We start from the raw sequence: 115,343 nt of genomic DNA, 5'->3' as shown, positions 1-115,343 counted from the left end.
GGCATCGGCGGCGGCCCGGGCGGCATCAGCAGCGGTCTTAGCGCCATCGGCGGCAGTCCGGGCACCATCGGCGGCGGTCTTTGCACCATCGGCCGTCATCTGGGCGGTGCCCGCCGCAGTCAGGGCATTATCGGCCGTACCTTGCGCGGCGTCGGCGGCGGCCCGGGCGCCATCGGCCGCGGTCTTCGCGCCGTCGGCCGTCGTCTGGGCGTTGCCCGCCGCAGTCAGGGCATTATTGGCTGTACCTTGCGCGGCATCAGCAGCGGTCTTGGCGCCGTCGGCGGTGGTCTTCGCACCGTCGGCTGTGGTCTGGGCGGTGCCCGCCGCAGCCAGGGCATTATCGGCTGTACCTTGCGCGGCATCAGCAGCGGTCTTGGCGCCATCGGCGGCAGCCCGGGCACCATCGGCGGCGGTCTTCGCGCCGTCGGCCGTCGTCTGGGCGTTGCCCGCCGCAGTCAGGGCATTATCGGCCGTACCTTGCGCGGCATCAGCAGCGGTCTTGGCACCATCGGCCGTGGTCTGGGCAGCATTGGCAGATGCTTGGGCGTTATCAGCGGCAGTCTTGGCGGCGTCTGCAGCGGTCTGCGCGGTGCTGGCGGCCAATGCCACAGTTTGCAACTGCCCGACATTGACGGCATCATTTACAAGCACGCCATCGGCAATGTTGGAGATCTTGCTGGTTGCCGATGTTCCGTGGCGGGCATCGAACGCACCGGACGTCTGGTTCCAAAGCAGTGAATCCTCACCAAGGCGGTCAGCCTTGGTGGCAAGATCGGTAACGCGGTCGTTGGTCTCGGACAATTGACCACCCGTTACCGCATCCGACGATTCCGGGGTAAGAGCTCCGGGTGCGAGATTTGTTATCTTTCCATTTTCACGCACCATCATTGGGTTGCCATCACCGTCCAGCAATTGCCTTCCATCACCATCAAGCTGGGGAACGATGCGCTCAGCATCGAAGGCTTTTTTGTCAGGGTGCCACAACAGCGCACTTTCAATGATTGCTCCAATGGCGCGGTCATTCTTGATCATTTCATTGTCGAGCGCGGCGATTGCACCCAGAAGGCTGTCGGGTTGTTCGGCTGGGACCGTGTTTCCGTTGCCGTCAACTCTTGCTCCAAGGCTATTCAATGTAATTTGCGGCATGACGAGACCGCCTGCCTCATTGATCACCGCGCCGCCTCCGATCGCAGCGCGCACGGATTCGTCCACACGTGTCTGTCCGGGGTTCGTTCCGGCAGCTGGAAGGGCGGCCATCCTTGTTTCGAGATCGTTGACCCGACTGTGTGTTTTCCCGATCTCTGAGAAAGCGGCAAAGAGCTGCGAACCATTTATGGCGTCCGTACTCTCGGAACTGATCCGCCCCGATGCAACATTCGTGATCTGTCTTTGCTGTGCCAAACTACCAACTGAGAGTTCGGCGTGTGGTGCACCGCCTGCGAAGTTATAGACTGTTCCAGCCAAGGTTGCTGTTGGATATGCAACCATGTTCCCGGTTCTCGCATTGGAACCCAGCGCAACACTGAAGTCATTTTCAGCAGTGGCTCCGAATCCCAACGCCATTGCGTCGCGTATGTTCTGCTCAACGAGGGCGTTTCTTCCCAATGCTATCGCGTTTTCCGCTCTTGCCCGTGCGCCGTAGCCCACAGCGACGGCGCCTTCTGCGACAGTCAACTGGTTTGCGATCCCTGCTATTGCATTCCGTCCGACTGCAGTTGTATTGGGTCCATAGGCCTGTGCAAATCGACCTGCGGCCAGAGCGGAATATCCCTCCGCCTGCGTCGATGGACCTACAGCTGTGGATCGCTGGCCTCTTGCTTTCGCTGCCGTACCGACCCCGAGGGCATAGGTCCCGATCGCCTCTGAATTATTGCCGATCGCGACCGCAAAACCTTGCGCGGCACCATCCGCAACACTTCCGTCTGCCGAGGCCTGTCCGCCGATTGCGATATCGCCGGAGTGTACGGTCCTGGTTGTTGTGCTTCCGATCTTGAATCCGGCCCCTGTATCTCTTCCCATTTGAAGAGTTGCCATCGGAATATGAACGTAGCCGTTGAGCATCGCGAGCCCGTTGACGTAAATTTCGCCTCCTAAGCTCAGCGAAGTGGCTCCGACTCCGTTCACACCTGCTGGACGGTAGAACAGAACAGAATTTGTCTGGGTTGCCTTGTTGTTCGAGTTACATTCGGCAGCATTGTTGCGCAAGTTGATATAGGCGGTTGCGTCCTGGATAAAAGTCGGCGAACCCACTGCGAAGCTGTCCTGCGGATCGTTGATGCTCACGCACCGCCCGTCTGTGTTTGCATTAATGTATATGCCATTCGCCATTACAAGCGAGGCGGACGGGAGACCGAGTCCAGCGGCAATTCCCAAAAGTCCTAGGCCGCGCCGCGATTTGATGCCGAGAACCCGGTAAGCCATACGCAGCATGGCGAACAATCGGCGTCGTGCGAAACGGGAATCTGCATTTTTGCCAAACCAATTCTCTGCAAAACGAGAAACCTTTTCTTTTGCAGTTTTGGCACTTTGCGCTTTATGCTTCATAATTATGGACTTCTTCCCAGTTGCAAGCCGGACATAGGCCCGTCAAAATTTTCAGTGCAGACGGGATTACGATTTTGAAACGAAGACCCAGCTGCATGCGAAGCGCCTGCTAACCTCAAACAAGACCGTGCGGGAGGTGTGATACCGTTGCGAGACATGTTGCAAACGGAGAAAAAAGAATAGAAGCCATTGTTTTTTTTAATGGCAATTCTACGCGCAGCGATACACTCGTCGACGTACGTCTTGGGACTATTGAGGTAATGAATATCTATAATTCTGCTTCGAACGCAGTGATCCCGGAGATTCGCAAAATCAGGTTTCTCTCCTCAAGCACAAAAAGTGCGCCCAGCATTCATTGAACCCTGCTTAGCTGTGCGATTTCACCCACGTCCGAATACTCACAGCGATATCTCGCCTCACGCTCTGGGGCGCCATAACCTCAGGTAATGCCGGATTAGAACTGCGGGAGAGCGACGCCCAATCGCGCTTGGTACCGTGCTGTAGCGGTATCAAACTGATCTTTTCCGTTAAAGAATGCCAGATTTGCGCATCGGACGTTTGCGATACAACTGAGCATTACCCGTCCTATATCCACCAATTTGTAGGTCGAACGTGATAAGCATGAATTTCCCTTTTATCAAAAAGCCATCCGCGAAAGATGACTTTCTATCTGCGGTGGCTCAGGATCGGATGACTTATGTTGTTCAGCCAATTTCCTGCGCACTGGACAACACGCTGGAACTATACGGTGAATGTCTCGTCCGTATGGTGAACCGCGAAGGACGCCTTGTGGCCCCCGATGCCTTCATTCCGCAATTGGAGGCTGCCGGCAACATCAGCCTGTTAGACGAGCACATGATCACACTTGCGCTTTCCCATCTCAATCAGACCGAACGGGGCGCACTTGGGTGTAATATTTCTGTCGATACCATCCAGGACAACAACGCCTGGAACAGCGTTTACAAAATCATCGCAGAAAATTCTCATGTCGCAGACAGATTGATCATCGAAATAACAGAAACTCGTCCGATCGCGCATATTGACGCGTTCATTGAAAATCTCGCCCAGGCTCGCAGCTTGGGATGCCGCGTTGCCGTGGATGATTTTGGCGATGGCTACATGTCACCAGCTATGCTTTTGAGACTTGAGGTCGATATTGTGAAGATCGATAAGTCGCTGCTACGAAATATCCGATCGAGCGGGCAAAACCATTCTTCGCTCCATCATATTATCGGGTTTGCGAAAGCCGTCGCGCCGCTGGTCGTCGTGGAGGGGGTTGAGGACGCTCGAGATCTTATACGCTCGGCTGCAGCTGGTGCGACACATGTGCAGGGCTATTTTATTTGCAAACCAAGGCCGAAAGGTTTTTTACCTGAGCATTCGCCGATAGACCCAATTCGTCAGAGCATGTTGTTTTAACGCTTCGGAGGAAGGCCCCAAACACACGGCTCCCGCCAGAAATTCCTGCACAGACGTCACGATCGCTTTTGGCGGCAGTCAATTTAGCTGGGCCTGAGGATCAACGACCTGCAACCCGGCTTTTCTTAATCCGACCGCAATGCTGTCGATAATGGGCTTTGTAACGTTGTTATGATTAAAGTCGTAATAGAGATTCTCTTCATAATCGGGGCGTAACGCATGCAACCGGCTTACTGCCTGGTTCATTTCTTCTGATCGACCGAGCTGCGCCATCGTAATTGCGCGTAATAACGGCACGAGGTAATAATCCTCCGCGTTAACGCGGCTTAACATTTCAAGCGCACCCAGCATGTCTCCCCGGTAATATCGTTCATAGCCGAGCGACAGGTAGCCCAGGCCCTGCAGTTCACCTGATTCCTCAATCCCTTCTCGTGTGAGCGGAATTCCCTCATCGTCCCGACCAATGTTCGAGAAGGCATTACCGATCCTGATTTTAAGATGAGGGTCATGAAAACGGCTTAGAATTCGTCTGGCTACAAATTCGAACCCCTGGAAATCCTTCTTGTCGTAAGCAGCATACATCGATGCTTGCATTCCGAGAAACGATTGAGGGGCGAGCTCCACGCTTTTCTGGGCCGCGTCACTTAACAACTGACTGAACTCGCTTGTATCCTTTCCAAAAGACGCAGCATTTCGACCGAGCCTGTGATACAATTGCGCAAGCACGCCCCAGGCCTCCGCATCAGCTGGATCCTTCTCCACGACCTTCTCAAGGCATTGCCGCATATTTTGCTGAAATGCTGAGTGATAAATAAATGCAATTCTTTGCGGTTTCGTCAGGCACTCTCTACGATCAGCGTGATCGCCGTATATAATCGAAAGCACAGTCGGTATTGCTCCTTCGAGCCCGACCAGGCGTCCGATCACGACGTCCGCGACAGCATTGGGGTCGCGCAGTGCCTCGTTTTTGACCGGTTCCTCGGTTGCCCAGACGACGACACCGCTGCGGGCATCGTTTAATTTCCAGAGGACGGAGAGAGCTCCGCCCCCTTCCCGCACCAGGCTGTCAAATGTAAAAACATCGTCATCGGGGCGAGACTTAACAATTGAACTGACGAAGTCTGCTGCTTCCCCGGCGGCATCGACTATTTTTATTCCGCCGTGGTTTACAAGCTTTCCGACCACAAGTTCGGAAAAATCCTGTGCCAAATAGTGCGCGGCCTGACTTCCGGCAGTTGCCGTTGTATCCCGAACTATTACCACCACAGAGGCCGTGTGATCAGGCACACTCGTAAATGGCGGCCATGGTATGAAATCAAGCAGGACTGCTGTTATCACCAATGCGACCGCAGCGACGACAGATAGGGAAATTCCCGCATAAGCAAATGGAGCGCTTGGCCAGCGCTTTCTTTTATTCAACGTTTCTGTTCTGGCGGGGCCCGTTTCCGTGTCATCCAGCCGCGTTTCCTGTCGTTCCTCCCTTCGTTGAAATTCAGGGACATAACGGCCCTTGGGCAATTGGATTATGATGCCATTCTCGTTGTTGGCTGTTTGATTATAGCGATCGAGAAGTGATCGCAAACGCGTTGCTGTCGTTCTGACGATAGGGTCTTCCGCAGAGTCAAAACCGGAATTGCGACCGAAAACTTCGATAGCGATCGAGTAGGACTTAATGCGGTCAGCACGGCCTTCCAGGGTTTCGATCACGATATATCGCAGGAATTGCTGCATCCGTTCGGAATTGCGAAACATCTCGGACGCAAACATCTGCGATAAAGCGGCCATCACCTCCTCGCGATCGATCGGGTTGATTTTGAGATCACCTGTCAAGCGGAACTCCAGCAAATACTACTGCGCACTCCGAGCCAAAAAATTGGCAGCCATGCATGAAAACCTACCGTGGCAATATCTACACTAAATTAAAGCATTATCTAAATTACAAATTTCAAAAATGTTGTTTGGGAGGCGGTGGGTGATCTTGGCCCGAAGGTACGTGCAGATGGAGAGCGTGTCATTGATTCATCGCCTTCAACTTTTGCAAACTGTTGCTCATCTTCTCGATATAGGCTTCCGAGAAATTTGCGTTCCGAAGATCAAAGTCCAGGTGATCTTCATATCCGGGCCGCAACCGGTGCAGTTCCGCCAACGCGATGCGAGCGTCGGCCGCATGCCCCAGTTCTGCGAGAAGAACCGTTTTGAGTAGAGGAAGCTGATAATGATCCTCCCTCGTCACGTAGGACAATTTCTGAAGCCCGCCTTGATAATCACCTGCAAAATATGATGCATATGCGAGCCATAAGAATGGTCCCGTTTCCTTATATTCGGTCTCGTTGAGCCCTTGCCGTAACAAATTGGTACCCTCCTCCAGCCGACCGATGGCGACGAGTGCTGCACCGAACCGGATTTTCAGATGGGGATCATGGAAGTCGTCGATCAATTCGCACGCAACATCGGCGAATACCCCAAAATTCTTCGCATCAATGGATGCGTACATTTCAGCCAATCGCGATGAAAAACTATTTGGCGCGAGTAACATCGACTGCGTGGCGGCTTGTTGCAGCAGGTTTTGATAGGGTTTCGGATCATCGCCGAAGGATGCGGCCCGCCTGGCCAACCTGAAATATACCTGCACGAGCAACCCCCAGGCGTCGGCGTTTGTAGGTTGGTCTCTGACGAGTTTTTCCAGACAGGAGCGCGTCGAAGGTCCAAAGTCAGAGTGATAGACAAGTGAAATTCGTTCGGCACGTGTAACGCATTGCACCGGGTTACCAACTGCGGCACTGATCTTCGACAGTGCTCCGTTCAGTCCCAGAACTTGAACAGCCAAACGTTTGGCAATGAGACTCGTGTCCAACCGCTCCAACGGCCCTAGATCGTCGCGATCAGCCCATAAGATTTCATGAGTATCAACGTCGACTATTTTCCAGAGTAGAAAAACGCTTTCATCTACCTCGAGTAACGAACTCCCAAGCGAGAAGCTCGGATTGTGCGTATGCGTTAACTGGTTTGGCTGGACCCTTGAAGATGACGCATCAATGATATTTGCACCACCATAATTGGCCATTTGCCCTGAAATGAGAGCGGGGAACTCTGTGGAGAACGCGTTAAGCCGTTTGCCATTCTCGCGATACTCCATTTCCTGAACGAACAGTGTCGGGGCAGCTGAAGGCTGCTCGGGAGAAATCAGGCCATATGCCATCACCAATATAACGAGCAGTACCAAGGCGCAGCAGAGGGGCCAGCCTATTTGCAGCGTCTTCCGAAATTCAACTCCAGCCGGATCGCTCCGCTCATAGGCGGGATTCCTGTTGAAATCAGGAATGTAAGCTCCCCGGGGAAGAGTTATCACGATCGCATTTGCGGGTTTGGGGGAGCTGTTGTAGCGCTCAAGTAGCAGTCGCAGCCGCGTTCCCGCCGTCCGCACAACAGAATCATTGATAATTGCTGCCGAAGGCGATCTGTCAAACACGTCCGTGGCAATGACATAGGACTTGATACCATTTGCGCGACCTTCGATCGTCTCCACCACGATGTAACGGAGAAAACTCTGCATCCGCGGAGAATTTCGGAAAGTGTCCGAAGTGCAGATGTTGGAGAGCGTGTGAAGTATCGCCTCTTTTTCACGTTCCGCCGAAAGCACTCTGCCGGTGTCTGGTTTGCTTGTCTGCGGTTCCGCCAAGGCGACGATCATTTCTGCTGTCCTGGTACATCTCATTAAAAAAGCCCGCAGTCGTCGCTGCGGGCAGATTTAGACAGCTTATGGCGGAGCCGTCTGGTACGTTGACGCATTCTTCAGGCGCCAACTTCGAGACGTTAGATAAGGAGTTGCAGCGAATATAAAGGCGTGAAACCGCATGGAACGGTGTTACGCGGAGCATTGATCGACCGCGACCGGCAAATATCCATCGCTTACTCGCCCTCGCCCGTTGACAGGAAAATGAAATTCGCGGAACGCGTCCATGTATCGGTCTGGATCGACCACGATGTCCATGCCTTTGCAGTACGACAGTGTTGAGCATCGGTCTGTAACCCCCAAGGCCGCCTGATCGCCGATGCCGCGGAGCCTTTTTTGCCGGATCAATGACGAAGCCATACCGGGCAGGAAATTTCGCGTAGCGCCTTTGCCGCGGTCTTTACGGCCCGAAAATCAGCCAGCCTTATCCAGTCTAAAGGAAAGCAGCACGAACCAGCAGGTAGCTGGTCGGTGGAGAAGCGGACAATTTGGTGAATTGCGGTTCTCAGGCCACCCATAGGCCAATGTAAAACTTCGCGTTTTTCGCTGTGTTTTTTCCCTAGCTCCATGGACATAGTGCCCCACCAACGAAAACGGAAAATAGCTGCGGTTCGAAAGGCGTTGGAAGGATAGCCGACCTTCCAATCGTGTTTTTATCTCGACACAATATTAGGGGTTGCGCAAATTCCAGCTGCCGCCTAGTACAATCTTTGCGTGAAACGAGGAGTGTGCAGATTGTTTAGCCTCGGTCGTCAATACCAGCATCTTAATCATGCCGGGGGCTGCGCGTGTCATAGTTCAGACGCACAGCAGCTTTTCGCAAGGATCGGCAAAGAAATGTCGCGCCGCTCGGTTCTAAAAGGCATCGCGGCAACGCTCGCCGTCCCTGCGCTTGGAATCGCGAGCCCAGCATTCGCACAAAAAGCGGAAAAGCCGATTGTGCTCCGGAACGTCAGTATTTTCGATGGGATAAACTCCAGGCTGATCACAGGCCGAAGCGTTCTCGTGGAGGGCAAGTTCACTAAAGCCCTCGTCGCATCGGCCGACGACGTTGCCGATGCAGACGTTATTGAGTGCGGTGGGCGGACCCTGATGCCAGGCATGATCGATGCGCATTGGCATTCGCTCCTTGCGGGCATTTCGCAAGTAACAGCGATGACTGCTGATATTCCCTACGTTCATCTGGTTGCCGCACAGGAAGCCGAACGGACGGTATTGCGCGGCTTTACAACCGTCAGAGATGTCGGTGGGCCCTCATTTTCGCTCAAACGGGCCATAGATGAGGGGCGCGTCGCAGGGCCGAGAATATACCCTTCCGGTGCGATGATTTCGCAGACATCAGGGCATGGCGACTTTCGTATGCGTAATGATCTGCCGCGTACATCACAAAGCACCCTTAGCATTGCGGAGCAGGCCGGGATTTCGGCGATCGCCGATGGAGAAGCGGAAGTTCTCCGCCGCGTGCGCGAGCAACTCATGCTTGGTGCGAGCCAGATCAAGATCATGGGCGGTGGCGGCGTTGCCTCGAGTTACGATCCGGTCGATGCTCTTCAATATTCAGAGGCAGAAATGAAAGCTGCCGTATCTGCTGCGGCAGATTGGGGAACATACGTATGTATCCACGCTTACACGTCGGCGGCGATACAAAGAGCGATTTCCTGCGGCGTCAAATCAATTGAGCACGGTCAGCTTGCCGACGATAAAACGGTCAGGCTCATGGCTGATACTGGCGTTTGGTGGAGCATCCAGCCTTTTCTCGCTGATGAAGACGCGAATACCTATCCTTTGCCAGAGCAGCGAGCGCAGCAGCAAAGCATTGCCGAGGGCACGGCCCGCGCTGTGGAACTCGGACGCAAGTACGGAGTAAAAATGGCGCTCGGCACAGACATCCTGTTCAATCCAAAGGGAACTGCGACACAAGGTCGACAACTCGCCAAATTCGCTCGATGGTATGACAATGTCGATGTGCTACGCCTGCTGACAAGTGGGAACGCGGAACTCGCAGGCCTCTCGGGACCACGCAACCCCTATCCGGCAAAGCTCGGGCGCATTGAAGCCGGTGCTTATGCGGACCTTCTGCTGATAGATGGCAATCCGCTTGAGGACATCTCGCTGATCGCTGATCCCGATCGCACGATGAAACTCATCATCAAGGATGGCCGGATCCATAAAAACACGATTTCAGCCTGAGCGAGGAAAAAATTGAAGCGGTTTTCTCTTTTCATTGCGCTGTCTCTTTGCGGGATGCCGGTTGCACATGCGGCTGACACAACTCGTGACCTGCCGTCCGAACCCGTTCCAGAAGGGACCTCTCGTCCAGGCTGGGCGTTTCAGGTAACGCCTTACCTGTGGGCGGCAGGCCTTGATGGCAGCCTGTCACCTTTTAGGCGCGGTCCAACGATAGACGTGGACAAATCCTTTTCCGATGTGATGGACGACCTCAACTTCGGCGGGTTTGTGAACCTGTGGGGGCGTTACGACCGTTTTATCTTCTCAGGCGACATCATGTATGTCGACACCACTGATAGTCATGCCACAGGGCCGCTCTCCGCCTTCCAGATTCCAGGATTGGGTGTCACGATACCGCCTGGGGCTACAATTGACGGGAAGGTTGACACAAGACAGTTCATGGCGACGCTGCAGGGCGGATACCGGGTTATCGACACATCGCAGTTCACACTGGATGCTCTTGCAGGAGCACGTTTCTGGCATATTTCGAATGACGTCACGGTCACCGCAAGTCATTTCGCCATCGGAAGCCAAACGGCCACGCACGATGAGAGCTTTGGATGGGTCGACCCGGTGGTTGGTCTGCGAGCGTTCCTTCCACTGACTGAGAAGCTCTCCGTTCAGGCCCAAGCCGATGTCGGCGGCTTTGGAGCAGGATCCGACATCACCTGGTCAGTGCTTGCTACTGCCAACTATCTGGTTACGGATAACCTCTCGGTATCTGCCGGCTACAAGGCGTTGAAAGTCGATTATGATCGCGACGGTCATGTCTACGATACGATGTTGAGTGGACCTGTCCTTGGGATGACGTGGCGATTCTGATTGGCTTCACTGAAAGTAGCCCTCAGACAGTTGTGGCTACACATTCGTGTCTCGAACGGATACGAACTCGCGACCTGCGCCTAGCCGGCGAGATAGCGACGCATGCAATAGAGCAGCGTTGCCCGTGCTTCATTCTCACGAATGTCGATCACACGCCCGAAGAAGATGCGGTGCGTCGCCTCGTCGACAGTATTGGATAACTCGCATTCGAAGCTGACGGAGGAGTTGGCAAGGATCGGCGCGCCCGTAAGCCCATCCCTCCAATCGCCGAGCGCAAATCGATCTTCTGCCGGCGTCTTTCCACCAAAGCGTTCGGATATGTCCTCCTGACCTGGCATCAACGTGTTAACGCAGAAATGGCGCGTGTTCTCGAAGGCATGAAAACACGAGCTCGCACGATTGACGCAGACGAGAAGTGTTGGCGGCGTATCGCTGACACTGCAAACCGCCGAGGCCGTGAAGCCATAACGCTTGCCGCCTGATCTGGTGGTGACGACGTTGACCGCAGAGCCGAGGCGCGACATGCCATTTCGAAACGCGGCTTTGTCCACAATTTCGAAGCGGTGGTTCACCATGTTCATGTCGGCCTCCTGCTGCTGCGCCAACGCTTAGACCAACAGTTCTTTACGGACAATTTCCGCACCGGCGGCGAGGGCATTCAGCTTGCCTCTGGCTACGCGACGAGACAGGGGTGCCATGCCGCAGTTGGTGCAAGGGTAGAGCTTGTCAGCATCTACGAACTGAAGTGCTTTTCGCAGAGTATCGGCGACTTCCTCCGGGGTCTCAACGGTATTGGTTGCCACGTCAATGGCGCCCACCATCACCTTCTTGCCTCGAAGGAGCTCAATGAGATCTATCGGCACATGAGAGTTGTGGCATTCCAGCGAGATCAGATCGATGCTGGATTTTTGCAGTTTGGGGAAGGATTCCTCGTATTGACGCCACTCCGACCCCAGGGTCTTTTTCCAATCTGTATTGGCCTTGATGCCGTAGCCATAGCAAATATGGACGGCAGTTTCGCATTTGAGCCCTTCGATTGCCTTTTCCAGGGTAGCGACCCCCCAATCATTCACGTCATCAAAGAAGACGTTAAAGGCGGGCTCGTCGAACTGAATGATATCGACCCCGGCAGCCTCCAGTTCCCTCGCTTCCTCGTTGAGGATTTTGGCGAATTCCCAGGCCAGCTTTTCACGGCTTTTATAGTGGCTGTCAAAGAGTGTATCGATCATCGTCATCGGACCGGGCAGAGCCCATTTGATCGGCTGGCTGGTCTGCTGACGCAGGAACTTCGCGTCTTCGACAAAAACCGCCTTTTTGCGAGAGACGGCACCGACGACTGTCGGGACACTCGCATCATAACGATCCCGAATTCTGACCGTCTCGCGCTTCTCGAAGTCAACGCCTTCGAGGTTCTCGATGAACGTCGTGACGAAATGCTGGCGTGTTTGCTCGCCATCGCTGACAATATCGATACCTGCCTGCCGTTGATCATCGAGAGACAAACGCAGAGCGTCCTGCTTGCCGCTGATCAATTCCTCGTCCTGCAGTTTCCAGGGCGACCACAATTTCTCAGGTTCTGCAAGCCACGAGGGCTTGGGCAAGCTGCCGGCGGTTGACGTGGGCAACAGTGTTTTCATGATAGGCAACCTTGTGTGTTTGGCTCGTCAGTGAACGTGATTGGCAGACCATTGCTCAAGAACGGTCTTGTACGGTTTGATGAAATGCTCTTCAGCAAACCTTCCCTGCTCGACAGCCAGCCGGCTGCGTTCCTCGCGATCGTAGACGATGCGCGTCAGGGAATAATCCTGGTGCCGGAGATTAGGCTGAAAGCAGGCCCCTGCCGCAGAATTGGCGTTGTAAATCTCCGGCCGGTAGATTTTCTGGAAAGTCTCCATCGTGCTGATGGTGCTGATAAGCTCAAGATTGGTGTAGTCATCGAGCAGGTCACCGAGAAAATAAAAGGCAAAAGGTGCTACGCTGTTCGGCGGCATGAAAAATCGAACCTGCAACCCCATTTTCTGAAAGTAGCGATCGGTCGAAGACAATTCATCCTGCTGGTATTCAATACCTAATACAGGATGCTGATTACCGGTTCGACGATATGTCCTGCTGCTGGAGGCACTCAGGCAAATGACTGGCGGTTTGTGAAAATGCTCTTTGTAAGCCTGTGAGTTCAGGAAACATTTGAACAGGTTTCCATGCAGATCGCCGAAATCCTCTGGCGTACCGAAGGCGGGGCGATCCTTGTTGTAAGCCGGCAGCACGACGCTGAAGTCGTAATCCCGGACGTAAGAGGAAAAGTTGTTTCCTACGATGCCTTCGATGCGCTCGCCGGTCTTTTGATCAACGATATTCGTTTTCAGGATTTCAATCAGGGGAAAGGCATCATTATTGCCCTGCGAACCGACATTCATCTCAACCGAAATGATTTCGAGTTCGACAGAATAACGATTACCTTCGGGGTTATCCCAGTGCGCCAGAGCGTTGAAACGATTGTCAATCATCCTCAAGGCGTTGCGGAGGTTCTCCGCGCGGTTCTCGCCTCTGGCGAGATTGGCAAAATTCGTCGTGACGCGCGTATTTTCTGACGGGCGATAACCCTCATCAAAAGAGATCTTCTTTATATTGAAGCTAAAATCTTTGGTCATCACGATCGAACGCCCTAAATCCCCCGATGAACCCTGATTTCATTGACGTAAGTTTCAGGACGCACCGGATGTTATTTTCAATAGCCTCAGTCGACAGCTTTTAATCTGTCCCGACCCGAGAGCGATGTGCGTTTTGTGCCTGAGAGATCGATCGAATAAAAATGGTATTATCTCACGGAAGTATGAGCCCTGTTCATGATTTGGTACGAGAGACGGTCGGTCCGAAGGTTTGGGAATGCCCCAGTCTTCCGAGACCCTTAGGACGGGACGAATGCATATCTCGGCCGAGGTGATGACCTTCACTTCCACGAAACCGATGGTGGACGCCTTGACCACTCCAGCGACATACGACATTGGTTTGTCATCGTGGTTCTGCGGGCGAAAGTCCGGAGCTAAGAGGGAATTCGGTCAGGGCTTTGCTGCCTGAAGCCGAAGCTGCCCCCGCAACTGTAAACGGCGAGCGAAAGTCCATCCATGTCACTGAGGCAAGCCTCGGGAAGACGGACCAAAGCGACGACCCGTAAGCCAGGAGACCTGCCGCGATAGATAACGTCCACGGGCGGGGTGTCCCGGAGTGCCGCTTTCGCGACAGGCATTCCCGTGCCGTCGTCTTGCGTCATGTTCCTGCCCTGCCAAAAGCTGATGGTAGTGCCGATGACAGAAATCCCGACGATAGAAAAGCCTGCTCAGCGCGGCGCAATAACCAGTCTTATCGACATCGTCTTTCCAGGAGATACAAATCACCACGGTACGCTCTTCGGAGGAACCGGTCTCGCACTCATGGATCGTGTTGCCTTCATTGCGGCGACCCGGTTCGGGCGGGCACCTTTCGTGACCGCCTCTTGCGAGCGCATTGATTTCCGGCAGCCGGCGCGCATCGGGCACATCGTCGAATTCACGGCCAGACCAGTCAGGGCCGGCCGGCGCTCTCTGACGGTTGAGGTCGAAATGGTGGCGGAAACCATTGTCGGTCGTCAGCGGCACACCTGCACGAAGGGCATCTTTCATATGGTTGCCGTTCCAGAGGGCGAAAATGCATCGAGCTACGCCTTGCCCGTACTCGCTCCCGAAGAGACCAGGGAAGCCACGGAAACAGTGGCCATGGTGGAGATCGTATTTCCAGATCAGGCCAACAGTGTCGGCCGGATGTTCGGGGGCGAAGCGATCGCCTACATGACCAAGGCGGCATTCGTTGCAGCGTCGCGCTACTCCGGCAAGCTTGTGGTACTGGCCTCATCCGAGCGCATCGACTTTGCAAGATCAATCGAGATCGGTGAGATTGTCGAGGCGGTGGCGCACGTCACGCGTGTTGGCCGCAGCTCCATGTCCATCGAAACAAAACTCTGGTCCGAAAACCTGCTGACCGGCGAGAGACATATTACCGCCACCGGACATTTCACGATGGTCGCGGTCGACACGGACCATCGGCTGGTTCCTGTCCGCGATAGCGCTCCTGCACACCCGGCTCCTTACCAAGGGCGGGCATAACATGCTGGACAGACAACATCTATCGATCCTGCGTGAAGTAGACCGCTTGGGCAGCCTGACAGCAGCGGCGGAGCGGCTGAACGTCTCCCAGTCTGCTCTTAGCCACACGATCCGCAAGCTGGAAGAACGCTATGGCGTGCCGATGTGGGAGAAGGACGGCCGTAACCTCCGTCTCACCGAGGCCGGCCGCTACATCGTGACATTGGCCCAGCGCGTTCTCCCACAGATCGAAAGGGCCGAAGATGTCCTGTCAGATTATCGCCACGGCCAGCGCGGCTCGCTCAAGATCGGCATGGAGTGCCATCCTTGCCATCAATGGTTGATGGGTGTCACAAAGCCCTATCTTATGGAATGGCCAGATGTGGGCCTGGAACTGACGACCTCATTTGCCTTCGGCGGCGTGACAGCTCTCACGGGATACGAAATCGACATCCTGATCACCCCGGATCCGATCGAGACACCTGGCATCCATTATTTGCCGGTGTTTGACTACGAGTTGGTGCTTGCCGTGCCAATCGATCATCCGCTGGCATTGAAAGACCACGCAGAACCCATGGACCTGCTGGATGAGACACTGTTCACCTATCCGGTGCCGCCGGAGCGGCTGGACGTCTTCACACAGTTCCTGGTACCCGCGAACTGCCGTCCTCGCCACCATCGCAATGTCGAGACAACGGAGATGATGCTTCAACTCGTCGCGGCAGGGCGCGGGGTCAGCGCCGTTCCCGACTGGCTGGTACGCCGGGAAGCGGCAGCGCTCGGCGTCCGCCCCATCCACATTGGTCCGGACGGCATACGGAAAAGCATCCACCTCGGACTAAGAGAGGGCGACGACGCTGTGGATTTCATAGCCGGGTTTGTTGAGACGTCACGGCAAAGATGAGCGTCGCGATCGCAGCGGCGATTAGACCCTTGATGTGACAAAACCTATGTGGCCGGCATGGCTTTCTGCCGAGCATATCCCAGAAAACAGCCGACCAGTGCTCCGTAGAAAAGAAGCGCCAATTACAAGAGCAGCAGTGAAACGATGAGCGCAGGCATCAACCGCGCAGATTGCCTCTGGCCACCGAGCAGACGCTTGTAGTTCATCAGTCACGCGCCAAGGCTTCGATCGGGTCCAGCTTTGCCGCATTGCGGGCGGGAAGGAAGCCGAAGACGATTCCGATCAGGGTTGAGCAGGCGAAGGCCACCATAATGGAGCCTGAAGAGAAGATCATTTTGAAGTCGGGGCTCAGCAAATTGAAAAGAGCGCTGATCCCGAGGGCGAGCATCACTCCCATGAAGCCGCCGACAAGGCAGACCATGACGGCCTCGATCAGGAACTGGGAAAGGATGTCGCTGCGGCGCGCGCCGACAGCCACACGAACGCCGATCTCCTTGGTGCGTTCGGTCACGGATACCAGCATGATATTCATCACGCCGATGCCGCCGACAATCAGCGAGATCACGGCAACTGACGAAATCAGCAGCGTCAGGGTTTGCGTGGTGGTCTCGATAGTCTCGCGAATGGTCGCCGAGTTGGTGAGGAAGAAGTCTTTCGCGCCATGCCGACGCTCGATAAGGCGGGAAACTGCGGCCTCGACATTACCCGGATCGACATCGTCTCTGATACGGACCGTTATGCCGTCGACGTTCGGACGACCCAGCATGCGGCCCATGACGGTTGTGTAGGGCGCATAAACGGTCAACGTATCAACCGCCGGGCCGAAGGAATTTTCCCGTTTCGTCACACCCACGACCCTCGCCGGCATTGTGCCCAGAAGGATGACCTGCCCCACCGGGTTAACCCGGTCTGGAAACAGGTCTCGCGCGGCATTTGCATCGATCACCACATTCTGGCTGTAGGCGATAACATCCTGGGCGTCGAACAGTTGTCCATGCGCCAGCTCAAGGCCCCGTACACGAAAGAAGTCCGCGCCAACTCCGGTGACTGACGCATTGACGGCCACGGCGGCGCGCTTGACAGTTACGCTCGTCGTGACGGTTGGTGTCACGCTGTCGACATAGGGCTGGTTCACCAGCGCTTCTGCATCGGCGGGAACCAGCGTCCGTATCTTGCCCGCTTCCAGATCGCCGAAGCCTTTACCGGCCCGCACCTCGATCGTGTTGGTGCCGAGCGAACTGATACTGCTCAGGATTTGTTGCTGCGAGCCGGCTCCCAGTGCCGAAATAGCCGCCACCGAGGCGATACCGATGATGATGCCGAGCATGGTCAAAAGCGAGCGCATCTTGTGCGCCCAGATTGCCGCGCCCGCCATACGAAAGGCCTCAGTCATCCGGTCAATTGCACCACGCCAGCCAGCGCCCGGCGCGTGCTCGCGGATGGGACGGGCCGTCGCGGCGGATTTGGATATATTGCGCTCGTCGGAAATGATAACGCCGTCGCTGATCTCGACAACCCGATCCGCGTGTTCGGCGATCTTCTTGTCGTGAGTGACGAGGATGATGGTATGCCCTTCGGCATGAAGCTCGCGCAGGATCTTCATGACTTCGGCGCCACTGTGCGTATCCAGCGCTCCGGTTGGTTCGTCGGCCAGAATTATCTCGCCGCCATTCATCAGGGCGCGGGCGATCGACACCCGCTGCTGCTGGCCGCCCGAAAGCTTGCCCGGGATATTGCCCGTCCGCTCGGCAAGGCCCAGTCGGGTCAACAAGGAGATCGCTCGCTTGTGCCGGTCGGATCGGCTGCGTCCGGCATAGATGGCCGGCACCTCGACGTTGCTGGCCGCGCTGAGATCGCCAAGCAGATGATAACGCTGGAAGATGAAACCAAAACGCTCACGGCGTAGCGCCGCCAGTTCGTCCACGGACATCTTCGAGGTCTCGCGTCCTTCGATCCAGTAGCTGCCGTCCGTCGGACGATCGAGGCAGCCAAGGATGTTCATCAGCGTCGACTTGCCGGAGCCCGAGGCGCCGATGATAGCCATCATCTCGCCGGCCTCGATGTCGAGGTCGACGTCTTTCAGCACCCGCACCATCTCGTCGCCTGCGGGGAAAGCGCGGGATACCCCACGTACTCGGATCAATGGTTCCGTCATAACGCGCCCTACCGCTTCGCCGCGGCCAGTTGAGCCTGGCCATCCGTGCGTTCGTCCGTGGATGCTCCAAGGACGATGGTGTCGCCTGCCTGAAGACCGCTAAGGATCTGGATGTCCGCGCCGTTATCGATACCGACCTGGACCTGCCGGATCTGGACCTCGCCCTTCGCGTCCAGTACGCGCACACGCGCCGTATCGCCGGCCCGGGGCGCTCCTTCCACTGCACTGAGCGGAACCAGCACGGCGCCGCTGACGCGGCTCAAGACAATGGACACCTGCGCCGTCATGGAGGGCCGCAGGACCCCGTCCGCATTCGCCACGTCGATCAGCCCGGTGTAATAGACCGCGCCGTTGGTTGAGCCAATCCGGCTCGCGGCGGCGTTGCTCTCGTTGGCGATGGAGGCCGGGGCCGGTTCCACCTGTCGCAACTCCCCATCGAAACGACGCTTCGGATCGCCAAGAATGCTGAACCAGACCGGCAGGCCCCGCCGCACACGCACGACGTCAGCCTCGGAGATATCCGCGCGCACCGTCATTGTGTCCAATCGCGCGATCATGACGATGGTCGGCGCGGTCTGCAGGGCATTCACGGTTTGGCCCTCGTCGGTGACGATCGCGACCACCGTGCCGGCGATTGGGGCAGTGATGCGCGTATAGTCCAGTTCTATACCAGCAGACTCCAGCGCGACCTGCGCTTGGGAGACCTGAGCGTCCAGCGATTGAACCTCAGCCCGCGCGGTGTCTCGCATCGCAACCGCAGCGTCATACTGGGCGCGCGGCGTGGAACCACCTGCCAGCAGGTCACGCTCGCGCTCGAAATCCTTCTCGGCTTTCACCAGACCGGCGCTGCGCGCGGCGTGAACGGCGCGGATGTTAGCCAAAGCGGCCTCGCGGTCCCGCAAGGTGTTGCGCCGGGTCTGGGAATCGATCTCGGCCACCAATTGGCCAGCCTCGACGATGTCACCGATCTTGACAGCCAGATGCTCGATGCGACCCGAGGCCTGAGCGCCGACACGCACCAGCTCGAGCGGTTCGAGAACCCCGGTCGCCAGCACCACCTCTTCAATGTCACCCGTTCGCGCCTGCGCCGTCACCAGTTCAAGCTTTGCCGGCGGACGCAGAAACAGCAGCCAGACGCCCAGCAGACCGACAAGGGTTGCCGCCCCCAGGATCAAACGCTTGCGGGTAATGTGTGGTGTCATTTAGTCGTGGCCCATGCTATTGAAATTTGCGGGCTTTCTCTGTCACGAGAGTTACCTGAAAATTACGGAGGGTCGTCGTCGCGCCTGATCCGTTTGGCAAGCACTGTAAAATCAACCGATCGGCAAAGAGTGTTTGCGATGTGGATGGCGTGCCAGAGACTGCCCGCCAGGCATCAAGTGATCGCGGCCGTGCTCAGCCAACGTCGACGGATGAAAACGCCTTGACCTGTTGCGCAGGCGACGGACCTACCGCTGCTGGAAAACGCGCTTCTCGCGCCAGCGTACGGCAAATGTGCTGCCCTTGCCTGGAGCGGACGAAAGCTCAACGTAGCCGCCGTGACGGGTGACGATCTCGTTGACCATGCTGAGCCCCAGGCCCGCACCTGAGCCGTGAGGGCTGACCCGGTAGAACGGTTCGAATATGCGCGACTGCTTGTCGCCGGCAATTCCGCAGCCCTGATCGGCGACAGTCACGCTGCCGTCAGCCTCAATACTGACCGATATCTGTCCTTCGCCACCTCCGTACTGAACTGCATTACGAACCAGATTGACGAATGCACGCTCCAGAGCTTCAGCATCGCCGGGAACGAACAGGTTTTCCGCATCGCTATCGAACGAAATCTCGTAACCTTCGGCAATCGCCAGTGGAGCAAGGTCGGCAACCACCTTAGACACAACGCTGTTGAGATCGACAGGTGCATTCTGCTGGGGCTTCTGCCGGTACTTCTCGGTGTCGAGAAGCTGGTTTGCGATCGCTGTAAGTCGCTTGATGGCCGTCTGCAGGTGTGTTTTATCCGCACCTGGTGAAAGCGTATCGATTCTCACCTGCAGGACAGCAATCGGCGTTCGAAGTTCATGGGCCGCGTTGACGAAGAAGCGCTCTGTCGCCTCGAAGCCGCTATCGAGACGACGCAGCGCCCTGTTGATGTCGCGCACCAGACGAAGCACCTCAGTGGGCAAGCCCCGCTCTTCCACCAGGGCGCCACGTGTGTCGAGATCGATCCTGTCGAGACGCCTGGTCAGGTCGCTGAAGGACCGCAAAGCCCAGCGTGTGACAAACGGGACGCCAATCAGGGAAATGGCGACGAGGATCAGCGCCGGCACACCGATGGCAAGGTTCCCCAACAGCACGGTCACACCATATTGGGACATCGAAACACCGCCGGCAAAAATCGTTGCCTCACCGGCCTCTGTGTCGAAACGCTCCATGCGCGCGACACTCAGCGGATCGTTCAGGTCACCATGGAGCTCGACACTTCTGAACGCCCGCAGGAATGGCATGTTGTCGGCAATTTTCCCGGGAGGCGCGCCGTGTGCAAGGACAATATCTTTTCCAAGGTCTGCCACGAACCACAGGTCAGGCGCTTCCTCCATAATCTCTTTAAGCTCGGCCGTTGGAACCAGATGGGGCCGGCCATTCGGCTCGAGACGAACCGAGTCTGCGATTTCCTGAGACAGCCAGATGGACGTGATCGCCACATCGGGCTTGAGGCCAGAAAGGAGATAGAAAACCAGGCTGAGCGAGGCGATGACCGCGCAGAGCTGCAGAACGATAAAACCAAAAGTGAATCGCCAGCGAAGGGATGTGCTGGTCATCCTATTTCTGCTCATGAAGGTAGTAGCCTATGCCACGAATGTTCTTGATAACAATATCGGCCTCCGCTTCGCCAAGCTTTCGGCGCAGGCGAGACATATTGGATTCCAGCGAGTTCGACTGGATTTCATCGTCAAAGGAATAGACCTGCCCCTCAAGGGACGAGCGCAACACGGTACGACCGCGGTTTCTCAGAAGAGTTTCGATGATGAGCAGTTCCCTTCGGGTGAGCGCAAGCCTGATGCCGTTGACATGCACATCGCATGAAACCCGATCATAGGTGACGTTTCCTGCCGACAGGACGAATGGGCCGGCTGTCGGCACCCGCCTCAGCACAGCGCTCATTCTGGCAATCAACTCGGGAATTTCGAACGGCTTCGGCAAATAGTCATCGGCGCCGTCATTGAGGCCGGAAATTCGCTCGTCGGTCGACCTCAGAGCGGAGATGATGATCGATCGCGTATTTGAACCCGTGCGGTGCAAATCGGCGAGGAAGGTACTGCCATCGCCATCCGGCAGTTGCCGGTCGATAAGGACAATATCGTAATCCGCCATGGCGATTGCTTCCCGCGCCATCGCCAGATCTCCAACAGCGTCCAGCACGATGCCATGCTGCGAGAGGGCCGTCCTCAAGGCATCCGTCATCTCCGGATCGTCTTCGATAAGCAGAAGTTTCATAGTGGCCTGATCGTGCAAGTCCCGGACAGCTGTTCTCAAGAATTCTAACAGCAAACTTATATGTGTGGTTCAGATAAACTCGACTGCCATGACCGACTGGCCGCCAAGTCAATCGGCGGTCCAGATGTCCGGCACCGGGGAACCGAAACCTGCTGAGTATCCAGCCGGCTTTTAGTCCCCGTCGCCAAGGTCAGCCCCTTATCGGCAGCGGCCGTAGTTATCCCGATATCTGCAACCGTAATCGCGCCGGTCCCGATTTTCCCAGTGATCGCGACGGTTCCTGTCGTTTCGTTCACTGATGTTCCCGATGACAGCCCCTCCAGCACCTCCCGCGGCGGCTCCCACTGCAGCACCTTGCCACGTGCCGCTTGCCAGCCCGCCAATGATGGCGCCACTGGCCGCACCAATACCGGCGCCCTTTTCCGTCTGGCTGCAAGCCGTCAGCGTCAAACAAACGAATATGCCTGAAATGATCTTTTTCATGTCTGTCCTTTCGATCCATCGCCGCTACGGTCGCCCGTCGACCGTGGAGACGCACCAAGGTGCAGACATATGGCCACCGAAAATTACGTGGAAGTTACGCAGAACCGTCGGCGTCGACACCGGTCGAAAGTGCAAATTCGTGTAGGATGCGCGTCTTCACGATAAGTCATTCTCAGCTAATTCCGCCCGCCTCATCGATAGGCTCCGACGCCGCCGTGTCAATCACTGCGTTTGAGAATGGTGGGTCGAAATACTGGGGCAGACCCTTGCCGAGCTTCCCATATGGGGATTGACGGCGGTTCGGCGGCCCTGACCGGAAGGATAGTCCGGCCGCCGGCAGATGCTGCCTGTTTCTGCAGCCCTCAGATAGCTCCGTCGACGATAACCATCGGCCGGCCCTGGGAACAGGGCTCGATGCGGGCATCGATGCGATAGATATCGCGCAGCATATCCGAGGTTATCACCGCTTCGGTACTGCCACTCACCACCATTTCACCGCGGGCGATCACCATCGTATTCTCGCAATAACGCAGCGCATGGTTGAGGTCGTGCAGGGCGATCAACACGATCATACCGGTTTTCTGGGCAAGTTCGGTCACGAAGCCCAGAACCTCGATCTGCCGGTGAAGATCGAGCGCCGACGTCGGCTCGTCCATCAGCAGCACTTCCGGCTTGCGCGCCAGCGCCTGCGCCAGCGACACCAGCTGCCGCTGGCCGCCGGATAGCTCGCCGAGACCGCGAAAAGCAAGATCGTGGATTTTCAGCGCCTTGAGAATGGCATCGATCTCAAACAGCTCATCGTCCTGAACCCGCCAGCCACCGCCCTGTTTGGCGGAAAGAAGCACGGATTCATAGACGGTCAGCACGGCATTGGCGCCGGTATCCTGCGGCATGTAACAAATGGCGCGGTTGCCGCGCGCCGTATCGGAGAGCTCCACCAGACCGGGACCGGAGATCAGGCTGGCAATGCGCTTGAAAAGCGTGGATTTGCCGGCGCCGTTGGGGCCGATCACCGCCGTCACGCTGCCGCTTTCCAGCGTATCGATGCCGACCTTGGACAGAACCGTGGTGCGGCCATAGGCGGCACCGACATCCTTCAGTGCGAGCGCTACCATGCGCGTCTCCTGTTGCCGAAAATGAGCACGAAAAAGAACGGTACGCCGACCAGCGCCGTGATAACCCCGATCGGCAGAATGGCGCCGGGTATGAGGATCTTGCTGATGACCGAGGTGGTTGACAGAAGCAGCGCGCCGCAGATCACCGAGCCGGGCAGGAAAAAGCGCTGATCTTCACCGACGAGCATACGGGCGATATGCGGACCGACAAGCCCGACAAAACCGATGGTGCCGACGAAAGAAACCGGAATGGCCGCCAGAAGGCTGACCGTCAGCATGGTTTGCAACCGCAGCCGGCGCACATTGATGCCCATGCTGGCCGCCTTGTCATCGCCCAGCCTGAGTGCCGTTAGCGCCCAGGCGTTGCGCATGAACATCGGCACGGTGATGACGAGAATGGCCGCGGTCACATAGACTTTTTCCCAGGTTGCCTTCGTCAGGCTGCCCATGGTCCAGAAAACGACGGCGGCAAGCGCCTGTTCGGAGGCCAGATATTCCAGCAGCGAAAGCGCCGCATTGAAGGTGAAGACCAGCGCGATGCCGAGGAGCACGATGGTTTCGACCGTCACACCACGCAGCGTCGAGGCAAAATGGATGAACAGCGCCGCAACCATGGCCATGATGAAGGCGTTGATCGGCACCATATAATGCACGGCACCCGGAAAGATCGCCACGCCGCCAACGAGCGCCAGCGCCGCGCCAAAACTTGCAGCGGCAGAAATGCCGAGCGTGAAGGGGCTGGCGAGCGGGTTGGACAGGATGGTCTGCATCTGCGCGCCGGCAACCGACAGCGATGCACCAACGGTGACCGCCATCAGCGCAATCGGCATACGGATATCCCAGATCACCACTCGCAGCTGGTTAGCAGCAGCGGCCGGATCGGCAATGGTCGCCAGAACTTCGGAAATTGTATAGCGCGCCGGGCCGAGCGCCATATCCGCGGCCATGCTGAAACACAGGGCGATGAAAAGCCCGACAAGAATAACGATCCTGCGCGCGGCAAGGGCGCGATATTGATCGCGCCCACTGACGCCAACGGCGCTTTCATTCAGCGAACTCATTGGTTCAAACCTTTTTCGAGCGAGGCGAAATAGCCCGACTTGTAGGTAACGGGGAGGAACTTCCGGTAAAATTCCTCAGCGTTTTTTTCCGGATCGAGATCAGCGAAGAGGTCCGGATGGAACCACTTGGCAAATTGCTGGATCGGCAAGAACTCGTAAGGAGCGCCATAAAACTGGTGCCAGACGGCATGGACATTGCCCTGCTTGACCGCCTTCAGTTCCGGAAACGGCGTACGCGTCATCAGATTGGCCAGCCGCTCGCGCGAAAGCGCCGTGTCTGCGCCAAGTCCAAGGGGAACGAACTGGTTGATATCGGATTCCGCCGCCCAGTTCGAGCCGGTAACGATGACATGGTCAGGATCAGCGACGACCAGCTGCTCGGGATTGAGATCGCCGAAAGTCGTCTTGATGATGCCGTCGGCAATATTGTGACCACCGGCCAGATCAACCATCGCGCCGAAATTGGCGGATCCAAAGGTGCGGCAGCAATTGTTCTCGCCGGAAATGCCGGGCGAACGCTCGATAAAGACATTCGGGCGTTTAAGGTCCTTGACGCTGGCGACCCGGTCGGTCACGCGGGCGATTTCAGCACGGCGATAGGCGATGAATTCCCTGGCGCGCTCTTCCGCACCGAACAGTTTTCCAAGAATTTCGATCGAGGCTTCGCTGTTCTTATCGGGATCGATGCGGAAATCGAGATAAACGATCTTGATGCCGGCAGCGGCAGCCTTCTCTTCGAAACCACTCTCCTTGGCGGTTTTTTCCGTTTCCAGATTGAGGGTGATCACATCAGGAGAAAGGGTGATCGCCGTTTCCAGGCTGAAATCACCCTGCGGCAGATATCCGAAGCGCGGCAGTTTCTCGATCTGCGGAAAACGCTCGACATAGGCCGTGTAGCTGTCGGGGTCTTTCTTGAGCAGATCGTCACGCCAGCCGACGATGTTTTCGAAGGTCTTGTCGCCCTTCAGCGCCGCAATGACGTGGATCTGGCGGGCTTCGCCAACAATGACACGCTTGGCCGGCAGGTCCAGTTCGACCTTGCGGCCGGTGACATCGGTGATCTCGCCTGCATGGGCTGTCATGGCGAGAAGAGAGAAGGCCAGCACCGCAAGATGCCTCAGAGCATTGAGCCGCATGAGATGTCCTCATAGAGTTCCAAAAGAAAATGATGAAACCGCATCGCTGCGGTCTCATCCATCGAACGGACGGCGCTCCTCTTCACCGTCCCTGTCTTATTTCGCGTCCTTCAGTGACACGAAGTAGCCGGGCTTGTAGTCAAGCGGCAGGAAGCGGGCATGCAGTTCCTTGAAGGTCGCTTCGGGATCGAGATCCTTGAAGAGATCAGGATGCAGCCACTTGGCGATTTCCTGAATGGCCACAAACTGGTACGGGTTGTTGTAGAACTGGTGCCAGATGGCGTGGACGTTGCCGTCCTTCACCGCCTGCACGCCGGTAAAGGCCGGGCGCTTGGTAAGGTTTTCGAGCTTCCGATGCGCTTCCTTCACATCCGCGCCATAACCGACGCCGACCCAGTTGCCGCCGGGAACGTAGCCGTTCCAGTTACCGCCGGTGATGATGATCTGCTCCGGGTTGGAGGCGATGATCTGTTCCGGATTGACGGTGCCGAAGGTGCCGGGAATGATGTCCTTGGCCATGTTGATGCCGCCGGCAAGCTCGACCATCTTGCCGAAATTCTCGTTACCGAAGGACATGCAGCAATCGTCGGAGTAACCGCCGGCGCGCTCGACGAACACCACCGGCTTCTTCGGATTGGCCTTGGCGAGTGTATCGGTAACCTTGGCGATGGAGTCGGCACGGAGCTTGATGAAGTCCTCGGCGATCTTTTCCTTGCCCGTCAGCTTGCCCATCAGGCGCATGCTCGGCTCGGTATTTTCCATCGGCTTTTCACGGAAGTCGACATAAACAAGCGGAATACCAACCTTGGCGAGCTTCTCGATGTAGCCTGCCTCTTCGGTCGCCGTCTTGGCGTCGATATTCATCAGGATCACGTCCGGCTTCAGCGCAACGGCCTGCTCGACGTCGAAAGTGCCGTCCTTCATGCCGCCAAAGGTCGGCAGCTTGGCGATCTCAGGATATTTGGCAAGATAGGCGTCATAGGTTTCCGGATCGGCCTTGGCGAGGTCATCGCGCCAGCCGACGACGTGCTGGAAAGGATTTTCCTTGTCGAGCGCCGCGAGGAAATAAATCTGCCGGCCTTCACCGAGAATGACGTGCGAAACGGGAACATTGACTTCGACATCCCGGCCGGTCACATCCTTGACGGTGACCTTTTCGGCCAGTGCCGGCCAGGCGGCGGATACGAGAAGGCCAAGGGCAATTGCCGCAGATTTGGCTGAGATGCGCATCGGATATTGCTCTCCAGTGTTGACTGGCGGGGCTGTATTATTTTCTGACTGTACTAGTCAACATTTATGTTTTAGAGCCATTCTTAACTAACCGGCGCATGGGTTGAAGACCAATGATCGACACTATCCAGTATGGCAAGAACGACAGCCTGCGTGACGAAATCAAAGCCTATTGGTCCGGCCGCGCCGCAACCTTCGACCTTTCCCCCGGACATGAGATTTTTTCCGAAGATGAGCGAGAAGCGTGGCATGCCCTGCTTTTGAAGCATCTGGGACAGGGAGAAGGCCGCAAGGCGCTCGATCTCGCCAGCGGAACCGGCGTCATTTCGCACCTGATGGACGATCTTGGTTTTCAGGTCACGGGCATGGACTGGTCGGAAACCATGCTGGCGCTCGCGAGAGAAAAAGCGAAAAGCCGCGGGCGCAATATCCGCTTTTTTGTCGGCGATGCCGAAAACACCATGGAACCGGATGAAAGCGCCGATGTCATCATCACCCGCCATTTGGTCTGGACACTCGTGGACCCGCAGGCAAGCTTCGCCGAATGGTTCCGCGTGCTGAAACCGGGCGGGCGGCTGCTGATCGTCGACGGCGATTTCGTCAATGTCGGCTGGCGCGAAAAACTCGTCAAGAAACTGGCCGCGGGTCTGGAAAGCATCGGCCTCGTGAAACCGGAACAGCCGCACAAGCCGGCGGATCCGGGCAATACGTTCAACAGCATTCTTTCACGCGTCTATTTTTCCGGCGGTGCACGGGCGGACGATGTCGCAGCGCTGCTCCGCGCGACGGGCTTCGAACCCGTCGCGGTTGATCAGGAACTTCAGGCCATCCATCGCGCCCAGTCGAAGAACTTCAGCCTGCTGAAGGGCATCCTGCGTGGCCTGCAGCACCGTTATGCGGTCTGCGCCGTGAAGCCGGACATGTCCGCGAAAGACTGAGGGCAGTCAAAGAACTACAGTTTCTGGCCAAGTCCTTGGAAGTGATGGGTTTGGTAAATCCATATCATCCGCACGCCGTCACCCCGGACCTGATCCGGAGTCTAGTGCGATCAAGTCCTTGATCGCTAAAGACTCTTTCCCGGCGCAGACGCACCGGGGCTGGATGCCGGATCTAGTCCGGCATGACGGATGAGGGAAACTCGGCGCAGAAGCCTCATTTTTCCGCTTGCTCGAAGAGATCGTCCAGCCGGGGCTTGGCGCGACCGGGCACGTCGACTTCCCTGTAGCTCTGCGGCAGGGTCGCCTCGCCCACCTTGATCAGCATGACCATGCCCATGCCGTAATGCGGCGAGCATTTGATGCCGTAAAAGCCCGGTCTGTCGAAAGCAGTCTCGAATTCATCATTGATCCGGCTTTTGAAACCCTCGGCACCTTCGGGAAGCATGCCGTCGATGGTCGCGGCATTGTGGCTCTTGTGGGTCGGCACAAAGCGCACACGGTCGCCGGGGGCGATTTCCAGAAAATCGGGCTCGAACACCATTGGGCCTTTTTCGCCCCGGTTCAGCATTTTTACCTCGAAGGTTTCGGCCATGGCATGCAGGGGAAAGCCCGTAGCTAGCGCCAATGCAATTCCAGCCAGAGCATTACGCGGCCGCACGCCAAGGCGAAGCATCTTCAATTTCATCATCGTACCAATGCTTTCTTTGTCTGAGCGGCCATTCCATGGGCCGGCAGAAAACGAATATGAGAAAAGCCGCCCTCATCCGTGGTGACGACGGACTGCACCCCGAAAACATCGGCGATCGTTGCCGATGGGAGGACCTCGCGCGGCGGACCGGCCGCAATCATCTGCCCCCGATGCATGATGGCGACCCGGTCGCAGAACATGGCGGCGTGATTGAGATCATGCAGTGCCGCCACGACGGTCAGCCCCTGCCGGCGGACCAGATCGAGCAGGCCGATCTGGTGGCCGATATCGAGGTGATTGGTCGGCTCGTCCAGCAGCAGGATATGCGGCTGCTGCGCCAGCGCGCGGGCAATATGCAGGCGCTGGCGTTCGCCGCCGGAAAGGTGGTGCCAGCTTCGTTCTGCCTTGTCCGCCATATCGACATTGTCGAGCGCGGCGTCGACGATGGCGTCGTCATTGGCCGACCACGCGGATAGTGGGCCGAGATAGGGCGTGCGCCCAAGCTCCACCGCCTGTCGCGCCGTGATGCGCTCGGTGGTTTCGGCCTGCTGTTCCACAAATGCCAACCGGCGGGCAAGATCACGCCGTCCGAATGAGGCAAGCGCATCGTCACCAAGCGTGACGTGGCCGCGTCGCGGCTTACGGATGCCGGCCAGCATGGAAAGCAGCGTGCTTTTGCCGGAACCATTCGGGCCGATAATGCCCAGAAACTCTCCGGAACCGACATCGAGCGAAACGCCACGGACAATATCGACATTGCCGGCATGAAAATGCAGGTCGTGGGCGGATAATTTCATGACCGCCCCCTCTTCTGCCCGAGAATGAAGGCGAAGGCCGGCGCACCGACGAGCGCGGTAATCACGCCGATCGGCAGTACCTGACCGGGAATGACGATGCGCGAGAGAATATCGGCAACGATCATGAAAACAGCACCGGTCAGCGCCGTTACCGGCAGCAATAACCCGTGGCGAACGCCGACGAAGATGCGCGCCGCGTGCGGAATGACGAGACCGACAAAGCCGATGGAACCCACCAGCGACACCATCACCGCCGTCATGATCGCCGAAACCGAGATCAGTACCGCATAGGTCCGGCGCACCGGAATACCGAGCGAGGCGGCGGCCTGACCGCCGAAAGCGAAGGCATCCAGCGCCCGGGAATACCATAGACACACCGCAAGACCGGCGATGCTGACCGGCAGGGCCAACCAGACATCCGGCCAGCGCACCCCGGAAAGATTGCCGAGAAGCCAAAACATAATGCCGCGCGCCTGTTCGGCATTGGCGGATTTGGTGACGATGAACGAGGTCATGGCATTGAACAGCTGCGAGCCGGCCACCCCGGCCAGAATGATGGCGCTATTGCCGTGACCAGCCCGCACCGCCAGAAGGCTGACCAGCGAGAATGCAACGAAAGCGCCGATCAGCGCCCCCGCCGGCATGGTCAGGAACCCTGCCCCGAAACCCAGAAGCGCGACCGCGACCGCCCCGGTGGAGGCGCCTGCGGAAATGCCGAGAATATAGGGATCGGCCAGCGGGTTGCGCAAAAGCGATTGCAGCACCGCGCCGGCAAGCGCCAGAGAAGCACCGCAGCAGGCGGCGACAACGGCGCGGCTGAGGCGATAGCTCCAGACGATACCCTCATCCAGCGGCTCCAGCGGATAACCCGCATGGAAGACACGGTTGGCGATGGTTTTCGCCACCACATCGAGGGGAATGGCAGTCTCGCCGATGGCCGCTCCGGCCATCAGCGCGACGAGCAGCAGGGCGAGCGCGGCAAAAGCCAGACCCGCCCTGCCGAGATGGACGGAAAAACCGTTCACTTGGCGAGGCCGGCAGCCGAAATCGCCTCGGCCAGCGTTTCAATACCTTCGATCGTGCGGATGGTCGGGTTCATGGCCTGCGCATCCATATCGAACACATGACCTTCCTTAACGGCGGGCATGATGCTGGCGACGGGGTCGGTCGCAAGGAACTTGTGCTTGACGGCAACGTCATCGGCCGGGAAACGACGACGGTCCATCTTGCCGGCGACGATGACGGTCGGATTGGCCTTGGCGATGGTTTCCCAGCCAACGGTCGGCCATTCCTCATCGCTTTCGATGATATTGGTCAGCCCGAGTGCGGACATGATGTAACCGGGCGCGCCATGGCGGCCCGCCACGTAAGGGTCGATATCCAGTTCGGCGCTTGAGAACCAGAAGACGGCGGAAATCTTGCCATTCGCCAAAGCGATCTTGGCGCGAGCTGCTTCCTCCCGCTTCTTCAGGTCAGCGACAACCTCTTCGCCGCGGTCCTGCACGTTGAAGATTTTGGCAAGATCGCGGATCTCCTGATAGATCAGTTCCATGGTGAAACCGGTCTTGCGAACGCCGTCACCGCCGCCGGAATTATCCTTGCCGACGCAATCGGCCGGCGAGGTGTAAACGGGAATACCGAGTTCGGCAAATTGCGCCGGCGTGCCGACAACACCTTCAGGGCCGATCTGCCACTGAAACTGCGTCGTTACCAGGTCCGGCCTCTTGCCGACAACGGCTTCGAAACTCGGATCATTGTCGGCCAGACGCTCCACCTTGGCGTTGGCTTCCTCGTAACCCTTCAAAACCGGGCCGATCCACAGCGCCGTGCCCACCACCTTGTCGGCAACGCCGAGGAGATAAAGAACCTCGGTCGTGCTCTGGCCGACGGATACCGTGCGGGCCGGCGCCTGTTTGAAAGTGATGTCCTGACCGCAGCTGTTGATCGTCAGGGGATAGACCGTTTCGGCAGCATGGGCGGAAGCGGCGGGCAAAGCCGTAAGCGCAGCGGCCAGAAGGCCGGCATAGGCCGGCAGGCGTCCAGGATTAAACATGTGTTCTCCAGTCGAAATTAAATCGCTTGTTCCAGAGCCGCAGGCGTTAGAACGCGCAGCAACAGCGGGACGTCTTGTACGGAGAACAACGACGGGACGCAAACCAAATGTTATGAAATAACATTACAATTTCCTCCTCCGGGCTTCCCCGCCCGTAACGATGGTTCATATTTTGACGGCAGGTCTCCTGGCTCACGGATTTGCGCCGTTCATCTGCCTTCCCGCATTCCGGAGAATGCAGTGGCATGACGCCTTAAGGCGCCACGGGGGATGAGCGGCAATCCGCTTACAGTTGCGGGGGCAGCCACGGCATTGGGCGATCATCATCACCCGCACCATGTTCCCTATTAATCCCTTCGCCTTTCGGCTGCAGGAACCGTCGCTTTCTCACATAAGGGGCAAGAGCCGGAGCGTCAATCGCCAAAGCATGTCTCACAAGGGTATGGAAACGGTTCTGCGACAAAGACACGCACACAGCAGGAGCCCAACGTGGATAGCATGAAGTCGATGGGAAGCGAGGTGCTTCAACACAGGGATGGGCCTGCCAGAGCGAAAATCCCAGCCGAGCCGGCACCTTCCGGCTGCGGCGCATTTTTTGACATGGTCGTCAGTGTTTCAATCACCACCAGCCCGGATTGCGCCAGAAAATCGGTGAGAACACCGTCATCACGCAAGGCATCAAGCCGGACAAGCTGCCCGTCGAGATCGGCAAAATGCCGCCTTACCAGCGCGACTGCCTCCGCTTCCCCCTCCGCAACCAACGGGCCGATGATGTGGCCCCGCCCTGCCGTCCGCCGCAGCGCGAAGGCGGCCAGACGATCCGCCTCGAACAGGCCGTAGCCGGTGTTTTCCCGCAGGAGACGCTGCAGCACGCCCCGGCGTGAAACGCCGAAAGCCGCCCGGTCCAGATCTTCCACGGCGGAGAGATGATGTTCCGAAACTGGCTCGATCCTCTGTTTCTTGCCAAGCTGCGGCGCCTCGGTGGTGCAACGGGCCTTGCCGCGCAGAAGATGCACCCGTTCCGCATCCCCGGTAAAACCGAGCCCGGCAAATAGCCGCCGGGACACCTCCGTTGCATTTAGCCGCAAGGCGGCGGCAGGATATCTCGCGACAAGCTGCCGGACCAGCCAGGGTGCCACGCCCTGCCCCTGCAGGCGTGGGGAAACGATGACCATGCCTAACGTCGCAAAAGCCTGATCATAGGGAAAAAGCATGGCGGTCGCGACAACCCGGTCAATCTCGTCCAGCGCCGCAAGACCCACACCGCACTGGCGCAGGAAACACCATTCATTGGCATGATACCGCCATCCGACAGCCATGGAGAGGGCATGCAGATGATCCGCCTCCACATCGGCGATTTCCACGGTTCGCAACTCGAAACTATCGACCTTGAGCAGCTCCATAGCAAACGGCTCTCATTCCCTCCGGCGCGGAACCTCAGGGTCCCGGCAGCCCAGCCCACGACATCCGAAGATAACCGGCCCTTCCCGCAGGAATTTTCTGAAAGCACTGGAAGGACACAACAATCTACCGAAATCATCGGCATTTCAGCAGATAAACGCCGCCGGCCATTCTAAGCTGCTGCGGTGAATAATCCGGCCAGCGGCCAATGGAAACGACCAGCGGGGACGACCATGAACGCAATCGAAATCCTTGAGCGTCTCGTCGCCTTCCCGTCCGTTGTTGGAACCGCCAATGGCGATATTGCCGGATGGATTGCCGATTATCTGGAAGGCCATGGCGCGAAAGTCTCGCTGTTGCCCGGGCCGGAGGGCGACCGCGCCAATCTCTTCGCCACGTTCGGCCCGGCCGATCGGGCCGGTTATATCCTGTCCGGCCACATGGATGTGGTGCCTGCCGGAGAACCGGAATGGACCTCCAATCCCTTCACGCTGAGAACCGAAAATGACCGGCTCTACGGGCGCGGAACCACCGACATGAAAGGGTTTCTTGCCACTGTGCTCGCCGCGGCGCCGGCATTTTCGCGCATGACGCTTGAACGGCCGATACACATCGCCTTTTCCTATGACGAGGAGGCGGGCTGCCGTGGCGTTCCCCATCTCATCGCCAGACTGTCGGAACTGTGTGCCCCGCCGGCGGGCGCCATCATCGGCGAACCCAGCAATATGCGCGCCGTTCGCGCCCACAAGGGCAAGGCCGCAGCACGCATCACCCTGCACGGCCGGTCCGGCCATTCCTCACGGCCGGATCAGGGGATAAACGCCATTCATCTGATGACCGGCATCATGGCAAAAGCAGTCGAAACCGCCGATACGCTGACGCGGGGACCGTTCGAAGCAACCTTCGAGCCGCCCTACTCCTCCTTGCAGATCGGCACGGTCAAAGGCGGGCAGGCGATCAACATCATCCCCGATCATTGCGCAATCGAACTGGAAGCGCGGGCAATTTCGGGCGTCTCCCCGCTCGCCCTGCTGGAGCCGGTAAAAAGCGCTGTCGAAGAGATCGCCGCAACGGGCGTCGATATCGAATGGACGCCGATGAGCGCTTATCCGGCCCTGTCGCTTCCAGCTGATGCGCCGCTTGCTTTGCTTCTGGAGGAACTGACCGGCACCGCCAACCTCGCAGCCGTAAGCTACGGAACGGAGGCCGGGCTTTTCCAGGCGGCGGGCATAGATGCCATCATTTGCGGCCCGGGCGATATCGGCCGCGCCCACAAGCCGGACGAATTCATAACCGCGGGCGAACTTGCCGCCTGCCAGTCGATGCTGGAAACACTCGGCCGCCGCTGCGCCGCTTAATCGAATGACGGATATTAGATGACGTTTCTCTTCAATTCCGACGCAAAGCGCGGCGAAATCTTCCGGCAGGCTCTGGCCACCGACCTGCCGGACCTGCCATTTTCGATGGATGCCGCCACTGTCGATCCCGATGCGGTGCGTTATCTCATTACATGGACGGTGCCAGAGGATATCGCGCGTTACCGCAATCTCGAAATCCTGTTTTCGATCGGCGCAGGTGTCGACCAGTTTCACATCGATGCAATCCCGGAAACGGTGAAGGTCGTGCGCATGGTGGATGAAGGCATCATCCGCATGATGCAGGAATATGTCTGCATCGGCGTGCTTGCCCTTTACCGCAACCTGCCGGTCTATCTGGAACAGCAGCGCCAGCACCTATGGAAGGCCCTGCCGGGCCAGCGGCAGGCGGAGGAATGCCGGGTCGGTATTCTCGGCCTCGGCATGCTGGGTGTTGCGGCACTCGAACGGCTGAAACCTTTCGGTTTTCCGCTTGCCGGCTGGAGCCGTTCTCCGCGCCAGATCGATGGCGTCACCTGCCACCATGGCGATGAAGGGCTGAAAGCCATTCTTTCCACCAGCGATATCCTCGTCTGCCTGTTGCCGCTGACGGACGAGACCACCGGGCTTTTGAATGCCGGGCGCCTCGGCCTGCTGCCGGATGGCGCGGCTCTCGTCCACGCCGGGCGCGGCAGGCAGCTCGATCATGACGCACTCCTAGATGCACTCGACAGCGGCAGGCTTTCCGGCGCGGTGATCGACGTCACCGATCCCGAGCCACTGTCTGAGGGCCATCGTTTCTGGACTCATCCGAAAATTCTGCTGACGCCGCATATCGCCAGCGTCACCCAGCCCCACTCCGCCGCCCGCACCGTCGTCGACAATATCAAACGATACGAATCCGACCTCGAGCCGCTCGGCCTCGTTGACCGCAGCCGCGGATATTGATCATCCGCCTCTCTCAGAAAGGAAAATCCATGCCGCTTCTCAAGCCCATCGACACCAATCCCGATTTCGAGCCGAAGGCCTCCAAGGCGTTGCCGGAACGCCTGATTGCCGGCGATCCTTCATTCAAGACCTGGGCGCTGGACGAAGCCCGCGATGGAACCGTAAAGACCGGCATCTGGGAAGCGACCCCGGGCGAAAGCCGCTCCATTAAGGGCGAGACCTTCGAATTTTGCCATATTCTGGCCGGCGTCATCGAAATCACCCCTGATGGCGGCGAACCGCAGCGTTATACGGCTGGCGACAGCTTCGTCATGAAGCCCGGTTTCGTCGGCGTCTGGAAGACCATCGAAACAGTGCGCAAGATCTACGTCACCGTGAATGGATGATGTAAAACCCGCGTTTTTTTAAGGTCGCTCACGCTAGCGGCCAGAAACACACGACAGGCAGCGCGCCGCAAAAGATTGCGCTGTCTGTTGGCAACAAAACGGGATTTTCATTCATCGCCCGCGCCACAGTCGGTCGATTTCGCTTGGCGGCAGGGATTAGCTTTAAGGGCATATCCACAGAGGATTTCCCATGACGCTCAGCTTCGATCCAGACAGCCTGTCTTTGCCAATTGGCCATTTCATCGGCGACCGGCTGATCCCGGCTAAAGACGGCATCGACATGCATCGACCATCGGACGGCATGGGATATGCCGGCTGCCCGAAGGCGGATGCGACGCTGGTAGACGAGGCGGTGCAAACCGCCAAGGCGGCGCTGAAGAACAGCAACTGGGGCGGCGTTCGCCCGCGCGAGCGCACCAGGGTCTTGCAGCGCTGGGCCGACCTCATCGAAGCGGAAGCCGAGACCCTGGCGAAAATCGAGGCACTGTCCTCGACACGGCCGGTGGGCCAGCTGATTGCCGGCGACATCGCCGTCACCGCCGAGCAGATCCGTTTCTTCGCCGAATTCGCCGACAAGGAAGGCGGCGATCTGGTGCCGACCGACGACACCAGCCTCGGCATGATCATGACCGAACCCTATGGCGTTGTCGGCGCGATCACACCCTGGAATTTCCCCGTCTCCATGGCCGGCTGGAAGCTCGGCCCGGCGCTGGCGGCCGGTAATGCCGTGGTGCTGAAACCCTCGGAAATGACCCCCTTCTCCAGCATTTTCATGGCGCAGCTGGCGATCAAGGCAGGGCTGCCCGCCGGCCTAATCAATATCGTGCTGGGTGACGGGCCGGTGACCGGCAATGCCATCACCGGGCACCCTGATATCTCCAAGGTCAGTTTCACCGGCTCCACCGCTGCGGGCGCCGCCATCATGGCCAATATCGCCCGCACCGGCATCAAACCCATGACGCTGGAACTCGGCGGCAAGAGCCCGCAGTTGGTCTTTGCCGATGCCGACATCGAAAAGGCAGCGGCAGCGATTGCCGGCAATATTCTCTCCAATGCCGGGCAGGCCTGTGTTGCCGGCTCACGCATCATCGTCGAGGAAACTGCGGCAGATGCCCTTTCAACTGCCATCATCGCCCGCATGAAGGCGGTAAAGCCCGGCCCGACATGGGACGAGACGACACAATATTCGCCGATCATTTCCGAGATACAGCGCAAGCGTATCGATGGCATCGTGCAGGCAGCTGTCGCCCATGGTGGCGAGTGCCTGACGGGCGGCGCGATCATGGACGGCCCCGGTTATTTCTACCAGCCGACGCTGATCGCCAATGTCGACCAGACCTCGCCCGCCGTAACCGAGGAAATCTTCGGGCCGGTGCTGACGTTGCAAACCTTCCGAACGGAAGAAGAGGCTCTGGCGCTTTCCGATCATCCGACCTACGGTCTGGCGGCAGGCCTTTTCAGCCGGGATATTTCGCGTGTCATGCGCCTGTCGCGCGCCATTCAGGCGGGAACGATCTGGGTCAACCGTTATGGCCGCTCACGCGACCACATATTGCCGACCGGCGGTTACAAACGCTCCGGCATCGGCAAGGACCTCGGGCGGGAGGCCTATCTCGCCAACCGCAAGAGCAAAAGCGTCCTGATTGGACTGTAACAGGGGAAATCTTTTGAAAACGCATCGCATCGCACTTATTCCCGGAGACGGCATCGGCAAAAGCGTGACGGACGCCGCATGGCAGGTGCTCAACGCCGCCGCCAAAACCTCCGGTTTTGCGCTTGAAGGCACGGAGTTCCCCTGGTCCTGCGCCTTCTACAAGGAAACCGGCGCGATGATGCCCAAGGACGGCATCGAGACCCTGCGCGGTTTCGACGCCATTCTGCTCGGTGCGGTCGGCTGGCCAGCGCAGGTGCCGGATTCGGTGTCGCTGCACGGCCTGCTGCTGCCGATCCGCAAGGCTTTCGTGCAATATGCAAACATCCGCCCGCACCGGCTTCTGCCCGGGGTGCAGGGACCGCTGAAGGCCGATGGCTTCGATATTATCTGCATCCGTGAAAATACCGAGGGTGAGTACTCCGGTGCCGGCGGCCGCGTGCACCAGGGCACCGATGACGAGGTGGCCGTCGAAACCTCGATCTTCACCCGCAAGGGCGTGGAGCGCATTCTGCGCTTCGGCTTCGAACAGGCGCAAAAGCGCCGCGGCAAGCTTGCCTCCGTCACCAAGTCGAACGCCCAGAAATATTCGATGGTGTTCTGGGACGAGGTGACCCACAAGCTTGCGGCAGAATATCCTGACGTCGAGGTTTCGAGCTATCACATCGACGCCATGGCGGCGCGCATGGTGATGGCGCCGGAAAGCCTCGATGTCGTGGTCGCCTCCAATCTCTTCGGCGATATTCTGACCGATCTGGGTGCTGCCATTCAGGGCGGCCTCGGTTTTGCCGCCTCCGCCAATATCAACCCTGATCGTAACGCGCCGTCCATGTTCGAGCCGGTGCATGGTTCGGCTCCTGACATAGCCCATCTCGGCATCGCCAATCCCATCGCCGCCATCTGGTCCGGTGCGATGATGCTGGAGCATCTCGGCGAAAAGGATGCGGCGGCGAAGATCATGACGGCGCTGGAAACGGCGACCGGCCGGGGCGTCGGCACCGTGCCGGGCAAGGACAAGACGGACGCCATAACGGCTGCGGTTCTCGCGGCACTCGACTGATTTCGGAGACAGATGATGCAGGGATTGAAGGACAAGGACCTCTTCCGCCAGACAGGTTTGATCGGCGACGCATGGAAGGCTGCGGCATCGGGCAAGGTGGTCGACGTGATTGATCCCGCCACACAGGCGGTGATCGGCACGGTGCCGGACATGGGCGGCGCGGAAACCCGCGCGGCGATCGAAGCCGCCAATACCGCCTTTGGACCATGGAAGAAGAAAACCCATGCGGAGCGCGCCGCGCTTCTCGAAAAATGGTTCGCACTGATGATCGAACATGTCGACGATCTCGGCCTGATCCTCACCACCGAACAGGGCAAGCCCCTTGAAGAGGCGAAGGGAGAAATCCGTTACGGCGCATCCTTCGTCAAATGGTTTGCGGAAGAAGCCCGGCGCATCAGCGGCGGCACCATCCCCTCGCCGACGCCGGATCGGCGCATCGTGGTACTGAAGGAACCGGTCGGTGTCTGCGGCATCATCACGCCGTGGAATTTTCCGAATGCGATGATCACCCGCAAGGTTGCGCCGGCCCTTGCCGCCGGCTGCACCGTGGTCATCAAGCCATCGGAATTCACGCCCTATTCGGCGCTGGCGCTTGGCGTTCTTGCCGAACGGGCCGGCATTCCCGCAGGCGTCATCAACATCGTCACCGGCATGCCGACTGACATCGGCAACGAGATCATGGCCAATGAGACGGTGCGGAAAATTTCCTTTACCGGCTCCACCCGTGTCGGTTCCCTTTTGATGCGCGGCGCGGCCGACAGCATCAAGCGGCTATCGCTGGAACTTGGCGGCAACGCGCCCTTCATCGTGTTCGACGATGCCGATCTCGATCTTGCCATTGAAGGCGCACTCATCTCGAAATTTCGCAATGGCGGCCAGACCTGTGTCTGCGCCAACCGCATTCTGGTTCAGTCGGGCGTCTACGATGCTTTTGCGAAAAAACTGGCTGACCGTGTCGATGCCATGCGCGTCGGCCCCGGCACCGAGCCGGGTGTTGCCATCGGCCCGATGATCAACGAACCGGCCATCGCCAAGATCCGCGCCCATGTCGATGACGCCATCTCCAAGGGTGCGACGATCATCACCAAACCGCATGATCTGCCGGATGGCCCGCAATATACCGCTCCCGTCGTCCTGACCGGCGCGACCACCGCCATGCGGCTGGCAAGCGAAGAGACCTTCGGTCCGGTGGCGCCGCTTTTCCGTTTCGAGACGGAAGAGGAAGCGCTCGCCATCGCCAACGGTACGCCCTTCGGCCTTGCCGCCTATTTCTACACCGAGAGCCTCAAACGCGCCTGGCGCGTGGGCGAAGCGCTGGAATTCGGCATGGTCGGCCTCAACACCGGCGCGATCTCCACCGAAGTGGCACCCTTCGGCGGCGTCAAACAATCCGGCCTCGGCCGTGAAGGCGCGCAGGTCGGCATCGAGGAATATCTGGAAATCAAGACATTCCACATCGGCGGGCTCGCCTGAGCCTTCAGTCTTTCTCCCCGCCTCAAGGGTCGCCTAGCGGCCCTTCTTTTTGTGCGTGTGGAACTGAAAAAGCCGCAGCATTTACACTCCGTCACCCCGGACTTGATCCGGGGTCCAGTGCGATCAAGTCCTTGATCGCAGAAGACTCTTTCACCGCGCAGACGCGCGTTGGCTGGATACCGGATCAAGTCCGGCATGACGGAAGAAAAAAAGCCCTCTTACTGAAACTTGTCCAGCATCTTGTAATAATAGCCCACCAGCGGCAGGAACCACGGTTTGCCGAAATGGCCCGGCACCGCCGGCCAGTCCAGCCCCTTCAGCGGGTTGTTGTCCGGCCGACCCAGAATGGCGTCGGCCATGATCATGCCGAGATGAGTGGAGAGCTGGGCGCCGTGGCCGGAATAGCCCATGGCGTACCAGACGCCGTCATGAAAACCGGCGCGCGGATAACGGTCCTTGGTCATATCCACCAGACCGCCCCAGCAATAATCGATCGGCACATGCGAAAGCTGCGGGAAGATGCGGTGCAGGGCTTCCGTCAGGATCGCGCCGCTCTTGGCATCCGAACGCTGGTCGGATGTGGCGGAAAAACGCGCACGGCCACCAAAGATCAGCCGATTATCCGGGGCAAGTCGGAAATAATTGCCGATATTCATGGAGTTGACATAGGTGCGGTTGCCCGGAACCGAGGCCCGAACTTCCGCATCCGTCAGCGGCCGCGTGGCGATGATGAAACTGCCGACAGCGATGATGCGGCGACGGAAATAACCGAAGTTGGCGGGCGTGTAAGCGCCGGTCGCCACCAGCACATTGTCGGCCGTCACCTTGCCGCGTGTGGTTTCCAGCGTGTGGCTCTTGCCGTTCTGCGTGTGCTTCGTCACCGCCGCATTTTCGAAGATCACCGCGCCGTGCCGGCTGGCGGCCTCGGCAAGACCCGCCACATAGCGCCCCATATGCATCATGGCGCTCTTTTTCGACAGCATGCCGCCATAAAAGGGCGAGCCGATTTCCGCCTTGAGATCGGCGACGGACAGAAGCGCCGTGTCGGGATCGACCTCGGCATGCAATGCCTCGAAATTCTTCGCCAGGCCTTCGAAATGCTGCGGCTTGGAGGCAAGTTTCAGCTTGCCCGAGTGGCGAAAATTGCAGTCGATCCCCTCTTCGGCAATCAGTGCCTCCAGCGTATCGACTGAATCATCCAGCGCCTTGTAAAGGGCGATGGCGCGTTCCTTGCCGAGCTCCGCCTTGGCGGAGAGATAGGAATGGGCAAGACCATTGTTGAGATGCCCGCCATTGCGGCCGGAGGCACCCCAGCCGACCCGTTCACCCTCCAGAACCACCACACGCGCGCCCGCCCTGGCAAGCTGGCGGGCAGCGCCGAGACCGGTGAAACCGCCGCCGATGACGGCGACATCATAATGACCTTCGACGGGACCTTGCGCCGCCCCCGCAAACAGGGGCGCCGTGTCGTGCCAATAGGAAACGAACTTCATGGTCCCGACCTTTCCTTACAATCCAACCACGCCTGCCAGGCCGGAAATATCCGATATCTCGACATAACCGTAATAGGGGTTGGCCGGCTCGTGGCCGCGGTTGACCCAGACCTTGTTCTTGATACCGAGATCATGGGCCGACATCAGGTCGTAACGGAACGAGGAGGAGACATGCAGCATATCTTCGGGGCCGCAACCGAGCATGTCGAACATATATTCAAAGGGCCTGAAACGCGGCTTGTAGGCCTGCGCCTGCTCAGCCGTATAGACCGCATGGAAAGGCGCGCCAAGCTTTTCGACATTCGACATGATCTGCGAATTCATGGCGTTGGACAGAATGACGAGCGGAATCTCTTTCGCCACCTTTGCAAGACCGGCCGGCACATCGGCATGCGGACCCCAGGTCGGAACACGCTCGTAAACGAAGGTCGCGTCCTCATCCTTGAAAGCAACGCCATTGCGCTTGCAGGTGCGAGAGAGCGAATTATGAACCACCTGGGCATAGGGCTTCCAGTCGCCCATGATCTCATCCAGACGATAAGCCGAAAAATTCTTGATGAACTGCTGCATCTGCGCTTCGTCCAGACGATCACCATAGAGATCGCGGGCGGCTTCGGCCATCTGGAAATTGATCAGCGTGCCGTAGCAATCGAAGGAAATGTATTTCGGGCGGAAGATGGTCATGTCGTCGTCATCCTTGCTTGGAGATCGGCCGTGCCGGAATGAATTGATCATAGAAAGCCTTTGCCCGGTCGGCGCACCGCAATTGCCATCAGCGGAAGCAGATTGTTGCGTATGCAGCCGCCAGTTTGGCAGAGAGTTGCGTTGGCATATCTCCCGACCTCGCGTGCGCCCCTGCCCCGGCATCGAAAGCGAATAACACGCGGCATAAGATGCGGCGGCGGGTAAAAGCAACAGTGAAACATATCGAACCTTGCCATTCGTCGGGACAATGTTCTTTTACCCCCGGTCTATCAATGAATGAGCAGAATAAACGGAGTTGGGCCATGCAAGCCAGCCTGATCGATATCCAGAATTTCGAGCCTGAACACCTCGATGCCGCCGTCGAACTTTCCCGCCAGGCCGGCTGGCCGCACCGCCGGGAAGACTGGGCGCTGGTCCTTTCCCTCAGCAAGGGTTTCGTCGCGCTGGAAAATGGCCGCGTTGTCGGCACAGCGATGGCAACGCTTCTTGGTGAAAACTGCGCCTCCGTCAATATGGTGATCGTGGATGAGACCATGCGTGGCCGCGGTCTCGGACGCCAGTTGATGAACGCCGCCCTTGAAGCAGCCGGAAATCGCGAATGCCGCCTGACCGCTACCGTCGATGGCCTGCCGCTTTATGAAAAGCTGGGGTTCGTTGCCTGCGGTGAAGTTCGCCAGCATCAGGGAATTCCGGCAGCCTCGGCCAAGCCCGCCAGTGTGGAATGGGCGGAAACGATTACCCCGTCTGAGCTTGCCCCCCTTGATGCGCAGGCTTTCGGTGCTGATCGTACCGCGCTCTTCACGGAACTTGCCGACAGGGCGCGTTTCGCGATCGTGAAACAACAGGGCGTCATCAAGGGTTTTGCCGGCCTGCGCGCCTTCGGCCGCGGTGAAGTCATTGGCCCGGTTGTGGCGGAAAATGCTGATATCGCACGAGATTTGCTGGCTTTCATGCTGTCGGAACGCTCCGGCGCATTCCTGCGCGTAGACACCACGGTCGATACGGGCCTTGGCCCTTGGCTTGCCGAACAGGGCCTTGCCCATGTGGGCGGCGGCATCGCCATGCGTCGGTCAAAGGCCGAAATCCCCGCTGACAAAAAACTGAAAACCTTCGCACTGACCAGCCAGGCGCTGGGCTGACCTGCTGGGCTTTAATCTGGAGAGACCCATGTTAAGCAATTCCCTGATCGAACTGGACCGCGCCCATCTGGTGCACCCCGTCTCTTCCTTCCGCGGCCATGAAAAGCTTGGCGTGCGGGTGCTGACATCGGCGAAAGGCGCCACCGTCACCGATATGACCGGCCACCAGCTGATCGACGGTTTTGCCGGTCTCTGGTGTGTCAACGCCGGTTACGGTCATGACAGCATCGTTGAGGCGGCGGCAAAGCAGATGCGGGAACTGCCCTATGCCACCGCCTATTTCGACATTGGCAGCGAACCGGCCATCCGGCTGGCCTCCGAACTTGCCGACCGGGCGCCCGGCGATCTCAACCACGTTTATTTCACGCTTGGCGGTTCCGATGCGGTGGACAGCACCATTCGCTTCATCCGTTATTACTGGCATGCAAAGGGTGAGCCGCAGCGCGACCAATTCATCTCCATCGAACAGGGTTATCACGGTTCCACCACGGCCGGTTCGGGCCTCACCGCCCTGCCCGCCTTCCATGCCGGTTTTGGCGTGCCTTACGACTGGCAGCATAAAATCCCGTCGCATTATGCCTACCGTAACCCGGTTGGAAACGACCCGGCCGCCATCATCGCCTCCTCGCTGCAAATCCTGAAGGACAAGATCGAGGCCATAGGCCCGGACCGGGTCGCGGCGTTTTATGCCGAACCGATCCAGGGCTCGGGCGGCGTTCTGGTGCCGCCGCCGGGCTGGATCAAGGCGATGCGCGACCTCTGCCGCTCCTATGGCATCCTTTTCGTCGCCGACGAAGTGATTACCGGCTTTGGCCGCACCGGCCCGCTATTTGCCTGCGCCGACGAGGACATCGTGCCGGACTTCATCACCGCCGCAAAGGGCCTCACGTCAGGCTATGTGCCGATGGGCGCCGTCTTCATGGCCGATCATGTTTATGATACAATTGCCGACTTCGCAGGCGAAGCGGCCGTGGGGCATGGATACACCTATTCCGCCCACCCCGTCAGCGCCGCCGTTGGTCTGGAAGTGCTGAAGCTTTACGAAGGCGGACTGCTGGAGAATGGCCGCCGCGCCGGTCACCGACTGATGGCAGGACTGGAGGGCTTGAGAAGCCACCCGCTGGTGGGCGATGTCCGCGGCCGCGGCATGCTTGCGGCGATCGAGCTTGTGACCGACAAGGAAAAGAAAACGCCGCTTCCGGCAGCCGCCACGCCGGCCCGCAAGGTTTTCGACCGCGCATGGGAAAACGGCCTCATCGTCAGGGCCTTTGCGAATGGCATCCTCGGTTACGCACCGCCGCTCTGCTGCACCGATGGCGAAATCGACGCCATCATCGAGCGGACACTGAAAACCCTCGACCAGACGCTCGAGGACCCGGCCGTGCGGGCGGCAATGGCCTGAGGCATAACCAGGCTGTATCGCGACACCTTCTCTAAATGTCGCAACACACCGCATATTCGCAATATTCTGCCGAAGAGCCGATCCATTTCGGCGAATCCGGCGTGCTGGAAGTGCCAAACTATCCTTGGAAAAAGCACAAAGCGCCATGAAAATCGGCGTTTTCAAAAATAGGAACGGGACAAGGATCTCGTCCGGGAACAAAATAAAATGCCGCAACCTCCCCCAAGAGGACGAGGCGGCAGAGCGGAGACCGACATTGCCCAAAAAATTGAGCGACTTCAAATATATGAGCTTCGATGTGGTGGGAACTCTCATCGATTTCGAAGGGGGGCTGAAATCGACCCTGACGCAGATCGGCGCTGAGAATGGCGTCGAAGTCGATGGTGAAAAGGCGCTCGGCCTTTACCGCGCGGCCCGTTATTCAGACGCGACAGACCTGTTTCCGGACGATCTCGTCCGCGTGTATCTCATCATCGCTCCGCAACTTGGCTTGCCGGCAGAACGTGCTCTTGGCGAACGCCTGCGCGACGCCGCCAAGAACTGGAAGGGTTTCGAAGACAGCCGTGCCGCCATGGCGCAGCTTGCAAAGACACACCGCCTCATCGCCATGACAAACGCCCAGCGCTGGGCCTTCGAACATTTCTCGAAAGAACTCGGCAATCCCTTCCACGCCGCTTTCACGGCGGATGATACCGGCACCGAAAAGCCGGACCCGGCCTTTTTCGAGAAGGTCTTCGCCTTCGTTGCAAGCGAGGGCGCCTCGAAGGACGACATCCTGCATGTCGCTCAAAGCCAGTACCACGATATCGGCATTTCCCGGAAGCTGGGCATGACCAATTGCTGGATTGAGCGCCGCCACGACCAGAAGGGATATGGCGGCACGATCGAGCCGGAAAACTTTACCGAGCCGGATTATCACTTCACCTCGATGGCCGGCCTTGCCGAAGCCGCGAGGCAGGCGGGCGGCTGAACCGCCCTCCACCAGGGGCGTGGCGCGAACTGGGACGCGACCCGCCAGAATTTTCTGCAGACGCATTTCAACAAATCATACAAAAGGGGAAGACCATGAGTGACAGGATTACAAACTGGACCCGCTCCGACGATGCCGCCGTTGAACAGGCGATCCGTCGCGGCGCGACGCGGCGTGAGCTGCTTCACATGATGCTGGCCGGCGGCGTCGCCCTTTCCGCCGGCTCGGCCATTCTTGGCCGCGCCTCGCAGGCGCTCGCGGCCACCCCGGTTTCCGGCGGCACGCTGAAGGCGGCCGGCTGGTCCTCCTCCACAGCCGATACGCTCGACCCCGCAAAAGCCTCGCTTTCCACGGATTATGTCCGTTGCTGCGCGCTTTATAACCGGCTGAGCTTCCTCGATGCTTCCGGCACGCCGCAGATGGAGCTGGCCGAATCCATCGAATCCAAGGACGCCAAGACCTGGACGGTCAAACTGCGTTCCGGCGTCACCTTCCACGACGGCAAGGCGCTGACGGCCGATGACGTGGTCTATTCGCTGAAACGCCATCTCGATCCGGCTGTCGGCTCCAAGGTTGCTAAAATCGCCGCCCAGATGACCGGCTTCAAGGCGCTCGACAAGAGCACGGTCGAGATCACGCTTGCCAGCGCCAATGCCGACCTGCCGACAATCCTTGCGATGCACCACTTCATGATCGTCGCCGACGGCGCGACCGACTTCTCCAAGGGCAACGGCACCGGCGCCTTCAAGCTTGAAACATTCGAGCCGGGTGTGCGCTCGATCATGTCCAAGAACAGCAATTACTGGAAATCCGGCGGCCCGCACGTCGACAGCTTCGAGTTCTTCGCGATCTCGGACGACAATGCCCGCGTCAATGCGCTTCTCTCCGGCGACATCCAGCTCGCGGCCGCCATCAATCCGCGCGCGCTTCGCCTGCTCGACAAGCAGGAGGGTGTCGTCCTGTCGAAGGGAACTTCCGGCAACTACACCAATCTCAACATGCGCCTTGATCAGGCTCCGGGCAACAAGGCCGATTTCATTGCCGGCATGAAGTCGATCGTCAACCGTGAGCAGATCGTCAAGGCGGCCTTGCGCGGTCTTGGCGAAGTCGGCAACGACCAGCCGGTTCCGCCCATGAGCCCCTATCATAATCCGGACCTGAAGCCGAAGGCCTTCGATCCCGAGAAGGCCAAGTTCCACTTCGAGAAAGCCGGCCTCCTGGGTCAGTCCATCCCGGTCATCACCTCGGATGCGGCAAATTCGGCCATCGACATGGCAATGATCATCCAGGCCTCCGCTGCCGAAATCGGCCTCAAGCTGGATGTTCAGCGCGTTCCCGCTGACGGCTACTGGAGCAATTACTGGCTGAAAGCACCGATCCATTTCGGCAACATCAACCCGCGCCCGACACCGGACATCCTGTTCTCGCTGCTTTATGCATCCGACGCTCCCTGGAACGAGAGCCAGTACAAGTCGGAGAAGTTCGACAAGCTGATGCTCGAGGCGCGCGGCCTGCTCGATATGGAGAAGCGCAAGCAGATCTACTTCGAGATGCAGACGATGATCGCCGACGAAGCCGGCACCATCATTCCCGCTTATCTTACCAACGTGGATGCCATCAGTTCCAAGCTGAAGGGCCTGGAAGCCAATCCGCTCGGCGGCATGATGGGTTACGCCTTTGCGGAATACGTCTGGCTCGAAGCCTGATAGACCATGGAGCCGGGCGCAAAAAAGCTGCGCCCGGCCAAGTTTTCCGCCGATGCGGAAAGCCTCCACAATCAGGCAGGTCGCAGGAGCATGTGAATGAACAGCCGGATATTGTCCCTTGTCGCCCGGCGGCTGGTCGTCATGCTGACGACGCTGCTGATCGTGTCATTTATCGTCTTTTCCGCCACCAGCCTGCTGCCCGGCGACACGGCGACGATCCTTCTCGGTCAGGCGGCAACGCCGGAGGCCGTGGCCGGCCTGCGCACCGCCATGCATCTCGACGATCCCGCCCTGTTGCGCTTCGTTCGCTGGCTTTTCGGCCTGCTGCACGGCGAACTCGGCACCTCCTATGCCAACAACATGGCGATTGCCGATCTTATCGGCCCGCGCTTCGTCAACTCCATGAAGCTGGCCGGCATCACCACGCTCATCGCCGTGCCACTGGCGCTCACACTCGGCATCAGCTCCGCCATGCTGCGTGGAACGCTTTATGACCGCATCGTCACGGTGCTGACCATCGGCGTCATTTCCGTGCCGGAATTCATGATCGCCACGCTCGCCGTCCTGCTTTTCGCGGTTTATCTGAAATGGCTGCCGGCGCTTTCGCTGGTCAGCGAGGTTCACACGCTGTTTGATGTACTGCGCGTTTACGCCATGCCGGTCATAACGCTAACCTTCGTCGTCTCGGCCCAGATGATCCGCATGAGCCGCGCCGCGATGATCGAGACGCTGGATACGCCCTATGTCGAAATGGCACTGCTGAAGGGCGCGCCGCGCATGCGCATCGTGCTGCGTCACGCGCTTCCCAATGCACTCGGCCCCATCGTCAATGCAGTGGCGCTGTCGCTTTCGTACCTTGTCGGTGGCGTCATCATCGTCGAGACGATCTTCAACTATCCCGGTATCGCCAAGCTGATGGTCGATGGCGTCGCCACCCGCGATCTGCCGCTGATCCAGACCTGCGCGATGATCTTCTGCGTCGGTTATCTCTTGCTCATCACGACGGCTGACATCATCGCCATCATGTCCAATCCGAGGCTGCGCTGATGGCAGATCATATCAAGACATATCAGGGGACCGCGCGTTTGGGTTACAAGATCAACGCAGTCGGCGTTTTCGGCTTTCTCGTCATTTTCCTCTGGGCCATGGTTGCGATCTTCGCGCCCTATCTCATTCCCCATCCGGTGGGTGAAATCGTCGATCTCGATTATTTCGGGCCTATGACGTCAGATCTCTGGCTCGGTTCAGATTATCTCGGCCGAGACGTGTTCTCCCGTATCCTGATGGGCGCGCGTTTCACGGTCGGCATTTCGCTGGCGGCCGTCACCATCGCCTGCACCTGCGGCGTCGTGCTCGGCATGTGCGCCGCCGTCATCGGCGGCTGGTTCGATGCAGCACTCAGCCGTTTCCTCGACGCGGTGAACTCCATCCCGAGCAAGCTGTTCGGCCTCGTGGTCGTGGCGGCCGTCGGCTCGTCCATTCCGGTGCTCATCGTCACGCTGTCGGTCATCTATACGCCCGGCGCCTATCGCTTCGCCCGGGCGCTGGCCGTCAATGTCAACACCATGGATTTCGTCACCGTCGCGCGGGTGCGCGGCGAGAGCCTGCTTTATCTCATCAGTTCCGAAATCCTGCCCAACATCATCCGGCCCGTACTTGCGGATCTCGGCGTGCGTTTCGTCTTCATCGTGCTGCTGCTGTCCGGTCTGTCCTTCCTCGGTCTCGGCCTGCAGCCGCCAAACGCCGACTGGGGCGCGCTGGTGCGTGAAAACATCGGCGGCCTGCCCTTTGCCGCCCCGGCGGTCATCTTCCCGTCGCTGGCGATTGCCAGCCTGACGATCAGCGTCAACCTGCTGATCGACAATCTGCCGCAGAAAATCCGCGACAGGAGCGAATAATGAGCAATCTCGTTGAAATCCGTGGACTGAAGGTCGAGGCCACCACCGATTCCGGCCGCCGCATCGATATCATCAAGGGTATCGACATCGATATCGCCGAGGGCGAGATCGTGGCGCTGATCGGCGAAAGCGGTTCCGGCAAGACTACCATCGCGCTGACCCTGATGGGGTATGCACGGCCGGGATGCCGCATTTCCGGTGGCAGCGTCACGGTGGCAGGCCAGGACATGGTGCAGCTTTCCGAAGCCGAGCGCGCCAGGGTGCGCGGCACGAAAATATCCTATGTGCCGCAGAGTGCGGCCGCCGCATTCAACCCGGCGCAGAAAATCATCGATCAGGTCATCGAAGTCACCCGCATCCACCACCTCATGCCGCCCCAGGAGGCGCGTAAAAAAGCGGTTGAGCTTTTCAAGGCATTGTCACTGCCCAATCCCGCAACCATCGGCGAGCGTTACCCGCATCAGGTGTCCGGTGGCCAGTTGCAGCGTCTCTCGGCCGCCATGGCACTGATCGGCAATCCTCAACTGGTGATTTTCGACGAACCGACGACCGCACTTGATGTGACGACCCAGATAGAGGTTCTGCGTGCCTTCAAATCAGCGATGCGCAAGGGCGGCATTGGCGGCGTCTATGTTTCGCACGACCTTGCCGTCGTCGCCCAGATTGCCGACCGGATTGTGGTGCTGAAAGGCGGCGAGGTTCAGGAAACCGGCCCGACCAAGGATATTCTGGAGAACGCCCAACACCCCTATACCCGCGAATTGTTGACCGCCTTTAACGACAAGGTGCGCGTCGTGACACCGCCCAAACAAAGTGAAGCGACACCGCTCCTCGATATCGACCAGCTGATCGCCGGTTATGGCACGAAAGGCGATGACCGCATGCCGCTGGTGCGTGCGGTGGATTCCGTCAGCCTTGCGGTCTATCCCGGCCGCAATCTTGGCATCATCGGCGAATCCGGCTGCGGAAAATCGACACTGGCGCGTGCCATTGCCGGCATCCTGCCGGCCGCAAGCGGCCACGTCGTCTTCGAGGGCCATGAACTCAACGCCGATGCCCGGCGTCGAACCAGCGACCAGCTTCGCCGCATGCAGATCGTGTTCCAATATGCCGATACCGCGCTCAATCCGGCAAAACCCATCGAAGATATTCTCGGCCGGCCACTGACCTTTTATCACGGCATGAAAGGCAAGGCTCGCGATGCGCGGATCGATGAGCTGCTCGATATGGTGAAGTTGCCGCGCTCGGTCCGCCACCGCCATCCCTCCGGCCTCTCCGGCGGGCAGAAGCAGCGTGTCAATTTCGCCCGTGCGCTTGCGGCCGAACCATCGCTCATCATCTGCGATGAAATCACCTCGGCGCTCGATACCGTCGTCGCAGCCGCGATCATTGATCTGCTCGGAGAATTGCAGCGGGAACTGAACCTCTCCTACATCTTCATCAGCCACGATCTTTCGGTGGTTGAGACAATCTGCGACGAAATCGTCGTGATGTATGGTGGCCAGAAAGTGGAGCATCTGGAAACCGAAGTGATCAAATCGCCCACCCATCCCTATTCGAAGCTGCTCTTCTCCTCAGTGCCGAAACTCGATCCGACATGGCTCGACAATCTTCAGCAGGATGCGGAGCTGGTGCGGGCGTTTTCCAAGCGGTAAGCCGCTGGAAAATAGTAAGGCGTTGCAAAAACCTGGTTGAGTGCCAAAGAGGATTGAGAAGCTGTCCTCCGTCATGCCGGACTTGATCCGGCATCCAGCCACGGCGCGTCTGCGCCGTAAGAAGAGTCTCTTGCGATCAAGGACTTGATCGCGCTGGACCCCGGATCAAGTCCGGGGTGATAGAGTGTAAGTGCAACGCCCTGTCAAGCCCATCGGTTCTGCGGACGTCTGATGCACTCCCTCTCACCTCAAAGCGGAAACAGGCTGGTCAGCGGCATATGCGATTTGGTGATCGGCGATTTCAGAACCACGAAGCTGAAATATTTGTCGATGCCGACATCCATATCCGTCAGCCGCTCCATGATCGACTGATATTCTACGATGCCTGATGTGACGAATTTCAGCAGGTAGTCGTAACCGCCGGAAACGAGGTGGCATTCCACCACCTGGTCGATCTTCTCGACGACACCGAGGAAGCGGGCGAAATCGATCTGCCGGTGGTTCTTGAGCGTGATTTCGGTAAAGACAGTCAGTGTCTGGCCGAGCTTGTTGATGTTGATCTGCGCCGAATAACCTTCGATGTAACCTTCGGACTGAAGTTTCTTGACCCGCATCAGGCAGGGGCTGGGCGAAAGATTGACAAGCTCCGCCAGTTCCACATTGGTGATGCGACCGTTTTTCTGCAGTTCGTAGAGGATCTTGATATCGATCCGGTCAAGTTTCATCACGTGCGGAACCCCTTTTTTGTTTTTTCGAGTGCGCGGCATAAAATTCTGACGCTGCAGTGGAAATCTTATCGCATGCACGTGCCCTGTCGATGTAAGCATGTTTTTTTGATGCAGCATAAAGAGTTGCAGACATGGCCATGAACAGCAGGAGATTCCGGCAAACCACTCAGTCTGGCAGCGTGTACACGCCAGCCAAAGGTAAATTAGGACGAATATAAGGAGTCCGACCCATGCCCGCCCCGCTGCAACAGATCACGACATCGCCGGAGCTGCCGAAAGCCGCAGACGCCGTCATTATCGGCGGTGGCATCGTTGGGGTATTCGCGGCCTATTACCTCGCCCGGCGAGGCCTGAAAGTGGCTCTGGTGGAAAAGGGCCTTGTTGGCGCGGAGCAATCCAGCCGCAACTGGGGCTGGTGCCGGCAGCAGAACCGCGATGCGCGTGAATTGCCGATTTCGACCCAGAGCCTTGCATTGTGGGAGCAATTTGCCAGTGAAAGCGGCGAAGACACCGGCTTTCGCCGTTGCGGATTGTTTTACCTCAGCGACAACGAGGCGGAACTTGCCGGCTGGGCGCGCTGGCGCGACTTTGCCATCACCGCCGGTGTGACGACGCATATGCTGAGCGCCGATGAGGCAAGTGAGCGGGGCCGGGCAACTGGCAAACGCTGGCAGGGCGGCGTCTTCTCACCCACCGACGGCACGGCCGATCCGTCCATGGCGGCACCCGCCGTGGCGCGCGCCATTATCAAACTCGGCGGCACGGTGCATCAGAATTGCGCCGCGCGCGGGCTCGAGACCGAGGGTGGCCGGGTCAGCGCCGTCGTCACCGAAAAAGGCACGATCCACACCAAAACCGCCATCATGTCCGGCGGCGCATGGGCGTCTTCCTTCTGCCGTCAACTCGGCATTCGTTTCCCGCAGGCTTCCGTCCGCTCCTCCATCCTCTCGGTCACCCCGGGTGCTGAAGGCCTGCCGGATGCATTGCATACAAAGGCCGTTTCGCTGACACGCCGGAACAACGGCGGTTATACCCTCGCCATCAGCGGCCTTGGCCGTATCGACCCGACGGCGCAGCAGATGCGGTTCGCGCGTGAATTCGTGCCGATGTTCCTCAAGCGCTGGCGCAGCCTGCGGCCGGGTGGGCTGGAAGGCATTCGCGGCGGCCACGAAACGTTGAAGCGCTGGCGGCTGGATGCGCCGACGCCGATGGAGCGGGTTCGCATTCTCGATCCAAAACCCAATGCCGCCGCCATCCGGGAGACCCACAAAAGGGCGCTGGACCTTCTGCCCGCGCTTCGCAACACTCAGATTTCCGCCGCCTGGGCCGGCTTCATCGACAGTACGCCGGATGGCGTTCCGGCCATTGGCGAAACCAGCGAGTTACCCGGTTTCATTCTCGCTGCCGGCTTCAGCGGCCATGGTTTCGGCATCGGACCGGGGGCCGGTCATCTGATCGCCGATATCGTCACGGGTTCGAACCCGATCGTCGATCCCGTTCCTTATCACCCCAGCCGTTTCCTTGATTCGTCATGGGGCAAGGTTGCAGATTTCTGAAGCCATACAGCAAAACAATATCCGCAGGCGAACCTGCGGATATTGCCGTCCGCCGCATTTTTGACCGGTCAGCTTTTTGGCAGGCCGGGGGGATTGGTGCGCGATTCCGGCAGGGCTTCTTCCGCTAGCTGCCAGCGATCGAGAATTTTTGCGTAAGCACCATTTTTGATCAGATCATTGGTGGCAAGCGTCAGCGCGTCGGCCAGTCCAGAACCCTTACGGGTGGTGATGGCGACATCCGAGCGCTCCGGCCAGCCGGCCGAGAGCGTTCCCACCCGCTTGATGGTCTTGTCGCGCGCGGCGATGAACACCAGCTGCGCATGCGGCTGGACGATCACATCCGCCCGGCCCGCCGAAAGAGCGACCAGCCGGGTGGCTTCGTCATCGTAATATTGCAACTCGATCGGCTTCAAGCCGGCAGCGACATTCTCGTCGCTCCATTTCAGCAGAATACGCTCCTGATTGGTGCCGGCACCAACGATGATCCTCAGACCGGCGGCATCCTTCGGCTCGGTGATGGAGGTTATGCCGCTGTCGGACTTGACGAAGAAGCCATGCAGGCCCTGGCGGTAGGTTGAGAAATCGAACTTTTCCTTGCGCTGTTCGGTAACACCGACATTGGAGATGACGGCATCATATTTGCCCGAGGCGAGGCCGAGCGGCCAGTCGGCCCAGGCCACGGCCACCAGTTCCAGCTCAAGGCCGAGACTATCGGCAACGGCAAGCGCGTAGTCCGGGTCTGCGCCCACGACGGTCTTGGCATCCGTCGCATAGGTGGCCAATGGCGGTCCACCGGGAGAAACGGCGACAGTGAGTTTGCCCGGCGTGACGAATTTGAAATCTTTCGGAAGGGCGGCGATGGCGCCGGGGTCTTTTTCAACCCTGATACGGCCAGGCTGATCCGGTGACAGATCGAAGACATCGGTTGCGAAGGCCGGGACGAAACCGGAGATGGAGAGAAAGACGCCGAACGTGGCCTTGGCGAAACGAGAGGTAAAGCTCATCATGATTTCCCGATAAAGGATTGCGGGACGAGGGTAGCGCGGGCGGGAGGATGCCCGCGCCACCGGCTGAGTGATGTCCCACCTTCGACTCAGCTTTTAGAAACTCGGTTTTTCACGCTCAGCTCTTGGGCAGGCCGGGCGGATTGGTGCGGGATTCGGTGATGGCTTCCGAGCCGAGATTCCAGCGAGCGAGAACCTTGCCGTAATTGCCGTTCTTGATCTGGGCATTCAGCGCAGCCGTGACGGCCTCGGCGATGCCGGCATCCTTTTTCGAAGCGAAGGCGATTTCCGCCGCTTCCGGCCAGCCGCCCGAGAAGGTGCCGACGAGCTTGGTCTTTTTCTGGCTTGCCGCCTGGAAGGCCGAAGTGGCATTGGGGCCGAGATAGGCATCCGCACGACCGGATTGCAGGGCAACGTCAAGCACGGCCTGATCGTCGTAATATTGCACTTCGGTGTCGGCCAGTCCCTTGGCCTTGTTGTCCTTGATCCATTTCAGCAGGATCTGCTCCTGATTGGTGGCTGCGCCGACGATCACCTTCAGCCCGGCGACATCCTCAGGCTTGCCGATGGATGTGACCTTGCTGTTGTTGCCGACATAAAAGCCGAGCAGATCGTTGCGATAGCTGGAGAAATCGAACTTCTCCTTGCGCGCTTCCGTCACCGTGATGTTGGATGCGACGGCATCATATTTGCCGGAAGCAAGGCCGAGCGGCCAGTCGGCCCAGGCAATCGGAACGAGCTGAAGTTCAAGCCCAAGGCTGTCGGCAACCAGCTGGGCGATATCCGGCTCCACACCGATCGGCGTTTTCGTGTCGCTCGCATAATCGACCAGCGGCAGGCGGAAGGGCACGGTCGCGACCGTCAGCTTGCCATCGGCGATGAATTTATGGCCGGCGGGCAGAAGCTTGATTGCCTCCTCAACCTTTTCGGCGCGCACCCGGCCCTTCTCTTCGGGCGACAGGTCAACCTCCTGCGCATGCGCAGCGGGAATGAGCGCGATGGTGGCGGTGAAAAGACCGCCGGCGAGCAGGGACAATAATTTCGATGAAAAAGCCATGTGAGTGTTTCCTTGTTATGATTAGAGAACTTTTGCGAGGAATTCGGCCGTGCGCGGATGTTCAGGGTTGTTGAACACCTTCTCCGGTGTGCCCGTTTCAACGATGCGGCCCTGTTCCATGAAGACGACCCTGTCGGAGACTTCGCGGGCAAAACCGATCTCATGGGTGACGATGATAAGGGTGACGCCGGAGCGGGAGAGCTCCTTGATGACGTCAAGCACTTCATTGACCAGTTCAGGATCGAGCGCGGATGTCGGCTCATCGAACAGCAGCACCTTTGGCCGCAGGGCGAGTGCCCGGGCAATCGCCACGCGTTGCTGCTGGCCGCCGGAAAGCTGGCGCGGGTAGGCATTGGCCTTCTCGGCAAGGCCGACACGAGCCAGAAGATCGCGCGCTTCCACTTCAGCCTGTTCTTTCGAGATGCCGCGAACCGCGACCGGCGCTTCGATGATGTTTTCAAGCGCAGTGAGATGCGGAAACAGGTTGAAGCTCTGGAACACCATGCCCACTTCGACGCGGCGTTTGAGGATTTCCCGCTCCTTCAGCTCATAAAGCGTATCGCCCTGCTGGCGATAACCAACCAGCTCGCCGTCTATGGCGATAAAGCCGTCATCGACGCGCTCCAGATGGTTGATGGAGCGCAGCAGGGTGGACTTGCCCGAGCCGGATTGGCCAAGAATGGTGGTGACGCTGCCTGCCGGAATGGAAAGGGAGACATCATCCAGCACCTTGAGTGTGCCGAAAGACTTGGAAACACCGTGGATATTCACCGAACCGCCACGATTGCCGATGCGGAAGCCTCCCGCACGCGCCGATACCGAAGCCTCCCGCTTTGCAGGCACTGTCACGGCCGCCGGCTCCGACGCTGCCCGGCGTGGCAGGAAGGTGCGGTAGACGGTGGCGAAAAGCGAAGGTGGCGGATTGCGAAGCGCACCCCGGGAAAAATGCCGTTCGATATGATGCTGAACGATCGATAGCGCCGTCAGGATCACCAGATACCAGACGGTTGCGACCATCAGCAGCGGGATCACTTCCAGATTGCGGCGATAGATGATCTGGATCGTGTAGAACAATTCCGGTAGCGCGAGGATATAGACCTGCGATGTTCCCTTTGCGAGGCCGATGATGTCGTTGAAGGCCGTCGGCAGGATGGACCGCATGGCCTGCGGCAGAACGATGCGGGAGGCCTGCCGCCGACGTGGAAGGCCGAGCGCGGCGGCGGCTTCCAGCTGCCCCTGGTCCACCGAGAGAATGCCGCCACGCACGATTTCTGATGCAAAGGCCGCCTGATTGAGAGTGAGGCCCAGCACGGCGGCCGCAAACGGCGTCATCAGCTGCGTCGTATTCCAGCTGAAGAAGTTGATGCCGGTATAAGGCACGCCGATCGTCACCGTTTCATAGAGATAACCGAGATTGTTGAGGATCAGCAGAAGCACGATCAGCGGGATCGACCGGAAAATCCAGATATAGGTCCAGGAAACGGCAACCAGCAACGGCGAGCGGGACACACGGGCAAGTGCCAGCAGCGTTCCGAGAACAAACCCGAACAGCGCACCCAGCGCCGTCAACAGCAATGTCCGGCCAAGGCCAACGAGCACCGGTTCGGCGAAGAACCATTCGGCAAAGACGTCCCAACCCCAGCGCGGATTGCCGAAAACGGAATGCAGCACGGCCGCAATGATCAGGACGGAAAAAACCGTGCCCACGGTGCGCAAGGGGTAACGGGCAGGAACGATGCGGAAATGGCCGTAACCACCTTTAACCGGCTCGCCCTTCTGCTCGCTGACCGCCACATGCGGAAAATCAGAGGCTATCGTCATCTAAAGAGCCTTTCACGGATGGGCGGAAGAGGGTTGCGGATGGACGGCCGGTATCGGCGCGCCGTCCGGGAGGGGACCGGAAGCCGCATCGGCAAGAAATTTTTCGAAGGGCAACGACCTGATCGTCTCGGGGTCGGCCGCCGTGTCGAACAAGGCGCGATAACCATTGGTGAGATAGAGGCCGACGGCTTCCGGCTGTCGGAACCCCGTGGTCAGATAAACACGGGCATAACCCTGCCGGATCGCCTGCTGCTCCAGTTCCCGAAGCACGAGCTTCGCCAGCCCCTGCCGACGATGGGCCGAATGGGTCCAGACCCGCTTGAATTCGGCAGTCTCCTCGTCGTAACGCATGAAAGCGCCGCCGGCGATCGGCTTTCCATCCCGCAGAAGCAGCAGGAAATTGCCGTATGGCGGACTAAAGGCTTCCGGGGGATATTTGTTCAGCTCCGCCCTTGCCCCTTCCGCATTGAAGAATGTGCCGTAACGGCTGTCATATTCGAACAGCAACTCCTCCAGAAGCGGAGTTGCGAGCGGATCCTTGACCGATGTGTAGAAAAAACTGTCGCTCATGTCCTTGTCCTAAATTTCGTGTCAGGAGAGGTATGCTTCAGCCAGGCGCACCCAGAAGCGTGCCGCAGGCGCAATGATTGCATCGTTGAAATCATAGTGAGGGCTGTGCAGGGAGGCGCTGTCGCCATTGCCGACGAAGAGGTAGGAGCCGGGTCGCTCCTGCAGCATGAAAGCGAAATCTTCGCTCGCCGTGCGCGGCTGAAACCCTTCGACGATCTGTCCGGCTGGAAAATGCCGTCTGGCGACATCGCGGGCGAAAACCGTCTGCGCCGCGTGATTGATTACAGGCGGAAAACCACGGGAATAGGCAACGTCAGCCCTTGCGCCAAAACTTTCCGCCTGCGCCTTGGCGAGTGCCGGAAGCCGTTCTTCCAGCCTGTCGCGCACGGCGGGTGAAAAAGCCCGGGCGGTGATCTGCAGTTCCACGCTCTCGGGAATGACGTTGGAGGCGGTTCCGCCATGGATGGAACCGACGGTCAGCACCGCCATTTCGCGCGGATCGACGTTGCGGGAAACAATGCTCTGCAGGGCGGTGATGAAGCTTGCCGAGACCAGAACCGGATCGACCGTCTCATGCGGCGCCGCACCGTGGCCGCCCTTGCCGACGATACGCACCTGCGCCTTGTCGACGGAGGCCATGGCAGGGCCTTCCACGAAACCGAACTGTCCGGTTTCCACACCCGGCCAATTGTGCAGGCCGAAGACCGCATCAACGGGAAACCGCTCGAACAGCCGGTCCTTTATCATCGCCCTCGCACCCGCGCCGATCTCCTCGGCGGGCTGGAAGATCAGCGTCAAAGTGCCGGAAAAATTCGAAGTTTCAGCAAGATAACGGGCAGCCGTGAGCAGGATCGTCGTGTGACCATCATGACCGCAGGCATGCATGACGCCCGGCGTTTCGCTGGCATAGGCAAGGCCGGTCTCTTCATGAATTGGCAGCGCATCGATATCGGCGCGGATGCCGAGACGTTTTTCACCATGACCCCGTTTCAGGGTGGCAACGACACCGTGACCGCCGACACCTTCCGTCACCTCATATCCGAACGACAGCAGATAACGGGCGATGAGCGCCGCCGTGCGGTTTTCCTTGAGCGACAGCTCCGGATGCCGGTGGAGATCATGCCGGATGGCGATACTCTCCTCGACGAAGGCAAGGATTCCCCGTTCGGCGTCGTCCTGCGGACGCGCGCCGTCAATGCGGATATTCATGGTTCTGTCTCCTGCACGGCTTTTTGCCCGCCGTGTCTTGTAATCTGCGCCGGCGGCCGCCCGGCCGCAGCTCTATGCTATGGCCTTGTCCGAGCCGCTTTCGCCGCTGGAATAGACGCTTTCCCGGAAAGGCAGGCCGAGATGATCCCGCAGGGTTGCCCCTTCCAGATGTGGATCGAAATAACCGCGCCGCTGCAGCACTGGAATGACGAGGCGGATGAAATCATCCAGCCCTTCGGCAATTACCGGGAAGCCCAGAATGAAACCATCGGCCGCATCATTTTCCACCCAGCGGATGATTTCGTCCGCCACCTTGTCCGGTGTGCCGATGAAACCTTCGCGTGGGGTTGCAGCCTCCAGCGCCGCTTCTCGCAGCGTCTGGTTCTTTTCCTTTGCCCGACGCTTGATACGGTCGGTCGTTGAACGGAAGCTGTTCTTGCCGATATCACCGAGTTCGGGGAAAGGTTCATCCAGCGGATAGGTGCTGAAATCATGGTGGTCGAAAAAGCGGCCGAGATAGGCAAGCGCATCTTCGATGGTGATGAGGTTGCGGATGACGTCATACTTCGCCTCCGCCTCTTCCTGCGTCTCGCCGACGATCGGTCCGATACCGGGGAAAATCTTCACGTCGCCGGCGGATCGGCCCTGCGCAACGGCGCTCTGCTTTACACGTTTGAGGAAGGTCTGGTTTTCTTCCAGCGAAGCGGAATTGGTGAAGACGGCATCGGCATGTTTGCCCGCAAGGCCGATACCCGCATCGGAGGAGCCTGCCTGAAACACCACCGGCTGCCCCTGTGGCGAACGCTGGATGTTCAGCGGGCCTTCCACCTGGAAGAACCGTCCCTTGTGACCGAGCGTATGGAGTTTGTCGCGCTCGAAGAACTGTCCGCTCTCCCGGTTGCGCACGAAGGCGTCGTCGTCCCAGCTATCCCACAACCCCTTGATGACTTCGAGATATTCATCGGCGATCTCGTAGCGCAGCGCATGTTCCGGATGATTGCGGCTGTAGTTCTTCGCCGTGCCTTCAAGCGGCGTCGTCACGGCATTCCATCCGGCACGGCCGCCGCTCAACAGGTCGAGCGAGGCGAACTGGCGGGCGATCGTGAAAGGGTCGCTATAAGACGTCGAAACAGTACCCGCGAGGCCGATCTTCGAGGTGACGGAGGCAAGCGCCGAAAGAATGGTCAATGGCTCGAAACGGTTGAGGAAATGCGGGATAGACTTGTCGTTTATGTAAAGCCCGTCCGCCACGAAGGCGAAGGCAATGCCGGCGGCTTCCGCCTTCAGCGCCGTCTTCCTGAAGAAGTCGAAATTGACGCTGGCGTCGACCGGGCTTTTTGGGTGCCGCCAGGCATTCATATGCCCACCGGGACCCTGAAGCATGATGCCGAAACGGATTTTCTTTCTCGTCATGTCATTTCTCCTGAGGACAAGATCACGCCGCCCGCGAAAGGCGATGCGTGGCCAAGAGTTCAATCGAGGCAAGCCGCTGATCGGCTCCCACATGCGGCGGTTCGATGATGAATTCCTCGATGCCGTGTTCTTCGGAAAGCGCACGCAACGCCCGGTGAATATCTTCTGGCGCGCCATGGAGCACGTTGGGCTTGCGCTCCTCGATGCGATAATCGCTGTCACCGGATTGGCGGGCGAACTCTTCCGCCTGCTCGCGCCGGCCGAGGTTGAACGCCCTGCCATCGCTCAGAAATACCCGGTAGATGCGCTGTCCCTCCACCTGCCTTGCAGCATGGTCGGGGTCGCTCGCGGCAAAAGCCGACAGGGCAAGGACCGGAGCCTTGCCACCGCTTTGTTCTCGGAAAGCCAAAACACTGCTGCGAAGAACCTCCGGATCACCATTGAGGTGGCCGGCAAAAACGAAGTTCCATCCCTTTGAGGCCGCAAGCCTTGCGCTTTCCGGGCTGGCGCCGAGCAGAAACCTCTCCGCTGCGACCGGCGGCGCCGGCGTTGCCTGCAATCCAGCCTGCGCATGGTCCTGTGGCGCGGCACCGGACAAGAATGTGGTGAGTTCCCCGAAGGCCGTTTCGAAATCCGGCTTTCTCGCCGGGTCATAAGCCTGTTGCAGGGCTGAGGTTGCCAGCGGCAACCCGCCCGGTGTCTTTCCCACACCAAGATCGACCCGGCCGGGTGCAAGCGCCGATAGCACGTTGAAGACTTCGGCAACCTTATAGGGGCTGTAATGCTGCAGCATCACGCCACCTGAACCGACGCGGATGCGGGATGTCTTCGCGAGTATCCACGCCACCAGCGCCTCGGGCGCGGAACCGGCAAGCTCCGGCGAATTGTGATGCTCGGCCACCCAGAACCGCCGGTAACCCAGATCTTCGGCGCGTCTGGCGAGATTGATCGTGTCGCGGAATGCGCCTGCCGCATCCTCGCTCGCCGAAACGGGGCTCTTATCCAGCAAACTGAGAGTATACATCATCACCTCGCACGTCTTTTGATGCATACTTTGTCTACTGATTTTATATTCTAATAAAGAACGTTCGTTCCACGTTGCAGCGCGATCAGAGAAAATATTATTTTCCGTCACGATTCTGAAACCGGTTTAGGCAAAAAATATCCGCAGCGCCGGAGATGCGACGTCGAAAAGGCGGAAAACAGGCGGTTTTCAAGGCCATATCCGGAGGAAACGGCTTGCGCGGGAATTCGCTAAAAACTACTTAGTAAGTTAGGAATAATATGGCCGACGTTGCAGAATGTGCCGGCCCTCTTTGCGGATCAGGCGATGTTGACCAAAAAAGGCAAATACGGATTAAAGGCTCTGGTCGATCTGGCGCGGTTGCCCCAGGGAGAAACCGCCTTCGTGACCGAGATTGCCACGCGCAACAATATTCCGAAGAAATTTCTGGACACCATTCTTCTGGAGCTGCGCAACAGCGGTATTCTGCGCTCCAAGAAGGGACCGAATGGCGGTTATTCCCTATCGAAAATGCCATCCGAAATCATGATCGGCCAGGTTATCCGCACGCTGGACGGGCCTTTGGCTCCCATCCGCTGTGCCAGCCGTACCGCCTTTGAAGCCTGCGACGACTGTGACGATCCCGAGACCTGTCAGGTCAGGGTTTCGATGACGGACGTGCGCGACGCCATTGCAACCATTCTGGATAATATGACGCTCGCACAATTCGTCGCGAAGGATGGGCAGGACGCGCTTTCCATTCCTGCCGGAAAATAGGCTTCGCTTATTGCCGGCGCAGATCATCCTCTAGAGAGGCAATCAGCCCGGATTCGCTCAGGCCATCGATAAGGCCGAGACGCGCCATCAGGATTTCAAGCGTGATGGCGTTGTTTCTGACCGAGCGAAAGGTGACGCTTTCCGCGCCCACCTGCGCCGCATCGATATTTGCCGCCAGGCTGGAGATTTGCGCTTTCAGCAGTTCAATGGCGAGAAAAACCTCGCCGATGACGGGACGCGCCGCGCCCTCGTCTGCCAATCGGTCAATCAATAGCGTCGAGAGTTCACGCTGTTTTTCACCGAGTGCCACCGCAGCTTTCAGCAGGGTGGCAACGGAGGCGGCGAGATTTCCTGCGCCCTGCGCAAGAAATGTAACCTGATCGGCGCGCAGCAGGCCATCCCATGATGTATCCGGCCGATTGCGCAAGACCACGAGCAGGTTTTTTCCCGCCGCATTCACAGCCGGAACGACAATCCAGTCCGCATCGGTCGCAACAGAACGCACCACATCGTCGGGAAGTCGCAGGGCGAAATCATCGTCATTCGTTAAAACCGCATGCTCCGCGCTGAGATCGGAGGAAGAAAGCGCGAAGGTTTCGCCAAGATCGAGACGGGCAAAGAGGGCCTTGCGTTGCTCTTCGCCGCCGGCATTCCGGATGAATTCAAGCGCAGTGAAATGTTCGACCAGATCACGCGCCGCCTCCGCATCCGCGGCAGCAATAATCGAAAGTGCCTGGGCGAGAATATCGTTGGTTATATCCGCTCCACCCAGTTCGTTCGGAACAGAGAGGGCAAGAAGGCCGGAGCGGGCGATCCGCGCGTGGATCTGCCCGCTATTTTCGAAGGGACATTTCCCGGCAATTGCCCGGGCGACGGTCAGCACATCGCCATCCGCGCCGAGACGTGGAGGAACGAAACGAATTCTTTCGCCGAGAGGCGTGACAGATCCCATGCTCAACTCCCTCAAAAAATAACCCGTTGAAAGCGCTCACTCAGTCCAGCGAATGATAACGCCCGTTCTGGTAGACCAGCGAATGTCCGGAGCCGATGCGGATCGCCTCCACCTTGCCGATGATGATGACGTGGCTGTGTCGCTCGATTGCTTCTTCGATGGTGCAGTCGATAGCGGCAACGGCGTCCTCAAGAATGGGCGCGCCACTTGCAAGCCTGGTCCACTCCGCGCCGCGATAACGGTCCGCACCTTTCAGGCCGCCAACGCCGGCAAACTGGTTGGCGATGAACTGGTGGTTCGCGCCGATGATGTTGACGGCGAGGTGACCAAAACGCTGCACCACCGGCCATGTGGACGACGAGCGGTTGAGCGCCACCAGAATTCTCGGCGGATCGACAGACAAAGCGGTAGCCGAAGTGACGGTCGCACCCGTGCGCGCCTCGCCTTCTCCGGCGGTGATGACGCTGACACCGCCGCCGAGCGTTCTCAGCGCCGCCTTGAGGCTGTCGGCATCCGCAGCCTTACCCGAGACCGGATCGCGAAGATTGATGAATTGTTGATCCTTGGCCGCATATTGCAGTGTCATCGATCGCTCCTGAAAACAGCTGAATTGTCCAATAGCTAGCAGTGGCGGCAGGGCATTAAATAGACATCGTTTTCCATAATATTTATATTCTATGGAAATAATGTTCTATCTGTCAGACCCTTTGTTACTCAACCCGGCCGGCAAGAAACTGGACAAATAGAGGGTAGCCAATTCCCCCGGCTATATAAGAAATTTCGTCCCAATTTTTCCGAATAGGGGAGTGTTTGTCTCTCCCGCGAGCCTTGCCACACCGGCGGTCTGTAACCTTAGAAAACCGGGTACAGGCTAAGCATGGCGAAGTTCATTTCGCAGATTTCCTCCCGCTCAAGCTCGAGATCGCTTTTTCCCTGCCTGATCCGCCCGGTATGATCCAGCGGATGAAGAGTAACCTGCTCATCTGCGTGCGGCCGACGCCGGGTCAGACCGAACAGATCAAAAGTAAACGCATGAAATCCCTGCGGCATGTGCGCCTCCTTTGCTCAACGTCCACTATCCTCCGGCGCGGATCCAAAATCGTCAATATTTTCCATAAAATTACTATTCTATAATTGGTGAGCAGCCTGCAAAGGTGGACTAAGGTTGCCCGAATGGGGGAAATTCCATTTCGCAGGCCAGAATCGGCAGGATTTCAGCGTATGAGCCTCACGGCTAGGCCAACCTACGTTTGAGAATGAGGCCTGCAAAAGCGCCAAGACCACAAAAAAGGAAAAATACCCAACCTGACACCGCGCCCGCATGAATGCCCGACAGCAGCACGCCGATGGTGCAGCCAAGCGCGGTCATGCCACCCCAGCCCATCAGCACGCCGCCGGCAAAACGGGTTGCCAACCCGCCGGCAGACGGCCAGGATGGCTGGAATTTTCCCGCCGAAAGCGCGGCTGCGAAGCTCGCAAAAATCAGCCCCAGCACGAAGACGCCGTTAGGCGACAGAAGCGTGGTTTTCACCGCGCTGATGCAGCCGCGCACCGTATCGAGGCCCGCAAGCGTTTCCGGCACCCATGCCGCGGATGCGCCGGCCGTTCTGACGATGCTGCCGAGTTCAGCGGTTACCCCAAGCGGCGCAACGCGGAAATAGGAAAAGGCGCTGATGGCTGCAACCAGAACCCCGGTGACGACGGGCGGCCAGCGTTCGACGAAAACGCTTCGCAGGGCCTGCTGCAGCCGGTTTTCCGGTGCGCCCGATGGAACAGCCGCTGACTTATCGAAAAAAAGAACAATGAAGATCAGCCCGGCCAAAACAAAACCGGCAAGCAACAGTGCCAAGCCGTATCCCAGATGGTGCGGCAGCCAGACCGGTGGGTCGTTGAATACGCTGAGTGTATAAAGAAAATTCCAGCTGAGGAACGCCAGCAGAAAACCGAGCGCCGCACCCGCAATGGCAAGAACGGAACCAAAGGCTCCCTCCCCCAACCGGTAAAAATGCCCCGACAGGCAGGAGCCGGAAAGTGCAGCACCGACACCAAAAACCGTCGAAGCCAACGCCAGGACCCAGCCGACCGGGCCGATATGCGCATTGGGCGGCAGACGACCGGGCTGCGGGACCGGCATCCACGCGATGGTGATGATCTGATAAAACACCACGCCCGCAAGAAGTGCGACGAGAATTGCAAGGACGCCATCCGAGCGCCTGTCGTCGATGAAATCCCGGAAATTGCAGAGGAAGCAGAACCGTCCGCGCTGCATCACGATGCCGAAAGCGATACCGGCCAACAGTGAAAATGCAAGCTGCCTGCCGTTCTCAAGCGTCCCCAGTTGGTGAGCAGCAACAGTCAGCGTGCATAAAATGGCGAGGGCCGCGGAGCGGCGAAAGGTAAGATGCATGAAATACCGGATATGGCAGGAGAAAACGCCGGTGCGCCTCACTGGCGCACCGGCTTCAAAAAGGAAGGCTGCGGCTTATTTGCCCGTCCAGACCGTACCGGTCGGATTGCTGATGGGAACGCCGACCGCATTGCCATATTCGGTCCAGGAACCGTCATAGTTGCGGACGTCGTACCCGAGTATCTTCTTCAAGGCGAACCAGGTGTGGCTGGAGCGCTCGCCGATACGGCAATAGGTGATGACCGGAGCGGAGCCGTCGATGCCCTTTTCCGCATAGATCGCCTTGATCTCGTCTGCAGATTTGAAGGTACCGTCCTTGTTGACGATGGTGCCCCACGGCACGTTGACAGCGCCGGGAATATGACCAGCCCGCACTGACAATTCCTTGACGCCATCGGGTGCGAAAATCTTGCCGGAATATTCATCCGCCGAGCGAATATCGACCAGCTTGATATTATGTTTTCCTTCGGCCACGGCGACCACGTCAACAAACCGCGCTCGCACCGACGTGTCCGGTTCGCCAAGCTTCAGTTTCGTTTCGGCCGTTGCGGGTGCCGATGTGTCGAAAGGCAGGCCCTGCGCTTCCCAGAGCTTACGGCCACCATCCAGCAGCTTCACCCGGTCGCCAAGGCCATAGGTTTCAAAAATCCACGCTCCCCAGGCGGCGAACCAGTTATTGTTGTCGCCATAAAGAACGATCGTCGTATCGTCACCGACACCGGCCTTTTGCAGCAGGGACTGGAAATTTTCCCGCGCGGCAATGTCGCGCCGTTCCTTGTCGACGAGATCCGTATGCCAGTTGAGGTTCACCGCGCCCGGAATATGCCCGCGCTCGTAGACACCCGTATCGACGCTGACTTCGAAAACCCGAACCTTCGGATTGTCGAGATTTTCCTTCAGCCAATCGGCCGTCACCAGCGCGTCCGATGCTCCGGCAGCAGACAGCGATACCGTCGACAACAACAATCCGCCGAGAGCCGACGCTACAAACTTGATCCTGGACATTCCCTTACCCCTTCCTGATTTGATGGCCATTGAAAGGTCGCAACAAAATCGTCCGGAGCGAAGAAACGCTTTTTCATATTTTCTGTAGAAAATAAATGCAGTCACTCAAAACAATCAAAAGGTGAGATTCGAAATTTATGGCGGATAAAACAGCTATAAAGCGCTCAAAGGTTGTGTATGCGACGTTTGGCTGAACCACATCCGTTCACAACGGATGGATCAGAGTGCGCTTACATCACCCTGAAGATGCGCACCACGAGCCGCCGGCAGTCCCCGTATTCTCGATCTGGTCGCAGGCGATGCAGAACCCGCACCCGTTTTCAGGCGTTCCAGCAGGTCATATCCCTCCGGCCACCTTCCGAAACCGGCAGCGATATTGATATGCCCTGCCGCGCCAAGATTAACGAGATCGCTTCCCCAGCTGGCAGCCGTGTGCGCCAAGTCTTCCGGGCTCATATAGGGGTCGTTCATACTGCCCACGAGAAGGCTGGGGAAGCCAAGTGGCGCCAGGGGAAAGGCTCCGAACCGGACAATACAGGGATGCATCGCTTCCACCCTGTCCAGATGGGCCGGTGCGACAAGAAGCGCACCTCTGATTTTTGCCGCCGCCGGCCGGGAGGCCATATTCGCGACCAGCACGCAACCGAGACTGTGGGCGACGATATAGGCGCTGTCGACAGAGGCAAGCGCTGCTTCAAGACGGCCGAGCCAGTCCTCGAGAACCGGGCATTGCCAGTCATCCTGATCTACCAGCTGCGCTGCGGGATCATCCAGCAGCCAGTGCCGCTGCCAATGCCCCTCATCCGAACCGTTCAGTCCGGGAACAATCAAGGCGGTACACATGCCTGCTCCGTGGTTGCGGGTGGTCCGTGCAAAGCATGATGATTTTTACGTTTCCAGTCGAATGCTCGCTTGCTCACCTTTCTGGATCAAAGAAAAAATCGATCTGAAGAAATTCGATACAGAAGAAAATGCGTTCTCAACCGCCGATAAATCCCTGTTCAGACGGAATCATTTACTCACATTTTTTACATAGAAAATATGTGCAATATATTCCCTTCATGCGGAAAGCTTTTCCTCCGACGCACACCAAATGAGACACCGCTGCTTGGCCCATCCGCCGCCGCTTTGTCATTCTCGCACCGCGACATGAATCGAAAATTCAGGCGGATAATGTGAGCAGCACGAGCGAATTTCTCTGGTACATCCCCAATGACGTCAAACCCGGCCATAGGGGCGACGCCGTCAGCGACAACCATAACAGCCTCGATACATTGACCAGCCACGCAAAGGCGCTGGAAAATCATGGCTGGAAAGGCGCGCTGATCGGCACGGGCTGGGGCCGGCCCGACACATTCACGGTGGCGGCCGCCCTTGCGGCGCGCACCACCACCTTCGAGCCGCTGATCGCCATCCGCCCCGGCTACTGGAAACCGGCCAATCTCGCATCGGCCGCCGCCACGCTCGATCAACTCTCGGGTGGCCGGGTACGGATCAATGTCGTCTCGGGTCGCGACGAGCTTGCTGCCTATGGCGATGAAGAAGGTGATCAGGCGCAGCGTTATGCGCGCACGAAAGAGTTCATGCGGCTGGTGCGGCGGCTCTGGACGGAAGAAAATGTCACCTTCGACGGGGAGCATTTCCGCGTCAGGAATTCGACTGTCCTGCCGCGTATCGCCGCACGCGACGGCCGGCCGCACCCAAAGCTTTATTTCGGCGGCGCATCCGAGGCGGCCGAGCAGGTCGCCGCAACCGAGGCGGACGTGCAGCTGTTTTGGGGCGAGCCGCTCGCCGGTGTGGGCGAACGGATAGAAAGGCTCAGGCATTTCAGTGAGACGCTTGGCCGTGACTTACCACCGCTGCAATTCGGCCTGCGGATCACCACGCTGGTGCGTGAAACGACGGCAGAAGCATGGCGCGACGCGGAAGCGAAGGTTGCCGAGATGGCGGCAAATAACGGAGCGCGCTGGAACGATCATCTGCAAGGCGTGGCAATCGGCCAACGCAGGCTGCTGGATCTACACCGTCAGGGCGATGTTCTGGACGATAATCTTTACACTGCACCGGGCAAGTTCGGCGGCGGCGGTGCGGCAACCACATGGCTGGTGGGTTCGGCGGAGGATGTCGCGGCGTCACTGCGCAAATACCGCGCGCTTGGCATCACCCATTTCGTGCTTTCCGACACGCCCTATCTGCAGGAGATCGAGCGGCAGGGCGACAGGCTGTTGCCACTGTTGCGGGATTGATGCCGAGACGATGCCGGGCGATCTTGCAGAGGCAAGGCCGCCCGGCGTTTTCATCAATCAGCCGCCCGCCGCCTTGATGCTCTGACGTCCGAGAATCGTGCGGATCATGTGGCTTTGTGGCGCATGCGCCCTTGCCGTGATGGCATCGCGATGATGGCGTTCGAGATTATAATCCCGGCGCAGGCCGCGATTACCGCCAAGTTCCAGCGCCAGATCCGTTACCACCACCGCATTGTCGATCACCACATGGCGAACGGCGAGCGCATCGGTTCCCACCCTTTCGCCAGCGTCGATATCGCGGGCGACGGAGAGAAGTAGGCGCCGGTTTGCAGCAAGAAGCACTTCGATCTGGCCGAGACCTTCCTGAATGCGGGGAATGGAGGAGAGCGGCGCACCAAGGCTTGCCGGGACATGGCCATTCAGATGGCGCAGGAGATCGTCACGTGCCGAAAGCGCAACACCGTGATAGACGGAAGCCAGCAGCGCGAAGAAATTATAGCCGTCTGCCTCATCGCGCCGCAACGGCTCATCCGCCGGCTGTTCGGCAACGATATCGGCAAGCGCCACCCTTACCTCCTTCAGCACCAGGTCATGGCTTGCAGTGGCATACATGCCGGTCGCCTCCCATGCCTTTTCCTGGGTGATGCCCGGCGCATCCAGTGGTATCAGAAGCTGGATCAGGCGCGGCGCCTCTTCCGTCGTTACCGCAAGCACGATCGCCCATTTCAGACCCGGCAAGCCAGTGACGAAACTCTTGCGGCCATTGACAACCCAGACATCGCCCGCAATCCGCGCCGTCGTTTCCGGCAGGCCGCCATGGGCCGGCGAACCTACGCCCGGCTCCGCCTGCGCATTGTTCAAAAGCGCCGGCTCCCTGCTATTGGCGGCCAGAACCCTTGAAGCAAGTGCCACCGGCCATTTGCCGCGCCGTATCGCGGCATGAACGCTGTAATGCATGGCGAGGATGAGGGCGGTGGACGGATCGCCCCTGGCAATGGTTGCAATGACGGCATGGGCCGTCTCAATGCCCTCGCCCCAGCCGCCATCCTTTTCAGCCGTCACGAGACCCAGCAGGCCGGACTTGAAAAGCGCCTCGAAATTGCCGGCGGCGAATTCGCCGCTTTTGTCATGGTCCGCCGCCCTCAGGCTGAAATCGTCGGCCAGCGCAGTTGCAACGGCAACAGGGCTCGATTGCTGCTCCGGCGCGCGCGGAACGGCGGATAACGCACCACTCATGCCACCGCCCTTTCACTTGCCGTCACGAAACGATCGTCAATCCATTCACCGAGATCGAAGTCGTTTTCAAGGAAACCCCATTGATGCAGGAAATCCTTGTAGTGACCGACAGCGGCGACAAGGTCCGCATCAAGGCCGAGGCCGAGATGGTGGTGAACCTCCGGCCCGTTGGCGGCCAGAACCTGTTCCTCCGTCGCGCCGGCCTCACGGGCAATAAAACGACGCGTTTCTTCCGGATGCTGCTCCGCCCAGAGCGAGGCTTTGCCGATGGCGGCAACCAGCCGCTCCACCAGATCGGGACGCTCATCGGCAAGCCGCCCATCAACCGTCAGCACCCGGGGCGAACCGGAATTGATGCGTATTTTCGGATCGGGGTGAAAACCGAATTCCACCACCTGCACCGCACCGATCAGATTGGCGGCAGCAATACCCGCCGTTCCCTTGACGAAGATCGCGTCGACCTCACCCCGCAATAGCGCGATGATCTCCTCACCGAAAGACTGCCGGCGCTTCAGCCCGAAAAGCGAAGGTCCTTCCTGCGAGGCCAGCACCGAATCCGTGATGACGATATCCTTCAGTTCGACATCCTCTACCGTCAGCCCTTCCAGCGAAAGCGCCGAGACGATCCCCTTCAGCGCCGTAGCCCGCATGAAATCGACAATGCCTTCCGGCCTGCGCGGCACGCCGAAACGGCGACCGACAAGATCGGCAACAGAGCGGATACCGGTTTCCGGCAGGGTGATGATTGCCTGAAACTCATCCGTCCAGGTAATGCCAACAAGGCGCGTATTGCGCCCTTCCGAACGGGCGCGGATGGGCGGCACATTGCCGCCGTGACGGAAGGACCATTCCAGCGTGTGGTTGAAATGGCTCTGACGAACGGAACGGTCAGGCGAATCGATGATGGATTTCAGCGATATGCCGACCTCCTCGAAGGTCTGCCCGAGATAACCGAGCTGCGCCGCCAGTCCCACGGGCGTGGGCACCGGGCAGCGTGTGTACCAGATTTCAGAAAGTGACGTGCTCATGGCTTTGTCCTCGATGAAAGGGAAAAGTCTCGGCCCGCAGCAAAGGGGCCGGGTCTGGTGAAACGATCAGGATGCGGCGATATGCGCGAAGGCGAGGCTTCCCGCCACACCTTCGGCACCGATGGTGTGATCGGCGATACGCTTGTTGAAGATGGTAATTTCTGGTGCCGCGACGATATCGATGGCCGGCACGTCCTCTACGAGAATCTGCTGGATTTCCTTCCATTGCGCGACGCGCCTGTCCGGGTCGATCTCGATGGCGGCGGCTTCGAGAAGCGCATCCACCTTCGGATTGCTGTAGGCCGCACCATTGGAGAAAGGCACACCCTTCTTGAAGTTCTTCGACCAATAAAGCCGCTGCACGCCGACGGTCGGATCGAAGAGATTGCTCATGCCCTCATAGGCAAAATCGAAATCGCGATCCGTGTAGATGCGCTTGGTATAGGTGGCGAAATCCTGCGTGCGCACCGTCACGTCGACGCCGACTTTCGCCAGCGCCTGGCGAATATAATCCGCGCCGCGCGGATAGGCTTCGGTGCTGGGCACGTAATCCAGATTGAGCTTGAAACGGATGCCATCCGCACCGCGCTTGTATCCGGCCTCATCGAGAAGCGCTTCGGCGGCCTTCAGATCGATCGGATAGGTCTTCAGGTCCGCAACGAACCATTTCGTCAGCTTCGGATTGATCGGGCCGGTGATGGTCGCGCCGTAACCGTAATTAACGGTGTTGAATATGACGTTGCGGTCGATCACATGCGCGAAGGCGCGACGGACGCGCACATCCTTGAACACATCCTTTTCGAGATTGAACTCCACGCGGCTGACGGAATTCGAATATTGATAGCCATTTGTCTCAAAACCGAGGCTGGGAAGCTCTTTCAGGCGGTCGAGATCGCTATAGGCGACCGGCGTGCTGGGGGCGAGATCGATCTCGCCGGTTTCAATGGCAATCGCGCGGGCGGATGCGTCGGGAATGAAGCGGACGATCAGCTTGTCGAGATAGGGGCGCGGCGCATCCCAATAATCGGCATTGCGCTCGAAAACGATATGGCTGCCGCGCACCCACTCCTTGAACTTGAACGGACCAGTGCCGATGGGGGCGAGATTGACCGGGTTTTCCGTCACTTTCGTGCCTTCATAGAGATGTTTCGGCACGATGGGCGTTTCGGCGGCGGCGAGAGCCGTTATCAGGTATGGCGCTGGTTTGGAAAGAACCAGAACCGCCGTCAACTCATCAGGCGTCTCGACGCTTGTGAGGTTCAGGAATGTATTGCGACCGCGCGGATGCACTTCCTTGATGGTATTGATGGAGAAAGCCACATCGGCTGAAGTGAAGGGCTTGCCGTCATGCCACTTTACGCCGGGCCTCAGCTTGAAGGTGTAGCGCAGGCCATCCGCGCTCACATCCCATGATTTGGCCAGCAGCGGCTTGGGATTGAGATCGAAATCATAGGTCAGCAGACCTTCGGTCACTTTTGGCGATATATAGACGGAATTATAGGCCGTATGCGCGATCGTCGTCAGCACCGGCGGTTCCGATGAGATGAGCAGGGTGGCCGTGCCGCCACTTGCCGGCTCCGCAGCGAGGAGCTTCAGCCCCGGCAAAGACACCACGCCAAGCGCCACCGAGGCCAGCAGGAAACCTCGCCGCGTCGTCTGGTTGAAAATAGTCATACGATACCCTCTCCTTGATTGAACCGGCGAAAACCCGGCAAACTGAACGGTCGCGCTTAGGAAGAAGTTTGTTCCGCAGAGGAGAGTGAGTTTGGCATGAAGAACCAACCATTCTCATAATTAGGAATTATCTTTTCTTTATGACGCATATTTCCGTAAATTTCAGAAAATAATTCTATTACTCTTTGACAAATTCCATAAAATTAGTCAACTAATGCTCACGCCTTTCGAGGCTGATTTTATGTTTCCCACGCTTACGGACTGGAGCCGATGTCGAATTCGAAACGGATTTTATCGCAGGCAAGACGGGTGGCCATTCAGGCCATTCCGACGGTTCTCGGTATCGTCATCCTGAACTTCTTCCTGCTGCAGCTGGCGCCGGGTGATGCCGCCGATGTGCTGGCAGCGGAAGCGGGTTCGGCAACCGTCGAGACCATGGCGGAAATCCGCTCCCGCTTCGGACTGGATTTGCCGGTTCTGCATCAGCTCATGAACTATCTCGGCAATCTGGCCCAGTTCAGCCTTGGTTTTTCGCCGCGATACGGCATGCCGGTGGCAGACCTTATCGGCCAGCGCCTGCCCGGCACGCTTGCGCTGATGGGCGCAGCCCTTGGTATCGCGATCTTCGTCGGCGTGTTCCTCGGCTCCATCATGGCGCTTTTCTCCGGCAAGCTGCCGGACCGGATCATTTCGATTGGCTCACTGATCTTTTATTCCGTACCGGGTTTCTGGATCGGCCTGATGCTGATCCTGACCTTTTCCGTCAAGCTCGGCTGGCTTCCGTCCGGCGGTGACAGCACCATCGGTAGCAGCCTTACCGGGTTTTCAGCCTTTCTCGACAGGCTGCGCTACATCGTGCTCCCTGCCCTGTCGCTGGCGCTTTATTTTCTGGCCATTTATGCCCGCCTCACCCGCGCGGCGATGCTGGAAGTGAAATCCCAGGACTATGTGCGCACGGCGCGCGCCAAGGGCGTTTCGCCGCTCAGGCTCACCACACGCCACATCCTGCGCAACGCGCTCATCCCCATCACCACCATGGCCGGCATGCATATTGGCGGCCTGCTCGGCGGCGCCGTCGTGGTTGAAACCGTCTTCAGCTGGCCGGGCCTTGGCCGCCTCGCCTTCGAAGCCGTCATGGCGCGGGATTTCAGCGTGCTGCTCGGCATTCTGCTTCTCTCCTCCCTCGTCGTCATCATCGTCAATGCGGCCGTGGACCTGTTGCAGGCATGGCTTGACCCCCGCATCGGAGAAAGCCGATGAATTCCTCCCACACAACAGCGGTTCTCAACACGGCGGAACTTGGCGCTGAAGAGACCAATCCCAAACCGAAAAAGCCGGAAGAAAAGGCCTGGCCCTATATCCATGCCCCGGATGCGCTTTCGGCCCGCTCCGTCTCCGTGCCGCGACGTGGACTGCGGCGCGAACTGAAAATCTTCCTCACCAATCCCAATGCCATCGTCGGGTTGCTGTTTCTCGCCACCGTCATCGTCACCGCACTGATCGCCCCGTTGATCTATCCCGGCGATCCCCTGGAAATGGTGGCCCGCCCGTTCCTGTGGCCGGGCCAGAACGCGGCCTATCCGCTCGGCACTGATTCCATGGGCCGGGATGTTCTGGCCGGCATCGTGCATGGCGCGCGCATTTCGCTCACCGTCGGTGTCGTGGCAACGCTGATCGGCCTCACCATCGGCATCGCGGTTGGCGCCTTCGCCGGTTATTTTGGTGGCGTCATTGATGACATCCTCGTCAAGCTGATCGAAATCTTCCAGACCTTGCCGAATTTCGTGCTCTTGGTGGTACTGGTCGCCATCGCCCAGCCGTCTGTCACCACGGTCACGTCAGCCATCGGCATCATCACCTGGCCGCTCGTTGCGCGTCTTACCCGTGCGGAATTCCGCGCCATTCGCGAAAAGGATTATGTGCTCGCCGCGCGTAGCCTCGGTTATGGCCATGCCCGCATCGTTTTTCAGGAAATCCTGCCCAATGCGCTGCCACCGATCATCGTCACCTCATCCGTCATGGTGGCGGGCGCGATCCTCATGGAAGCAGCGCTGTCCTTCATGGGGCTTGGCGATCCCAACCGTGTCTCCTGGGGTTCGATGATCGGTTCCGGCCGTGATGTCATCCGCACGGCCTGGTATCTGACCGCCCTTCCCGGCCTTGCCATCGTCTTCACCGTCATTTCGCTGAACCTCATCAGCGATGGCCTCAACGATGCGCTCAACCCCCGTTTTTCGGAGGAACGCCGATGAGCAAACTGATCGAAGTCCATGATCTCTCCGTCAGCTTCGGCTCAACCCAACCGGTCAAAGGCGTCAGTTTCGATGTCAGCCCCGGCGAAATGCTGGCGATCGTCGGCGAAAGCGGCTCCGGCAAATCCCTGACGGCGCTTGGCCTGATCGGCCTCCTGCCCTCCCACGCCAAGACCGGCGGCCGGGTTCTGCTCGAGGGCCGCGATCTGCTGCCGCTTTCCGAGCGGCAATGGCGCGGCATTCGCGGCCGGGATATCGGCATGATCTTTCAGGAGCCGATGACCTCGCTCAACCCCGTGCTGACGGTCGGCGAACAGATCATCGAGGTGCTGCGCATCCATGAGAAGATCGACCGGCATCAGGCGCGCAAACGCGCCATCGAGCTGCTGGACCTCGTCAACATCCCCGATGCCGGCCGCCGGGTGGATGATTATCCGCACCAGCTTTCCGGCGGCATGCGCCAGCGTGTGATGATCGCCATCGGCGTTGCCTGCAATCCGAAACTCCTGATCGCCGACGAGGCGACGACGGCTCTTGACGTGACGATACAGGCGCAGATCCTGCAGCTGCTCGACAATCTGCGCCGCGATCTCAACATGGCGGTCATCCTCATCACCCACGATCTCGGCATCGTGGCACAATGGGCGGACCGGGTGATGGTCATGTATGCCGGCCGCAAGGTGGAAGAAGGATTGCCGGAACCGGTTTTCTCCAACCCCTACCACCCCTATACGCGCGGCCTGCTTGCCGCCTCGCCGCGCGCGGAAGACGGCCAGCATTATCGCGACGGGCCGCTCATCGAGATTCCCGGCTCCATCGTTTCCGCCACGGGGGAACGCGGTTGCGCCTTCCGACCGCGCTGTCCGAGCGCCCGTGGTTTCTGCGGGCAATTCGTGCCGCCGCTGAGGCCGATTTCGGAAGGCCGCTACGCCGCCTGCCCCTTCGTTGCTCCCACATCCCAGGAGGTGTCCGATGACGCTCTTGTCAGTGCATAGTCTTTCCACCCACTATACGGGCGGACGCGGCACCGTGCGCGCCGTCGATGACGTCTCGCTTGATATCGAGGCGGGCGAAACCGTGGCACTGGTGGGCGAATCCGGCTGCGGCAAATCCTCGCTCGGCAAGTCGCTGATGCGTCTGGTCGAGCCGTCTTCCGGCAGGATCACCTTCAAGGGCGCTGATGTGACGGCAATGACGCCTTCGCAGCTGCGCGGCATACGCCGCCGCATCCAGATGATCTTTCAGGATCCCTTCGCCTCCCTCAATCCGCGACAGACGGTGCGCACCATCCTTACCGGGCCGCTGAAAGTGCACGGCATCGGCGACCGGGCGCGCCAGCGGGAGATTGTTGAAGCCATCGTCGCGCAGGTTGGCCTGCCCACGGATTCGCTCGACCGTTATCCGCATGAATTTTCCGGCGGTCAGCGCCAGCGCATCGGCATTGCCCGCGCCCTGGTTTTGGAACCGGAACTGGTGGTCTGCGACGAGCCGGTCTCGGCGCTCGATCTTTCGATACAGGCGCAGATCCTCAATCTTCTGGTGGAGATGAAAAAGCGGCTTTCGCTGTCCTATCTCTTCGTCTCACATGATCTGTCCGTGGTGCGTTATTTTTCCGACCGCGTGCTGGTCATGTATCTCGGCAAGATCGTCGAAAGCGCACCGACATCGGAACTCTGGGCTTCTCCGAAGCACCCTTATACTCGCGCCCTTCTCGCTGCCGTTCCGGATCCCGCCCGCCGCAAGCAGGCCGCGCCCATTTCCGGCGATCTGCCGAGCCCGCACGATCCGCCATCCGGCTGCCGGTTTCACACACGCTGCCCGCTCGCCACCGATCTCTGTCGCGAAAAAGCGCCGGATTACACCCTTTTCGGCAAGAACCACGCCGTGGCCTGCCACCATGCCCAATAACTTAAAGGAGCAACCATAATGGTCGACTATCGCTATCTCGGACGCAGCGCGCTGAAAGTTTCACCGCTGAGCCTCGGCACGATGATGTTCGGAGGCCCGACACCGGATGATGTGGCCTTCCGCATCATCGACAAGGCACGCGAACAGGGCATCAACTTCATCGACACCGCCGATGTCTATCACGACGGCAAGTCGGAAGAGGTCGTTGGCCGCGGCATCAAGTCCACGCGCGATCACTGGGTTCTGGCGACGAAATTCGTCAATTCCCATACCAAGGGCCCGAACCTTGGTGGCCATTCGCGCAAATGGGTGATCGAGACCGTCGAGAATTCGCTGCGCCGCCTCAACACTGACTATATTGACATCCTCTATTTCCACCGCGCCGTCTTTGATGCGCCGCTGGAAGAGCCGGTGCGCGCCATCGCCGATCTCATCCGCGCCGGCAAGCTGCGCTATTTCGGCGTGTCGAACTTCCGCGGCTGGCGCATCGCTGAAATTTCGCATCTGGCCGATCAGCTTGGCATCGACCGGCCCGTTGCCAGCCAGCCGCTCTACAACATCGTCAACCGCACGGCCGAAGCCGAGCAGCTGCCGGCGGCCAATCATTATGGCCTTGGTGTCGTGTCCTATTCACCGCTCGCACGCGGCGTACTGACCGGCAAATATCAGCCGGGCGAACAGCCGGGTGCCGATACCCGCGTTGGCCGTGGCGACAAGCGCGTTCTGGAAACGGAATGGCGTCCGGAATCGGTTGAAATCGCCCAGAAGGTCGCGGCCCATGCCGCTTCAAAGGGCGTTTCGGCGGCGGATTTCGCGCTCGCCTGGGTGCTGAACAACAAGTTCGTCACCGCCGCCATTACCGGCCCGCGCACCGAAGAGCACTGGAACGGCTATATCCGCGCCCTCGATGTGAAAATCGATGCCGAAGATGAAGCACTGGTCGACAGCCTTGTGACAACAGGCCATCCCTCGACACCCGGTTTCAATGATCCGAGCCATCCCGTCGAAGGCCGCGTGCCGCGCAATCTCGAGGCCGCACACCGCCCGGCGCTCAAGCCGCGCGCGGTCGCCTGATCGTCCAGACGAACATGCCTGCGGCGCGATTGTGCCGCAGGCTATAACATCCGCTCACGGGAAAACCGCAATGTCCAATCCGAAACTACAGACAACCACCACCGACAATTCCGGCGTGCCGAGCCGTGACGAGATTCTGGCCCGGGCAAAGGACATTGCGGCTATCGCGGGCCGGGATGCCGCCCGCCGCGAGCGCCAGCGGGAACTGCCCTTCGATATCTTCGCCCTTATCAAGGAGGCAAAGATCGGCACGCTGCGTGTCCCCGAAGCCAAGGGCGGACCGGGCGGCTCGATTGCCGACTATATCGAAGTGCTGATGATCCTCGGCGAAGCCGACAGCAATATTCCGCACGCGCTTCGTAGCCATTTCAATTTCACCGAAAATCTCGCCCTTGCGCCCATCGAGCTGGAGGACCGGCGGCATCTTGAACAGGTCCTCGCCGGCAAGCTCTTTGCGGGCGCCAGCACCGAACAGGGCACCAAGCGCCCCGGCGAAATCACCACGCGGCTGAGTGCCGATGGCGATCGCTACCGGCTGAACGGCCGCAAATGGTATGCGACCGGTACGGCCTTTGCCGATTTCGGCACCTTCAGCGCCATTGGCGATGACGAGCAGCCGATCGGCGTGCTCATTCCGCTTGATCGCACCGGCATCACCATTCTCGACGACTGGGACAGCATGGGCCAGCGCATGACGGCAAGCGGCGGCGTGTTGCTTGAAAATGTCGAGGTGCTGCCGCATGAGCTGACGACCCGCAAGCTTGGCACCCAGATCGGCCGCCACAGCTCGGCCATGCGGCAGCTGCATCTCGCCGCATCTGCTGCCGGCGCCGTTCAGGGCGCGCTTAATGACGGTGTGGAATATGTTCTGCGCCAGGCGCGCACCACGCTTCACAGCGCTGCGGAAACCGCCAATCAGGATCCCTTCGTGCAGAAGATGCTGGGTGAAATCAGTGCCGGAGCTTTCGCCGTCAAGACACTCATCCGCGAAGCCGCCAGAACGCTCGACCGAACGGCTGCAGCCTTTGCAAATGGTGACGAAGAGGCCATTGAGGCAGCCCTGCTGGAAGGCTCGCTCGCCACCGCCCGCACCCAGATCATCGCCTCGCAGCTTTCGCTGACCGTCGCCACCAACCTCTATGAACTCGGCGGCGGCTCGGCGACCTCGAGCGACCGGAATTTCGATCGCCACTGGCGTAACATCCGCACGGTCTACAATCACAATCCGCTTGCCCACAAGGCGCGGGTGATTGGTGACTATTACCTCAATGGCACCACGACGCATCTCAGGGAAGGCCGGGTGTTCTGACCATGCGGAAGATGCAGGCGGCAAAGGAGGAACAGCAATGAGAACGGAGTTTGTCGCTCCCGCCGCGAGCCGGGCAGCTTTTCGCCTGCCCACACTTTCCCGCCTGCCGCCGCTGACCGCCTTGCGCGCCTTTGTGGTGGCCGCCCGCCATGCGAGCTTTTCGCGGGCGGCGGAGGAACTGCATGTCTCCACCGCCGCCATCGGCCAACAGGTCCGTATTCTCGAAACCCATCTCGGCCAGCCGCTTTTCAGCCGCCAGCGCGGTGAATTGCTGCTGACGGATGCCGGCAGCGCGCTTTATCCCGGCCTTGCCGATGCTTTCGAGACCATGATCGGCAGTCTTTCCGACCTGATGGTTTCGAACGCACGACCGCAGTTGAAGGTTCTGGCGGAAGGTTGCTTTGCCGCCCGCTGGCTGGCGCCGCGGCTGGGCAGCATCGTTCCGGCCCTCGGAGACGTCGAGCTTTCGATCGAATCCATCGAGGGCGAAACCGTCGATCTCACCCATTTTGATGCCGATTGCGCCATCGTCGCCACCCACGCGCAAATTCCGGGCTTTCTTCACGAGCCGCTTTTCGCCGATACCGTTAGCGCTGTCTGCACTCCCGAGTTCGCAACCCGCCATGGGCTTGCAGGCGAGCCCGCCCAATTGCGGGATCTCGGCTTTGCGATGTTGCGCGGCAATGGCCTGGACGCCGCCTTCGAATGGGCGAACTGGCTGCGCGCCTGCCGCATTCCGCTCCGGCTTTCGGCGACAGGCCCACGTTTTACGCGCCAGACGGCGCTGATAGAAGCAATCTTATCTGGCCATGGCATCGGCCTCGCGCGCCACTCGCTGATTTCGGAAGAGCTGAAAAACGGCCGCCTGATCGCCCCCTTCGGCTCACCACAGCCGACTGCAAGCCGTTACCACCTGCTGACCAGTCCTGACAGGCGGCGGCTGCCGGAGGTCGCATCTCTACTCGCTCTGTTGCGCGAGGATATACGCTCCCTCGAAGCCGCCGCCTGAACACGCCCGTCCCACCTCAGGCGCGTTCCCTTTGCAACTCTCTGGCCGCGTAGATGTTATCCGGCCGTGGCAGGCCATAATGGTCGCGCAGCGTATCGCCTTCGTAATCCTCACGGAACAGGCCACGCCGCTTCAGGATCGGCACCACCTCATCCACGAAGATATCGAACCCACCATTCAGCCATGGCGGCATGATGTTGAAGCCATCGGCTGCGCCTTCGCGGAACCAGGTCTCTATCCAGTCTGCCACCTGTTCCGGTGTTCCGGAAATCACCTTGTGGCCGCGCCCGCCGGCAAGCCGGTGCAACAATTGTCGGATCGTCGGGTTTTCCCGGTCTATGACATCGAGGACCAGCTGATGGCGGCTGCTATCCGCCTGCGCGCGCGTCGCCTCGACGGCCTCTACTGGCAGCGGCTGGTCAAGATCGGCCGATGACAGGTCTATGCCTGTCATGCGCTGCAATTGCCCGAGCGAAAAGGCCGGCTGGATGAGATCGTTGAAGGAGGCCTCGAGCTTGCGCGCCTCCTCTTCGGTGGAGGCGATGAAGGGGCTGATGCCCGGCAGGATTTTCACATGGGCGGGGTTACGCCCCGTGGCAGCAACACGTCGCTTGATGTCAGAATAAAAAGACCGCGCACTCTCCAGAGTCTGATGCGCGGTAAAGATTGCCTCAGCATAGTGAGCCGCAAAACCACGGCCCTCCTCCGAGGAGCCTGCCTGCACATAGACCGGCCGGCCCTGTGGTGAACGAGGCACGTTGAGCGCGCCCCGCACCCGATAAAATTCCCCATCGTGATTGGCGGGGTGGATGCGGTCTGTCTCGGCAAACAGACCGCTTTCCTTGTCGGCGACGATGGCATCGTCTTCCCAGCTGTCCCAGAGCTTCGTCACCACATCGACGAACTCGATGGCCTGACGGTAACGGTCGGCATGCGGCGGATGTTTCTGGAGATTGAAGTTGCCGGCCGCCGCATCCGCCGAAGTCGTGACGATGTTCCAGCCAACCCGGCCGCCGCTGATATGATCGACGGACGCAAACAGCCGCGCGAGATTGTAGGGCTCGTAATAGGTGGTGGAGGCCGTGGCGATGAAGCCGATCTTTTCGGTGACGGCGGCGAGCGCCGAAAGCATGGTGATCGGCTCCAGCCGGTGGCGGGCGGCGTAGCGGATATTGGCGTCCAGCACCGGCGCATCGGCAAAGAAGATCGCATCCAGTTTCGCCGCTTCGGCCTTGCGGGCGATATCCTGATAGAGCTTTATATCGGTGACGCGATGCGGCTCCGAATCCGGATGCCGCCATGCAGCCTCATGATGTCCGCCAGGATAGATGAACGCATTGAGAACCAGCTTTTCGGATTTTCTGCTCATGGAAATGACCTCTTATTCGCTCTGATGCGGCTTGAAACCGAAGGAGGCTCACGCCTCCTTCGTCACCCAGGCTTTGGCGAGATTGCCGCTCAGCCCCTCTGCGCCTGTCGCGTAGTCCTTGATGCGTACGCTGCCGACGACCGGCTGGATGGGAGAGACGAGATTGATGACGGGAAGATCCCTGGCGACAACGGCCTGAAATTCCTTGAAGAAAGCCGCGCGCTTTTCGATATCCGGCTCCACTGCCGCCGCTTCCAGCAGCCGGTCCACTTCCGGATTGGCGTAATGGCTGGCGTTGGAGAACGGCAGGCCGATCTTGAAGTTCTTGCTCCAGTAGACGCGCTGCACACCGGCTGTCGGATCGAAGGTGTTGGAGAGGGATTCCACCGAAAGGTCCCAGGCGCGGTCGGTATAGACGACCTTCACATAGGTGCCGAAATCGAATTTCTGGATATCCGCCTCGATGCCGATCTTCGACAGCGCCTGCGCGATGAAATCCGAATAGGTCTGCGGATTGAACGGGTTGGTGGTGACGCGCAGCTTGAAGCGCTTGCCGCCGTCCTTGCGCGGAAAGCCTGCCTCATCCAGCAATTTCTCCGCCTGCGCGACGTCGAACTTGGCAAAACCGATATCCGCATTGTGGAACTTCGCAAGGCCGGGGCTGATCGGCGTCGGCGATGGCACGGCATAACCATAAAGCACGGTATCGATGAGCGCCGGAACGTCGATGGCATGGGCGATGGCCTGCCTGACCTTCAACTCCTTGAGATATTCGTTCTCAAGGTTGATGACGAGCTGGTTCTGCTGGCCGGCATAGGCATAGATGCGGTCATCCACCTTCAGCGTCGGAATGGATTTCAGCCGTTCCAGATCGGCAAGCGCGACCGGGTTAGGGCCAATATCCCCTTCGCCGGTTTCCAGTGCGGCAGCACGGGCACCCGCATCGTTGATGAGGCGGATGATGACGCGGTCGAGATGAGGGCGCGGCGCATCCCAATAATCGGCGTTTTTCTCCAGCAGGATATGACTGCCCGGCACCCATTCCTTCAGCACGAACGGGCCGCTGCCGATGATCTGGGCGGGTTTCGGATTATCTGTCGGCTTGAAGGTTTCGAAAATATGCTTCGGCACGATTGGCGATTCCGACGAGGCAAGCGCGGTGATCAGGCCCGGGGCGGGCTTGGAAAGCTTCACCTTCGCAACCAGCGGATCTGATATATCGACGCTTTCAACGTTCGAGAACGTCGCCCGGCCGCGCGGATGCGCCTCTTTCAGCCGAAGGATGGAAAACTCCACATCCGCCGATGTCACCGGTTTGCCGTCATGGAATTTCGCATTCGGCTGCAGATGGAAGACATATTCCAGCCCGTCGGCTGAAACGCTCCATTCCCTAGCAAGACTTGGCTGGGGCGACAGCTCGTAATCATAGGTCAAAAGCCCGTCGTAAATTTTCGAACCGATGAACTGTGGGCCGCCCGCACTGGTATTGATGGCCACGAGCTGGGTCGGTTCAGGGAAATATACGATCTTCAGCGTGCCGCCCGAAACGGGCTCTTCGGCAGCGGCGAAAGAGCCGCCCGGAAGCGCCACGAATGCGCCGGCGGCAAGTGCAATCTTATGAAACTGGCGTCTGGAAATGGTCATGTCTGTCTCCGAAAAAATCCGATGTGCGGGAGCGGCAACTCAATGCAACTGCGGGAACCCGTGGCGCTCGGCGAGGATTTGCAAAATGCGTTTGGTGTCCTGAATGAAGTGCGTATCGCCCTTTGCCGCGGCGTCAGCGGGCGCCTCGCCGGCAAAGACGAACAGCGGCAGCGACTGGTTTTCTTCACCCACGGCGGCGATGACCGCCTCACGCGGGCGCTGAAAACCGACACGGCGGATATCGATCTGCCCCGCTAGGTCTGGAAAGGCGGCAAGCAGGCCCTCGATCTGGTTACAATGCGGGCAGACGAAGCGGACACCCGGGTGCTTGGGGTCTTCAAAACCGGGGGAGATCAGAAAAAGCGTGTCCTTGGCCATGGCATCCATCATGTGAGGGTGAGATTTCCAGTTCACAGTGCAGGCAGCCAAAGCGTGGGTCCAGAAAGCAATTCTTGCTTTGAAACGAAGAATTGCTTTGCGTTAAATTATTGATGAAATTGATTTTTTTGAAATTTCAAATGCCGGCATCGGTGTTCCTGCCGGCCTGTTCCAAAAGCAATGTTTTTCCCGAAAATACCATTATCACGCGACAGCGAAAAAAGGCCGGACAGCAATTTTCAGCAATAAAAAACCCGACAGAATTGCCGGGTTAGAGTTGATGAGGAAGATCGTAGACCGCTCTACCGTCATGCCGGGCTTGATCCGGCATCCAGCCACGGCGCGTCTGCGCCGTGAGAGGACTCTCTCGCGATCAAGGACTTGATCACGCTGGACCCCGGATCAAGTCCGGGGTGACGGAGTGGGGATGAACTCACATTTCAAAACGCTTACTCGCTTTTCCAGGCCGTCGACAAATCCCCATAGGCAATGTCGATGGTCGTGACGAGCGACTTCAGACTGGTATTGCGCAGAATGACGGTCGGCAAAGCGACGATGGAGAAATTCGGCAGGTCGTCACCAGTGATTTTCTGGATGTCGTGGAATTGCGCCGCCCGCTTCGTTTCATCCACCTCGATGGCGGCCGCACGGAAAAGATCATCCACCTTGGGGTTATTGTAGTGGGCGGCATTGACGTAAGGCGCCGGGTTCTTGATGCCATCGGACCAGTAGAGACGCTGCACGCCCGCCGTTGGATCGAACAGCCGGCTGATGCCGTTCACCGTCAGGTCAAAACCGCGCTCGGTGTAAACGCGCTTGATGAAGGTGGCGAGATCGCCTTCGACGATGTCTACCTTCACGCCGAGTTTGCCGAAGGAAGAGCGCAGATATTCTGCTGTTTTGCGGAAGACGTCGGATGGCAGGAAGGCAAGCCGCAGCGAAAAACGGGTACCATCAGCACCTTTCGGGTAACCAGCCTTGTCCAGCAATTCGTTCGCTTTGGCGAGATCAAAGGGATAGGTGAAAGGCTTTTCATCATTATAGGCGGTGAAGACGGCCGGGATGTTTGAACCAGCAGGTTTGGCCGTTCCGAAGAAGATCGCGTCATTGATGAAATCGCGGTCGATGGCATGGGCCAGCGCGTGCCGGACTTCCTTTTTGGCGAGGATCGGGTTTTCCAGATTGAACTCGAAGATGGCGGCATTGTTGAGATAGGAGTCTGTATAGACCTCCACCGCAAGCTTCGGATTTTGCCGAAGACGCTCCAGATCGCTGTAGGAAACGTCAGCGGTGTAATCCGCCTCCCCCGTTTCCACGGAAATGGTGGTGGAGGCCGCATCCGCAACGAAGCGTGCCACGAAACCATCGAGATAAGGCAGATCGGCCTGCCAGTAATGCGGGTTCTTCTTCAGCTTCACATAGCTGCCGCGTTTCCATTCCTCGAACACGAAGGGGCCGGTGCCGATGGGCGCATTGCCGTTCGGGCTTTCATTGTAGTTTTCCGAAGCATAGGCGTGGGCCGGCAGTATGGGCGTTTCGCCGCCCGTCAGCGCCCGCAGAAGGTAGGGTGCGGGTTTGGAAAGCACCACCACCGCCGTCAGCGGATCGGGCGTTTCGATATCGGCAATATTGGCAAAGGTGATACGCCCGCGCGGACCGACCTTCTTGAAGGCAAGCAGCGAAAACTTGACATCCTGCGACGTGAAATCCTTGCCGTCATGCCATTTTACACCCTTGCGCAGCTTGAACGTGTGACGCAGCCCGTCTACCGATGTTTCCCAGCTTTCCGCCAGAACCGGATGCGGTTTGAACTCGCTGTCGAACCGCACCAGCCCTTCAAGGATTTTCGTGGAAATGGCGCGGGTGCGCGTATTGGAATCGGAAAGCGGCACCAGTGTCGTCGGCTCGCCGAGACCCGCAAGAGTAACGATTCCGCCCTTTTTCGGCGTTTCCGCCGCCAGTGCGGGCAAGGACGGCAACAGCATGGCCCCGGCAAGCGCGGCACTCAAAAGCAATGTCTTACGTCTTGTAATATTCATGGATGTTTCCCTTTGTGAAATTGTTTTCAAATGTTCAGGCAGCCTTCAGCCGCGTCTCCACCAGGCGGGCAAACAGCGTGGCGCCAACCGGCAGGATCGCGTCATCGACGATGAAACCGGGATTGTGGGCAGGCACGGTGCCGGAATGGCCAAGGGTGAAAAATGCGCCGGGCGCGTGTTTCAGGAGATCGGCGAAATCCTCGCTGCCCATGAAGCGGCCCGGCTCGGTGGAGACGCGCTCGTCTCCCAAAACCTCGCGGGCCACGCCGGCAACGATCTCCACGGACACATCATCATTGGTGAGAACCGAGAATATGTCGCGAATATCTACCTCGGCGGTCAGGCCATGGGCGGCGGCAATATGATCGGAAATCGTGTGGATGCGCTCCCGGATGGTTTCGCGCACGCTGTCGGAAAAAGCCCGCACCGTTCCGGCAATCGAGGCCGTTTCGGGAATGACATTATACGCCGACCCCGCCTCGATGCGCGTGATCGACAGCACGGCGGGATCGGTCGGCGACACGTTGCGGCTAACGATCGTCTGCAAGGCCTGGATGAGTTCGCCCGTGGCCGGCACCGGGTCGCGCGAGACATCGGGATGGGCGGCGTGGGCGCCCCTGCCCTTCAGCCGGATATCGAAGAAATCCGCACCTGCCAGAATGGTGCCAGGCGAAACCTTGAGATGATTGGGCGCGGCATGGGTGGAATTATGCAGGCCATAAATCTCGTCGACCGGAAAATCCTTGAACAGCCCATCGGCAATCATGGCGCGCGCGCCGCCAAGACCTTCCTCGGCCGGCTGGAAAATGAACACCACCGTGCCGGCGAAATCGCGGGTTTCCGCCAGATAACGGGCGGTGCCGAGCAGGATGGTAGTGTGCACATCATGTCCGCAACCGTGGAACTTGCCGGGATAGACCGACGCATAGGGCAGTCCGGTTTCCTCCGGCATCGGCAGGGCGTCCATATCGGCCCTGAGCCCGATGGACCGGTTACCCGCATGGCGGCCGTGCAACACGCCGACCAGGCCGGTCTTGCCATAACCGCGATGCACCTCGATTCCCCAGGAGGCGAGCTTTTCAGCGACGATGCCTGAGGTGCGCACCTCCTCGAAGCCGATTTCCGGATGCTGGTGCAGATCGTGGCGGATGGAGACGAGTTCGGGAACATAGGTCCCGATCCGGTCCAGAATTTTCGGTGCTGATGTTTTGACGGGATCGACGGCGATATTCACGGTATCTCCTCAGGGCAAACAATATCGTTTTCGCAATCGGGCGATTGCAAAGGGGGTTAGCTTCGGAACTGGAAAATCAGGGCTGGTAAGGCGTCAGAGCCTCAGGCCAGCCTCCTTCATCAAGGGCAGAATGCGCTCGGCGAAGTAATCAAGGTCTTCACGGAAATCGTAGAAATTCAGCTGAACCCCATCGATGCCGGCCTTTTTTAAACCGACAAGCTGCTCGACCACCTGTTCCGGCGAACCGATGATTTCAATATTGCCGCCGAGATTACGCCCCTGCTTGTGGCGCGCATCGCCGCGGCCGCGCCAGGCATGGGCGTCGCTGTCGTAATTATTGGTGGCGAAGGCGCGGGTGCCGGCCTGCGGTTTTCCAGCCTCGATGGCATCGGCATAGGCAATCGCCTCCTTTTCCGTATCGCGGCTGACGATGATCGGATTGATGAGCGTCTTCACCCGCCGGCCATAGGCTTTGGCGCGGTTCTTGACAGTCGCGACATGATCGGGAAGGGTTTCCAGCGCGCTGTCTATATGCGCCCCGCCGGGCGAAGTGACGAAAACCAGATCGGAATGGCGGGCCGCGAAATCAATGCCGGCGGGCGACCCCGTCGCCGTCACCAGCGGCGGGCGGCCAAAGGCGGGTTTCGGCGTGATCCAGCCATTGTTGATCGCCCAGGGATTAAGCTTGCCTTCATAGGAGAAGTTTTCTGTCTCAGCCCACAGGCGGTGGAGCACATCGAACAATTCACCCGCCATATCATAACGCTTATCATGGTCGATCCGCTGCCAACCGAACATTTCGTGCTCGATGGCACGGTGGCCGGTGACGATATTAATGCCCCAGCGCCCCTTGGCGATATGATCCAGCGTCGCGCCATATTTGGCGAGATGCAGCGGATGCAGAGGCCCGTAAAGCACATGGATGGTGGAGATCAGCAGAATGTTCTTGGTGACCGCCGCCATGGCGCCGAGCGCGATGAAACTGTCGAGCGAGGATTCGCCGTCATATCCGCCCTTGGGCAGCCATTGGGTGCGGCTAAAGGCGATTTCGAAACCAAGTTCCTCCGCCCGCTTCACCAGTTCGACGTTATAATCGAAAGTCCAGCTGTTGCTGGTCGGCAGGCTGGAGAAATTGATGTCCTGCAGATTGAGGAACAGGCCCAGCATCAGCGGCTGTTTTACCGCCCGGCTGAGCGGGCTGTCGTCAAAATCGGCAGGACTTTTCAGTTCAAGACCTTTCAGCTCCGAACCATCGGGCAAAGGAACACTTAGCGCCATGTCTTTTCTCCCTCGGAATGATCACCCTGCGGTGCGGCTGCGGCCAACCGGGTGCGCAGGTAGCTCTCCACGCCGCGGGGTTGACGACCGGTGATCTGGTCGATGGTATCGGTGACGGATGCCGCCAGACCTTCGCGGATAAGCTGACCGAATTCGCCGATCGCTTTCTGTTCGAACACGCCAATATCCGGTGGAAAGGCCAGCACGGCATCATGCGAAACACCAACCGGCCGATGCAGGATACGGGCCGCGATGCGGGCGATCTCCAGCCCCGTCAGGGCTTCGCCGCCGGTCAGCACCAGGGGGCCGGCAAGCGGTTCATCGCCTGTCAGCGCGTGAACCGCCACGTCGGCGATATCGTCGGCATCAATGAAGGAGACGGCCGCATTGCCGAACCGGGCGGGCACATCCTCACCCTTGCGCAGCGCGGCGACAACGGGTTCCAGCGCCACCTGCATCCATGCATTCGGCCGCAGTACCGTATGCGTTACGCCGGTTCTGGCGAGATGCGCCTCCACCTCGGCATGGGCCGCACCCGAGATGGAGCGGGCGGCATTTTCAATGGTCCAGTCAGAGCCGGATATTTTTACGATCCGCAAAGCACCGGCCGAGAGAGCCGCATCGATGACCACCTTCTGGTCAACCGCCAGCGTTTCCCCGATGGGGGAAAGCACAAAGACGGCATTTATGCCGCGTGAAGCCTCCTTCAGGCTGGCCGGATCGGAAAAATTCCCCTCCGCAATCTCGACCCTGTCACCCCAGAGCTTCAGTGCATCCTCGCGCCTGCGGGTCAGCACGCGAACGCTCTCCTGTTTTTGCAGAAGACGGCTGACGACACGCTGGCCGAGCTTACCAGTTGCACCCGTTACAAGAATGGTGGCTGCCATGACGTCCTCACTTTCCAGCTTTGTGTTGTGCGGTCTCTTGCAGTGAAGAAAGAGCACGTGGATCGGCCCAGTCCCGCACATCGAAATCGTCAGGGATAAATTTCCATTCCAGCAGGAAATCCTTGAAATGGCTCAGCGCATCCAGCTCCGCCGGGTCGAGATCAAGCCGCAGATTTTGGTGCACATCCGCGCCATTGGCAGCCAGGACCGCCTCTTCGCTGACGCCGATCTCGCGGGCGATGAAACGCACGGCCTCCGCCGGATTGTCATTTGCCCACCAGGCAACCCGCTGAACGGTGGCCACCAGTTCCGCCACCAGATCGGGCCGCTCATCGGCAAAGGTAGCGTCCACCGTCAAGGGACGTGGCGTGCCATTGTTGATGCGGATTTTCGGATCGGGATGAAACCCGGTTGATACGACGACCTGAGCACCGATGAGATTGGCGACGGTGACACCTTCGGCGCCCTTGACGAAAAATGCATCGATCTGGCCGCGGTGCAGTGCTGCAATTTCCTCGCCATAGGGAAGCCGCCGGCGCAGGCCATGGAAGCGCTCATCCGTTGGACCAAGCAGCACCGGCTCTCTTGCTGTCAGATCGACGAGTTCGACATCGGCAACGGTGAGATCGGAAACGGTGAGTGCCGACACGATGCCCTTCAGCGACGTGGCGCGCTGGAAATCGATGGTTTCATTCGGACGTTTCGGCAGGCCGATGCGCCGCCCCTTCAAATCGCGGCCCTTGCTTATTCCACTTGCGGGCAACGCAATGACCGCCTGAAACTCATCGGTTCTCGTCAGCCCCACCAGCCGCGTCTGCCGGCCACCCGCCTTCGCCCAGATTGGCGGAATGTTGCCGCCCTGGCGGAAGGACCAGTCCAGCCGATGATCAAAATGGCTCTGCCTGATAGCCGGATCTGCCGCATCTCGAATGGAGGAAACGGAGATGCCGTGACTGGCAAAACGCTCCTCTATCCAGCCAAGCTGCACCGCGATGGAGAGCGGCGTTGGTGCCGGGCAGCGGGTGTACCAGAGGGTTACGGGTTGGGTTGCTTGGCGAAGGGCGGCATCAGCCATGGCGGTCGTCCTCGAAATTGCGATCTGGACAGCACGCTACACGCCGCAGGGTATTTTCTATAGATAAAGTGTACTATTTAGGAGGCGATTGAAGAAATTCATTTCCATAACACTAGGCCCTCGCATGGTGAAGGAAATATCCTTTCGAAAATGGCGTAATTTTCGAACATAACGCCCAACGCAGCCACTCCTATCAGGGGCATCCACGTGGGAGCCGGAAAAGCCATGGCTCGAAAGTTTTTCTTCTCCCAGTAGCAAGGATTTTTAACTCGCGACCGCAATCGCGGCTGTTACGCTTTCGGATAATTACACCCGCCACAGGCTGGAATCCCATACAGACGGAAAAATAAAAGCATGAGCAACACCAAACGCCGGCTCAATCTCAATGTCGGCATCAATACAACGGGATATCTTCCCAATGCCTGGAAATACAGAAGCGGAGACCGGCACGATATCAATGATATCGGCTATTACCGGCGGCTGACGGAACTGGCCCATAAAGGCCGGTTCGACGCTGTTTTCCTCTCCGACCACCCGGCATTGCTGACTGACCCGGCCAGTCGCCCATTTCACACCATCGATCCGCTCATCCTCTCCACCTCACTTGCCGCGCAGGTGCCGGATATCGGTTTTGTGGCGACGATATCCTCCACCTATAATTCACCCTATAATTTTGCGAGACGAACGCAGTCTATCGACGTGGTCACCGGCGGCCGGCTGATCGTCAACATCGTCTCCTCCTTCAATCCCAATGTCGCGGCCAATTTCGGCAACGATCCGCTGCCACCACGCAGCGAACGTTATGCCAAGGCCACCGAATTTCTCGATGTCGCGAAAAAGCTCTGGTCGAGCTGGGATCCGCGCCGTGAGGGAGATGTGCCGGAAGATCGCTTCTGGGATGCGGCAACGGCGGAAACCATCGATCACGAGGGGCAATATTTCCACGTAAAGGGCCCGCTCAACGTTCCACGCGGGCCGCAGGGACATCCCGTCATCGCGCAGGCCGGCGCTTCCGAAGGTGGCATCGATCTGGCGGCTCGCCATGGCGAGATCATCTATTGCAACATCCTGTCACGCCCGGCGGGTCAGGCCTTCGGCAAAAAGGTGCGTGACCGCGCTGTCTCTTTCGGCCGCGATCCCGCCGGCATCCGCATCGTTCCCGGCCTTGTCGTCATTCTCGGCGAGACCCGTGAGGACGCGCTGCGCAAGCATGAACTCTTCAGCGGGACCGGCTCGGAAGACGGGCTTCTGGCGCGTTTCGCCAAGGAAAACGGCATTGATCCGCGCGATTTCAACCCGGATATAAAACTCGATGGCGAGCGCTTCATTCCCGACCAGAACCGGCAATGGGCCGTTGGCATGGGGCTTGGCCTTTCCGAGCTGCTGACCCATGAAAAGCTCACCGCGCGTGAGGCCGTGCGCCGCTCCGAGGGGCACCACCGGCTGCTGCTTGGCACACCGGAAGAGGTGGCGGATGGCATCATCGACCTCTGGCAGGATGGCACCGTGGATGGCTACACCCTGCAGCCACCGCGCGCGCCCGATGATATTGCCGAATTCGTCGAAAAGGTCGTGCCGGTGCTGCAGGACCGCGGCGTTTATCCGCGTGAATATGACGGTGCGACGATCCGCGACCGCTATGGTCTGCCTTATCCCGATTGAACCAAGGATGTGGCGCGGGTAAAGCGCCACACCTCCATCGCCCGCCATTTGTGCCGTTCCCGGCAATGGCGGGTGCCAGAGACATATTATTGACCCGCCGCCACCTTCAAAACCGGCCGGCCGCCGGAAAGCTGCGGCACGACGGAGGCGAAATCCGTGACGATCTGGCGATAATCTTCCGGCTGAAACTCATAGGGCAATTCCAGACGGAATTCCGAGACATGCGGCAGCACCGGATCACGCGACAGCGTCTCCAGAATCTCCTCAGTCGTGCCAACAATGTCGGGCAGGAAAAGCGTGCGGCGCGCGCCATGCGGCGTATGCGTGCGCTTGTCACGCTCAGCGGCGAATTCCGCATAACGGCGGCGCGTCGCGGGGCTTGCGCTATCGGTTGGCAGGATCACCCGTCCCAGCGCGACACGCGGCTGGCGCTCATGCGCCCATTCCTGCCGGAAGCGGGCAACAAGAGCCGCCTGTGCGGTCAGAAAATCATCGGTGTTTTCACCGCTAACGATATTACCGGTCAGAAGATTGAACCCTGCCCTGCCGGCCCACCGGGCGGAGTTCTGCGATCCGCCGCCATACCACAGCCGGTCGGTCAAACCCCTGGCGAAGGGCCGAAGGCGCGGCACCTGAGCACCAGCGGCATTGCCGGCCTCCGTGTCACTGGACAAAGGTTCCGATCTCAACGCCTTCGCCAGCTTTTCCGCACGGCCGTGGCTGTAATCCGCATCGGCAGCAATATCGACATAGTCCGAAATGAGATGAGCAAAGGGCGGCGCGCCCACCGAGACGCCAACATTCAGCCGTCCGTGTGACAGGACATCAACCGTGGCGAGATCCTCGGCCAGCCTGAAGGGATTTTCATAACCCAGCTGAATGACGGCGGTGCCTAGCCCGATCCGCTTCGTGCGCTGCGATGCAGCGGCAAGAAAAGTGGCTGCCGAGGAAACGCCCCGTTCCAGATGGCGCTGACGCACCCAGGCGCTGTGATAACCCAGCGCCTCCCCGGCTTCGAAAAGCTGCAGGGTTTCTTCCAGCCCCTTTGCGGGGTCATCATCGTGATAATTGCCGGGAACCAGAAAGGCGAAATGGGAAATACGGGAAAGAGGCATAGTGAACGTCCGGGAATGGTTGTTGACGGAAGACGGGCTCAGGCGATGCTGCTGCGGCCGTTCTTCCGTGCCGCGCATACTCCAGCAGAATGCCCGATGAAGGGCGCGGCTTGCACGGCATGGTCTTTTATAGTCCCGGTCATTGTTGAAAGATCGTTGCGCGATTTAATAGTCTACTAAAATTATAGGTTATTCGCGACGATCTTGCCGCGCCCTGCTCTCCACTTCCCCCGTCCCCTTCGCAGTTCGTAACAGCCACAAAGCCGGTCTGGCCTACGACGCCAGTTACGGGCTACCCGACAAAAAACTTGATTTCCGCCTCAAACATGTAATACAGATTATCATACATGTTGACAAATAACGCAGACATGTATGACATTGCGGCAATCATGAACGCTGCGATACCTGCATGAGGGAGGAATTATGATCATCACCGACGTCGAGGTCCGTGTTTTCCGCACGACGACCCGTCGCCACTCGGACAGTGCCGGTCACGCGCATCCGGGTCCGGCGCATCAGGTGGAACAGGCCATGCTGACCATCCGCACCGAGGACGGTCAGGAAGGTCACTCCTTCACCGCGCCGGAGATCGTTCGCCCGCATGTCATCGAAAAATTCGTCAAGAAAGTCCTGATCGGTGAAGACCATCGCGACCGGGAACGGCTGTGGCAGGATCTTGCCCACTGGCAGCGCGGTTCGGCCGCACAGCTGACCGACCGCACATTGGCGGTGGTGGATTGCGCATTGTGGGACCTTGCCGGCCGCTCGCTCAACCAACCTGTATACAAGTTGATCGGCGGTTATCGCGACAAGGTGCTGGCCTATGGCTCGATCATGTGCGGTGACGAGCTGGAAGGCGGGCTGGCGACGCCGGAAGATTACGGCCGTTTTGCCGAAACGCTGGTGAAGCGCGGTTACAAGGGCATCAAGCTGCACACCTGGATGCCGCCCGTCAGCTGGGCTCCGGATGTGAAGATGGACCTCAAGGCCTGCGCCGCCGTTCGTGAGGCGGTCGGCCCCGATATTCGCCTGATGATCGACGCTTTCCACTGGTACTCCCGCACCGATGCGCTGGCGCTTGGGCGTGGCCTCGAAAAACTCGGCTTCGACTGGATCGAGGAGCCGATGGATGAACAGTCGCTGTCTTCCTACAAGTGGCTTTCCGACAATCTCGATATTCCCGTCGTCGGCCCGGAAAGCGCCGCCGGCAAGCATTGGCACCGGGCCGAATGGATCAAGGCCGGCGCCTGCGATATTCTGCGCACCGGCGTCAACGATGTCGGTGGCATCACTCCGGCGCTGAAGACCATGCATCTGGCCGAAGCCTTCGGCATGGAGTGCGAAGTGCATGGCAATACAGCCATGAACCTGCACGTTGTCGCCGCCACCAAGAATTGCCGCTGGTATGAGCGCGGCCTTTTGCACCCCTTCCTCGAATATGATGACGGCCACGATTATCTGAAATCGCTGTCCGACCCGATGGATCGCGACGGCTTCGTGCATGTCCCTGACCGGCCGGGCCTTGGCGAGGACATCGATTTTACCTTCATCGACAACAATCGGGTGAGGTAACGGGCGATGAAAACGGTGCTCGCCTTCGGAGACAGCCTCACCTGGGGTGCTGACCCGGCAACGGGTCTGCGGCACCCTGCCGAACACCGCTGGCCGGAGGTTCTGGAGGCCGAGCTTGCCGGAAAGGCAAAGGTTCACCCCGAGGGACTTGGCGGGCGCACCACCTGCTACGACGACCACGCAGGCCCCGCCTGCCGCAATGGCGCGCGGGCGCTTGAAGTCGCGCTTTCCTGCCACATGCCACTTGATCTCGTCATCATCATGCTGGGCACGAACGATATCAAGCCGGTGCATGGCGGGCGGGCGGAAGCCGCAGTTTCCGGCATGCGGCGGCTGGCCCAAATTGTCGAAACCTTTATCTACAAGCCGCGCGAGGCGGTGCCGAAACTGCTGATCGTCGCACCGCCGCCCTGCGTCGCAGGCCCCGGCGGAGAACCCGCAGGTGGGCGGGACATCGGCCAATCGCTCAGGCTTGCGTCGCTTTACCACAAACTTGCCGGCGAACTGGGGCACGCCTTCTTTGATGCCGGATCGGTTGCCAGCGCTTCACCGGTGGATGGCGTGCATCTGGACGCGCCGGCAACGGCGGCAATCGGCCGGGCGCTCGCAGCACCCGTCAGAGAGATTCTTGGCTGATCCTGCGACGCCCGAGGAGGAACCGGGCGCGAGGATCAAAACGTGGAAAGGCCGTATGAACCGGCCGTATTGGGAGGAAAAATGAAACATTTTCTTGCAACCGCAGCGCTTGGCGCATTGCTGATCGGCGCCATGCCGCTCAGTGTTTTCGCTGAAACGCCGAAAGACCAGCTCATCGTCGCCACAACCATGAGCAATATCCTGACCCTCGATCCCGCCGCCATCACCGGCCGCGAGACCGTGCAGGTTTTGAACAACGTCTATGACACGCTCGTCGTGCTTTCGCCTGAAGATCGCAGCGTGCAGCCCCGCCTCGCGGAACGTTGGGAAATTGCCGAAGACCGGAAATCCATCCGCTTCCATCTGCGCGCCGATGCCAAATTCGCCTCCGGCAATGCCGTGACGGCAAAGGACGTGGCGTGGAGCCTGAAACGCCTGCTTGCCCGCAACCTAGCGCAATCCTCCTTCCTGAAAACCCGTGGTTTCAAACTGGAGGAAGCCGACAAGCTGTTCGTTGCCGAGAACGACCAGACCTTCGTGCTGAATATTCCGAAGCCTGACGACCCCAACCTTCTCTTGATGATCCTTGCGCAAAACGGTCCCGGCTCGATCATCGACAGCAAGACCGCGCTTGAAAATGAAAAGGACGGCGATCTGGGCGGCGCATGGCTGACGCTGAATTCCGCCGGTTCCGGCCCCTTCAAGCTGACGCAATGGAAGTCCAACGAATATATCATCCTCACCCGCAACGACGATTATTGGGGTGAGAAGGCCAAGATGAAGCGCATCCTGATGCGTCATCTGCCGGAATCGCAGTCGCAGCGCCTGATGCTGGAAAAAGGTGATATCGATGTCGCCTATTCCCTGCAGGCCCCCGATCTGAAATCGCTTGAGGCCGACAAGGCCGTCACCATCGAATCCACACCCGGCTCCGGCTTTTATTATCTCAGCGTTTCGATGAAGGATGAGAAATTCGCCAACAAGAAGGTGCGCGAGGCCCTGCGTTACCTGATCGATTACGACGGTCTCGACAAGGCGGTCATGCCCTATTACGGCAAGCTACATCAGCGCTCCCTCAGCACCGGTGTGATGGGCGCGCTGCCGGATCAGGGCTACAAGCTCGACATTGAAAAAGCCAAGGCGCTTCTGGCTGAGGCCGGTTATCCCAACGGTTTCAAGACGACGCTGCGCGTACTTTCGGAAGATCCTTTCATGAAGGCGGCAACGGCGATCCAGAACACGTTGGCGCAGGCGGGCATTCAGGCCGAGCTGATCAGCGGCTCCGGCGACCAGATCTATGGCGCCATGCGCGAGCGGAATTTCGAACTGCTGCTCGGCCGCGGCGGCGGCGGCCAACAGCCACATCCCGACAACAACCTGCGCTCCATCGCCTATAACCCCAACAACGCCGATGATGCCAAGCTCACCAATTACCAAAGCTGGCGCACCAGCTTCTTCGATGAGAAGCTGAACAAGATGATCGAGGCAGCCTTGGTCGAGCGCGACGTGGCGAAACAGACGAAGCTTTATGAGGACCTGCAGGGCTATATGGACGAGATCGTCATGTCGATCCAGCCTTTCTCCGAAGTCATCGACACCGCCGCCTTCCGCAGCGATGTCAAGGGCATGATCGTCAGCCCCTGGCTTTCGCGCTTTGAAGAGGTGAGCAAGGAGCGGTGATGTATTCCGTACGCAGTCATCCTCGGGCTTGACCCGAGGATCCATGGCTTCAACCGCTTATGGATCCTCGCCTCAAGGGCGAGGATGACGGCGGAGGAAGCGAATCTGGTAGCGGAATTTGTAATCCCTGAGGCGCGGCTAACCCCGCGCCTTTTCTTTTTCTACCTACGCTCGGCATCATTCCAAAAAAATGCCCGGCAGGGAGGCCGGGCAAGGAAGGAGGATGTTATTATGCGTGACGCCCCGGAGGAGGACAGTCACGTTTTGGGAGGCGTCAAGCGCCTTCATATTCCAGTGAGGCACCGATCAGTTCGCGGGCATAGGGATGCGTCGCGCCATTGCCGGCGATGGCCTCGCGCGGCAGGATTTCGGTGATTTCACCGCGCAGCATCACGGCGAAACGGTCGCACATGTGATCGACCACGGCGAGATCGTGGGTCACCATGATATAGGTGAAACCGCGCTCTTGCCGCAGTCGCTGCAACAGGTTGAGGATTTCCGCCTGCACCGAGACATCGAGCGCCGATGTCGGCTCATCAAGCAGAAGCAGCGACGGTTCGAGGATCAGCGCACGGGCAATCGCCACACGCTGCCGCTGGCCACCGGAAAGTTGATGCGGAAAGCGGTCGAGAAAGGAGACGGGCAGGCCGACATCGGTGATGACCTTGCGCATGCGCTCTTCACGGTCGCCGAGCTTGTGGATCGCAAGCGATTCCGAAAGCACGGTGCGCACCGACTGGCGGGGGTGCAGCGAGCCGTAAGGGTCCTGAAATACCATTTGCAGCATGCGGCACCGCTCGATCAGCGGCATATCGCGAACCGATCTGCCGTTGATGAGGATTTCGCCACTCCAGAAGTCGTTGAGCATCGACACGCAGCGCAGCACGGTGGATTTGCCCGAGCCGCTTTCGCCGACCAGCCCGAAGCACTCGCCCGGCTCCACCTTGAAGGAGACGGAGGGCAGCACTTTCAGCGCCGTATGGCCGCTGCCGAAGGTGATGGAAAGATCGCGGGTTTCGACGGAAACGGCCATTATACGTTCTCCTCCAGCCATTCGGGACGGCGATCCAGCACCGCAAGCGGTGCGCGCGAGCCGCCGATGCGCGGCTGCGCGGCCAGGAGGCCGCGCGTATAGGGATGCTGCGCCTGATCGAGATCGCGGGCGGCCAGCGTTTCCACCACACGGCCGGCATACATGATGAGAACCCGGTCGCAGAAATTGCGCACGAGATTGAGGTCGTGACTGATCATGATGAGGCCGATGCCGCGATCCCGAACCAGACCGTCGAGAATGTTCAACACCTGCAACCGCACTGTCACATCCAGCGCCGAGGTCGGTTCGTCGGCAATGACGAGGTCGGGATCGGCGAGCAACATCATGGCGATCATCACGCGCTGGCCCATGCCGCCGGAGATTTCATGCGGATATTGCTCATAGACGCGCGCAGCATCACGGATCTTCACCGCATCCAGCATGGCGAGCGCCTTTTCCCGAGCCTCGGATTTCGACGCCTTGAAGTGGCGAAGATAGGTTTCCGTTACCTGTTCGCCGACGCGGCGAATGGGATTGAGGGAAAATTTCGGATCCTGAAGGATCATCGACATGCGTCGCCCACGAACCTTCAGCATTTCTTTTTCACTGAGCGCGAGAAGATCGAGGCCTTCGAAATCGAGCTTGTCGGCGGTAATCGTCGCCGATGGCAAAAGGCGCAACAGAGCCCGGCCGACGGTGGATTTGCCCGAGCCGCTTTCACCGACGATGCCCAGCCGCTCCCGGCCAAGCGTGAAGGAGATGCCACGCACCGCCTCGGCTGCCGAGCCGCCGTAACGAATGCGGAGATTTTCGACGTCAAGGATTGGTTTTTCCATGGCCTTATCTCCGGTTCATCTGTTTCGGATCGAGCGCATCGCGCAGGCCGTCGCCTAAAAGATTGAAGGCGAGGCTGACGGAGAGGATCGCAACACCGGGGAACGTCACCAGCCACCAGCTGTCCAGCATATAACGCCGCCCGGTGGCGATCATCGCCCCCCATTCCGGCAACGGCGGCTGCGCGCCGAGACCAAGAAAGCCGAGGCCGGCAGCAGTCAGAATAACGGTCGCCATGTTCAGCGTCAGGCGGATGAGGACCGAAGGCAGGCACATAGGCATGATCGATTTGATGATGATGCGCAGCGGCGAGGCGCCCTGAAGCCGTGCAGCAGCAATATAATCCGCCTTGCGGAAGGTCATGGCTTCGGCGCGCGCGAGACGCGCGATCGGTGGCCACGAGGTGAGCGCAATGGCGATGATCGCATTGTTGAGGCTCGGCCCGAGTGCTGCCACGAAGGCGAGCGACAGGATGAGGCTGGGGAACGACAGGAAAATATCCGTGATGCGCATCATCACCGTATCGAACTTGCCGCCGAGATAACCTGACGCCGTGCCGACCAGAAGGCCGACCGGGCCGACGATGACCGACACCAGCGTGATGATGGTGAGCGTGATGCGCGCACCCCAGAGCAGGCGGCTGTAGATATCGCGTCCCAACTCATCCGTGCCGAAGACATGGCCATTGCCGGGTGGCTGCAGCGTGTTGGCGAGATCCTGCACGTAAGGATCGTGCGTCGCGAGCCACGGCGCGAAAATCGCCGAAACGACGAGCAGCAGCAAGATCAGCAGGCCGAAGGCCGATGTCGGGCTTTTCAGCAGGAAGAGGATGATGTTCTTCAGCGCGTTTAACGGCACGGGAAGACGAGAGGAGGTTTCTGCACGAGCCGTCATCAGCGGGTCCTCGGATCGAAAAAGCGGTAGAGAATGTCGGACAGGAGATTAAGTCCGATGAAGATGACGCCGACGATAAGCACGCAGGTCATCACGGCATTCATGTCGCCGATGATAAGATTGCTGGTGAGATATTGCCCGAAACCGGGCCAGGCGAAGACGGTCTCGATAAGCACCGCGCCTTCCAGCAGCGAGCCGTAAGCAAGGGCAATGATGGTGACCAGCTGCACGCGAATATTGCCGAAAGCATGCAGCCACACCGTCTGTCGCTGCGACAGGCCTTTGACGCGCGCGGTCGTTACATATTCCTGGCCCAGTTGATCCAGCATGAAGCTGCGCGTCATGCGGGTGATATAGGCCGAGGAAGAATAACCGAGCAGGGCGGCGGGAAGGATGAGGTGGTTGATCGCCGACCAGAACACTTCCATGTCACCCGCAAGCAGGCTGTCTATCAGCAGGAAGCCCGTCCGCTCCTCCACCAGACCGATATAGAACTGGTCCATGCGACCACCGCTGCCAACGAGGCCGAGATGGGCGTAAAAAACGATCAGTGCGATCATGCCGGTCCAGAAGATCGGCATGGAATGGCCGAACAGGCTGACCACGCGCACGAGATGGTCCTGCCAGCGGTCTTTCTTGACGGCGGCATAAACCCCCATGGGAATGCCGAGGCCGGCACCAATCAGGATCGCGAAGGTCGCAAGCTCCATCGTCGCCGGCATGACCCGGATGATGTCTTCGATGACCGGTCGGCCGGTGCGGATAGAGGTACCGAAATCGCCGGTGAAGACATCTCCGAGATAATAGGTGAACTGCTGCCACAGCGGACGGTCGAAGCCGAGCGCATGATAGACCTGTTCATAGGTTTCACGGGTTGCATCCTCACCGACGATCGCCCGCACCGGATCGGCGGGCATCAGGCGACCGATGAAAAAGGTCAGCAGCAGCAGTCCAAGCAGCGTAACGGCAATACTTCCGATCTGGCCGGACAGGCCATAAAGCGAAAGGCGTCTTTTTGACATGATTCCTCCCTTGCCAGAAACCGATCGGCGCAAGGATGAATGCGCAATCCTGTCTGACAACTATTCACAAGTTGTCACAGGTGTCGAAAGCTGTCAAGCACGGGTCGGCAAAATCGACAGTGCGAAAAGCTCCGAAAAATTTATCCCGGTGGAAATTTCACCCTGCAGTTACCGGGGTTTCCACCTCGCCGGAAAATAAACCCCTTACGTTGTCGCAACCGCAAAAGCCTGTATTCTTTCGTTTCGAAAATATGCCGGCGCGAATGCAGTTCCAGGCATTGCCGACAACATCGAGGGCTTCGGGGGAGAGCAAGAAATGGCCGATATGACGCTTCTGGCATTTGCCCTGGTCGCTTTCATCGGTATCGCGACGCCCGGTCCGACTGTTTTGCTGGCGCTTTCGAATAGCTCGAAATTCGGAATTCAGCGCGCTTTGACCGGCATGGCCGGCGCAATTCTCTCCGATTTCGTTCTGATCGGTGCGGTTGCGCTGGGGCTGGGAGCCCTGCTCGCTGCCTCGGAATTCTGGTTCAGCGTCGTCAAATGGGTGGGCGTCTGTTATCTCGCGTTTCTCGGTCTTATGCTGCTTCGCTCCAGAGGTACGCTCGACGGTGCGCTGCAACCGGCAGATACGAACGGGGCGAGATCCGCACGCTCGATCTTCCTCAAGAGCTTTCTTGTCGCGGTGACCAACCCCAAGGGCTATCTGTTCTTTTCTGCTTTCCTGCCGCAGTTCATCAACCCTTTGGCGCCGCAAATCCCGCAATATGCGGTGCTTGCGCTGGTCTTCGCCGCCATCGATTTCATCGTGATGTTCGGATACGCCCTGCTGGGCGCACAGGCCGTCAGAATGTTACGCAAATCCGGCGCCCTGTGGCTTGACCGGATTTGCGGCGGCGCGCTGCTGACGCTTGCCGCCTCTCTGGCCCTCTATCGCCGGGCAAGCACCTAAGCCATTGAGACTGCTGTCTTTCCGGCTTACTCCGCCGCTGTACGGGAGCGCAGAAGTACCTTGTAACGTTCCAGACTGCCGCGCAGATGCGCCGCCATATATTGGCGCGCGGCATCCGCATCGCTTTCTATGATGGCGTCGACGATCCTGGCGTGTTCCTCCTGCAGATGGAGATTATAATCCTTCGGACGTGCGCCGGGTGCCGCGCCCTGCAATTCGCCACGCGGAATGATGCCGGAACGAATGAGTTGAAGGAACTCCGGAAAACGCCGGTTCTGCGTTGCCTGCGCAATCGCCAGATGGAATTCGAAATCGGCATCCCGTGTCGGCAGCCCGGCGGCCAGGCAATCACCAATCCGCCGGTGCGCATCGACAATCGCCTCCACCTGCACGGCGGAACGACGCGATGCCGCAAGGCCGGCGGATTCAACCTCAAAAACCGTTCGCAATTCCAGCAACTCGATTACCGAGGAAATCCGCCCGATAGCCAGATCGTTGAAAGGCAGTTCCTTGGCTGGTTTCGTCTCCACGGCAAAAACGCCCGCGCCCTTGCGGGCTTCAACGAGACCATCGGCGCGCAGAATGGCGATGGCTTCGCGCACGACGGTACGGCTTACGGAATATTCACGCGTGAGCGCGCTCTCGCTCGGAAGACGGTCACCCGGGCGGAACACGCCCTCCGACAAATCCCGTCTCAGTGCCGAACTGATTTTCGCCGCGAGCGATACTCCCTGCTTCGTGCTGCTCTCAACGTCCATTCCAGCCCACCTGTTTTTAACCTGTCTGGCATGTTAGCAAACACCCGCAACATTGCAAGGGCCGGGCGTCTCGACGATTGGCTTGGCTGACCCTCGCGGTCATCCATCCTGTCGCTCGAAAAGAAATTTCCAACTCTTGCGGGAAGACGATATACATTATACAATAACATATATTAATTTAGAACAACAGGAGATGCTGATGAGCGCCATCAAGATCAACGAGCGTCTGACCGTGGCCGGCCAGCCGGAGATCGCCGATTTCCCTTCACTCTCCTCTCAAGGGTATAAAAGCATCATCAACGCTCGACCGGACGGCGAAGACGCCGGCCAGCCGGGCAATATGCGGGAAAAAACTGCTGCCGGCACGGCAGGTCTGACTTACAGCTTCATTCCGGTGACCGGACCGACCATGACCGAGGCCGATATTCGCGCTTTCCAGCAGGCGATGGCCGCGGCCGACGGCCCTGTTTTTGCCCATTGCAAAGGCGGCACCCGCGCGCTGACACTCTACGTGCTCGGCGAAGCGCTTGACGCGCGTATGCAGCAAAGCGAAATCGAGGCTTTCGGCAGGGCGCACGGTTTTGACCTGTCCGGCGCGGTCCGCTGGCTGGAGCGGCGGGCTTTGGCGGCACCGCACGTCAAGGCGTTCTTCGATCCGCGTACATCCAGCCTGCAATATGTCGTTTCGGACCCGGCGACCGGACGCTGCGCCATTATCGACCCCGTCTTTGATTTCGACGAGAAATCCGGTGCGACAGGCACGATGAATGCCGATGCCATTCTGGCCTATATCGAAAGCGAAGGCCTGTCGGTAGAATGGATACTCGATACCCATCCGCATGCCGACCATTTTTCCGCTGCCCATTATCTGAAACAGAAAACCGGCGCCCAGACCGCCATCGGCGCAAAAGTTACCGGTGTGCAAAAACTCTGGCAGGCGAAATATAACTGGCCCGATCTGGAGACCGATGGCTCGCAATGGGACCGGCTGTTTGAAGCGGGTGACAGGTTCAACATCGGTTCACTGGATGCCCTCGTACTGTTTTCGCCCGGCCACACGCTGGCTTCCGTCACCTATGTCGTGGGCGACGCCGCCTTTGTGCATGATACGGTTTTCATGCCGGATTCCGGCACCGCGCGCGCCGATTTTCCAGGTGGCAGCGCCAGCGAGCTTTGGGCTTCCATTCAGGACATTCTTGCCCTTCCAGAGGAAACGCGGCTTTTCACCGGCCATGACTACCAGCCCGGCGGCCGCGCACCGAAATGGGAAAGCACGGTCGCAGAACAGAAACGCAGCAATCCGCACTTGGCCGGCGTGACGGAAGAAGGCTTCATCCGTCTGCGCGAAGCTCGGGATCGCACCTTGCCGATGCCCAAGCTCATTCTGCACGCGCTGCAGGTCAATATCCGTGGTGGCCGCCTGCCGGAGCCAGAGGCCAACGGCAAACGCTACCTCAAATTCCCGCTCGATGGGCTGGAGGGTAGCACATGGTGAAAGACAATAATTGGCAACAGGTTCCGGGCATCGCCGAAATCCCCCTGCCCGCCATGGAAGAACGCGCCGTCGAAGTTGCGCTGCTTTTAAAGACACTCGCCCATCCTGCCCGGCTGATGCTGGCCTGCACGCTGGCGCAGGCAGAATTTTCAGTCGGCGAACTGGAGACGAAGCTTGATATTCACCAGCCCACGCTTTCCCAGCAGCTCGGCGTGCTGCGGGAAGCGGGTGTTGTCGAAACCCGGCGCGAAGCCAAGCAGATTTTCTACCGGATGAGCGAGACGAAAGCGGCCCAGCTTATCGAGGCTCTCTACGCCATATTCTGTGCACCGGAGGCGGCCCCGTGAGCCCCTATTGGCCCTCGCTTTTCGGCGGCATGCTTCTCGGTTTTGCATGCATCCTCCTGTTTCTGTTCAACGGCCGCATCGCCGGCATCACCGGTATCATGGGCAGGATGCTCGGCCGGGAGCGGCGGCTTGCCGATCTAGCCTTCGTGGCTGGCCTGCTGGCCGGGCCCTATCTTTACACCGCCGCATTCGGACGGCTTCCGACGATAACCATAATCGCCCCATGGCCGCTGATCATCATTGCCGGCCTGCTGGTGGGTTTCGGCACGCGCATGGGCTCCGGCTGCACCTCCGGCCACGGCATCATGGGGCTGGCCCGGTTTTCCCGGCGCTCCATCGCTGCAACCGTAACCTTCCTGATGACCGGCATTGTCGCGGCAACAATAACGGGAGCCCTGTCATGAAAAATCAAGCCATGGCGCGTGTTGCGTTGGCATTGATCTCAGGAGCCCTGTTCGGTTTCGGCCTGTCGCTCTCCGGCATGGTCGATCCGGCCCGCGTTTCAGGTTTTCTCGATGTGGCGAGCGGCCATTGGGACCCGAGCCTGATGTTTGTTCTTGGCGGTGCAGTCTCGGTCGCCGTGCCGGGTACTCTGCTCAGCCATTTTATTGCCAGGCCGGTTCTTGCCGAAGACTTCAGCCTTCCGGCAAAAACCCGCATCGACCGGTCCCTCATCCTTGGTTCAGCCATTTTCGGCATTGGTTGGGGGCTTGCCGGTTTCTGCCCCGGCCCGGCACTGTCGGCTTTCGCTCTCGGGCTTCTGCCGGTCATTCTTTTTGTCTGCGCCATGATTGCAGGCATGTTGGCGCATGATCGCCTTCTGGCAAAAGAGCCATAAAGCAACCCGCCAACCTTCATACCCAGGCATGATAAGAATGGGCAGCGCGGGTGACAAAACACCCGCGCCAAGACCTTGTTACAGGTCGATCAGGCTCTTGCCCGTCATTTCCGGGGGCAGTTGCACGTTCATCAGTTGCAGCAAGGTGGGCGCAACATCGGCGAGAATGCCGTCATGCAGCTTTGCACCCTGCGGGCCGCCAAACAGGATCACCGGCACCGGATTGGTGGTATGCGCCGTGTGCGGGCCGCCGGTCACGGGGTCGACCATGGTTTCACAATTGCCGTGGTCAGCGATTACCAGCATGGCGCCACCGACTTTCTCGAGAGCGGCAACGACAGCAGCAAGCCCGCGATCCACGGCTTCGCAAGCCTTGATAGCAGCCTGCAGATCCCCGGTATGACCAACCATGTCCGGATTGGCGTAATTTGTGACGATAAGATCATAGCCCTTGCCGATCGCCTCGACGAATTTCTCCGTCACTTCCGGCGCGCTCATTTCCGGCTGCAGATCATACGTCGCAACCTTGGGGGATTTCGGCATGAAGCGGTCTTCGCCCACTTCCGGCTCTTCCTTGCCGCCATTCAGGAAGAAGGTGACATGCGGATATTTTTCGGTTTCGGCGAGACGGAACTGCGTGAGCCCCTGTTTTGCCACCCATGCACCCAGCGTATTGGCGATATCGCGCTTCGGATAGGCCGTCGTCATGAAAGCAGCGTGCCGGGTGGAATATTCCACCATGCCAAGCAATGCCGAAAGCCTGGGCTTTTCACGCGCGAAACCATCAAAGTCATCCGCACCGATGGCAAGCAGGATTTCACGGGCACGGTCAGCGCGGAAGTTCAGGCAGAACAACCCATCGCCGGCCTTGAAACCCTCATAACCATTGATCACCGTCGGCAGGATGAATTCATCCGTCACATCGTTCCTGTAGCTCTGCGCGACCGCGCTTACCGCATCAGGCGCATGTTCGCCCTTGCCGAGAACCATGGCGTCATAGGCCTTTTCAACGCGCTCCCAGCGATTGTCGCGATCCATCGCATAATAACGGCCAATCACGGTGCCGATGCTCGCACCTTGCGGCAGGCTCGCCACCAGCGCCGCAACAAAATCTTCCGCCGATTGCGGCGCGACATCGCGGCCATCGGTGATGGCATGCACGACGACTTTCAGACCATGGCTGATCATGAGCTTCACCGCCGCCTGGCCGTGGAGAATATGGCCATGGACGCCGCCATCGGAAACGACGCACATCAGATGCGCCACGCCGCCCGCTGCCTTTACGGTGGCGGCGAAATCAAGCATCGCCGCATTGCGGAAAAAGCTGCCATCCTCGATCGCCAGATCGATCTGGCCGAGATCCATCGCAACGATGCGGCCGGCGCCGATATTGGTGTGGCCGACTTCGGAATTACCCATCTGGCCGGTGGGCAGGCCGACATTCGGGCCGAAAGTGGTCAGCGTCGCATTCGGGCAGGTGGCGAAAAGTCGATCCATGGTGGGCGTGTTCGCCAGCACTGGCGCGTTGCTGGATTTATCCTCACTCAGCCCCCAGCCATCGAGAATAGTCAGGACAACGGGTTTGGGAGTGCGCATGGGAGGACCTTCTTCTTCATTCGGTTGCCGGCGGACAGCGGATCGCCGGGCACCGGAGCGCCCTCGTCCGCCACTATGATCATGATGAGAAAACATGCTTCTCGTTCTTCTCTTCTATACCCCAAGATCACGAACGCAAGCCTATACCGACACCGAAACAGTTCCGTGAAGCACTCCGGCTTCACGGAAAAAAGCTTTTGGATGAAACCTCAACCGTCGATGAATATCAGTGCCGGCTTCTCCAGGAGCGCCTTGACGGCCTGGATGAAGACGGCGGCATCCCAGCCGTCGACAACCCGGTGATCGAAGCTGGACGACAGGTTCATCATCTTGCGTGGCACGAAGCGCGTCCCGTCCCAGACCGGACGCGTCATGATCTTGTTGACGCCGATGATCGCCACTTCCGGATGGTTGATGATGGGCGTCGAGACCACACCACCCAGGGCTCCGAGCGAACTTATGGTGATGGTGGAGCCCATCAGTTCCTCTCGATGCGCCGTGCCGTTGCGGGCCGCTTCGGCAACGCGCGCCACCTCGTCTGCGCATTGCCAAAGGCCGAGCGTTTCGGTGTGGCGCACGACCGGGACGGTGAGGCCGGACGGTGTCTGCGTGGCAATGCCGATATGGACGGCTTCATAATGGCGGACGACACCGTTCTCATCGTCGAAAGTGGCATTCATGCCAGGATGGTCAGCCACGGCTTTCACCAGAGCGCGCATCAGAAACGGCAGGATCGTCAGTTTCGGCTGTCCGGAACGACGATTACCGTTCATGGTCGCACGCAAATCTTCGAGTTCCGTCACATCGATTTCCTCGACATAGGTAATGTGCGGAATTCGCGAAGCGGAGAGCACCATCTTCTCGGCAATCTTGCGCCGTAGCCCCGTCACCTTCACTTCCTCGACGGCGCTGTCGTGGGCCGCTGCCGGCTCGGGCCGCTCCGGTCGTCCCCGCACGGTTAAGAACCCATCGAGATCGGCATGGGTGATATGCCCGTCCGGCCCGGTTCCCTTGACCTTTGTAAGATCAATATCGAGATCGTCGGCACGCTGACGAACAGCGGGAGATGCCAGCGGTTTGTGATGTGGTTCGGCTGGAGGAGGCGGTGGCGGCGGCTCGGGCTGACGCGCAGCCGGCTGGGTTTCAACGGGTGGCGGTGTTTCCGTCATATCCGCCGGCGCTTCGGCTTCCGGCACATCGACCTCGGGAGCGGCGGCAGAGACGTCGGTTTCGATGCGGACGAGCGGTGCTTTCACCGGCACGGTATTTCCGACCGTCACGGCCAGCCAGGTGACGATGCCCGCCACCGGCGACGGAATTTCAACCGTTGCCTTGTCAGTCATCACGGCGGCCAGCACCATGTCCTCATGCACCGGATCGCCCGGCTTGACGTTCCATTCCACCAGTTCGGCTTCAGCGACGCCTTCGCCGACATCGGGCATTGTAATGGTATATTCCGCCATAATCAGGCCTCCATGACTTCGACAAGGGCGCGCCCGACGCGGGCAGGTCCCGGAAAATAGTCCCACTCCTGCGCATGGGGATAAGGCGTATCCCAGCCCGCGACGCGGACGACGGGAGCCTCCAGATGATAGAAACAATGTTCCTGCACCAGCGACACCACCTCTGCGCCGAAGCCGGAGGTCAGCGTCGCCTCATGCACCATGACACAGCGGCCGGTCTTGGAGACGGATTTGACGATACTATCGAGATCAAGCGGCAGCAGGCTGCGCAGATCGATGATCTCGGCATCCACACCGGTTTCTTCCGCTGCCGCCAGCGCCACATGCACCATGGTGCCATAAGCGATGACGGTGACAGCGTTTCCGGGGCGGCGGATTTCGGCTTTGCCGATGGGGATGGTGTAGTGCCCTTCCGGCACCTCGCCCATATCGTGTTTGGACCACGGGGTGACCGGCCGGTCGTGGTGCCCGTCGAAGGGACCGTTATAGAGCCGCTTCGGCTCCAGAAACATCACGGGGTCGGGGTCTTCGATCGAGGCGATCAACAGCCCCTTGGCATCATAAGGATTGGAAGGAACCACCACCTTCAGCCCGCAGACATGGGTGAAAAGCGCCTCCGGGCTCTGGCTATGCGTCTGCCCGCCGAAAATACCGCCGCCAGTCGGCATTCTGAGCACGATCGGGCAGGTGAAATCGCCATTGGAGCGATAACGAATGCGCGCCGCTTCCTGGGTGATCTGGTCATAGGCGGGGTACATGTAATCGGCGAACTGGATTTCGACACAGGGTCGCAACCCGTAAGCGGCCATGCCGATGGCAGTGCCGACAATGCCGGATTCGCTGATCGGCGCATCGAAACAGCGGGTTTTCCCGTATTTTCCCTGCAGCCCCTGCGTAGCGCGAAAAACGCCGCCGAAATAACCCACGTCTTCGCCGAACACCACAACATCGTCGCTGCGCTCCATGGACACATCCATGGCGCTGCGGACGGCTTCAATCATCGTCATTCTTGCCATGTCTTACCATCCTGCCTTCTGGCGTTGGCGGGCGAGATGCGGCGGCATCTCCTCGTAAACGCCTTCGAAAATATCCTTTTTCGGCGGTTTTTTGCCTTCATGCAGCGTGCCGTGGCTTTCCGCCTCGCGTTGCGCTTCAAGCACTTCGTCGGCGATTTCCGCCTCTGCCTGCCGGTGCCGTTCATCCGACCAGACGCCGCGCAGGGTGAGATGTTTCTTCAATCGCAGAACCGGATCGCCGAGCGGCCAGGCTTCGGATTCGGTCTTTGGCCGGTAAGCACTAGGATCATCCGAGGTGGAATGGGCGCCGACACGATAGGTGACATATTCGATCAGCGTCGGGCCGAGATTGCGGCGCGCCCGCTCCACGGCCCAGCGCGCCACGGCATAAACCGCGAGATAGTCATTGCCATCGACCCGAAGTGCTGGAATGCCGAAGCCCAGCCCGCGCGCCGCAAATGTGCCGGACCCGCCGCGCGCAATGCCCTGAAAGGTGGAAATGGCCCATTGATTGTTGACGATGTTAAGGATGACCGGGGCCTTGTAGGTGGAGGCGAAGACCAGCGCGGAATGGAAATCCGACTCCGCCGTCGAACCGTCACCGATCCACGCAGCCGCGATCTTCGTATCGCCCTTGATGGCCGAGGCCATCGCCCAGCCAACCGCCTGCACATATTGTGTGGCGAGGTTGCCGGAGACGGTGAAGAAACCGTGCTCCTTCGAGGAATAGAGCACCGGCAATTGCCGCCCGTGCAGCGGGTCGAGTTCGTTGGAATAGATCTGGTTCATCATGGTGACGAGCGGATAGTCATCGGCGATCAGCAGCCCGGCCTGCCGGTAGGTCGGGAAATTCATGTCGCCCTTGGAAAGCGCCTTGCGGAAGGCGCAACTGACCGCCTCCTCCCCCAGATGCTGCATGTAAAAGGAAGTCTTGCCCTGTCGCTGCGCCATCAGCATGCGCGCATCGAAAGCCCGAAGCCGCATCATGTTTTTGAGACCGACCAGCAATTCCTCGTCCGAAAGCAGCCCGGCCCACGGCCCAACGGCTTCACCCTGATGGTTGAGGACGCGGATGATCGAATAGGCGAGATCGCGCATGCTTTCCGGCGCGGCGTCCACATCCGGGCGCGGCACGGTGCCGGCCTTGGGTATCTTCACATTGGAGAAATCCGGCTCCCCGCCGGGCCGCACCGCAGGCTCTGGAACATGCAGACTGAGATGTGGCGTTTCTGATATATCCATTCTACTCCTCCCGTCACGGTCTCCTCCAGACCGCGAAACAATCCTCAAAGGTTTCTTGCGATCACCATGCGCTGGACATCGCTTGTCCCCTCGTAAATCTGGCAAATGCGCACATCGCGATAAATCCGCTCCACCGGATAATCCGCCATGTAGCCGTAACCGCCGTGGATCTGGATGGCGTCCGAGCAGACGCGTTCGGCCATTTCGGAGGCGAAGAGCTTGGCCATCGAGGCCTCCGAAAGACAGGACTCTCCCGCCTCCTTCAGCGCTGCGGCATGCAGCACCAGCTGCCGCGCCGCCGTAATCCGCGTTGCCATATCCGCCAGCCGGAACGCGACCGCCTGGTGCTCCACGATTGCCTGCCCGAAGGCCTTGCGCTCGCGGGCATAATCCCGCGCCGCCTCGAAGGCCGCCTGCGCCATGCCGACCGCCTGTGCAGCGATGCCGATGCGGCCACCCTCCAGATTGGCAAGCGCGATGCGATAACCCTGCCCCTCTTCGCCCAGCCGCAATTCGACGGGGACCGCCATCTCGGTGAAGGCGATCTGACAGGTATCGGACGAATGCAGGCCGAGCTTTTCTTCGACCCTTATCACCTCGTAACCCGGCGTATCCGTCGGCACGATGAAGGCGGTGATGCCCTTCTTGCCCGCCGCCGCATCGGTGACGGCGAAGACGATGACGACATCACCATTCTTGCCTGACGTTATGAACTGTTTTGCACCATCAAGAATATAGCGGTCGCCATCCCGCCGGGCGCGGGTCTTCAGGTTGGAAGCATCTGAACCGGCCTGCGGTTCGGTCAGCGCAAAACCGCCGATCCATTCGCCGGAAGCGAGTTTCGGCAGGAACCGCTGTTTCTGGTCTTCCGTGCCGAATTTCAGGATCGGCACGCAACCAACGGAATTATGGACGCTCATGATGGTGGAACAGGCGCCATCACCGGCGGCGATTTCCTCCAGCGCCAAAGCATAAGCGACGGCACCGGTTTCCGAACCGCCATAATCCTCGGAGACCAGCATGCCGAGGAAACCGAGGTCTCCCATTTCCTTCAACTCGTCTTTCGGGAACCGGCTTTCCCGGTCACGCGAAGCGGCCCCGGGGGCGAGCCGCTCGCGGGCGAAATCGCGGGCCATGTCCCTGATCTGCTGCTGGGCTTCATTCAGGATCATCGCCGCCTCCCCTTAATGCCGCTCGATGCCGAGCGCGGTTGCTTCACCGCCGCCGATACAGACTGCGGCCACGCCGCGCTTCAGCCCGTGACGCTGCAGGGCTGCCAGCAGGGTGACGACGATCCTCGCGCCGGAAGCGCCGATCGGATGGCCGAGCGCACACGCCCCGCCATGCACATTCACCTTGTCATGCGGCAGATCGAGATCGCGCATTGCCGCCATCGCCACCACGGCAAAGGCCTCGTTGATTTCGAAGAGATCGACATCCCTCGCCGTCCAGCCGGTTTTAGCAAACAGCTTTTTCATCGCGCCGATGGGAGCCGTTGGATATCCGGCAGGGGCATCCGCATAGGAGGCCTGACCGATGATGGTCGCCAGGGGTGAAAGACCCCGCCTTTCCGCTTCGGAGCGACGCATGAGAACGAGAGCGGCCGCACCATCGGAAATCGAGCTGGAATTGGCCGCCGTCACCGTTCCGCCATCGCGAAAAGCGGGCTTCAGCTGCGGGATTTTCTCCGGCCTTGCCTTGCCCGGCTGCTCATCCACGGTAACATCGCCGACAGGCGTGATTTCCGCTTCAAAGGCTCCCTCCGCTATGGCGCGACGCGCCCGCTCCAGCGAGGCGAGCGCATAGTCATCCTGCATGGCGCGGGTAAATTGATAGGTTTCAGCGCAATCTTCCGCGAAAGTGCCCATCAGCCGGCCCTTGTCATAAGCATCCTCGAGACCGTCGAGAAACATATGGTCGATGACCTTGCCGTGGCCGAGACGATAGCCATTTCGGGCGCGATCCAGCAGGTAGGGCGCATTGCTCATGCTTTCCATGCCGCCCGCAAGCACGATGGAAGAACTTCCCGCCGCGATCTGGTCATGGCCCAGCATGATCGCCTTCATGCCCGAGCCGCACATCTTGTTGATGGTCGTTGCGCCAATCGAATTGGGAATGCCGGCGGCAATGGCTGCCTGTCTGGCGGGCGCCTGCCCCTGCCCGGCCGTAAGCACACAGCCCATCAATACATCATCAATATCAGAAACCGGAACAGCGGCCCGTTCGACGGCCGCACGGATCGCCGCGGCCCCAAGATCGGGCGCAGCCACCGATTTGAATTCGCCCTGGAACCCACCCATAGCAGTACGGGCGGCCCCGACGATCACGACAGGGTCATGCACAGCCAAATTCACCTCCCTTGGGCATTCTCTCGCTTGAGAAAACGACCGTCATCGCGATCTCCTCCAGACCTCGACAAAAGCATCGGACCGAAAAGTTTGCCGCGGTTTTCGGATAATCCGATGCCAGGCAAAAACCTAGAGCGGTCCATCGCTCTAGGTGAACGCTATCACCAACTCGAATTCATTTCAAAGCTATTTTGATTGACAGTTTTTTGATTGACGATATCTTTGATCCAACAATTAGTCATATCATAGAGCAAATGATCCATGATTGAGCTCGACAGTTTCGACCGCAAGATTTTGCATGTGCTCGGTGATGACGGGCGGGTGAGCTGGCGCGATCTGGCGGCCCGCATCGGCCTTTCCTTCACACCAACGCTGCGCCGTGTACGCAAGCTGGAAGAGGAAGGCATCATTCGTGGCTATACCGCCGTGTTCGATGAGAACCGGCTGCTCGGCAATATGGGCGTCTTCATCTCCGTCACGCTGGAACGGCAGATCAAGGAAGCGCTGACGACCTTCGAACACCATGTCGCTTCTATCCCCGAAGTCGTGGGCGGTTATCAGACCAGCGGCAGTTCCGACTACCTGATCCACGCCATGGTGCGGGATTTGCCGCATTATCAGGAGCTGCTGGATTTCCTGACCACGGTTCCCGGCGTGTCGCGCATCCAGTCCAATTTCGCCATCAAGACATTCGTGCGCCGTTCCGCCGCCTTCACCGGGGGTGACACGCCGTAAATAAGGGCTGCCGGCGCGGAGGAGGTGCCGGCTGCTGAAAGAGGGACGGCCTGCCGTCCGGAGGAGGAGACGCGATGAGTTTGAACCTCGCCGCCATTTTCGATGCCGATCTCGGCCCGGAAATCGCAGCATTGCGCGACAGCGCAAGTGCATTCGCAGATGATAAAATCGCCCCGCTGGCGGCAGAGATCGACAGGGACGACCGTTTTCCACGCAAGCTCTGGCCGGAGATGGGTGAGCTCGGCCTGCACGGCATCACCGTTTCGGAAGAGTTCGGTGGTGCCGACATGGGTTATCTCGCCCATTGCGTGGCGATGGAGGAGATAAGCCGGGCCTCGGCTTCCATCGGCCTTTCCTATGGCGCTCATTCCAACCTCTGTATCAACCAGATCCACCGATGGGGAACGCAAGAGCAGAAGCACAGATATCTGCCGAAACTCGTCTCCGGTGAACATGTCGGTTCCCTCGCCATGAGCGAGACGGAAGCCGGATCGGATGTCGTTTCGATGCGGCTGAAGGCAGAACGCAAAGGCGACCGCTATGTGCTGAACGGCGCAAAAATGTGGATCACCAATGGTCACGAGGCCGATACGCTGGTGGTTTACGCCAAGACGGACATGTCCGCCGGCGCACGCGGCATCACCGCTTTCCTGATCGAAAAGGGCTTCAAGGGGTTTCGCCCGGCCCAGAAACTCGACAAGCTCGGCATGCGCGGCTCACCCACATCAGAACTGGTGTTCGAGGATTGCGAGGTACCGGAGGAAAACATCCTCGGCCGCCTCAATGACGGCGTGACGGTGCTGATGAGTGGGCTGGATTACGAGCGCGCCGTGCTTTCCGCCGGCCCCGTCGGCATCATGCAGGCGGCCATCGATCTGGTGCTGCCCTATGCCCGCGAGCGCAAGCAGTTCGGCAAACCGATCGGCGAATTCCAGCTGGTACAGGGCAAGCTCGCCGATATCTACTCGTCCATGAATGCGTCGCGCGCCTATGTCTATGCCGTGGCTCGGGCCTGTGACAATGGCCGCATCACGAGGCAGGACGCGGCCGGCGCAATCCTCTTTGCCGCCGAGCGGGCGACACAGGTGGCGCTGGATGCCATCCAGCTTCTCGGCGGTTCCGGCTATGTCAATGAAAGCCCGGCCGGACGGCTGCTGCGAGATGCCAAGCTTTACGAGATCGGTGCCGGTACCAGCGAAATCCGGCGGATGCTGATCGGCCGCGAACTGGTCAAGGGCAACGGGTGAGGACGCGATGAAGCTTACATCCAGCCTGAACCGCGACTCCACCTTCGCCGCCAATGTCGATTTCATGTCGGGCCTGGTCGATGATCTGCGGCAGCATGTCGAAAAAATTTCCCGAGGCGGCGGCGAAAAGGCCCGCGAACGGCATCTTTCCCGGGGAAAATTGCTGGCGCGCGATCGCATCGAGGCCCTTCTCGATCCCGGCAGCCCGTTTCTGGAATTGTCGCAATTTGCAGCTTACGAGGTCTATGAAGAACCCGTTCCCGCCGCCGGCATCGTTACCGGCATCGGCCGGGTCTCGGGCCGGGAATGCGTGATCGTTGCCAATGACGCGACGGTGAAGGGCGGCACCTATTATCCGCTAACGGTGAAGAAACATCTGCGCGCGCAGGAAATCGCCACTGAGAACCGCCTGCCCTGCATTTACCTCGTGGATTCCGGCGGCGCGAACCTGCCCAATCAGGACGAGGTGTTTCCCGACCGCGATCATTTCGGCCGCATCTTCTACAATCAGGCCACTATGTCGGCGCAGGGTATCGCCCAGATCGCCGTGGTGATGGGCAGCTGCACGGCGGGCGGGGCCTATGTGCCTGCCATGAGCGACCAGTCCGTGATCGTCAAAAATCAGGGCACGATCTTTCTCGGCGGCCCGCCGCTGGTGAAAGCGGCGACCGGCGAGGTGGTAAGTGCGGAGGACCTCGGCGGCGCGGATGTGCATTCCCGCCAATCCGGCGTCACCGATCATTATGCCCACGATGACCGCCATGCGCTGGCGCTGACCCGGCGGATCGTCTCCACCCTCAACCGCCGCAAACAGGTGGAGCTGGATATCCGCGAACCGGCAGAACCACTTTACCCGCCCGACGAGCTTTACGGCATCGTTCCCGCCGACACGCGAAAACCCTTCGAGGTGCGCGAGATCATTGCCCGACTGGTGGATGGTTCCGAATTTGACGAGTTCAAGGCGCTTTATGGCACGACGCTGGTTTGTGGTTTCGCCCATATCCACGGTTATCCCGTTGGCATCATCGCCAATAACGGTATCCTTTTTTCGGAATCGGCGCTGAAGGGCGCGCATTTCATCGAACTCTGCTGCCAGCGCGGCATCCCGCTGGTTTTCCTGCAAAACATCACCGGCTTCATGGTCGGCAAGGCCTATGAGGCTGGTGGTATCGCCAAGGATGGCGCAAAGCTCGTGACTGCGGTCGCTTCAGCCAAAGTGCCGAAATTCACCGTCATCATCGGCGGCTCCTTCGGGGCCGGTAATTACGGCATGTGCGGCCGGGCCTATTCGCCACGCTTCCTGTGGATGTGGCCGAATGCCCGCATTTCCGTGATGGGCGGTGAACAGGCGGCGTCCGTTCTGGCGCAAATCCGCCGCGACGGCATCGAGGCCGATGGCCGCCACTGGTCGAAGGAAGGCGAAGAGGCGTTCAAGCAGCCAATCCGGGAAAAATACGAACGGGAAGGCCATCCCTATTATGCCAGTGCAAGGCTGTGGGACGACGGCATCATCGACCCGAAGGATACCCGCCTCGTGCTTGGCCTCGGACTGTCGGCCGCGCTTAACGCACCGATAGA

Annotated in this window: 100 protein-coding genes and 2 riboswitches (2 of these 102 cut by a window edge); of the genes, 41 read left to right on the top strand and 59 right to left on the bottom strand. The window is 59.2% G+C overall.

Annotated features, from left to right (window positions below; all coding sequences use genetic code 11):
* Nucleotides 1-2,544: the beginning of a YadA-like family protein gene (locus tag QSV77_RS16530; RefSeq protein ID WP_302734319.1), read on the bottom strand. The gene continues 2,697 nt to the left of window position 1, outside the view; the window shows 2,544 of its 5,241 coding nt (coding positions 1-2,544); it begins with the start codon at nt 2,542-2,544; its stop codon lies beyond the left edge, outside the window.
* A 621-nt stretch (nt 2,545-3,165) separates the two neighbouring features.
* Between QSV77_RS16530 and QSV77_RS16525 the strand changes: the two genes are divergently transcribed.
* Nucleotides 3,166-3,963: an EAL domain-containing protein gene (locus QSV77_RS16525; RefSeq protein ID WP_302734318.1), complete on the top strand. Its 798-nt coding sequence runs from the start codon at nt 3,166-3,168 to the stop codon at nt 3,961-3,963.
* 78 nt (nt 3,964-4,041) lie between these two features.
* Here QSV77_RS16525 and QSV77_RS16520 read toward each other — a convergent pair whose 3' ends face one another.
* Nucleotides 4,042-5,793: a tetratricopeptide repeat protein gene (locus tag QSV77_RS16520; protein WP_302734317.1), complete on the bottom strand. Its 1,752-nt coding sequence runs from the start codon at nt 5,791-5,793 to the stop codon at nt 4,042-4,044.
* Between the two features lie 181 nt (nt 5,794-5,974).
* Nucleotides 5,975-7,654: a hypothetical protein gene (locus tag QSV77_RS16515; protein ID WP_302734316.1), complete on the bottom strand. Its 1,680-nt coding sequence runs from the start codon at nt 7,652-7,654 to the stop codon at nt 5,975-5,977.
* A gap of 777 nt (nt 7,655-8,431) precedes the next feature.
* Between QSV77_RS16515 and QSV77_RS16510 the strand changes: the two genes are divergently transcribed.
* Entirely contained in the window at nt 8,432-9,886 is a 1,455-nt protein-coding gene (locus QSV77_RS16510; protein ID WP_302734315.1) for an amidohydrolase family protein, read from the top strand.
* A gap of 12 nt (nt 9,887-9,898) precedes the next feature.
* Nucleotides 9,899-10,747 (top strand): hypothetical protein, encoded by an 849-nt coding sequence (locus QSV77_RS16505; RefSeq protein ID WP_302734314.1) that lies wholly within the window; start codon nt 9,899-9,901, stop codon nt 10,745-10,747.
* Nucleotides 10,748-10,827: 80 nt separating this feature from the next.
* Here the strand turns inward: QSV77_RS16505 and QSV77_RS16500 are convergent, their stop codons facing one another.
* Genes QSV77_RS16500 through QSV77_RS16490 form a run of 3 tightly spaced genes read right to left on the bottom strand, consistent with a single transcriptional unit; the run spans nt 10,828 to nt 13,395 of the window.
* Nucleotides 10,828-11,328 (bottom strand): flavin reductase, encoded by a 501-nt coding sequence (locus tag QSV77_RS16500; RefSeq protein WP_302734313.1) that lies wholly within the window; start codon nt 11,326-11,328, stop codon nt 10,828-10,830.
* A gap of 27 nt (nt 11,329-11,355) precedes the next feature.
* Nucleotides 11,356-12,384 (bottom strand): methionine synthase, encoded by a 1,029-nt coding sequence (locus QSV77_RS16495; RefSeq protein ID WP_142843591.1) that lies wholly within the window; start codon nt 12,382-12,384, stop codon nt 11,356-11,358.
* A 27-nt stretch (nt 12,385-12,411) separates the two neighbouring features.
* Nucleotides 12,412-13,395, bottom strand: a complete 984-nt coding sequence (locus tag QSV77_RS16490; RefSeq protein ID WP_302734312.1) for a DUF1852 domain-containing protein — start codon at nt 13,393-13,395, stop codon at nt 12,412-12,414.
* A gap of 350 nt (nt 13,396-13,745) precedes the next feature.
* Nucleotides 13,746-13,952, top strand: a riboswitch (cobalamin riboswitch).
* 97 nt (nt 13,953-14,049) lie between these two features.
* On the opposite strand from QSV77_RS16490, the gene QSV77_RS16485 reads away from it, so the two are divergent.
* Both QSV77_RS16485 and QSV77_RS16480 read left to right on the top strand, forming a co-directional pair.
* Nucleotides 14,050-14,883, top strand: coding sequence for an acyl-CoA thioesterase (locus QSV77_RS16485; RefSeq protein ID WP_302734311.1), 834 nt, complete (start codon nt 14,050-14,052; stop codon nt 14,881-14,883).
* A gap of 1 nt (nt 14,884) precedes the next feature.
* A complete protein-coding gene (locus tag QSV77_RS16480) occupies nt 14,885-15,766 on the top strand; it encodes a LysR family transcriptional regulator (RefSeq protein ID WP_302734310.1) in 882 nt (293 codons plus the stop codon).
* A gap of 205 nt (nt 15,767-15,971) precedes the next feature.
* Here QSV77_RS16480 and QSV77_RS16475 read toward each other — a convergent pair whose 3' ends face one another.
* From QSV77_RS16475 to QSV77_RS16435, 9 genes are all read right to left on the bottom strand, one after another.
* Nucleotides 15,972-17,921 carry a MacB family efflux pump subunit gene (locus QSV77_RS16475; protein WP_080820138.1) on the bottom strand — a complete coding sequence of 650 codons (1,950 nt, stop codon included), beginning with the start codon at nt 17,919-17,921 and terminating at the stop codon, nt 15,972-15,974.
* Nucleotides 17,922-17,929: 8 nt separating this feature from the next.
* Nucleotides 17,930-19,123 carry an efflux RND transporter periplasmic adaptor subunit gene (locus QSV77_RS16470; protein ID WP_302734308.1) on the bottom strand — a complete coding sequence of 398 codons (1,194 nt, stop codon included), beginning with the start codon at nt 19,121-19,123 and terminating at the stop codon, nt 17,930-17,932.
* A gap of 246 nt (nt 19,124-19,369) precedes the next feature.
* On the bottom strand, nt 19,370-20,719 hold the full coding sequence (locus tag QSV77_RS16465) for a HAMP domain-containing sensor histidine kinase (RefSeq protein ID WP_302734307.1): 1,350 nt from the start codon (nt 20,717-20,719) through the stop codon (nt 19,370-19,372).
* A 1-nt stretch (nt 20,720) separates the two neighbouring features.
* Nucleotides 20,721-21,395: a response regulator transcription factor gene (locus tag QSV77_RS16460; protein ID WP_080820132.1), complete on the bottom strand. Its 675-nt coding sequence runs from the start codon at nt 21,393-21,395 to the stop codon at nt 20,721-20,723.
* A gap of 198 nt (nt 21,396-21,593) precedes the next feature.
* A complete protein-coding gene (locus QSV77_RS16455) occupies nt 21,594-21,878 on the bottom strand; it encodes a YMGG-like glycine zipper-containing protein (RefSeq protein ID WP_110760633.1) in 285 nt (94 codons plus the stop codon).
* 362 nt (nt 21,879-22,240) lie between these two features.
* Nucleotides 22,241-22,993 carry an ABC transporter ATP-binding protein gene (locus QSV77_RS16450; protein WP_302734306.1) on the bottom strand — a complete coding sequence of 251 codons (753 nt, stop codon included), beginning with the start codon at nt 22,991-22,993 and terminating at the stop codon, nt 22,241-22,243.
* On the bottom strand, nt 22,987-24,054 hold the full coding sequence (locus tag QSV77_RS16445) for an iron ABC transporter permease (RefSeq protein WP_269699289.1): 1,068 nt from the start codon (nt 24,052-24,054) through the stop codon (nt 22,987-22,989). The genes QSV77_RS16450 and QSV77_RS16445 overlap by 7 nt, the downstream gene beginning before the upstream one ends.
* Complete coding sequence (locus tag QSV77_RS16440; RefSeq protein WP_302734304.1) at nt 24,051-25,190, bottom strand: ABC transporter substrate-binding protein; 1,140 nt, start codon at nt 25,188-25,190, stop codon at nt 24,051-24,053. The genes QSV77_RS16445 and QSV77_RS16440 overlap by 4 nt, the downstream gene beginning before the upstream one ends.
* 96 nt (nt 25,191-25,286) lie before the next feature.
* Nucleotides 25,287-26,420 (bottom strand): ABC transporter substrate-binding protein, encoded by a 1,134-nt coding sequence (locus QSV77_RS16435; protein ID WP_302734303.1) that lies wholly within the window; start codon nt 26,418-26,420, stop codon nt 25,287-25,289.
* A gap of 113 nt (nt 26,421-26,533) precedes the next feature.
* Between QSV77_RS16435 and QSV77_RS16430 the strand changes: the two genes are divergently transcribed.
* Nucleotides 26,534-27,358: a class I SAM-dependent methyltransferase gene (locus tag QSV77_RS16430; protein WP_302734302.1), complete on the top strand. Its 825-nt coding sequence runs from the start codon at nt 26,534-26,536 to the stop codon at nt 27,356-27,358.
* Nucleotides 27,359-27,572: 214 nt separating this feature from the next.
* Here the strand turns inward: QSV77_RS16430 and QSV77_RS16425 are convergent, their stop codons facing one another.
* The 5 genes from QSV77_RS16425 to QSV77_RS16405 form a co-directional block, all read right to left on the bottom strand.
* Entirely contained in the window at nt 27,573-28,043 is a 471-nt protein-coding gene (locus tag QSV77_RS16425) for a pseudoazurin (protein ID WP_302735259.1), read from the bottom strand.
* On the bottom strand, nt 28,043-28,843 hold the full coding sequence (locus QSV77_RS16420; protein ID WP_302734301.1) for an ABC transporter ATP-binding protein: 801 nt from the start codon (nt 28,841-28,843) through the stop codon (nt 28,043-28,045). The genes QSV77_RS16425 and QSV77_RS16420 overlap by 1 nt, the downstream gene beginning before the upstream one ends.
* A complete protein-coding gene (locus QSV77_RS16415) occupies nt 28,840-29,868 on the bottom strand; it encodes an iron ABC transporter permease (RefSeq protein ID WP_302734300.1) in 1,029 nt (342 codons plus the stop codon). Before QSV77_RS16415 ends, QSV77_RS16420 begins: the two co-directional genes overlap by 4 nt.
* Complete coding sequence (locus QSV77_RS16410) at nt 29,865-30,896, bottom strand: ABC transporter substrate-binding protein (protein ID WP_302734299.1); 1,032 nt, start codon at nt 30,894-30,896, stop codon at nt 29,865-29,867. Before QSV77_RS16410 ends, QSV77_RS16415 begins: the two co-directional genes overlap by 4 nt.
* Nucleotides 30,897-31,055: 159 nt before the next feature.
* A riboswitch (cobalamin riboswitch) is annotated at nt 31,056-31,292 on the bottom strand.
* A 128-nt stretch (nt 31,293-31,420) separates the two neighbouring features.
* Nucleotides 31,421-32,299 (bottom strand): GNAT family N-acetyltransferase, encoded by an 879-nt coding sequence (locus QSV77_RS16405; RefSeq protein WP_302734298.1) that lies wholly within the window; start codon nt 32,297-32,299, stop codon nt 31,421-31,423.
* A gap of 231 nt (nt 32,300-32,530) precedes the next feature.
* Between QSV77_RS16405 and argE the strand changes: the two genes are divergently transcribed.
* From argE to QSV77_RS16375, 6 genes are all read left to right on the top strand, one after another.
* On the top strand, nt 32,531-33,655 hold the full coding sequence (gene argE, locus QSV77_RS16400) for an acetylornithine deacetylase (protein WP_302734297.1): 1,125 nt from the start codon (nt 32,531-32,533) through the stop codon (nt 33,653-33,655).
* A gap of 18 nt (nt 33,656-33,673) precedes the next feature.
* Nucleotides 33,674-34,600, top strand: coding sequence for a glyoxylate/hydroxypyruvate reductase A (locus QSV77_RS16395; protein ID WP_302734296.1), 927 nt, complete (start codon nt 33,674-33,676; stop codon nt 34,598-34,600).
* A gap of 29 nt (nt 34,601-34,629) precedes the next feature.
* Nucleotides 34,630-34,986 carry a cupin domain-containing protein gene (locus QSV77_RS16390; RefSeq protein ID WP_004438300.1) on the top strand — a complete coding sequence of 119 codons (357 nt, stop codon included), beginning with the start codon at nt 34,630-34,632 and terminating at the stop codon, nt 34,984-34,986.
* Nucleotides 34,987-35,176: 190 nt separating this feature from the next.
* Nucleotides 35,177-36,640, top strand: coding sequence for an aldehyde dehydrogenase (locus QSV77_RS16385; protein WP_302734293.1), 1,464 nt, complete (start codon nt 35,177-35,179; stop codon nt 36,638-36,640).
* Between the two features lie 13 nt (nt 36,641-36,653).
* Nucleotides 36,654-37,697 (top strand): tartrate dehydrogenase, encoded by a 1,044-nt coding sequence (locus tag QSV77_RS16380; protein ID WP_302734292.1) that lies wholly within the window; start codon nt 36,654-36,656, stop codon nt 37,695-37,697.
* 15 nt (nt 37,698-37,712) lie between these two features.
* Nucleotides 37,713-39,170: an NAD-dependent succinate-semialdehyde dehydrogenase gene (locus QSV77_RS16375; protein WP_302734291.1), complete on the top strand. Its 1,458-nt coding sequence runs from the start codon at nt 37,713-37,715 to the stop codon at nt 39,168-39,170.
* Between the two features lie 218 nt (nt 39,171-39,388).
* On the opposite strand, the gene QSV77_RS16370 is transcribed toward QSV77_RS16375, so the two are convergent.
* Complete coding sequence (locus QSV77_RS16370; protein WP_302734290.1) at nt 39,389-40,663, bottom strand: FAD-binding oxidoreductase; 1,275 nt, start codon at nt 40,661-40,663, stop codon at nt 39,389-39,391.
* Between the two features lie 15 nt (nt 40,664-40,678).
* Entirely contained in the window at nt 40,679-41,347 is a 669-nt protein-coding gene (locus tag QSV77_RS16365) for a haloacid dehalogenase type II (protein ID WP_065117502.1), read from the bottom strand.
* A gap of 323 nt (nt 41,348-41,670) precedes the next feature.
* Here QSV77_RS16365 and QSV77_RS16360 point away from each other — a divergent pair, with 323 nt between their 5' ends.
* The 7 genes from QSV77_RS16360 to QSV77_RS16330 all read left to right on the top strand — a co-directional run bounded on the left by QSV77_RS16360 (nt 41,671) and on the right by QSV77_RS16330 (nt 50,138).
* Nucleotides 41,671-42,507, top strand: a complete 837-nt coding sequence (locus tag QSV77_RS16360; protein WP_302734289.1) for a GNAT family N-acetyltransferase — start codon at nt 41,671-41,673, stop codon at nt 42,505-42,507.
* A gap of 28 nt (nt 42,508-42,535) precedes the next feature.
* A complete protein-coding gene (locus QSV77_RS16355) occupies nt 42,536-43,909 on the top strand; it encodes an aspartate aminotransferase family protein (protein WP_142843616.1) in 1,374 nt (457 codons plus the stop codon).
* Between the two features lie 256 nt (nt 43,910-44,165).
* Nucleotides 44,166-44,879, top strand: a complete 714-nt coding sequence (locus QSV77_RS16350) for an HAD-IA family hydrolase (protein ID WP_161991664.1) — start codon at nt 44,166-44,168, stop codon at nt 44,877-44,879.
* 95 nt (nt 44,880-44,974) lie between these two features.
* Nucleotides 44,975-46,585 carry an ABC transporter substrate-binding protein gene (locus QSV77_RS16345; protein ID WP_052818935.1) on the top strand — a complete coding sequence of 537 codons (1,611 nt, stop codon included), beginning with the start codon at nt 44,975-44,977 and terminating at the stop codon, nt 46,583-46,585.
* A 96-nt stretch (nt 46,586-46,681) separates the two neighbouring features.
* Nucleotides 46,682-47,632, top strand: a complete 951-nt coding sequence (locus tag QSV77_RS16340; RefSeq protein ID WP_302734286.1) for an ABC transporter permease — start codon at nt 46,682-46,684, stop codon at nt 47,630-47,632.
* Nucleotides 47,632-48,483: an ABC transporter permease gene (locus tag QSV77_RS16335; RefSeq protein WP_142843619.1), complete on the top strand. Its 852-nt coding sequence runs from the start codon at nt 47,632-47,634 to the stop codon at nt 48,481-48,483. Before QSV77_RS16340 ends, QSV77_RS16335 begins: the two co-directional genes overlap by 1 nt.
* The gene (locus tag QSV77_RS16330) at nt 48,483-50,138 is read left to right on the top strand and encodes an ABC transporter ATP-binding protein (RefSeq protein ID WP_302734285.1); all 1,656 of its coding nucleotides are present in this window, start codon (nt 48,483-48,485) and stop codon (nt 50,136-50,138) included. Before QSV77_RS16335 ends, QSV77_RS16330 begins: the two co-directional genes overlap by 1 nt.
* A 248-nt stretch (nt 50,139-50,386) precedes the next feature.
* Here the strand turns inward: QSV77_RS16330 and QSV77_RS16325 are convergent, their stop codons facing one another.
* Entirely contained in the window at nt 50,387-50,863 is a 477-nt protein-coding gene (locus tag QSV77_RS16325; protein WP_046801438.1) for an Lrp/AsnC family transcriptional regulator, read from the bottom strand.
* A 233-nt stretch (nt 50,864-51,096) separates the two neighbouring features.
* On the opposite strand from QSV77_RS16325, the gene QSV77_RS16320 reads away from it, so the two are divergent.
* A complete protein-coding gene (locus tag QSV77_RS16320; RefSeq protein ID WP_302734284.1) occupies nt 51,097-52,422 on the top strand; it encodes an FAD-binding oxidoreductase in 1,326 nt (441 codons plus the stop codon).
* A gap of 68 nt (nt 52,423-52,490) precedes the next feature.
* On the opposite strand, the gene QSV77_RS16315 is transcribed toward QSV77_RS16320, so the two are convergent.
* The 7 genes from QSV77_RS16315 to QSV77_RS16285 form a co-directional block, all read right to left on the bottom strand.
* Complete coding sequence (locus QSV77_RS16315; RefSeq protein WP_302734283.1) at nt 52,491-53,426, bottom strand: ABC transporter substrate-binding protein; 936 nt, start codon at nt 53,424-53,426, stop codon at nt 52,491-52,493.
* Between the two features lie 118 nt (nt 53,427-53,544).
* Complete coding sequence (locus QSV77_RS16310; protein WP_302734282.1) at nt 53,545-54,483, bottom strand: ABC transporter substrate-binding protein; 939 nt, start codon at nt 54,481-54,483, stop codon at nt 53,545-53,547.
* 21 nt (nt 54,484-54,504) lie between these two features.
* Complete coding sequence (locus QSV77_RS16305; RefSeq protein ID WP_302734281.1) at nt 54,505-56,304, bottom strand: amino acid ABC transporter permease/ATP-binding protein; 1,800 nt, start codon at nt 56,302-56,304, stop codon at nt 54,505-54,507.
* A gap of 12 nt (nt 56,305-56,316) precedes the next feature.
* Nucleotides 56,317-56,874 (bottom strand): GNAT family N-acetyltransferase, encoded by a 558-nt coding sequence (locus QSV77_RS16300; RefSeq protein WP_302734280.1) that lies wholly within the window; start codon nt 56,872-56,874, stop codon nt 56,317-56,319.
* A gap of 21 nt (nt 56,875-56,895) precedes the next feature.
* Nucleotides 56,896-58,083 carry a M20 aminoacylase family protein gene (locus tag QSV77_RS16295; RefSeq protein WP_302734279.1) on the bottom strand — a complete coding sequence of 396 codons (1,188 nt, stop codon included), beginning with the start codon at nt 58,081-58,083 and terminating at the stop codon, nt 56,896-56,898.
* A 72-nt stretch (nt 58,084-58,155) separates the two neighbouring features.
* Complete coding sequence (locus QSV77_RS16290; RefSeq protein ID WP_302734278.1) at nt 58,156-59,496, bottom strand: LLM class flavin-dependent oxidoreductase; 1,341 nt, start codon at nt 59,494-59,496, stop codon at nt 58,156-58,158.
* 22 nt (nt 59,497-59,518) lie between these two features.
* Nucleotides 59,519-60,523, bottom strand: coding sequence for an LLM class flavin-dependent oxidoreductase (locus QSV77_RS16285; RefSeq protein WP_302734276.1), 1,005 nt, complete (start codon nt 60,521-60,523; stop codon nt 59,519-59,521).
* A 303-nt stretch (nt 60,524-60,826) separates the two neighbouring features.
* On the opposite strand from QSV77_RS16285, the gene QSV77_RS16280 reads away from it, so the two are divergent.
* On the top strand, nt 60,827-61,276 hold the full coding sequence (locus tag QSV77_RS16280; RefSeq protein WP_046801485.1) for an Rrf2 family transcriptional regulator: 450 nt from the start codon (nt 60,827-60,829) through the stop codon (nt 61,274-61,276).
* 7 nt (nt 61,277-61,283) lie between these two features.
* Here QSV77_RS16280 and QSV77_RS16275 read toward each other — a convergent pair whose 3' ends face one another.
* From QSV77_RS16275 to QSV77_RS16250, 6 genes are all read right to left on the bottom strand, one after another.
* On the bottom strand, nt 61,284-62,228 hold the full coding sequence (locus tag QSV77_RS16275) for an acyl-CoA dehydrogenase family protein (protein ID WP_302734275.1): 945 nt from the start codon (nt 62,226-62,228) through the stop codon (nt 61,284-61,286).
* A 40-nt stretch (nt 62,229-62,268) separates the two neighbouring features.
* Nucleotides 62,269-62,814: a flavin reductase family protein gene (locus tag QSV77_RS16270; protein WP_302734274.1), complete on the bottom strand. Its 546-nt coding sequence runs from the start codon at nt 62,812-62,814 to the stop codon at nt 62,269-62,271.
* Nucleotides 62,815-63,080: 266 nt separating this feature from the next.
* Nucleotides 63,081-63,278: a hypothetical protein gene (locus tag QSV77_RS16265; RefSeq protein WP_269699258.1), complete on the bottom strand. Its 198-nt coding sequence runs from the start codon at nt 63,276-63,278 to the stop codon at nt 63,081-63,083.
* Nucleotides 63,279-63,462: 184 nt separating this feature from the next.
* Nucleotides 63,463-64,635: a YeeE/YedE family protein gene (locus tag QSV77_RS16260; protein WP_302734273.1), complete on the bottom strand. Its 1,173-nt coding sequence runs from the start codon at nt 64,633-64,635 to the stop codon at nt 63,463-63,465.
* Between the two features lie 75 nt (nt 64,636-64,710).
* On the bottom strand, nt 64,711-65,640 hold the full coding sequence (locus QSV77_RS16255; protein ID WP_142843633.1) for a sulfurtransferase: 930 nt from the start codon (nt 65,638-65,640) through the stop codon (nt 64,711-64,713).
* 219 nt (nt 65,641-65,859) lie between these two features.
* Complete coding sequence (locus QSV77_RS16250) at nt 65,860-66,483, bottom strand: alpha/beta hydrolase (RefSeq protein ID WP_302734272.1); 624 nt, start codon at nt 66,481-66,483, stop codon at nt 65,860-65,862.
* Nucleotides 66,484-66,815: 332 nt separating this feature from the next.
* On the opposite strand from QSV77_RS16250, the gene QSV77_RS16245 reads away from it, so the two are divergent.
* On the top strand, nt 66,816-67,886 hold the full coding sequence (locus tag QSV77_RS16245; RefSeq protein WP_302734270.1) for an LLM class flavin-dependent oxidoreductase: 1,071 nt from the start codon (nt 66,816-66,818) through the stop codon (nt 67,884-67,886).
* Nucleotides 67,887-67,943: 57 nt separating this feature from the next.
* Here QSV77_RS16245 and QSV77_RS16240 read toward each other — a convergent pair whose 3' ends face one another.
* The 3 genes from QSV77_RS16240 to QSV77_RS16230 form a co-directional block, all read right to left on the bottom strand.
* Complete coding sequence (locus tag QSV77_RS16240; RefSeq protein ID WP_302734269.1) at nt 67,944-69,122, bottom strand: acyl-CoA dehydrogenase family protein; 1,179 nt, start codon at nt 69,120-69,122, stop codon at nt 67,944-67,946.
* A complete protein-coding gene (locus QSV77_RS16235) occupies nt 69,119-70,150 on the bottom strand; it encodes an ABC transporter substrate-binding protein (protein WP_302734267.1) in 1,032 nt (343 codons plus the stop codon). The genes QSV77_RS16240 and QSV77_RS16235 overlap by 4 nt, the downstream gene beginning before the upstream one ends.
* A gap of 66 nt (nt 70,151-70,216) precedes the next feature.
* Nucleotides 70,217-71,824, bottom strand: a complete 1,608-nt coding sequence (locus QSV77_RS16230) for an ABC transporter substrate-binding protein (protein WP_302734266.1) — start codon at nt 71,822-71,824, stop codon at nt 70,217-70,219.
* 270 nt (nt 71,825-72,094) lie between these two features.
* On the opposite strand from QSV77_RS16230, the gene QSV77_RS16225 reads away from it, so the two are divergent.
* The 7 genes from QSV77_RS16225 to QSV77_RS16195 all read left to right on the top strand — a co-directional run bounded on the left by QSV77_RS16225 (nt 72,095) and on the right by QSV77_RS16195 (nt 79,376).
* Nucleotides 72,095-73,084 carry an ABC transporter permease gene (locus QSV77_RS16225; RefSeq protein WP_262531212.1) on the top strand — a complete coding sequence of 330 codons (990 nt, stop codon included), beginning with the start codon at nt 72,095-72,097 and terminating at the stop codon, nt 73,082-73,084.
* On the top strand, nt 73,081-74,076 hold the full coding sequence (locus QSV77_RS16220) for an ABC transporter permease (RefSeq protein WP_065117477.1): 996 nt from the start codon (nt 73,081-73,083) through the stop codon (nt 74,074-74,076). The genes QSV77_RS16225 and QSV77_RS16220 overlap by 4 nt, the downstream gene beginning before the upstream one ends.
* Entirely contained in the window at nt 74,073-75,071 is a 999-nt protein-coding gene (locus QSV77_RS16215) for an ABC transporter ATP-binding protein (RefSeq protein ID WP_065117476.1), read from the top strand. Before QSV77_RS16220 ends, QSV77_RS16215 begins: the two co-directional genes overlap by 4 nt.
* The gene (locus QSV77_RS16210) at nt 75,049-75,984 is read left to right on the top strand and encodes an ABC transporter ATP-binding protein (RefSeq protein ID WP_174033855.1); all 936 of its coding nucleotides are present in this window, start codon (nt 75,049-75,051) and stop codon (nt 75,982-75,984) included. The genes QSV77_RS16215 and QSV77_RS16210 overlap by 23 nt, the downstream gene beginning before the upstream one ends.
* An 18-nt stretch (nt 75,985-76,002) precedes the next feature.
* Nucleotides 76,003-77,058 (top strand): aldo/keto reductase, encoded by a 1,056-nt coding sequence (locus QSV77_RS16205; protein WP_065117474.1) that lies wholly within the window; start codon nt 76,003-76,005, stop codon nt 77,056-77,058.
* Nucleotides 77,059-77,128: 70 nt separating this feature from the next.
* Nucleotides 77,129-78,367, top strand: a complete 1,239-nt coding sequence (locus QSV77_RS16200) for an acyl-CoA dehydrogenase family protein (RefSeq protein WP_302734263.1) — start codon at nt 77,129-77,131, stop codon at nt 78,365-78,367.
* A 37-nt stretch (nt 78,368-78,404) separates the two neighbouring features.
* A complete protein-coding gene (locus QSV77_RS16195; protein ID WP_302734262.1) occupies nt 78,405-79,376 on the top strand; it encodes a LysR substrate-binding domain-containing protein in 972 nt (323 codons plus the stop codon).
* Between the two features lie 16 nt (nt 79,377-79,392).
* Here the strand turns inward: QSV77_RS16195 and QSV77_RS16190 are convergent, their stop codons facing one another.
* From QSV77_RS16190 to QSV77_RS16155, 8 genes are all read right to left on the bottom strand, one after another.
* On the bottom strand, nt 79,393-80,745 hold the full coding sequence (locus tag QSV77_RS16190; protein ID WP_302734261.1) for an LLM class flavin-dependent oxidoreductase: 1,353 nt from the start codon (nt 80,743-80,745) through the stop codon (nt 79,393-79,395).
* A gap of 48 nt (nt 80,746-80,793) precedes the next feature.
* Nucleotides 80,794-82,389, bottom strand: a complete 1,596-nt coding sequence (locus QSV77_RS16185; RefSeq protein ID WP_269699246.1) for an ABC transporter substrate-binding protein — start codon at nt 82,387-82,389, stop codon at nt 80,794-80,796.
* Between the two features lie 39 nt (nt 82,390-82,428).
* Nucleotides 82,429-82,779 carry a DUF3088 domain-containing protein gene (locus tag QSV77_RS16180; RefSeq protein WP_142843646.1) on the bottom strand — a complete coding sequence of 117 codons (351 nt, stop codon included), beginning with the start codon at nt 82,777-82,779 and terminating at the stop codon, nt 82,429-82,431.
* Between the two features lie 437 nt (nt 82,780-83,216).
* Complete coding sequence (locus QSV77_RS16175; protein ID WP_302734260.1) at nt 83,217-84,806, bottom strand: ABC transporter substrate-binding protein; 1,590 nt, start codon at nt 84,804-84,806, stop codon at nt 83,217-83,219.
* Between the two features lie 34 nt (nt 84,807-84,840).
* A complete protein-coding gene (locus QSV77_RS16170) occupies nt 84,841-86,040 on the bottom strand; it encodes a M20 aminoacylase family protein (RefSeq protein ID WP_302734259.1) in 1,200 nt (399 codons plus the stop codon).
* 93 nt (nt 86,041-86,133) lie between these two features.
* A complete protein-coding gene (locus tag QSV77_RS16165) occupies nt 86,134-87,318 on the bottom strand; it encodes an LLM class flavin-dependent oxidoreductase (protein ID WP_302734258.1) in 1,185 nt (394 codons plus the stop codon).
* The gene (locus QSV77_RS16160; RefSeq protein ID WP_302734257.1) at nt 87,309-88,205 is read right to left on the bottom strand and encodes an NmrA family NAD(P)-binding protein; all 897 of its coding nucleotides are present in this window, start codon (nt 88,203-88,205) and stop codon (nt 87,309-87,311) included. Before QSV77_RS16160 ends, QSV77_RS16165 begins: the two co-directional genes overlap by 10 nt.
* 7 nt (nt 88,206-88,212) lie before the next feature.
* Nucleotides 88,213-89,280, bottom strand: a complete 1,068-nt coding sequence (locus QSV77_RS16155) for an ABC transporter substrate-binding protein (RefSeq protein WP_302734256.1) — start codon at nt 89,278-89,280, stop codon at nt 88,213-88,215.
* A gap of 354 nt (nt 89,281-89,634) precedes the next feature.
* On the opposite strand from QSV77_RS16155, the gene QSV77_RS16150 reads away from it, so the two are divergent.
* Entirely contained in the window at nt 89,635-90,942 is a 1,308-nt protein-coding gene (locus tag QSV77_RS16150) for an NtaA/DmoA family FMN-dependent monooxygenase (RefSeq protein WP_302734255.1), read from the top strand.
* An 86-nt stretch (nt 90,943-91,028) separates the two neighbouring features.
* Here the strand turns inward: QSV77_RS16150 and QSV77_RS16145 are convergent, their stop codons facing one another.
* The gene (locus QSV77_RS16145) at nt 91,029-92,057 is read right to left on the bottom strand and encodes an LLM class flavin-dependent oxidoreductase (protein ID WP_269699189.1); all 1,029 of its coding nucleotides are present in this window, start codon (nt 92,055-92,057) and stop codon (nt 91,029-91,031) included.
* Between the two features lie 423 nt (nt 92,058-92,480).
* Here QSV77_RS16145 and QSV77_RS16140 point away from each other — a divergent pair, with 423 nt between their 5' ends.
* The 3 genes from QSV77_RS16140 (at nt 92,481) to QSV77_RS16130 (ending at nt 95,945) form a co-directional block, all read left to right on the top strand.
* Nucleotides 92,481-93,629 (top strand): mandelate racemase family protein, encoded by a 1,149-nt coding sequence (locus QSV77_RS16140; protein WP_035221218.1) that lies wholly within the window; start codon nt 92,481-92,483, stop codon nt 93,627-93,629.
* Between the two features lie 6 nt (nt 93,630-93,635).
* Complete coding sequence (locus tag QSV77_RS16135) at nt 93,636-94,265, top strand: SGNH/GDSL hydrolase family protein (protein ID WP_302734254.1); 630 nt, start codon at nt 93,636-93,638, stop codon at nt 94,263-94,265.
* Nucleotides 94,266-94,346: 81 nt separating this feature from the next.
* Nucleotides 94,347-95,945 (top strand): ABC transporter substrate-binding protein, encoded by a 1,599-nt coding sequence (locus tag QSV77_RS16130; RefSeq protein ID WP_302734253.1) that lies wholly within the window; start codon nt 94,347-94,349, stop codon nt 95,943-95,945.
* Nucleotides 95,946-96,219: 274 nt separating this feature from the next.
* On the opposite strand, the gene QSV77_RS16125 is transcribed toward QSV77_RS16130, so the two are convergent.
* Genes QSV77_RS16125 through QSV77_RS16110 form a run of 4 tightly spaced genes read right to left on the bottom strand, consistent with a single transcriptional unit; the run spans nt 96,220 to nt 99,728 of the window.
* Nucleotides 96,220-96,978, bottom strand: a complete 759-nt coding sequence (locus QSV77_RS16125; RefSeq protein ID WP_302734252.1) for an ABC transporter ATP-binding protein — start codon at nt 96,976-96,978, stop codon at nt 96,220-96,222.
* Nucleotides 96,978-97,814, bottom strand: a complete 837-nt coding sequence (locus tag QSV77_RS16120) for an ABC transporter ATP-binding protein (RefSeq protein ID WP_302734251.1) — start codon at nt 97,812-97,814, stop codon at nt 96,978-96,980. Before QSV77_RS16120 ends, QSV77_RS16125 begins: the two co-directional genes overlap by 1 nt.
* Before the next feature lie 4 nt (nt 97,815-97,818).
* The gene (locus QSV77_RS16115; protein WP_302734250.1) at nt 97,819-98,706 is read right to left on the bottom strand and encodes an ABC transporter permease; all 888 of its coding nucleotides are present in this window, start codon (nt 98,704-98,706) and stop codon (nt 97,819-97,821) included.
* Entirely contained in the window at nt 98,706-99,728 is a 1,023-nt protein-coding gene (locus QSV77_RS16110) for an ABC transporter permease (RefSeq protein WP_302734249.1), read from the bottom strand. The genes QSV77_RS16115 and QSV77_RS16110 overlap by 1 nt, the downstream gene beginning before the upstream one ends.
* 316 nt (nt 99,729-100,044) lie before the next feature.
* Here QSV77_RS16110 and QSV77_RS16105 point away from each other — a divergent pair, with 316 nt between their 5' ends.
* Entirely contained in the window at nt 100,045-100,680 is a 636-nt protein-coding gene (locus QSV77_RS16105; protein ID WP_302734248.1) for a LysE family translocator, read from the top strand.
* A 26-nt stretch (nt 100,681-100,706) separates the two neighbouring features.
* Here the strand turns inward: QSV77_RS16105 and QSV77_RS16100 are convergent, their stop codons facing one another.
* On the bottom strand, nt 100,707-101,438 hold the full coding sequence (locus QSV77_RS16100; protein ID WP_046801915.1) for a FadR/GntR family transcriptional regulator: 732 nt from the start codon (nt 101,436-101,438) through the stop codon (nt 100,707-100,709).
* A 199-nt stretch (nt 101,439-101,637) separates the two neighbouring features.
* Here QSV77_RS16100 and blh point away from each other — a divergent pair, with 199 nt between their 5' ends.
* From blh to QSV77_RS16080, 4 genes are read left to right on the top strand one after another with little or no spacing between them, the layout of a single operon-like run.
* A complete protein-coding gene (blh, locus tag QSV77_RS16095) occupies nt 101,638-102,933 on the top strand; it encodes a bifunctional sulfur transferase/dioxygenase Blh (RefSeq protein ID WP_302734247.1) in 1,296 nt (431 codons plus the stop codon).
* A complete protein-coding gene (bigR, locus tag QSV77_RS16090) occupies nt 102,927-103,280 on the top strand; it encodes a sulfite-sensing transcriptional repressor BigR (protein ID WP_269699176.1) in 354 nt (117 codons plus the stop codon). The genes blh and bigR overlap by 7 nt, the downstream gene beginning before the upstream one ends.
* Nucleotides 103,277-103,684 carry a YeeE/YedE family protein gene (locus QSV77_RS16085; protein WP_302734246.1) on the top strand — a complete coding sequence of 136 codons (408 nt, stop codon included), beginning with the start codon at nt 103,277-103,279 and terminating at the stop codon, nt 103,682-103,684. Before bigR ends, QSV77_RS16085 begins: the two co-directional genes overlap by 4 nt.
* Nucleotides 103,681-104,118, top strand: coding sequence for a YeeE/YedE family protein (locus QSV77_RS16080; protein WP_302734245.1), 438 nt, complete (start codon nt 103,681-103,683; stop codon nt 104,116-104,118). Before QSV77_RS16085 ends, QSV77_RS16080 begins: the two co-directional genes overlap by 4 nt.
* A gap of 78 nt (nt 104,119-104,196) precedes the next feature.
* Here the strand turns inward: QSV77_RS16080 and gpmI are convergent, their stop codons facing one another.
* The 6 genes from gpmI to QSV77_RS16050 form a co-directional block, all read right to left on the bottom strand.
* Nucleotides 104,197-105,714 (bottom strand): 2,3-bisphosphoglycerate-independent phosphoglycerate mutase, encoded by a 1,518-nt coding sequence (gene gpmI / locus QSV77_RS16075; protein ID WP_271361638.1) that lies wholly within the window; start codon nt 105,712-105,714, stop codon nt 104,197-104,199.
* Nucleotides 105,715-105,923: 209 nt separating this feature from the next.
* Complete coding sequence (locus QSV77_RS16070; RefSeq protein WP_302734244.1) at nt 105,924-107,177, bottom strand: dihydrolipoamide acetyltransferase family protein; 1,254 nt, start codon at nt 107,175-107,177, stop codon at nt 105,924-105,926.
* A gap of 2 nt (nt 107,178-107,179) precedes the next feature.
* Nucleotides 107,180-108,193 carry an alpha-ketoacid dehydrogenase subunit beta gene (locus QSV77_RS16065; RefSeq protein ID WP_153514590.1) on the bottom strand — a complete coding sequence of 338 codons (1,014 nt, stop codon included), beginning with the start codon at nt 108,191-108,193 and terminating at the stop codon, nt 107,180-107,182.
* Between the two features lie 3 nt (nt 108,194-108,196).
* A complete protein-coding gene (locus QSV77_RS16060; protein ID WP_302734243.1) occupies nt 108,197-109,435 on the bottom strand; it encodes a 3-methyl-2-oxobutanoate dehydrogenase (2-methylpropanoyl-transferring) subunit alpha in 1,239 nt (412 codons plus the stop codon).
* A 44-nt stretch (nt 109,436-109,479) separates the two neighbouring features.
* Complete coding sequence (locus tag QSV77_RS16055; RefSeq protein WP_302734241.1) at nt 109,480-110,607, bottom strand: acyl-CoA dehydrogenase family protein; 1,128 nt, start codon at nt 110,605-110,607, stop codon at nt 109,480-109,482.
* Between the two features lie 12 nt (nt 110,608-110,619).
* Nucleotides 110,620-111,783, bottom strand: coding sequence for an acetyl-CoA C-acyltransferase (locus QSV77_RS16050; protein ID WP_302734240.1), 1,164 nt, complete (start codon nt 111,781-111,783; stop codon nt 110,620-110,622).
* Nucleotides 111,784-112,044: 261 nt separating this feature from the next.
* Between QSV77_RS16050 and QSV77_RS16045 the strand changes: the two genes are divergently transcribed.
* The 3 genes from QSV77_RS16045 to QSV77_RS16035 form a co-directional block, all read left to right on the top strand.
* Complete coding sequence (locus tag QSV77_RS16045) at nt 112,045-112,518, top strand: Lrp/AsnC family transcriptional regulator (protein ID WP_003524741.1); 474 nt, start codon at nt 112,045-112,047, stop codon at nt 112,516-112,518.
* A 74-nt stretch (nt 112,519-112,592) separates the two neighbouring features.
* On the top strand, nt 112,593-113,765 hold the full coding sequence (locus QSV77_RS16040; protein WP_302734239.1) for an isovaleryl-CoA dehydrogenase: 1,173 nt from the start codon (nt 112,593-112,595) through the stop codon (nt 113,763-113,765).
* A gap of 7 nt (nt 113,766-113,772) precedes the next feature.
* Nucleotides 113,773-115,343 carry the 5' portion of a carboxyl transferase domain-containing protein gene (locus QSV77_RS16035; protein ID WP_302734238.1) on the top strand. 31 nt of this gene lie beyond the right edge of the window, so the window shows 1,571 of its 1,602 coding nt (coding positions 1-1,571); it begins with the start codon at nt 113,773-113,775; the stop codon falls past the right edge of the window.

It is taken from the genome of Agrobacterium sp. V1 (assembly GCF_030518355.1).
GTDB classification, from domain to species: domain Bacteria; phylum Pseudomonadota; class Alphaproteobacteria; order Rhizobiales; family Rhizobiaceae; genus Agrobacterium; species Agrobacterium cucumeris.
Note: the sequence above shows the minus strand (reverse complement) of the source record. Positions and strands in the feature narration are given on the sequence as shown.

Coding starts and splice junctions, on each gene's coding strand:
- QSV77_RS16525 (WP_302734318.1), top strand. CDS start 3,166: ATGAATTTCCCTTTTATCAAAAAGCCATCCGCGAAAGATGACTTTCTA.
- QSV77_RS16515 (WP_302734316.1), bottom strand. CDS start 7,654: ATGATCGTCGCCTTGGCGGAACCGCAGACAAGCAAACCAGACACCGGC.
- QSV77_RS16500 (WP_302734313.1), bottom strand. CDS start 11,328: ATGAACATGGTGAACCACCGCTTCGAAATTGTGGACAAAGCCGCGTTT.
- QSV77_RS16495 (WP_142843591.1), bottom strand. CDS start 12,384: ATGAAAACACTGTTGCCCACGTCAACCGCCGGCAGCTTGCCCAAGCCC.
- QSV77_RS16490 (WP_302734312.1), bottom strand. CDS start 13,395: ATGACCAAAGATTTTAGCTTCAATATAAAGAAGATCTCTTTTGATGAG.
- QSV77_RS16485 (WP_302734311.1), top strand. CDS start 14,050: ATGACAGAAATCCCGACGATAGAAAAGCCTGCTCAGCGCGGCGCAATA.
- QSV77_RS16480 (WP_302734310.1), top strand. CDS start 14,885: ATGCTGGACAGACAACATCTATCGATCCTGCGTGAAGTAGACCGCTTG.
- QSV77_RS16475 (WP_080820138.1), bottom strand. CDS start 17,921: ATGACGGAACCATTGATCCGAGTACGTGGGGTATCCCGCGCTTTCCCC.
- QSV77_RS16470 (WP_302734308.1), bottom strand. CDS start 19,123: ATGACACCACACATTACCCGCAAGCGTTTGATCCTGGGGGCGGCAACC.
- QSV77_RS16465 (WP_302734307.1), bottom strand. CDS start 20,719: ATGACCAGCACATCCCTTCGCTGGCGATTCACTTTTGGTTTTATCGTT.
- QSV77_RS16460 (WP_080820132.1), bottom strand. CDS start 21,395: ATGAAACTTCTGCTTATCGAAGACGATCCGGAGATGACGGATGCCTTG.
- QSV77_RS16455 (WP_110760633.1), bottom strand. CDS start 21,878: ATGAAAAAGATCATTTCAGGCATATTCGTTTGTTTGACGCTGACGGCT.
- QSV77_RS16450 (WP_302734306.1), bottom strand. CDS start 22,993: ATGGTAGCGCTCGCACTGAAGGATGTCGGTGCCGCCTATGGCCGCACC.
- QSV77_RS16445 (WP_269699289.1), bottom strand. CDS start 24,054: ATGAGTTCGCTGAATGAAAGCGCCGTTGGCGTCAGTGGGCGCGATCAA.
- QSV77_RS16440 (WP_302734304.1), bottom strand. CDS start 25,190: ATGCGGCTCAATGCTCTGAGGCATCTTGCGGTGCTGGCCTTCTCTCTT.
- QSV77_RS16435 (WP_302734303.1), bottom strand. CDS start 26,420: ATGCGCATCTCAGCCAAATCTGCGGCAATTGCCCTTGGCCTTCTCGTA.
- QSV77_RS16430 (WP_302734302.1), top strand. CDS start 26,534: ATGATCGACACTATCCAGTATGGCAAGAACGACAGCCTGCGTGACGAA.
- QSV77_RS16425 (WP_302735259.1), bottom strand. CDS start 28,043: ATGAAATTGAAGATGCTTCGCCTTGGCGTGCGGCCGCGTAATGCTCTG.
- QSV77_RS16420 (WP_302734301.1), bottom strand. CDS start 28,843: ATGAAATTATCCGCCCACGACCTGCATTTTCATGCCGGCAATGTCGAT.
- QSV77_RS16410 (WP_302734299.1), bottom strand. CDS start 30,896: ATGTTTAATCCTGGACGCCTGCCGGCCTATGCCGGCCTTCTGGCCGCT.
- QSV77_RS16405 (WP_302734298.1), bottom strand. CDS start 32,299: ATGGAGCTGCTCAAGGTCGATAGTTTCGAGTTGCGAACCGTGGAAATC.
- argE (WP_302734297.1), top strand. CDS start 32,531: ATGAACGCAATCGAAATCCTTGAGCGTCTCGTCGCCTTCCCGTCCGTT.
- QSV77_RS16395 (WP_302734296.1), top strand. CDS start 33,674: ATGACGTTTCTCTTCAATTCCGACGCAAAGCGCGGCGAAATCTTCCGG.
- QSV77_RS16390 (WP_004438300.1), top strand. CDS start 34,630: ATGCCGCTTCTCAAGCCCATCGACACCAATCCCGATTTCGAGCCGAAG.
- QSV77_RS16385 (WP_302734293.1), top strand. CDS start 35,177: ATGACGCTCAGCTTCGATCCAGACAGCCTGTCTTTGCCAATTGGCCAT.
- QSV77_RS16375 (WP_302734291.1), top strand. CDS start 37,713: ATGCAGGGATTGAAGGACAAGGACCTCTTCCGCCAGACAGGTTTGATC.
- QSV77_RS16370 (WP_302734290.1), bottom strand. CDS start 40,663: ATGAAGTTCGTTTCCTATTGGCACGACACGGCGCCCCTGTTTGCGGGG.
- QSV77_RS16365 (WP_065117502.1), bottom strand. CDS start 41,347: ATGACCATCTTCCGCCCGAAATACATTTCCTTCGATTGCTACGGCACG.
- QSV77_RS16360 (WP_302734289.1), top strand. CDS start 41,671: ATGCAAGCCAGCCTGATCGATATCCAGAATTTCGAGCCTGAACACCTC.
- QSV77_RS16355 (WP_142843616.1), top strand. CDS start 42,536: ATGTTAAGCAATTCCCTGATCGAACTGGACCGCGCCCATCTGGTGCAC.
- QSV77_RS16345 (WP_052818935.1), top strand. CDS start 44,975: ATGAGTGACAGGATTACAAACTGGACCCGCTCCGACGATGCCGCCGTT.
- QSV77_RS16340 (WP_302734286.1), top strand. CDS start 46,682: ATGAACAGCCGGATATTGTCCCTTGTCGCCCGGCGGCTGGTCGTCATG.
- QSV77_RS16335 (WP_142843619.1), top strand. CDS start 47,632: ATGGCAGATCATATCAAGACATATCAGGGGACCGCGCGTTTGGGTTAC.
- QSV77_RS16330 (WP_302734285.1), top strand. CDS start 48,483: ATGAGCAATCTCGTTGAAATCCGTGGACTGAAGGTCGAGGCCACCACC.
- QSV77_RS16325 (WP_046801438.1), bottom strand. CDS start 50,863: ATGAAACTTGACCGGATCGATATCAAGATCCTCTACGAACTGCAGAAA.
- QSV77_RS16320 (WP_302734284.1), top strand. CDS start 51,097: ATGCCCGCCCCGCTGCAACAGATCACGACATCGCCGGAGCTGCCGAAA.
- QSV77_RS16315 (WP_302734283.1), bottom strand. CDS start 53,426: ATGAGCTTTACCTCTCGTTTCGCCAAGGCCACGTTCGGCGTCTTTCTC.
- QSV77_RS16310 (WP_302734282.1), bottom strand. CDS start 54,483: ATGGCTTTTTCATCGAAATTATTGTCCCTGCTCGCCGGCGGTCTTTTC.
- QSV77_RS16305 (WP_302734281.1), bottom strand. CDS start 56,304: ATGACGATAGCCTCTGATTTTCCGCATGTGGCGGTCAGCGAGCAGAAG.
- QSV77_RS16300 (WP_302734280.1), bottom strand. CDS start 56,874: ATGAGCGACAGTTTTTTCTACACATCGGTCAAGGATCCGCTCGCAACT.
- QSV77_RS16295 (WP_302734279.1), bottom strand. CDS start 58,083: ATGAATATCCGCATTGACGGCGCGCGTCCGCAGGACGACGCCGAACGG.
- QSV77_RS16290 (WP_302734278.1), bottom strand. CDS start 59,496: ATGACGAGAAAGAAAATCCGTTTCGGCATCATGCTTCAGGGTCCCGGT.
- QSV77_RS16285 (WP_302734276.1), bottom strand. CDS start 60,523: ATGATGTATACTCTCAGTTTGCTGGATAAGAGCCCCGTTTCGGCGAGC.
- QSV77_RS16280 (WP_046801485.1), top strand. CDS start 60,827: ATGTTGACCAAAAAAGGCAAATACGGATTAAAGGCTCTGGTCGATCTG.
- QSV77_RS16275 (WP_302734275.1), bottom strand. CDS start 62,228: ATGGGATCTGTCACGCCTCTCGGCGAAAGAATTCGTTTCGTTCCTCCA.
- QSV77_RS16270 (WP_302734274.1), bottom strand. CDS start 62,814: ATGACACTGCAATATGCGGCCAAGGATCAACAATTCATCAATCTTCGC.
- QSV77_RS16265 (WP_269699258.1), bottom strand. CDS start 63,278: ATGCCGCAGGGATTTCATGCGTTTACTTTTGATCTGTTCGGTCTGACC.
- QSV77_RS16260 (WP_302734273.1), bottom strand. CDS start 64,635: ATGCATCTTACCTTTCGCCGCTCCGCGGCCCTCGCCATTTTATGCACG.
- QSV77_RS16255 (WP_142843633.1), bottom strand. CDS start 65,640: ATGTCCAGGATCAAGTTTGTAGCGTCGGCTCTCGGCGGATTGTTGTTG.
- QSV77_RS16250 (WP_302734272.1), bottom strand. CDS start 66,483: ATGTGTACCGCCTTGATTGTTCCCGGACTGAACGGTTCGGATGAGGGG.
- QSV77_RS16240 (WP_302734269.1), bottom strand. CDS start 69,122: ATGAGTGGTGCGTTATCCGCCGTTCCGCGCGCGCCGGAGCAGCAATCG.
- QSV77_RS16235 (WP_302734267.1), bottom strand. CDS start 70,150: ATGAGCACGTCACTTTCTGAAATCTGGTACACACGCTGCCCGGTGCCC.
- QSV77_RS16230 (WP_302734266.1), bottom strand. CDS start 71,824: ATGACTATTTTCAACCAGACGACGCGGCGAGGTTTCCTGCTGGCCTCG.
- QSV77_RS16225 (WP_262531212.1), top strand. CDS start 72,095: ATGTCGAATTCGAAACGGATTTTATCGCAGGCAAGACGGGTGGCCATT.
- QSV77_RS16220 (WP_065117477.1), top strand. CDS start 73,081: ATGAATTCCTCCCACACAACAGCGGTTCTCAACACGGCGGAACTTGGC.
- QSV77_RS16215 (WP_065117476.1), top strand. CDS start 74,073: ATGAGCAAACTGATCGAAGTCCATGATCTCTCCGTCAGCTTCGGCTCA.
- QSV77_RS16210 (WP_174033855.1), top strand. CDS start 75,049: ATGACGCTCTTGTCAGTGCATAGTCTTTCCACCCACTATACGGGCGGA.
- QSV77_RS16205 (WP_065117474.1), top strand. CDS start 76,003: ATGGTCGACTATCGCTATCTCGGACGCAGCGCGCTGAAAGTTTCACCG.
- QSV77_RS16200 (WP_302734263.1), top strand. CDS start 77,129: ATGTCCAATCCGAAACTACAGACAACCACCACCGACAATTCCGGCGTG.
- QSV77_RS16195 (WP_302734262.1), top strand. CDS start 78,405: ATGAGAACGGAGTTTGTCGCTCCCGCCGCGAGCCGGGCAGCTTTTCGC.
- QSV77_RS16190 (WP_302734261.1), bottom strand. CDS start 80,745: ATGAGCAGAAAATCCGAAAAGCTGGTTCTCAATGCGTTCATCTATCCT.
- QSV77_RS16185 (WP_269699246.1), bottom strand. CDS start 82,389: ATGACCATTTCCAGACGCCAGTTTCATAAGATTGCACTTGCCGCCGGC.
- QSV77_RS16180 (WP_142843646.1), bottom strand. CDS start 82,779: ATGATGGATGCCATGGCCAAGGACACGCTTTTTCTGATCTCCCCCGGT.
- QSV77_RS16175 (WP_302734260.1), bottom strand. CDS start 84,806: ATGAATATTACAAGACGTAAGACATTGCTTTTGAGTGCCGCGCTTGCC.
- QSV77_RS16165 (WP_302734258.1), bottom strand. CDS start 87,318: ATGGCGCTAAGTGTTCCTTTGCCCGATGGTTCGGAGCTGAAAGGTCTT.
- QSV77_RS16160 (WP_302734257.1), bottom strand. CDS start 88,205: ATGGCAGCCACCATTCTTGTAACGGGTGCAACTGGTAAGCTCGGCCAG.
- QSV77_RS16155 (WP_302734256.1), bottom strand. CDS start 89,280: ATGGCTGATGCCGCCCTTCGCCAAGCAACCCAACCCGTAACCCTCTGG.
- QSV77_RS16150 (WP_302734255.1), top strand. CDS start 89,635: ATGAGCAACACCAAACGCCGGCTCAATCTCAATGTCGGCATCAATACA.
- QSV77_RS16145 (WP_269699189.1), bottom strand. CDS start 92,057: ATGCCTCTTTCCCGTATTTCCCATTTCGCCTTTCTGGTTCCCGGCAAT.
- QSV77_RS16140 (WP_035221218.1), top strand. CDS start 92,481: ATGATCATCACCGACGTCGAGGTCCGTGTTTTCCGCACGACGACCCGT.
- QSV77_RS16135 (WP_302734254.1), top strand. CDS start 93,636: ATGAAAACGGTGCTCGCCTTCGGAGACAGCCTCACCTGGGGTGCTGAC.
- QSV77_RS16130 (WP_302734253.1), top strand. CDS start 94,347: ATGAAACATTTTCTTGCAACCGCAGCGCTTGGCGCATTGCTGATCGGC.
- QSV77_RS16125 (WP_302734252.1), bottom strand. CDS start 96,978: ATGGCCGTTTCCGTCGAAACCCGCGATCTTTCCATCACCTTCGGCAGC.
- QSV77_RS16120 (WP_302734251.1), bottom strand. CDS start 97,814: ATGGAAAAACCAATCCTTGACGTCGAAAATCTCCGCATTCGTTACGGC.
- QSV77_RS16115 (WP_302734250.1), bottom strand. CDS start 98,706: ATGACGGCTCGTGCAGAAACCTCCTCTCGTCTTCCCGTGCCGTTAAAC.
- QSV77_RS16110 (WP_302734249.1), bottom strand. CDS start 99,728: ATGTCAAAAAGACGCCTTTCGCTTTATGGCCTGTCCGGCCAGATCGGA.
- QSV77_RS16105 (WP_302734248.1), top strand. CDS start 100,045: ATGGCCGATATGACGCTTCTGGCATTTGCCCTGGTCGCTTTCATCGGT.
- QSV77_RS16100 (WP_046801915.1), bottom strand. CDS start 101,438: ATGGACGTTGAGAGCAGCACGAAGCAGGGAGTATCGCTCGCGGCGAAA.
- blh (WP_302734247.1), top strand. CDS start 101,638: ATGAGCGCCATCAAGATCAACGAGCGTCTGACCGTGGCCGGCCAGCCG.
- bigR (WP_269699176.1), top strand. CDS start 102,927: ATGGTGAAAGACAATAATTGGCAACAGGTTCCGGGCATCGCCGAAATC.
- QSV77_RS16080 (WP_302734245.1), top strand. CDS start 103,681: ATGAAAAATCAAGCCATGGCGCGTGTTGCGTTGGCATTGATCTCAGGA.
- gpmI (WP_271361638.1), bottom strand. CDS start 105,714: ATGCGCACTCCCAAACCCGTTGTCCTGACTATTCTCGATGGCTGGGGG.
- QSV77_RS16070 (WP_302734244.1), bottom strand. CDS start 107,177: ATGGCGGAATATACCATTACAATGCCCGATGTCGGCGAAGGCGTCGCT.
- QSV77_RS16065 (WP_153514590.1), bottom strand. CDS start 108,193: ATGGCAAGAATGACGATGATTGAAGCCGTCCGCAGCGCCATGGATGTG.
- QSV77_RS16060 (WP_302734243.1), bottom strand. CDS start 109,435: ATGGATATATCAGAAACGCCACATCTCAGTCTGCATGTTCCAGAGCCT.
- QSV77_RS16055 (WP_302734241.1), bottom strand. CDS start 110,607: ATGATCCTGAATGAAGCCCAGCAGCAGATCAGGGACATGGCCCGCGAT.
- QSV77_RS16045 (WP_003524741.1), top strand. CDS start 112,045: ATGATTGAGCTCGACAGTTTCGACCGCAAGATTTTGCATGTGCTCGGT.
- QSV77_RS16040 (WP_302734239.1), top strand. CDS start 112,593: ATGAGTTTGAACCTCGCCGCCATTTTCGATGCCGATCTCGGCCCGGAA.